Source organism: Pseudomonas sp. 65/3-MNA-CIBAN-0223, from assembly GCF_040310425.1.
Taxonomy (GTDB): Bacteria; Pseudomonadota; Gammaproteobacteria; order Pseudomonadales; family Pseudomonadaceae; genus Aquipseudomonas; species Aquipseudomonas gregormendelii.
Map to the genome: position 1 here is coordinate 223,963 of NZ_JBEOPV010000008.1, position 91,235 is coordinate 315,197.

Annotated in this window: 80 protein-coding genes (1 of these 80 running past the window's edge); 34 read left to right on the forward strand and 46 right to left on the reverse strand. The window is 58.8% G+C overall.

The genetic code is table 11. From position 1 onward, the window contains the following. The 5 genes from AAEZ09_RS12185 to AAEZ09_RS12205 all read left to right on the forward strand — a co-directional run. A protein-coding gene (locus tag AAEZ09_RS12185) for an alanine/glycine:cation symporter family protein (RefSeq protein ID WP_045057794.1) crosses the window boundary here: on the forward strand, window positions 1-639 show its 3' portion. 813 nt of this gene lie to the left of the window's left edge; 639 of the gene's 1,452 nt are visible here — the last part of the coding sequence; its start codon lies beyond the left edge, outside the window; the stop codon is at window positions 637-639. Window positions 640-804: 165 nt separating this feature from the next. Further along, window positions 805-1,809 carry an asparaginase gene (locus AAEZ09_RS12190; RefSeq protein WP_350599590.1) on the forward strand — a complete coding sequence of 335 codons (1,005 nt, stop codon included), beginning with the start codon at window positions 805-807 and terminating at the stop codon, window positions 1,807-1,809. Window positions 1,810-1,963: 154 nt separating this feature from the next. Next, window positions 1,964-2,956, forward strand: coding sequence for an AraC family transcriptional regulator (locus AAEZ09_RS12195; RefSeq protein WP_350599591.1), 993 nt, complete (start codon window positions 1,964-1,966; stop codon window positions 2,954-2,956). 134 nt (window positions 2,957-3,090) lie between these two features. Next, window positions 3,091-4,122, forward strand: coding sequence for a histone deacetylase family protein (locus AAEZ09_RS12200; RefSeq protein ID WP_045057791.1), 1,032 nt, complete (start codon window positions 3,091-3,093; stop codon window positions 4,120-4,122). A gap of 13 nt (window positions 4,123-4,135) precedes the next feature. Then, complete coding sequence (locus AAEZ09_RS12205) at window positions 4,136-5,236, forward strand: polyamine ABC transporter substrate-binding protein (RefSeq protein WP_045057790.1); 1,101 nt, start codon at window positions 4,136-4,138, stop codon at window positions 5,234-5,236. Between the two features lie 110 nt (window positions 5,237-5,346). On the opposite strand, the gene pdxR is transcribed toward AAEZ09_RS12205, so the two are convergent. Continuing rightward, window positions 5,347-6,897 carry a MocR-like pyridoxine biosynthesis transcription factor PdxR gene (gene pdxR / locus AAEZ09_RS12210; protein WP_350599593.1) on the reverse strand — a complete coding sequence of 517 codons (1,551 nt, stop codon included), beginning with the start codon at window positions 6,895-6,897 and terminating at the stop codon, window positions 5,347-5,349. Between the two features lie 90 nt (window positions 6,898-6,987). Between pdxR and AAEZ09_RS12215 the strand changes: the two genes are divergently transcribed. From AAEZ09_RS12215 to AAEZ09_RS12225, 3 genes are read left to right on the forward strand one after another with little or no spacing between them, the layout of a single operon-like run. Next, the gene (locus AAEZ09_RS12215; RefSeq protein ID WP_350599594.1) at window positions 6,988-7,611 is read left to right on the forward strand and encodes an FMN-binding negative transcriptional regulator; all 624 of its coding nucleotides are present in this window, start codon (window positions 6,988-6,990) and stop codon (window positions 7,609-7,611) included. Window positions 7,612-7,620: 9 nt separating this feature from the next. Continuing rightward, window positions 7,621-8,067 carry a GNAT family N-acetyltransferase gene (locus tag AAEZ09_RS12220; protein ID WP_045060831.1) on the forward strand — a complete coding sequence of 149 codons (447 nt, stop codon included), beginning with the start codon at window positions 7,621-7,623 and terminating at the stop codon, window positions 8,065-8,067. A 17-nt stretch (window positions 8,068-8,084) separates the two neighbouring features. Continuing rightward, window positions 8,085-8,756 carry a GNAT family N-acetyltransferase gene (locus AAEZ09_RS12225; protein WP_045060832.1) on the forward strand — a complete coding sequence of 224 codons (672 nt, stop codon included), beginning with the start codon at window positions 8,085-8,087 and terminating at the stop codon, window positions 8,754-8,756. 85 nt (window positions 8,757-8,841) lie between these two features. Here AAEZ09_RS12225 and AAEZ09_RS12230 read toward each other — a convergent pair whose 3' ends face one another. From AAEZ09_RS12230 to AAEZ09_RS12245, 4 genes are all read right to left on the reverse strand, one after another. Beyond that, on the reverse strand, window positions 8,842-9,123 hold the full coding sequence (locus tag AAEZ09_RS12230; protein WP_045060833.1) for a helix-turn-helix domain-containing protein: 282 nt from the start codon (window positions 9,121-9,123) through the stop codon (window positions 8,842-8,844). Next, the gene (locus tag AAEZ09_RS12235) at window positions 9,120-10,472 is read right to left on the reverse strand and encodes a type II toxin-antitoxin system HipA family toxin (protein ID WP_201147252.1); all 1,353 of its coding nucleotides are present in this window, start codon (window positions 10,470-10,472) and stop codon (window positions 9,120-9,122) included. Before AAEZ09_RS12235 ends, AAEZ09_RS12230 begins: the two co-directional genes overlap by 4 nt. Window positions 10,473-10,720: 248 nt before the next feature. Beyond that, entirely contained in the window at window positions 10,721-12,529 is a 1,809-nt protein-coding gene (gene oadA / locus AAEZ09_RS12240) for a sodium-extruding oxaloacetate decarboxylase subunit alpha (RefSeq protein ID WP_045060834.1), read from the reverse strand. 11 nt (window positions 12,530-12,540) lie between these two features. After that, window positions 12,541-13,956, reverse strand: a complete 1,416-nt coding sequence (locus AAEZ09_RS12245) for an acetyl-CoA carboxylase biotin carboxylase subunit (RefSeq protein ID WP_045060835.1) — start codon at window positions 13,954-13,956, stop codon at window positions 12,541-12,543. Window positions 13,957-14,144: 188 nt separating this feature from the next. On the opposite strand from AAEZ09_RS12245, the gene AAEZ09_RS12250 reads away from it, so the two are divergent. After that, window positions 14,145-15,107, forward strand: coding sequence for a LysR family transcriptional regulator (locus AAEZ09_RS12250; RefSeq protein ID WP_045060868.1), 963 nt, complete (start codon window positions 14,145-14,147; stop codon window positions 15,105-15,107). Here AAEZ09_RS12250 and AAEZ09_RS12255 read toward each other — a convergent pair. The 3 genes from AAEZ09_RS12255 to AAEZ09_RS12265 form a co-directional block, all read right to left on the reverse strand. Continuing rightward, window positions 15,049-15,261, reverse strand: coding sequence for a PA3496 family putative envelope integrity protein (locus AAEZ09_RS12255; protein ID WP_045060836.1), 213 nt, complete (start codon window positions 15,259-15,261; stop codon window positions 15,049-15,051). The two genes, AAEZ09_RS12250 and AAEZ09_RS12255, sit on opposite strands and share 59 nt — an antisense overlap. A gap of 173 nt (window positions 15,262-15,434) precedes the next feature. Continuing rightward, entirely contained in the window at window positions 15,435-16,301 is an 867-nt protein-coding gene (hexR, locus tag AAEZ09_RS12260) for a transcriptional regulator HexR (protein ID WP_045060837.1), read from the reverse strand. Window positions 16,302-16,454: 153 nt separating this feature from the next. Beyond that, window positions 16,455-19,322 carry an EAL domain-containing protein gene (locus AAEZ09_RS12265; protein WP_350599597.1) on the reverse strand — a complete coding sequence of 956 codons (2,868 nt, stop codon included), beginning with the start codon at window positions 19,320-19,322 and terminating at the stop codon, window positions 16,455-16,457. A 258-nt stretch (window positions 19,323-19,580) separates the two neighbouring features. Between AAEZ09_RS12265 and uvrD the strand changes: the two genes are divergently transcribed. The 3 genes from uvrD to AAEZ09_RS12280 all read left to right on the forward strand — a co-directional run bounded on the left by uvrD (window position 19,581) and on the right by AAEZ09_RS12280 (window position 23,480). Beyond that, window positions 19,581-21,764 (forward strand): DNA helicase II, encoded by a 2,184-nt coding sequence (uvrD, locus tag AAEZ09_RS12270; RefSeq protein ID WP_122840952.1) that lies wholly within the window; start codon window positions 19,581-19,583, stop codon window positions 21,762-21,764. Window positions 21,765-22,063: 299 nt separating this feature from the next. Beyond that, window positions 22,064-22,936: a Tim44 domain-containing protein gene (locus tag AAEZ09_RS12275; RefSeq protein ID WP_350599598.1), complete on the forward strand. Its 873-nt coding sequence runs from the start codon at window positions 22,064-22,066 to the stop codon at window positions 22,934-22,936. Between the two features lie 136 nt (window positions 22,937-23,072). Then, window positions 23,073-23,480 (forward strand): SMI1/KNR4 family protein, encoded by a 408-nt coding sequence (locus AAEZ09_RS12280; protein WP_034149364.1) that lies wholly within the window; start codon window positions 23,073-23,075, stop codon window positions 23,478-23,480. A 58-nt stretch (window positions 23,481-23,538) separates the two neighbouring features. Here AAEZ09_RS12280 and AAEZ09_RS12285 read toward each other — a convergent pair whose 3' ends face one another. Continuing rightward, complete coding sequence (locus tag AAEZ09_RS12285) at window positions 23,539-25,302, reverse strand: cation:proton antiporter (protein ID WP_350599600.1); 1,764 nt, start codon at window positions 25,300-25,302, stop codon at window positions 23,539-23,541. 202 nt (window positions 25,303-25,504) lie between these two features. Here AAEZ09_RS12285 and AAEZ09_RS12290 point away from each other — a divergent pair, with 202 nt between their 5' ends. Beyond that, the gene (locus AAEZ09_RS12290) at window positions 25,505-25,987 is read left to right on the forward strand and encodes an acyl-CoA thioesterase (protein ID WP_045060843.1); all 483 of its coding nucleotides are present in this window, start codon (window positions 25,505-25,507) and stop codon (window positions 25,985-25,987) included. A 133-nt stretch (window positions 25,988-26,120) separates the two neighbouring features. Here the strand turns inward: AAEZ09_RS12290 and pdxY are convergent, their stop codons facing one another. Beyond that, the gene (gene pdxY / locus AAEZ09_RS12295; protein WP_045060844.1) at window positions 26,121-26,993 is read right to left on the reverse strand and encodes a pyridoxal kinase PdxY; all 873 of its coding nucleotides are present in this window, start codon (window positions 26,991-26,993) and stop codon (window positions 26,121-26,123) included. 115 nt (window positions 26,994-27,108) lie between these two features. On the opposite strand from pdxY, the gene AAEZ09_RS12300 reads away from it, so the two are divergent. Further along, entirely contained in the window at window positions 27,109-27,522 is a 414-nt protein-coding gene (locus tag AAEZ09_RS12300) for a DUF3301 domain-containing protein (RefSeq protein ID WP_045060845.1), read from the forward strand. Here AAEZ09_RS12300 and AAEZ09_RS12305 read toward each other — a convergent pair. Further along, window positions 27,519-28,481 (reverse strand): CobW family GTP-binding protein, encoded by a 963-nt coding sequence (locus AAEZ09_RS12305; protein WP_205891759.1) that lies wholly within the window; start codon window positions 28,479-28,481, stop codon window positions 27,519-27,521. The genes AAEZ09_RS12300 and AAEZ09_RS12305 overlap by 4 nt on opposite strands. 27 nt (window positions 28,482-28,508) lie before the next feature. On the opposite strand from AAEZ09_RS12305, the gene AAEZ09_RS12310 reads away from it, so the two are divergent. Beyond that, complete coding sequence (locus AAEZ09_RS12310) at window positions 28,509-28,865, forward strand: NADH:ubiquinone oxidoreductase (protein ID WP_122840947.1); 357 nt, start codon at window positions 28,509-28,511, stop codon at window positions 28,863-28,865. A gap of 3 nt (window positions 28,866-28,868) precedes the next feature. Here the strand turns inward: AAEZ09_RS12310 and zigA are convergent, their stop codons facing one another. Continuing rightward, window positions 28,869-30,074 (reverse strand): zinc metallochaperone GTPase ZigA, encoded by a 1,206-nt coding sequence (gene zigA, locus AAEZ09_RS12315; protein ID WP_045060848.1) that lies wholly within the window; start codon window positions 30,072-30,074, stop codon window positions 28,869-28,871. Between the two features lie 105 nt (window positions 30,075-30,179). Between zigA and folE2 the strand changes: the two genes are divergently transcribed. Further along, a complete protein-coding gene (gene folE2, locus AAEZ09_RS12320; protein ID WP_350599602.1) occupies window positions 30,180-31,100 on the forward strand; it encodes a GTP cyclohydrolase FolE2 in 921 nt (306 codons plus the stop codon). Here the strand turns inward: folE2 and AAEZ09_RS12325 are convergent. Next, complete coding sequence (locus AAEZ09_RS12325) at window positions 31,067-31,588, reverse strand: DUF3617 domain-containing protein (RefSeq protein WP_045060850.1); 522 nt, start codon at window positions 31,586-31,588, stop codon at window positions 31,067-31,069. The two genes, folE2 and AAEZ09_RS12325, sit on opposite strands and share 34 nt — an antisense overlap. A 131-nt stretch (window positions 31,589-31,719) precedes the next feature. On the opposite strand from AAEZ09_RS12325, the gene cls reads away from it, so the two are divergent. Continuing rightward, complete coding sequence (gene cls / locus AAEZ09_RS12330; protein ID WP_045060851.1) at window positions 31,720-33,159, forward strand: cardiolipin synthase; 1,440 nt, start codon at window positions 31,720-31,722, stop codon at window positions 33,157-33,159. Here cls and cfaB read toward each other — a convergent pair. Further along, window positions 33,156-34,343, reverse strand: coding sequence for a C17 cyclopropane fatty acid synthase CfaB (gene cfaB, locus AAEZ09_RS12335; RefSeq protein ID WP_350599603.1), 1,188 nt, complete (start codon window positions 34,341-34,343; stop codon window positions 33,156-33,158). The two genes, cls and cfaB, sit on opposite strands and share 4 nt — an antisense overlap. A 264-nt stretch (window positions 34,344-34,607) precedes the next feature. On the opposite strand from cfaB, the gene lpdA reads away from it, so the two are divergent. Further along, on the forward strand, window positions 34,608-36,008 hold the full coding sequence (lpdA, locus tag AAEZ09_RS12340; protein WP_350599605.1) for a dihydrolipoyl dehydrogenase: 1,401 nt from the start codon (window positions 34,608-34,610) through the stop codon (window positions 36,006-36,008). A gap of 5 nt (window positions 36,009-36,013) precedes the next feature. Here the strand turns inward: lpdA and AAEZ09_RS12345 are convergent, their stop codons facing one another. Then, a complete protein-coding gene (locus AAEZ09_RS12345) occupies window positions 36,014-36,487 on the reverse strand; it encodes an Lrp/AsnC family transcriptional regulator (protein WP_045060854.1) in 474 nt (157 codons plus the stop codon). Between the two features lie 145 nt (window positions 36,488-36,632). Between AAEZ09_RS12345 and AAEZ09_RS12350 the strand changes: the two genes are divergently transcribed. After that, window positions 36,633-37,259: a LysE family translocator gene (locus AAEZ09_RS12350; RefSeq protein ID WP_350599606.1), complete on the forward strand. Its 627-nt coding sequence runs from the start codon at window positions 36,633-36,635 to the stop codon at window positions 37,257-37,259. Here the strand turns inward: AAEZ09_RS12350 and AAEZ09_RS12355 are convergent, their stop codons facing one another. Genes AAEZ09_RS12355 through AAEZ09_RS12385 form a run of 7 tightly spaced genes read right to left on the reverse strand, consistent with a single transcriptional unit; the run spans window position 37,260 to window position 46,428 of the window. Next, entirely contained in the window at window positions 37,260-39,434 is a 2,175-nt protein-coding gene (locus tag AAEZ09_RS12355) for a hypothetical protein (RefSeq protein ID WP_350599608.1), read from the reverse strand. Then, window positions 39,421-40,617 (reverse strand): DUF3142 domain-containing protein, encoded by a 1,197-nt coding sequence (locus AAEZ09_RS12360; protein WP_350599609.1) that lies wholly within the window; start codon window positions 40,615-40,617, stop codon window positions 39,421-39,423. Before AAEZ09_RS12360 ends, AAEZ09_RS12355 begins: the two co-directional genes overlap by 14 nt. A 53-nt stretch (window positions 40,618-40,670) precedes the next feature. After that, entirely contained in the window at window positions 40,671-41,507 is an 837-nt protein-coding gene (locus tag AAEZ09_RS12365) for a class I SAM-dependent methyltransferase (RefSeq protein WP_502947579.1), read from the reverse strand. Continuing rightward, the gene (locus AAEZ09_RS12370) at window positions 41,501-42,658 is read right to left on the reverse strand and encodes an acyltransferase family protein (RefSeq protein ID WP_350599610.1); all 1,158 of its coding nucleotides are present in this window, start codon (window positions 42,656-42,658) and stop codon (window positions 41,501-41,503) included. Before AAEZ09_RS12370 ends, AAEZ09_RS12365 begins: the two co-directional genes overlap by 7 nt. Continuing rightward, window positions 42,651-43,538 carry a class I SAM-dependent methyltransferase gene (locus AAEZ09_RS12375; protein ID WP_350599612.1) on the reverse strand — a complete coding sequence of 296 codons (888 nt, stop codon included), beginning with the start codon at window positions 43,536-43,538 and terminating at the stop codon, window positions 42,651-42,653. The genes AAEZ09_RS12370 and AAEZ09_RS12375 overlap by 8 nt, the downstream gene beginning before the upstream one ends. Continuing rightward, a complete protein-coding gene (locus AAEZ09_RS12380) occupies window positions 43,535-44,839 on the reverse strand; it encodes a glycosyltransferase (RefSeq protein WP_350599613.1) in 1,305 nt (434 codons plus the stop codon). Before AAEZ09_RS12380 ends, AAEZ09_RS12375 begins: the two co-directional genes overlap by 4 nt. After that, window positions 44,833-46,428, reverse strand: a complete 1,596-nt coding sequence (locus AAEZ09_RS12385) for a glycosyltransferase (protein ID WP_350599632.1) — start codon at window positions 46,426-46,428, stop codon at window positions 44,833-44,835. Before AAEZ09_RS12385 ends, AAEZ09_RS12380 begins: the two co-directional genes overlap by 7 nt. Window positions 46,429-46,858: 430 nt before the next feature. Between AAEZ09_RS12385 and AAEZ09_RS12390 the strand changes: the two genes are divergently transcribed. Genes AAEZ09_RS12390 through AAEZ09_RS12425 form a run of 8 tightly spaced genes read left to right on the forward strand, consistent with a single transcriptional unit; the run spans window position 46,859 to window position 55,870 of the window. Beyond that, window positions 46,859-47,773: a GDP-mannose 4,6-dehydratase gene (locus AAEZ09_RS12390; RefSeq protein WP_045060860.1), complete on the forward strand. Its 915-nt coding sequence runs from the start codon at window positions 46,859-46,861 to the stop codon at window positions 47,771-47,773. Next, window positions 47,770-48,741 carry a GDP-mannose 4,6-dehydratase gene (gene gmd, locus AAEZ09_RS12395; protein ID WP_045060861.1) on the forward strand — a complete coding sequence of 324 codons (972 nt, stop codon included), beginning with the start codon at window positions 47,770-47,772 and terminating at the stop codon, window positions 48,739-48,741. The genes AAEZ09_RS12390 and gmd overlap by 4 nt, the downstream gene beginning before the upstream one ends. 4 nt (window positions 48,742-48,745) lie before the next feature. Then, the gene (locus AAEZ09_RS12400; RefSeq protein WP_205891772.1) at window positions 48,746-50,188 is read left to right on the forward strand and encodes a mannose-1-phosphate guanylyltransferase/mannose-6-phosphate isomerase; all 1,443 of its coding nucleotides are present in this window, start codon (window positions 48,746-48,748) and stop codon (window positions 50,186-50,188) included. Next, the gene (locus AAEZ09_RS12405; protein ID WP_045060863.1) at window positions 50,189-50,986 is read left to right on the forward strand and encodes an ABC transporter permease; all 798 of its coding nucleotides are present in this window, start codon (window positions 50,189-50,191) and stop codon (window positions 50,984-50,986) included. It abuts the gene before it with no gap. Beyond that, on the forward strand, window positions 50,986-52,251 hold the full coding sequence (locus AAEZ09_RS12410) for an ABC transporter ATP-binding protein (RefSeq protein WP_045060864.1): 1,266 nt from the start codon (window positions 50,986-50,988) through the stop codon (window positions 52,249-52,251). The genes AAEZ09_RS12405 and AAEZ09_RS12410 overlap by 1 nt, the downstream gene beginning before the upstream one ends. Next, window positions 52,248-53,624 (forward strand): glycosyltransferase family 4 protein, encoded by a 1,377-nt coding sequence (locus AAEZ09_RS12415; RefSeq protein WP_045060865.1) that lies wholly within the window; start codon window positions 52,248-52,250, stop codon window positions 53,622-53,624. The genes AAEZ09_RS12410 and AAEZ09_RS12415 overlap by 4 nt, the downstream gene beginning before the upstream one ends. Next, window positions 53,608-54,738 (forward strand): glycosyltransferase family 4 protein, encoded by a 1,131-nt coding sequence (locus AAEZ09_RS12420; protein WP_350599615.1) that lies wholly within the window; start codon window positions 53,608-53,610, stop codon window positions 54,736-54,738. The genes AAEZ09_RS12415 and AAEZ09_RS12420 overlap by 17 nt, the downstream gene beginning before the upstream one ends. Before the next feature lies 1 nt (window position 54,739). Beyond that, window positions 54,740-55,870, forward strand: coding sequence for a glycosyltransferase family 4 protein (locus AAEZ09_RS12425; RefSeq protein ID WP_205891777.1), 1,131 nt, complete (start codon window positions 54,740-54,742; stop codon window positions 55,868-55,870). Window positions 55,871-56,093: 223 nt separating this feature from the next. Here AAEZ09_RS12425 and AAEZ09_RS12430 read toward each other — a convergent pair whose 3' ends face one another. The 19 genes from AAEZ09_RS12430 to mnmG form a co-directional block, all read right to left on the reverse strand. Continuing rightward, window positions 56,094-58,124, reverse strand: coding sequence for a 2Fe-2S iron-sulfur cluster-binding protein (locus AAEZ09_RS12430; protein WP_350599617.1), 2,031 nt, complete (start codon window positions 58,122-58,124; stop codon window positions 56,094-56,096). A gap of 18 nt (window positions 58,125-58,142) precedes the next feature. Further along, entirely contained in the window at window positions 58,143-58,769 is a 627-nt protein-coding gene (locus AAEZ09_RS12435) for a glutathione S-transferase family protein (protein ID WP_350599618.1), read from the reverse strand. Between the two features lie 123 nt (window positions 58,770-58,892). Next, a complete protein-coding gene (locus AAEZ09_RS12440) occupies window positions 58,893-59,795 on the reverse strand; it encodes a LysR family transcriptional regulator (protein ID WP_205891780.1) in 903 nt (300 codons plus the stop codon). A 101-nt stretch (window positions 59,796-59,896) separates the two neighbouring features. Further along, window positions 59,897-61,729, reverse strand: coding sequence for a glutamine--fructose-6-phosphate transaminase (isomerizing) (glmS, locus tag AAEZ09_RS12445; RefSeq protein ID WP_350599620.1), 1,833 nt, complete (start codon window positions 61,727-61,729; stop codon window positions 59,897-59,899). A 1-nt stretch (window position 61,730) separates the two neighbouring features. Then, window positions 61,731-62,507, reverse strand: a complete 777-nt coding sequence (locus AAEZ09_RS12450) for a DeoR/GlpR family DNA-binding transcription regulator (protein WP_122840923.1) — start codon at window positions 62,505-62,507, stop codon at window positions 61,731-61,733. Between the two features lie 194 nt (window positions 62,508-62,701). After that, window positions 62,702-64,069 carry a bifunctional UDP-N-acetylglucosamine diphosphorylase/glucosamine-1-phosphate N-acetyltransferase GlmU gene (gene glmU, locus AAEZ09_RS12455; protein ID WP_205891783.1) on the reverse strand — a complete coding sequence of 456 codons (1,368 nt, stop codon included), beginning with the start codon at window positions 64,067-64,069 and terminating at the stop codon, window positions 62,702-62,704. Between the two features lie 117 nt (window positions 64,070-64,186). Further along, window positions 64,187-64,612, reverse strand: a complete 426-nt coding sequence (locus tag AAEZ09_RS12460; RefSeq protein ID WP_007969909.1) for a F0F1 ATP synthase subunit epsilon — start codon at window positions 64,610-64,612, stop codon at window positions 64,187-64,189. Window positions 64,613-64,657: 45 nt separating this feature from the next. Continuing rightward, window positions 64,658-66,037 (reverse strand): F0F1 ATP synthase subunit beta, encoded by a 1,380-nt coding sequence (gene atpD / locus AAEZ09_RS12465; protein ID WP_045061246.1) that lies wholly within the window; start codon window positions 66,035-66,037, stop codon window positions 64,658-64,660. Between the two features lie 27 nt (window positions 66,038-66,064). Beyond that, window positions 66,065-66,925, reverse strand: coding sequence for a F0F1 ATP synthase subunit gamma (atpG, locus tag AAEZ09_RS12470; RefSeq protein ID WP_045061245.1), 861 nt, complete (start codon window positions 66,923-66,925; stop codon window positions 66,065-66,067). Between the two features lie 50 nt (window positions 66,926-66,975). Then, window positions 66,976-68,520, reverse strand: a complete 1,545-nt coding sequence (atpA, locus tag AAEZ09_RS12475) for a F0F1 ATP synthase subunit alpha (protein ID WP_028620322.1) — start codon at window positions 68,518-68,520, stop codon at window positions 66,976-66,978. Between the two features lie 21 nt (window positions 68,521-68,541). After that, a complete protein-coding gene (locus tag AAEZ09_RS12480) occupies window positions 68,542-69,078 on the reverse strand; it encodes a F0F1 ATP synthase subunit delta (RefSeq protein ID WP_008027533.1) in 537 nt (178 codons plus the stop codon). Window positions 69,079-69,090: 12 nt separating this feature from the next. Then, on the reverse strand, window positions 69,091-69,561 hold the full coding sequence (locus AAEZ09_RS12485; protein WP_008027535.1) for a F0F1 ATP synthase subunit B: 471 nt from the start codon (window positions 69,559-69,561) through the stop codon (window positions 69,091-69,093). Between the two features lie 54 nt (window positions 69,562-69,615). Continuing rightward, the gene (gene atpE, locus AAEZ09_RS12490; RefSeq protein WP_002555987.1) at window positions 69,616-69,873 is read right to left on the reverse strand and encodes a F0F1 ATP synthase subunit C; all 258 of its coding nucleotides are present in this window, start codon (window positions 69,871-69,873) and stop codon (window positions 69,616-69,618) included. A 133-nt stretch (window positions 69,874-70,006) separates the two neighbouring features. Then, entirely contained in the window at window positions 70,007-70,876 is an 870-nt protein-coding gene (atpB, locus tag AAEZ09_RS12495; RefSeq protein WP_045061244.1) for a F0F1 ATP synthase subunit A, read from the reverse strand. Between the two features lie 16 nt (window positions 70,877-70,892). Beyond that, window positions 70,893-71,300 (reverse strand): F0F1 ATP synthase subunit I, encoded by a 408-nt coding sequence (locus AAEZ09_RS12500; RefSeq protein WP_010465473.1) that lies wholly within the window; start codon window positions 71,298-71,300, stop codon window positions 70,893-70,895. Window positions 71,301-71,448: 148 nt separating this feature from the next. Continuing rightward, window positions 71,449-72,321: a ParB/RepB/Spo0J family partition protein gene (locus AAEZ09_RS12505; protein WP_045061243.1), complete on the reverse strand. Its 873-nt coding sequence runs from the start codon at window positions 72,319-72,321 to the stop codon at window positions 71,449-71,451. A 9-nt stretch (window positions 72,322-72,330) separates the two neighbouring features. Then, complete coding sequence (locus tag AAEZ09_RS12510; protein WP_007934331.1) at window positions 72,331-73,128, reverse strand: ParA family protein; 798 nt, start codon at window positions 73,126-73,128, stop codon at window positions 72,331-72,333. A gap of 18 nt (window positions 73,129-73,146) precedes the next feature. Then, window positions 73,147-73,791 carry a 16S rRNA (guanine(527)-N(7))-methyltransferase RsmG gene (gene rsmG / locus AAEZ09_RS12515; RefSeq protein WP_205891785.1) on the reverse strand — a complete coding sequence of 215 codons (645 nt, stop codon included), beginning with the start codon at window positions 73,789-73,791 and terminating at the stop codon, window positions 73,147-73,149. Then, window positions 73,788-75,686: a tRNA uridine-5-carboxymethylaminomethyl(34) synthesis enzyme MnmG gene (mnmG, locus tag AAEZ09_RS12520; RefSeq protein WP_045061241.1), complete on the reverse strand. Its 1,899-nt coding sequence runs from the start codon at window positions 75,684-75,686 to the stop codon at window positions 73,788-73,790. Before mnmG ends, rsmG begins: the two co-directional genes overlap by 4 nt. Window positions 75,687-76,279: 593 nt before the next feature. Here mnmG and AAEZ09_RS12525 point away from each other — a divergent pair. The 3 genes from AAEZ09_RS12525 (at window position 76,280) to AAEZ09_RS12535 (ending at window position 80,275) form a co-directional block, all read left to right on the forward strand. Further along, entirely contained in the window at window positions 76,280-76,786 is a 507-nt protein-coding gene (locus tag AAEZ09_RS12525; protein ID WP_350599633.1) for a sigma-70 family RNA polymerase sigma factor, read from the forward strand. Continuing rightward, complete coding sequence (locus AAEZ09_RS12530; RefSeq protein WP_350599623.1) at window positions 76,786-77,733, forward strand: FecR domain-containing protein; 948 nt, start codon at window positions 76,786-76,788, stop codon at window positions 77,731-77,733. Before AAEZ09_RS12525 ends, AAEZ09_RS12530 begins: the two co-directional genes overlap by 1 nt. Window positions 77,734-77,842: 109 nt before the next feature. Then, complete coding sequence (locus AAEZ09_RS12535; protein ID WP_350599625.1) at window positions 77,843-80,275, forward strand: TonB-dependent siderophore receptor; 2,433 nt, start codon at window positions 77,843-77,845, stop codon at window positions 80,273-80,275. A 49-nt stretch (window positions 80,276-80,324) separates the two neighbouring features. Here AAEZ09_RS12535 and mnmE read toward each other — a convergent pair whose 3' ends face one another. The 5 genes from mnmE to rpmH form a co-directional block, all read right to left on the reverse strand. Next, window positions 80,325-81,695, reverse strand: coding sequence for a tRNA uridine-5-carboxymethylaminomethyl(34) synthesis GTPase MnmE (gene mnmE, locus AAEZ09_RS12540; protein ID WP_350599626.1), 1,371 nt, complete (start codon window positions 81,693-81,695; stop codon window positions 80,325-80,327). Between the two features lie 79 nt (window positions 81,696-81,774). Then, window positions 81,775-83,460: a membrane protein insertase YidC gene (gene yidC / locus AAEZ09_RS12545; protein ID WP_350599627.1), complete on the reverse strand. Its 1,686-nt coding sequence runs from the start codon at window positions 83,458-83,460 to the stop codon at window positions 81,775-81,777. Window positions 83,461-83,462: 2 nt separating this feature from the next. Next, a complete protein-coding gene (gene yidD / locus AAEZ09_RS12550) occupies window positions 83,463-83,708 on the reverse strand; it encodes a membrane protein insertion efficiency factor YidD (RefSeq protein ID WP_052966011.1) in 246 nt (81 codons plus the stop codon). Further along, entirely contained in the window at window positions 83,701-84,102 is a 402-nt protein-coding gene (gene rnpA, locus AAEZ09_RS12555) for a ribonuclease P protein component (RefSeq protein ID WP_045061255.1), read from the reverse strand. Before rnpA ends, yidD begins: the two co-directional genes overlap by 8 nt. A 16-nt stretch (window positions 84,103-84,118) precedes the next feature. Further along, window positions 84,119-84,253, reverse strand: coding sequence for a 50S ribosomal protein L34 (rpmH, locus tag AAEZ09_RS12560; protein ID WP_003213577.1), 135 nt, complete (start codon window positions 84,251-84,253; stop codon window positions 84,119-84,121). Window positions 84,254-84,819: 566 nt separating this feature from the next. Between rpmH and dnaA the strand changes: the two genes are divergently transcribed. Genes dnaA through gyrB form a run of 4 tightly spaced genes read left to right on the forward strand, consistent with a single transcriptional unit; the run spans window position 84,820 to window position 91,032 of the window. Then, complete coding sequence (dnaA, locus tag AAEZ09_RS12565) at window positions 84,820-86,343, forward strand: chromosomal replication initiator protein DnaA (protein ID WP_045061236.1); 1,524 nt, start codon at window positions 84,820-84,822, stop codon at window positions 86,341-86,343. A gap of 38 nt (window positions 86,344-86,381) precedes the next feature. Beyond that, the gene (dnaN, locus tag AAEZ09_RS12570; protein ID WP_007948106.1) at window positions 86,382-87,485 is read left to right on the forward strand and encodes a DNA polymerase III subunit beta; all 1,104 of its coding nucleotides are present in this window, start codon (window positions 86,382-86,384) and stop codon (window positions 87,483-87,485) included. A gap of 20 nt (window positions 87,486-87,505) precedes the next feature. Then, window positions 87,506-88,609: a DNA replication/repair protein RecF gene (gene recF / locus AAEZ09_RS12575; protein ID WP_045061235.1), complete on the forward strand. Its 1,104-nt coding sequence runs from the start codon at window positions 87,506-87,508 to the stop codon at window positions 88,607-88,609. Between the two features lie 5 nt (window positions 88,610-88,614). Then, the gene (gyrB, locus tag AAEZ09_RS12580; RefSeq protein ID WP_045061234.1) at window positions 88,615-91,032 is read left to right on the forward strand and encodes a DNA topoisomerase (ATP-hydrolyzing) subunit B; all 2,418 of its coding nucleotides are present in this window, start codon (window positions 88,615-88,617) and stop codon (window positions 91,030-91,032) included. Window positions 91,033-91,235 lie beyond the last annotated feature (203 nt).

Consider the following 91,235-nt stretch of genomic DNA (forward strand, 5'->3'; position numbering starts at 1 on the left):
CCTAACGTGGCGGCGGTGGCTTCGGTCGAGCACCCGGTGGCACAAGGCGTGGTGCAGGCGTTCAGTGTGTTCCTGGATACTTTCGTGATCTGCACCTGTACCGCTCTGCTGATCCTGCTCTCGGGTTTCTATACCCCTGGTTTCGAAGGCGATGGCATTGCCCTGACCCAGAACTCGCTGGCAGCCGTAGTGGGCGAGTGGGGCCGGATGTTCATTTCCGTGGCGCTGGCCCTGTTTGTGTTCACTTCGATTCTCTACAACTACTACCTGGGCGAGAGCAACCTGCGCTTCCTGATCGGTGAAAATCGCAAGGCGCTGATGGGTTACCGCGCGTTGGTATTGGTGCTGATCTTCTGGGGCGCGATCGAAAACCTGGGCACGGTGTTCGCATTCGCCGACATCACCATGACCATGCTGGCCTTCGTCAACCTGATCGCGCTGTTCCTGCTGTTTAACGTCGGCATGCGCATCCTGCGTGACTACGACGACCAGCGCGCTGCCGGCATCAAGACGCCGGTGTTCGATTCGAGCAAGTTCCCGGACCTGGACCTCGACCTGAACGCCTGGCCAGCCAAGCCACCAGCCGCAGCCACCCAGGCTGAAGCTGAAGCGCAAGGCGTACCCGCAGCGCAACGCTGATCGGTGAATGACGGGCGCATCCCCTGCGCTCGTCAGTTAAAATGTAAAACCTGTGAGAGCAAGCCTGCTCGCGATAGCGCTACGACAGACACTGCAATGTCGGCTGCCAGTGCGCTATCGCGAGCAGGCTCACTCCCACACGTCATGTCTTGTGGAGATTTGCCCATGGTTCCCAGTTCCTACCCTGCCGCCCAGCACGTCATGGTGCTCTACACCGGCGGCACCATCGGCATGCAGGCCAGTGCCAACGGCCTGGCCCCGGCGTCCGGTTTCGAAGCACGAATGCGCGAATACCTGCACAGCCAGCCTGAGCTGGTGGTGCCCCAGTGGCGTTTTCGCGAGATGTCGCCGCTGATCGACAGCGCCAACATGAGCCCGACGTATTGGCAGCAACTGCGTGAAGCGGTGGTTGACGCCGTCGATGTCCAGGGCTGCGACAGCGTGTTGATCCTGCATGGCACCGACACGCTCGCCTACAGCGCGGCGGCCATGAGCTTTCAGTTGCTCGGCCTGCAGGCCCGGGTATGTTTCACCGGTTCGATGCTGCCGGCCGGCGTCGCTGACAGCGATGCCTGGGAAAATCTCGGCGGAGCATTGGTGGCGCTTGGGCATGGCGTGGCCCCAGGTGTGCATTTGTATTTCCATGGCGAACTGCTGGACCCGACTCGTTGCGCGAAAGTACGCAGTTTCGGTCGGCACCCGTTCAAGCGTCTGGAGCGTCAGGGTGGTGGTGCGAAAGCGTCTGCTGTGCCGATGCAGCTTGGCTACCAGCAACACAGGCAGCTGGCGAAAGTGGCAGTGATGCCGCTATTCCCGGGGATTGGCGCCGAGCAACTGGACGGCGTGCTCAACAGCGGCATTCAAGGCCTGGTGCTGGAGTGCTACGGCAGCGGCACCGGGCCGAGCGACAACCCCGAGTTTCTCGCCGCGCTGTCGCGGGCCCGGGATAAAGGTGTGGTGGTGGTCGCGGTAACCCAGTGCCATGAAGGTGGCGTAGAGTTGGACGTGTACGAAGCTGGCAGCCGATTGCGCGGCGTTGGCGTGCTTTCCGGCGGCGGCATGACCCGTGAAGCGGCGTTCGGCAAGTTGCATGCGTTACTGGGTGCCGGTCTGGACTCTGCTGAGGTACAGCGGCTGGTCGAGCTGGACCTGTGCGGCGAGCTCAGCTGACATACAAAACCTGTGGGAGCTTGCTCGCGATAGCGGACGTCAGTCACATCAATGTTGAATGTGCCGCCGCATCGCGGGCAAGCCCGCTCCCACAGGTTGATCATTGGGCACATAACTTGCTGCGTTCCAGCCATCCCCAGGCTGGAAGCCGCCCATGCTCCACTCCCACCTCACCACCCTCAACGCCGTTTCCCTCGTGCTTGACGCCTTCAAGGCCAAAGGCCTGTCCAGCGACGCCCTGCTCGCCGGCAGCGGTATCAGTGCGGCGGATCTGAACCGGGCGGACACGCGCATCACGACCAACCAGGAGATGCAGGTCTGCGCCAACGCGGTCGCGCTCAAGCGTGATATCGGCCTGGAACTGGGCCGGAGAATGCACGTTTCATCCTACGGCATGCTCGGTTATGCCCTGCTCACCAGTGCCACCTTCGGTGACGCTTTGCGCCTGGCGATGCGCTATCCGGCGCTGTTGGGAACACTTTTCGAGTTGAGCCTGGAAGAGGACGATGAGCGCATCTGGTTCGTCGCCGCCGATTACCGGGAGAACCCGGCACTGGCGGTGTTCAACGCCGAGTTCTGCCTGGTGTCTTTGAAAGTCATCTGCGACGACCTCCTCGGGCACCCCCTGCCGTTGCTGGCGGCGCGCCTGGAACACACGGCGCCTGATTATCAGGCGATCTACGCCGAGCACTTCGACTGCGCCCTGCACTTCGACGCGCGGGACAACGCGTTCGCCTTCGACAAGCGCTGGCTGGACCACCCCCTGCCACTGGCCGACACCATCACCCATCAGGCCATGGCCGAGCGCTGCCGCAAGCAGAATCTCGAATTCACTGGACGGCAGGCATGGCTGGGGCGGATCCGGCAGTTGCTGCGCGCACAGCTCAATGCCGCACCGGGCCTCGAAGGCCTGGCGCAGCAGATGAATTGCTCCGCGCGCACGTTACGTCGCCATCTCAAGGAGTTGGGGTGCAGCTATCAGGAACTGCTCGACGAGTTGCGCTTCGAACAGGCCAAACACATGTTGTGCGAAGACCAGATGCCGATCTACCGGATTGCTGAAGCGCTGGGCTTCAGCGAGACCGCCAGTTTTCGACATGCATTCGTGCGCTGGAGTGGCGTAGCGCCAAGCCAGTTCCGCCCCTGAAAAATCGTTTAGGGGCGAATTTCGGTCACATTTTTTGGCCATATTGATCCCCTTTTGGCCTTTCCTGCCGTTCTCCGCATTGCCCTGCGCGAGCAAGACTGTGTTCAACCGAATCAGCCTGCGGAGAACAAGAAATGCTGACCATCTACTCTGACGACCATCACCTGCACCACGGCCGCTGCGAATTGATAGACGGGCAACTCAAGCCCTGCTTTGAAATGCCCTCGCGTGCAGACCACGTGCTGCAACGCGTGCAGAACCAGAACCTCGGCCCCGTGCATGCACCGAAAGATTTCGGCCTCGACCCCATCGCCCGTATCCACAGCCGCGACTACCTGGACTTCTTCAAGGGCGCCTGGACACGCTGGACTGAATTTAATACTGACGGCGACTTGCTGCCGTACACCTGGCCGGCGCGGACCTTGCGTGCAATCAAACCCACCAGTCTGCACGGCCAACTCGGCTACTACAGCTTCGACGGCGGCGCCCCGATTACCGCCGGCACCTGGCAGGCGGCCTACAGCGCAGCGCAAGTTGCACTCACCGCACAGGCCCAGATCCAGGCCGGCGCCCACAGTGCCTTTGCCCTTTGCCGCCCACCGGGACACCACGCGGCCAGCGACTTGATGGGTGGGTACTGCTACCTCAACAACGCCGCCATTGCCGCTCAAGCCTTCCTCGACCAAGGCCATGGGAAAGTCGCAATCCTCGACGTCGACTACCACCACGGCAACGGCACCCAATCGATTTTCTACGAGCGCAACGACGTACTGTTCACCTCGATCCACGGCCATCCGGAAGCCGAGTTTCCGTTCTTTCTCGGCTACGATGATGAGCTGGGTGAAGGCGCAGGCGAAGGCTTCAACTTCAACTACCCATTGCCCGCTGGCAGCGGCTGGGATGCCTGGAGCGCGGCGCTGGAACAAGCCTGCAAAGAAATCGAAACATACGGTGCCGACATCGTTGTGGTGTCCTTGGGTGTCGATACATTCAAGGACGACCCGATCTCTCAATTCAAGCTCGACAGCCCGGATTACCTGGCGATGGGCGAGCGCATCGCCAAGCTGGGGGTGCCGACCCTGTTCGTGATGGAAGGCGGTTATGCCGTGGAGGAAATCGGCATCAATGCGGTGAACGTTCTTGAAGGTTTCGAACGCGCTCAATGAGGAAACAATAACAATGAACAGACTCAAGCGTCTTATCGCGCCAGTGTTGTGCGCCACGGTGCTCGGCGGCGCAGCTCAGGCTGAAGAGCGAACCTTGCGCGTCTACAACTGGTTCGACTACATCACCCCCAAGGCCCTGGAAGACTTCAAGGCACAAAACACCCAGACCAAACTGGTCTACGACATCTTCGACACCAATGAAGCGCTCGAAGCCAAGTTGCTGACCGGTAACTCCGGCTACGATGTGGTGGTGCCGTCCAACGTGTTCCTCGCCAAACAGATCGAGGCAGGCGTGTTCCAGCCGCTGGACCGCAGCAAACTGCCGAATTGGAGTCACCTTGATCCCAAGTTGATGAAGCTGATCGAAGCCAACGACCCGGGCAACAAATTTGCGGTGCCCTACATGTACGGCACAATCCTGATCGGTTTCAACCCGGACAAGGTCAAGGCCGCCCTGGGCGACAAGGCGCCTGTCGACAGTTGGGACCTGATCTTCAAGGAAGAAAACATCAGCAAGCTCAAGCAGTGCGGAGTCGCCCTGCTGGATTCGCCATCGGAGATCCTGCCACTGGCCCTGCAATACCTCGGCCTGGACCCAAACAGCAAGCAGCCTGCGGACTACGCCAAGGCTGAAGCTCTGCTGATGAAAATCCGGCCCTATGTCACCTACTTCCACTCCTCCAAGTACATGGCCGACATCGCCAACGGTGACATCTGCGTTGCCGTCGGTTACTCGGGCAGCTTCTCCCAGGCCGCCAACCGCGCCAAGGAAGCCAATAATGGTGTGAGCGTCGACATGCGCCTGCCCAGGGAAGGCGCACCGATCTGGTTCGATATGCTGGCTATTCCAAAGGGTGCGAAGAACACCGAAGACGCTTACACCTTCATCAATTACCTGCTGCAACCGCAGGTGATTGCGCCGGTCAGCGACTTCGTCGGTTACCCCAACCCGAACAAGGACGCTACCGAACTGGTTGACCCGGCGATTCGCAATAACCCCAACCTGTACCCGACCGACTCGGCGATGAGCACGCTCTATACCCTGCAACCTCTGCCGCGCGATGCCGAACGGGCACGCACCCGTGCCTGGACCAAAATCAAGTCAGGCACTTGAGTAATCATTGAGCTGAGCCTGTCGATGGACTGTTACGCACACTCAATGAGCCGGCACTGCGCACGCCCTATCTGGACCTGAAACCGCTGGCAAATATCGCCTCGTAGCGGCTACCGGCGCCAAACCTTTTCCAGGCGGCCCAGTGCAGCGCGGATGGCTTGCTCTGGAACCGCCGCGAAACCCAGGACCAGTCCGGCCCGCTGGCCCAGGGGGGTTGAAGAGTCCGGCAACCAATAGCTGCTCAGCGGATTGATCTCCACATCGACGCTGGCGGCCTGCTCGACCAGCTCCTGCTCTCGGCGCGGCGAGTCGACCGCCACCGTCAGATGCAGCCCGGCGGCCACGCCGGGCAGGCTGCCGATGCCGGCAATCGCCTGCGGCCAACCAGCCAGGAGGGTATTACGTCGGCTAAGAGCGGCGCGGCGCATGCGGCGGATGTGCCGCTGGAAATGCCCGGCGGCCATGAACTCGGCCATGACCGCCTGGGTGCTGACCTCGGAATGTCGCACGTCCACCGCCCGACGCTGGGAAAACGCCTGCACCAGTGCTGGCGGCAACACCAGGTATCCCAGGCGCAGCGCCGGAAAGGCGACTTTGCCAAAAGTGCCGACGTACAAGACCCGGCCGTGGCGATCGAGTGCCGCCAGCGGTGCCAGGGGGGCGCCGCTGTAACGGTATTCTCCGTCATAGTCATCCTCGACGATCCAGCCTCCGTTGCGTTCAGCCCAGGCCAGCAACTCCAGTCGCCGCGCCAGGCTCATCACCACCCCTGTGGGGTATTGATGAGAAGGCGTTACGTAGGCGAGGCGGCAATCGTCAAGGCTGGCCAGCTGGTTGCAATCAATACCCTCATTGTCCACCGCCACCCCATGCAACCGCGCACCGGCCACCGCGAACGCATGCCCCGCCGCCCGGTACCCCGGATTTTCCAGCGCCACCCCGTCCCCCGGCTCCACCAGCAGCTGTGCACAAAGGCTAATTCCCTGTTGCGCACCACTGGTGATCACTATTTGCTCAGCGGTGCACTGCATTCCCCGGGAACTACGCAAATACGCGGCAATCAACCCTCGCAATCGCGCATCGCCGGCCGGATCGCCGTAGCACAACTGCTGCAAGTCCGGTTTACGCCAGAAAGCCGCGTTCAGCTTGGCCCATATCTCAAAAGGGAACAGGTCGAACGCCGGCACACCCACCCGAAATGCCCGAGGCGGCCCGCTGGGTGGTGTCGCTAAATGGTTCTTTTCGACCCGTTCCAGAGCACCATTGTGGATAACTTTACTGGATGAAATTACAGGTAAGTCCAGCCAATTTGTGGATAAGGCTGTGGACAAGCCTGTTGAAAACCCTGTGGATACTTTTGTGGATAGTTTTTTGTCGAGCGAGTCCGCTTGGGGCAATTGCGCGACATAAGTCCCGTCTCCCACTCGCCCCTCGATAAACCCTTCGGCATACAGTTGATCGTACGCCCGCACCACGCTATTGCGGGAAATTGCCAGCGCTGACGCCAGATCGCGTGTTGCAGGCAATCGGGTGCCACTGGCCAGCCGTCCATCCAGCACGCGCAGTCGTAAAGCCTGGTAAAGCTGTCGACTCAGACCCTGGCGTCGATCGAGTTCGATACCAGCCGGATTGAACGACAGGGAAAGCAGCGACTGGCTCATGGTAATGGACCTATGAAATTGGTCGTTAATGGCTCTTACAACAGACCAATAGCCTGCCTAGGATGCAGGCATTCGCCAAGGAATTTTTCCATGTACAACCCAAGCAGCTTTGCCATCCACGATTTGGACGAACTGCAGCAGCAGATACTCGCCACCCGTCTCGCCCTGGTCGTCACCCATGGCGAACAAGGCTTGCAAGCCAGTCACCTGCCCCTGTTGCTGCGCGGCGACGAAGGTCCCAATGGCACGCTCTACGGTCATTTCGCCAGGGCCAATCCACAGTGGAAGGAACTGCACAATGGTGCTGAAGCGATGGTGATATTTGCCGGTGCCGATGCCTATGTCAGCCCCGGGTTTTACCCCAGCAAAGCCGAGCACGGCAAAGTCGTGCCCACCTGGAACTACATCGCCGTGCACGCGTACGGCACTGCCGAGGTGTTCAGCGATGCCGGGCGTCTGCTGGAGCTGGTCAGCGGCTTGACCGATCGTCATGAAGCGGCCCGCGCGCAGCCGTGGAAAGTGAGCGACGCTCCGGCCGACTACATTGACGGGATGCTCAAGGCCATCGTCGGCTTTGCCCTGCCAATCCAGCGCCTGGAAGGTAAACGCAAACTCGGCCAGAACCGTAGCCCCGCCGATTATGCCGGCGTGCGCGAGGGGCTCGGCGCCAGCCCCGATGCGCATGATAAGGCTCTCGCTCACTTGATGCGTTAAGGAACCAACATGAGTCAGCTCGACATCCGCCAGGTCACCGCCGGCGATCACGCCGCCTGGCTACCCTTGTGGCAAACCTATCTGGATTTTTACAACACCCAGCTGCCTGAAACGGTCACCCGAAGCACCTGGGAGCGCATCCTCGATCCAGGCGAGCCGACCCACGCCGCGCTGGCCTGGGCGGATGGTCGAGCGGTAGGCATGGTGCATTTCATCTACCATCGATCAAACTGGAGCATCGAGAATTCCTGCTACCTGCAGGACCTGCTGGTGGCACCACACACCCGCGGCACGGGCGTCGGCCGCCAGTTGATCGAATTCGTCTACGCCACCGCCAAAAACGATGGCTGCTGCAAGGTCCACTGGTTGACTCACGAGACCAACGCCACCGCGATCCAGCTCTACGAGCGTATCGCCGAGCGGCCCGGTTTCATCCAGTTTCGTAAAGCCCTTTAAGGTTCAAGGAGAACAGCATGTCGACTTCACTCGCGGACTGGAAGGGCGTCCCGGCCCCCTCGGTTCAAACCATCGAAGGTCGGTTTATCCGCCTTGAGAAACTCGATGCGGCCCGTCACGCCGATGGCTTGTTCAAAGCCCTGCAAGGTCCGGGCGCAGATCCCAAGCTGTGGGATTACCTGCCTTATGGACCGTTTCCAGAGCGCAGCGTGTTCGACGATTGGTTGAACAATCATGCGGCCCACAGCGACCCCTATTTTTTCAGCGTGATCGACCGCGCCAGCGATGAGGTGCAGGGCATCCTCAGCCTGATGTCGATCGTTGCGGCCCAGGGCCGCATCGAGATCGGCCACGTGACCTTTGGCGCACCGATGCAACGCTCGCCGAAAAGCACCGAGGCTGTGTATCTGCTGGCCAGGGAATCCTTTGCCTTGGGTTACCGCCGCCTGGAGTGGAAGTGCAACAACGGCAACGCTCGCTCCAAGTATGCGGCCGAGCGGCTGGGATTCAGCTTTGAAGGGGTGTTCCGCCAGCACATGGTGGTCAAGGGCCAGAACCGCGACACCGCCTGGTATTCGATCCTGGACTCGGAGTGGCCGGCCATCGGCGCGGGCTTCGAACAGTGGTTGTCGGATGAAAACCAGACGACGTCGGGTCAGTTGAAGACGCTGGCGGAGTGCCGGGCTTAGGGACTGATCGGCTTACCGGCGGTGGCGCGTGAGCCATCGCAATCGCCGGCAAGCCGGCTCCTACGGATTGGCGGCGCGGCGTAGTTCAACGCTCACTATCGCGCCGCAGCCGCACCACCCCCATTTTCATTCCAAAAGGTCTGAACACTGCATTCAGGGATTTCAACGTCTGATTCCCCTCCCCATGCTCGATATGTACCAGCGTGCGCACCGAAATCTTGCACATTTTCGCAAACTGCGTCTGGTGCAGGCCCGTGACCTCCACACGTAAACGGCGAACCGCCTCGCCGATTTCAAGAGTGCCTTGGGCAAGTGCCTCCCGGATGCTCTCAATGAGCTTTGTGCGCTCTGCAACCGTCATGCTCATTTCAAGTCCCACTCTATCAAACGGTGCTCCAGGCTTTTCAAGGCAATTCGCGGGTGATTCATCGTCGCGTCAGGCAAACCACTGGCACTTAGAATGTCGGGAAGTGCAGCCAGGCGTCGGGCATCCGCACGCAGGCGCTCGTAGATTTGCGATGCATCGCCGAGTGTGGCCAATGGGTCATTCGGATCGGCCAGTTCAGCCACGGCGCTACACACGCCACGCCAATCCACGTCACCTGCCCGTTCCAGTTCTTTTGGCCACTTGGTAGTACGTGTAACACCTTCATCGTCCATCACCATCGGTGCCAGATCGTAAATCGGTGCCAGTCGAAACGAATCAGTGCCACGGATAATCGCGGTGTTGCGACCATGGTTGTCTGAGTTACCGAGAATCTTATTGATCAAGTCGCGTCTCAGATAATCAGCGACCAAATCAGGGATTTCATCAACTTGTCCCGCGCCACGCCAAAGCTTCGCGAGCAGTCGAATCACTTCGATGTGATCCATGGCACTACCGGGTGTAGTGATATTTGCCAACGAATAGACCGATTCGACGGCAAGGCGCTCGATTCTCTGATCGGTCACTCGGCGATCAAAACGCTTCATCCACAGACTCGGCTTGGTGGCCTCTTCCAAAGCCAGGCTCTGCGCCTCAATTGTTTCTATCCCCAGATCCTGCAGCGCCTTGTAGTAGTGATACTCACTCCTGAGGATATCCTGGTCTGTTTTCGAGCCCTTATTGCGGGCGAACTTCACGAACCAGTGCTGGGTAACCTCGGCATCCTCAAGCACAGCGTCGGGGTATAGAAGACCACTTTTATTTTGAGCCAGCAAAAGCTTTGGAGCCTCGCCTCCCGCCCCCGTCGCTCCACCAATCGCGGCACCTTGCTCATAGGCATATTCAAGAAACCGGTTATCACGGGCGATCACGTCCTGACGCTCGAAACCCATTGCCTCGCGCGGGTCTACTGCTTCAGCAGATTCTTTTATCCGCATATTGCCGATCGGTGCCGGCGTGCTTCGAGCCAGTAGATAAAGGGCAGCGTCGATATTTGCAGGCTTGTCTCGGCCGATGCGAGCCATTAGAAATCTTTTCGCCGCTCCTGCAGGTGCAATGTCATACACGAACGCCGGGGCATTGGAGCGCCATCCATCCCAATCCAGTGGAAGCCTGGCACTCACAGCTTTCGCGAAAGGTGTTCCGATGGATTCATAGTTGTCGGCCAGATAACTCTGTTCGTAACCGAAACTGCAGCGGCTCTCAAAGCCTTTTTCAGGGCTGTCAAAGCTCAAGACCATGGCGTCGCGCCAGGTAGCGTCGATGTAGACCTGTAAGGTGAGGTTATACATGCCATCTTCACCTGCATTTAAATGCACATTTTGACGTCAATTGCGAAGCCAACACGCAATATAGTGCATTCAGACCTGGGAAGCACCCTTGCGAACTGCAGTAGAATGCAGATCAAGTTAAAACTTTTAATAAAAAACGCAAAATAATGCAGATGCCAGACGCTTGTCGGCAACCGCCCAAACGACAGCCAAAAAAAAGGGGAGCACATGCCCCCCCGAGGTTTAAAGCGGTGTACCGAGGCTGTTAATCAGCCTTCGATCTCGATCAGGATTTCGCCCGGGTTCACCCGGTCGCCCTTGGCCACGTGAATGGCGGTAACTTTGCCGGCGATGGCGGCCTGGACTTCGGTTTCCATTTTCATCGCTTCGGTGATCAGCACGGCCTGCCCGGCTTTCACCACGTCGCCTTCCTTGACCAGCACGTCGACAATGTTGCCCGGCATGGTGGTGCTGACATGGCCAGGCGCCGTGGCTTGCTTGCGCTTGCTGCTGCCGCCGCTGACGAATTCATTGAGCGGTTCGAACACCACTTCTTCCGGCATGCCGTCGATGGACAGGTAGAAGTGACGCTTGCCTTCAGCCTTGACGCCGACACCGGTGATGTCGACTCGGTAGGTTTCACCGTGAACGTCGATCACGAACTCGGTCGGCACGCCTTCGCCACCGGCCGAGGTCACGCCACCGGCTTCTGGAATCGGCAGCAACACTTCAGGCGTCAGGGTGCCGGCGGCACGCTCTTCGAGGAATTTGCGCCCGATGTCCGGGAACATGGCGTAGGTCAGCACGTCTTCTTCGGACTTGGCCACCGAGCCGATTTCAGCGCGCAGCTTGGTCATTTCCGGCTTGAGCAGATCAGCCGGGCGCACGTCGATCACTTCCTCGCTACCGATCGCCTGGCGACGCAGTTTTTCATTAACGGTGCCCGGCGCCTTGCCATAGCCACCTTGCAGGTAGAGCTTCACTTCATTGGTGATGGTCTTGTAGCGCTCGCCGGCCAGCACGTTGAAGAACGCCTGGGTGCCGACGATCTGCGAAGTCGGGGTCACCAGCGGCGGGAAACCGAGGTCCTCGCGAACACGCGGGATCTCGGCCAGCACTTCGGCCATGCGGTTGAGGGCGCCCTGCTCTTTCAACTGGTTGGCCAGGTTGGAAATCATCCCGCCCGGCACCTGGTTGACTTGCACGCGGGTGTCGACGGCGGTGAACTCGCTTTCGAACTGGTGGTACTTCTTGCGCACGGCGTAGAAGTACAGACCGATTTCCTGCAGCAGTTCCAGATTCAGGCCGGTGTCGTACTCGCTGCCTTTAAGGGCGGCGACCATCGACTCGGTGCCCGGGTGGCTGGTGCCGGAGGCGAAGCTGGAGATCGCGGTGTCGATGTGGTCGGCACCGTTCTCGATCGCCTTGAGCTGGCACATGGTGGCCAGGCCCGCGGTGTCGTGGGAGTGGATGAACACCGGCAGGGACTGCTCGGCTTTCAACGCACGGACCAGTTCGCCAGTGGCATAAGGGGTCAGCAGACCGGCCATGTCCTTGATCGCCACCGAGTCGCAACCCATGGCCTCCATCTGCTTGGCCTGGGCCACAAACGCATCGATGGTGTGCACAGGGCTGGTGGTGTAGGCGATGGTGCCCTGGGCATGCTTGCCGGCAGCCTTCACGGCTTCGATGGCCGTGCGCAGGTTACGTACGTCGTTCATCGCGTCGAAGATGCGGAAGACGTCGATGCCATTGACCGCAGCCTTGGCGACGAAGGCTTTGACCACATCGTCGCTGTAGTGGCGGTAGCCCAACAGGTTCTGGCCACGCAGGAGCATTTGCAGGCGAGTGTTAGGCAGCGCGGCGCGCAGTTGGCGCAGGCGCTCCCACGGGTCTTCTTTCAGGAAGCGTACGCAGGCGTCGAATGTCGCACCGCCCCAGCATTCCAGCGACCAGTAGCCGACCTTGTCGAGCTTGTCGCAGATCGGCAGCATGTCTTCGGTGCGCATGCGGGTCGCGAGCAGCGATTGGTGGGCGTCGCGCAGGATCGTGTCGGTGACGTGGATTTTCTTGCTCATTGTTATATTCCTCACAGGCCTGCGTGGGCGGCGATGGCGGCGGCGATGGCCAGGGCCAGCTCTTCGGGTTTGCGCTTGATCGAGTAGTTGGTCAGTTCAGGGTGGCTTTCAACGAAGCTGGTATTGAACTGGCCACTACGGAATTCCGGGTTACGCAGGATTTCCTGGTAGTACGCGGCGGTGGTCTTGACCCCTTGCAGACGCATGTCGTCGAGGGCACGCAAGCCACGGTCCATCGCTTCTTCCCAGGTCAACGCCCAGACCACCAGTTTGAGGCACATGGAGTCGTAGAACGGTGGAATGGTGTAGCCGGTATAGATTGCCGTGTCGGTACGCACGCCGGGACCGCCGGGTGCGTAGTAACGGGTGATCTTGCCAAAGCTCGGCAGAAAATTGTTTTTCGGGTCTTCGGCGTTGATCCGGAACTGCAGGGCAAAACCGCGGTGCTGGATGTCTTCCTGTTTCACCGAAAGCGGCAAGCCGGACGCAATGCGGATCTGCTCACGCACGATGTCGATGCCGGTGATTTCTTCGGTGATGGTGTGCTCCACCTGCACCCGGGTGTTCATTTCCATGAAGTACACCTCGCCCTCGGCGAGCAGGAACTCCACGGTACCGGCGTTTTCGTAACCCACGGCTTTGGCCGCACGTACGGACAGGTCACCGATGTAGGCGCGCTGTTCCGGGGTCAGTTGCGGGCTCGGGGCAATCTCGATGAGCTTCTGGTTGCGTCGCTGGATCGAGCAGTCGCGCTCGAACAGGTGCACGACATTGCCGAAACTGTCGCCGAGGATCTGCGCTTCGATGTGCTTCGGGTTGACGATGCATTTTTCCAGGAACACTTCTGCCGAACCAAAGGCCTTGGTGGCCTCGGAAATCACTCGCGGGAATGCCTGTTCAAGTTCGTCCCGACTGTCGCAGCGTCGGATACCACGGCCACCGCCACCGGAGGTCGCCTTGAGCATCACCGGATAACCGATGCGGTCGCCTTCGATAAGCGCTTCCGCGATATCCGCGACGTTGCCTTCCGTGCCGGGTGTGACCGGTACTCCGGCCTTGATCATGCTGCGGCGCGCTTCGGTCTTGTCGCCCATGCGCCGAATCACTTCAGCCGAGGGACCGATGAACTTGATCCCGCGCTCGGCGCAGATGTCTGCCAGTTCGGCGTTTTCCGAAAGGAAACCGTAGCCGGGGTGCAGTGCATCGCAGCCGGTTTCTACCGCCAGGTTCACCAGCTTGCGCGCATTCAGGTAGCCGGCCAGAGGTTCGGCACCAATGCTGTGGGCTTCGTCTGCACGCTTCACGTGCAACGCGTGCCGATCGGCGTCGGAGTAGATCGCGACCGAGCGAATGCCCATCTCGGCGCAGGCACGTACGATTCGTACGGCAATCTCACCACGGTTGGCGATCAGGATCTTTTTTATCACTTGGAATTTCCCTTGAGCCGGTGGTACCCACAACCTGCTAGACCAGGTCGACGTGACCAAATGTTTCCATCTGGTCGCGAACCCACACTAGCGCTCACGAGGGATTAACAAAAATGAATAATTATTGGGTCAGGCATAAGTAAAGACTTATAGTTGCGTTACCGGCCATGGTTAAAAGCGAAGAAAAAATGCGTAAGTCCTTGATGCGAATGACATTACGCCAACTTCAGATCTTCAATGAGGTGTGTGATCTACGGTCCTACAGCCGTGCAGCCGAGGAAATGTCGCTGACACAGCCAGCTGTCAGCCTGCAGATTCGGCAGATCGAAGAACTGATCGGGCAGCCATTGTTTGATTATGTTGGCAAAAAACTCTACATGACCGAGGCCGCCGAAGCACTCCAGCGAGCCAGCCGGGACATCTTCGGCCGCCTGGAAAACCTCGACATGCAGCTGTCGGACATGCAGGGATCGCTGCAGGGACAGCTCAAGCTGGCAGTGGAATCCAGCGCCAAGTATTTCGTGCCGCACTTGTTTGCCGCCTTCAAGCGCCAACACCCCGAGGTCAATCTGCAGCTGACGGTGGTCAATCGCGGGCAGGTGATTCGGCGCCTGTCGGATAACCGCGATGACCTGGTGATCATGTCCATGGTGCCACAGGACATGGGGCTCGAATTCCTGCCTTTCCTGAACAACCCGATAGTCGCGGTGGCGCCGCCGGACCATCCGCTGTGCCATTTGGGACCGCTGCGCTTGCAGGATCTGGAACCTTATACCTTGCTGCTGCGCGAACCCGGCTCCGGCACTCGCCTGGCCTGCGAGGAGTACTTCAAGGAAAAGCGCGTGCACTTCAACCAGACCCAGGAAGTCTCGTCGGCCGAAGCCCAGCGCGAGTGTGTACTGGCAGGTTTGGGCGTGGCGCTGTTGACGCGTCACGCCCTGAACCTGGAACTGGCGACCGGCGGATTGATCGAGCTGCCGGTGGAAGAGTTACCGCTGTACCGCAGCTGGTGCCTGGTGCAGGCCAAGGCGAAGCGCCTGTCACCGGTGGCTCACGCATTCCTTGCGTTTATCCGCAGCGAGCGGGTGCAGATCAGCGCCCTGGTTGAGCGTTTCGACGGGAAGCTGCGGGCGCTGCCTGCCAGTAGTTGAGTTCGAGCTCGTCAGGAAAGCCGCCGATTTCAGCCAGCAGCTGGCGGCGCTCGCAGCGGTCTTCGATGGCGCGGCGAAACTCCATGCGGCGCTGATCTTCCTGCTGACGACGGGTTCTGACGGCGCTGTTGCGTTCTTCGTAGGGCTGGGCCATTTCGAGTCTCCCAAGGCGATTACGGGAGTTTCAAGATAGGCGCGGGGGATGACGGTTTGGCGGCATGTGCGTTACAGGGGTGTGAACATTTACAGATCAAAAGATCGCAGCCTTCGGCAGCTCAGGGTACGTGAATTCCCGTAGCCGCTGCCGAAGGCTGCGATCCTTTGATCTTAATCGTCCAGCGCCTTCACCGACTTGGGCGACAACCGCAAGCTGCGCAAGCTGCGCTTCACGCTCTTGAGGTGGTTCACCAGGCTCGGGCCGCGCGCCATGGCCACGCCCATCGCCAACACATCGATCACCACCAGGTGGGCAATACGTGAAGTCAGCGGCGTGTAGATCTCGGTGTCTTCATGCACATCGATCGCCAGGTTGACGGTCGACAACTCGGCCAGCGGGGTCTGGCTCGGGCACAGGGTGATCAGCGAAGCACCGCTTTCACGCACCAGGTTGGCCGTGATCAGCAAATCCTTCGAGCGCCCGGATTGCGAAATGCAGATGGCTACATCGGTGGGTTTTAGGGTCACCGCCGACATGGCCTGCATGTGCGGGTCGGAATATGCCGCCGCCGTCAGCAACAAACGAAAGAATTTGTGCTGGGCATCTGCTGCCACTGCGCCCGACGCACCAAAGCCGTAGAACTCTACCCGCTGGGCCTGGGACATCAGTGTCACTGCGCGCTGCAACTCGATCGGGTCGAGCCGCTCGCGCACTTCCATCAGGGTATGCAGGGTGGTATCGAAGATTTTCAGACTGTAGTCGGCGACCGAATCGTCTTCGTGAATCGCGAACTGTCCAAAACTCGCGCCCGCCGCCAGGCTCTGCGCCAGCTTGAGTTTCAGGTCCTGGAATCCGGAACAGCCGATGGCCCGGCAGAACCGCACGATGGTCGGTTCGCTGATGCCCACGCTGTGGGCCAGGTCTGCCATGGAACTGTGCATCACCGCCGCCGGGTCAAGCAGCACGTGGTCGGCGACCTTGAGCTCCGACTTGCGTAAGAGGTGGCGTGACTGGGCGATGTGTTGCAACAGATTCAAAGGTCTGGACTCTTTGTTATTGGCAGGCGCCGTGATGTAGCGAGCTTGTAGTTATACTACATGAATTGGCTTTTTGCCTGCTCAATCCGTAACCGAATCCCTCGTTTTCAGCAGAGCATGGCTCCATGTAGCGCCAATCACGCCTTCACGGATTTACTTCGAGCCCTGCAACTGCAGAAGGCTCGCTAGCTGTTGCGCCTCAACGGGCTTGCTGATCAGGTAGCCCTGCACCTCATCACAATGTTCGCCTCGCAGGAACTCAAGTTGCTCGGGCCGCTCCACTCCCTCAGCCACCACTTTCAACGACAAGCCATGGGCCATGGCGATGATCGCGCGGGTGATCGCGGCATCCATCTGCCCCTCGCCCAGGCCGCGAATAAACGTCTGATCGATTTTCACGTAGTCCACCGGAATGCGCTTGAGGTAGCTCAAAGACGAATAGCCGGTGCCAAAGTCGTCGATCGCCAGTTTTACCCCCAGGTCCCGTAGCTGCTGGAACGTCGAAATGATGTGCTCGACGCTGTCCAGCAACTGACTTTCGGTCAGTTCAAGCTCAAGGTATTGCGGCGCCAGCCCGGTTTCTTCCAGCACCTGTCGAACCAGGCTGACCAACTTGCCCTGACGCAGCTGATGCACAGACAGATTGACCGACACACGAATCGGCTCGAGCCCCTGGCGCTGCCACTCGCACGCTTGCCAGCAGGCCTGACGCAGCACGAACTCGCCGATCGGACCGATCAACCCGGTTTCCTCGGCCAGGCCAATGAACTCTGCAGGCGACACCCTGCCCCTGTCGGGATGATCCCAGCGCACCAAGGCTTCGGCGGCATTCAGGCGTCCCGTGGCGAGGCAGAGCTTGGGTTGGTAGAACACTTTGAGCTGCTTCTCATCGATCGCTTTGCGCAGCTGGTTTTCCAGCTGCAATCGCTCCAGGGTGCTGGCTTGCAGGCTCTCGGTGTAGAACTGGAAATTATTGCCACCCAAGTGTTTGGCATGCTGCATGGCCATGTTCGACTGGCTGACCAGCGCTGAGATTTCCCGGGCGTTGTCCGGGAGCATACTGATGCCCATCGACGCACTGACTACCAGCTCATGTCCGTCGATGTTCAATGGCAAACGCAACTTGGCGGACACCCGTGTCGCCACCCGGGCCAGACTGGAGAGGTTGGCGTAGCTGTCAAACAGCACGGCAAATTCGTCGCCGGACAAGCGTGCAATAGTTTCGGCCTCGGGCAGCGCACTTACCAACCTGCGGGCGATTTTCTGCAATAGCTCGTCGGCAATGTCATGGCCCAGGCTCTCGTTGAGCAACTTGAACCGGTCCAGATTGATATGCAGCAACGCCAGGCTGCGCCCGCCCTGACGCATCCGTTGATGAGCCTCGCGCAGGCGCTCGCGGAACAGCGAGCGGTTGGCCAGGCCCGTCAACTCGTCGTAATGGGTGAGAAACCGCATCCGTTCTTCGGATTCGCGCCTGGCCGAAAGATCAGCGAAGAAGCCGACAAGATGACTTACATTTCCCCGATTATCACGCACCGCACTTAGCTGCAACCATTGCGGATACAACTCACCATTTTTCCGCGTCTCCACCAGTTCGCCCTGCCAGCTGCCATGCTGCTCCAGTGCCTGGCGGATGGCGCTGTAGTGCCGGCGAGCGTCACGACTGCACGGCAGATCGACCACACTCAGTCCGAGCAGGTCTTCGATCTCATAGCCGGTCACTCGGCAGAAGGCCTGATTAGCGGCGATCAGGGCGTAATTGGGATCGAAAATCACAATGCCTTCACTGGCCGCTTCAAAGACCGTCGCAGCCAGTTGCTGTTGCGTTTCGTGGTGCTTGCTGACGCTGATGTTGCGTCGAGTCCCGACCATGCGCACCACCCGGCCATTTTCGCCGCGCTCCACCGCCCGTCCACGGTCCTCGATCCATACCCAGTGACCGTCACCGTGACGCACGCGGTATTCGATCTGATAGTCCTCGCTGCGACCCTTCAGGTGCTCAACCAATGCGCGCTTGAGCGCCGGCAGGTCCTCGGGGTGCAGGCGTGGCTTGAGATGGCGCAGCATGGCCGTCACTAACTCTGGCTCCAGGCCGAACAATTCCTGAAGCTGCGTGTGGTGGACTTCGTCCGTCTGCAGGTTCCAGTCCCACAACCCGAGCTCACTGGCTTTCAGCGCCAATGCCAGACGCGCCTCGCTTTTACTGAGGGCCTGGTTGGCCAGGTCGAGTTCGAGGCTGCGCTGGGCAACACGGCCTTCCAGCCCGGCCTGAATGGCCCGTAGTTCAGCTTCAGCGCAATTACGCTGCTCAACCTCCCTGGCCAGCTTCTTATTCAGTTGATCGCTGCTGGTTTGAGCCTGCTGCAGGTGCTCGATCAGTGCCTGATTCTGGAAGCGACGCAACAAGCCGCGATCGATCAGCCGGTTGACCTGCCAGGCGACCACGCTCAACGCCCCCAGCAAAATCAGGCCGAACCAGCCCCAGCCCTGGCCTTGCTCATCGCCGCCCCAAAACAGATAGGCGATCGCCGGCAACAGACAGGGCAACGTAAAGGAAAGAAACGCCGGGAGGCTGACGGCGTACGCCACGCTCGCCGACAGCGCAGCGGCCCCGATCAGGCCAAATACCCAGGCTTGCTGGATGAAGGTGTCCGCCGGGACCAGCGCGATACCGGCACCCGCCAGGGTCAAGCCGGTCAGACCCGAGCCGAGCATGAACATGCGGCGCCAGACCGGATGCGCCTGACGGTTGGGGATCGCTGAATCGAAAGCCGCGACCTGGATAACCCGCAACGCCACCAGTGAGAGCAACCACACCAGCCAGATGCTGACCAGAAAGTAGCGTTGCGGGCTCCAGAGCAGGCCGGCGCAGACCAGGCCATTGATCAGCATGAACAAAGTAGGCAGCAGCGATCCCTGGTAAAGCAGACGCGTGCGCTCCACCGCCATTTCCATGGCGTATTGTCTGCGGATAACCCGGGGCTCCACGGAGGGGCCCGACAGGTCGATGCTGAGGGTCATAGGCAATATTCTTGTTCTTATAATGGTGAGCTTGTGCCCGAATCGTCGACGGAGCATACACAAGCACGTGGCTGGACCAAACCGCCGCCCACTATAAAAAACATGAAATCTGCGGTTGCACTTGCCCCCTGAAAAGCCGCAGAGCAAGCCCCGCCAGCGCTTGCAGGCAGTGACTGACCGGTCGTCATCCGTGCGTCTTTCATCGGCTAATGCAAAGCTCGGTTTGCCCGGTGTGACGGCGCACCCTAGAATGCCCCGATGCGCGATGATCTCTCCCTTCTGCTGAACTCCCTCAACGATGCCCAACGCCAGGCCGTAGCTGCCTCCGTGGGTCGTCAGTTGGTCCTGGCCGGTGCTGGTTCCGGTAAAACCCGAGTGCTGGTGCACCGTATCGCCTGGTTGATCCAGGTCGAGAACGCCTCACCCCACTCGATCCTGTCGGTGACCTTTACCAACAAGGCCGCTGCCGAGATGCGTCATCGCATCGAGCAGCTGATGGGTATCAACCCGGCCGGCATGTGGGTAGGCACCTTCCACGGCCTGGCGCACCGCTTGTTGCGGGCGCATTGGCAGGAAGCCGGCCTGAGCCAGACCTTCCAGATTCTCGACAGCGACGACCAGCAGCGGCTGGTCAAGCGGGTGATCCGCGAGCTGGGGCTGGACGAACAACGCTGGCCAGCGCGCCAGGCGCAATGGTTCATCAACGGGCAGAAAGACGAAGGCCTGCGGCCACAACACATCCAGGCCAGTGGCGACCTGTTCCTGGCGACCATGCGCAGCATCTACGAAGCCTATGAGGCCGCTTGCCTGCGCGCAGGTGTCATCGATTTCTCCGAACTGCTGCTGCGCGCACTCGACCTGTGGCGTGATCACCCGGGCCTGCTGGCGCATTATCAAAAACGCTTCCGGCACATTCTGGTGGACGAATTCCAGGATACCAACGCCGTGCAGTACGCCTGGCTGCGCCTGCTGGGCAAGGGCGGCGACAGCCTGATGGTTGTAGGCGATGACGACCAGTCGATTTACGGCTGGCGCGGCGCGAAAATCGAAAACATTCATCAGTACTCCTCCGACTTCCCGGATTCGCAAACCATCCGCCTGGAGCAGAACTACCGCTCCACGGCCGGCATCCTCAAAGCGGCCAATGCCCTGATCGCCAACAACACCGGGCGCCTGGGCAAAGAACTGTGGACGGACGGCGGCGATGGCGAGGCGATCAACCTGTACGCGGCTTTCAACGAGCACGATGAGGCGCGTTACGTTGTCGAAACCATCGAAAGCGCGCTGAAAACTGGCCTTGCACGCAGCGATATCGCAATTCTGTATCGCTCGAACGCCCAATCTCGCGTTCTGGAAGAAGCATTGCTGCGCGAACGCATTCCGTATCGCATCTATGGCGGCCAGCGCTTCTTCGAGCGTGCAGAAATCAAGAACGCCATGGCGTACCTGCGGTTACTGGAAGGTCGAGGCAACGACGCCGCCCTGGAACGGGTGATCAACGTGCCCGCCCGTGGCATCGGTGAGAAAACCGTCGAAGCGATCCGCGAGCATGCGCGCCATAGCGACGTCTCGATGTGGGAAGCCATGCGCCTGCTGGTGGCCAACAAGGGCCTTACCGGACGTGCTGCCGGCGCCTTGGGAGGCTTTATCGAGCTGATCGAGAACCTCGCCGCCAAATGCATGGAAATGCCGCTGCACCTGATGACCCAGACTGTTATCGAGCAGTCCGGGCTGATTGCCTACCACGAAGCGGAAAAAGGTGAAAAAGGCCAGGCACGGGTGGAAAACCTTGAGGAACTGGTCAGCGCTGCCCGCAACTTCGAAAACACCGAGGAAGACGAGGACCTCACGCCGCTGGCCGCATTCCTCGGCCACGCCTCGCTGGAGGCCGGGGATACCCAGGCCGACGAACACGAAGACAGCATTCAGCTGATGACGTTGCACAGCGCCAAGGGCCTGGAATTCCCTTATGTGTTCCTGGTGGGCATGGAAGAAGGCCTGTTCCCGCACAAGATGAGCCTGGAAGAACCCGGACGCCTTGAAGAAGAACGCCGCCTGGCCTACGTCGGCATCACACGGGCCATGCAGAACCTGGTAATGACCTACGCCGAAACCCGCCGCCTGTATGGCAGCGAGACCTACAACAAGGTGTCGCGCTTCGTACGTGAGATCCCGAAGGGTCTTATCCAGGAAGTACGCTTGTCGAACAGCGTCAGCCGGCCCTTCGGCGGCAACCAGTCGATGAGTGGCAGCAACCTGTTCAGTGGCAGTGAAATTCCGGAAACCGGCTTCAGCCTGGGTCAGACGGTGCGTCACTCAATCTTTGGCGACGGCGTGATCCTCAACTTCGAAGGCGCCGGCGCCCAGGCCCGGGTGCAGGTGAACTTCAGCGAAGGCAGCAAATGGCTGATGCTCGGCTACGCCAAGCTGGAAGCCGTCTAGGGACCTGCAAGCAGGTCTTGCAGGTGGGAGCGGCGGTGCGACTCGCTCGTGAATACCGTGTATCAGCTGGCATCCATGCCAGGTACTAAACGGCTTTCGCGGGCAATCCCGCTCCTACAGGGTTTCATTTCTCTGTGAACCTATCCCTTTTTCCTACAGACAAAAGTACATACCCTTATTGCCTCGACGAAGCTGAACCATACCTGTCAGGCAAAAGCCCGAAACACTCTGCCGCTAGCCAGTAACACTTCAGCTGTGCAACATGGCGCGCGTGCCTTCCACAAATGGGAATTCCCTTTATGAAACGTTTTCTTAGCATCGCCATGGCGTTGTGCATCGGCCTGACGATGAGCCTCGACGCCAACGCCAAGCGCTTTGGTGGCGGCAAGAGCTCCGGCGCTGCGCCGACTCACCAGACCAGCCAAATGGCTCCTTCTTCTGCTGCCGGTGGCGCTGCTGCCACTGCAGGCGCCGCCGGTGCCGCTGGCGCCGCTGCCAAAGCCGGCGGTGCGTCGCGCTGGCTCGGCCCTCTGGCCGGTATCGCTGCCGGTGGCCTGCTGGCCTCCATGTTCATGGGCGGCGGCTTCCAGGGCATGCAGATCTTCGACATCCTGATCATGGCGGTCATCGCCTTCCTGGTCTTCCGCTTCATCGCCGCTCGTCGCCGCAAGCAGCAGGAGCACCTGGCCCCGGCCGGCGCGCCAATGCAGCGTGAAGTGTTCGAGCAGAAGCCTGCTGGCATGGGTTCGATCTTCGGCGGTGCAGCAGCGCCGGTTGCCGCACGTCCGGTGATCAATGCGCCAGCCTGGTTCAATGAAAACAACTTCATTGAAGCAGCTCGCAACCACTTCCAGTCCCTGCAGCAGCACTGGGACGCTAACGAAATGGACAAGATCGCCGAGTTCGTGACCCCGCAACTGCTGGAGTTCCTGAAGCGCGAGCGCGCTGATCTGGGCGACGGCTTCCAGTCCACCTACATTGATAACCTCAATGTGCAACTGGACGGCGTGGATGACCGTGCGGACAAAACCATCGCCACCCTGACCTTCAGCGGTCTGTCGAAGACCTCGCGCTTCGACCAGGGCGAAGTGTTCAGCGAAAGCTGGAACATGGAACGTCCACAGGGCGAGAACCAGCCTTGGCTGGTAGCCGGTATCCGCCAGAACGGCTGATCACCCGCTGCTTTAAAAATGCTGTAATAAAAACCCCAGCCCCGGCTGGGGTTTTCTATTTCGCGGTTGCATCTATAGCAAGCTACTGTATAAACCGCCCCAACCAAACCGCGCCAACAGCAAGAGGATCCCGGACGTGGAAGAAATCATCGAACAACTGCGTGAAGCCAACGAACCGGTACCAGTCCCCTTGGAACTGCCTGACGAAGACATGCTGGTAGAGATCGAAGAGCAACTGTTCATCGACATTCCATTCGTCTTCAGAGAATTTTTGCTGACCGTCAGCGACGTGGTCTACGGCAGCCTGGAGCCGGTGACGGTGACCGACCCGCAGTCCCACACCTACCTGCCGGACGTGGCGGCCAATGCCTGGGATGCGGGCGTCGATCGCAGCCTGATCCCGATCTGCCAGGACGGCGACGACTACTACTGCGTCGAAGAAGACGGCACCGTGGTGCTTTGGCAAGCCGAAGAAGAGCTGATTGCCGAAGAAACCTGGGAATCGGTATGGCACTGGGCCCGAGACGTCTGGCTGGAAAGCTGAGCCACGCAGTATTCTGCAGCCATCAGCCCGCGCAGCGGCCCGAGGGCTGCAGGTTCAATCAATGGCCTGACGATTCCTTGTGATTGTCCAGGGTCTCCAGCAGGGCCACCTGCATCCGCGTGTGAACGCGAATGAACCAGCGCCACAACACGGCAGCCACAGCGGCCGCCACGACGCCGATCAACACCAGCAGCTTGTTGGTTGGCAAAATACTCGCCGACAAGGCCGCCAGCAGCAGGAAAATCACCAGCAGCGACAGGATCGGAATCACTTCAGCGATCACCCGTCGTACCCGCTGCGTGTGACGCCCCGCCATCTCCGGCTTGACGCCCATTTCCGCCAGCAGCATCGACAACGCCTTGAGCTTGCGATAGGCGGCGATCAGAAATGGCAGCGACAGGATCAACGCCCCACCCCAAATCAACGCCTTCTGCCAGCTCGGATCACTGATCCAGTCCTGCAGGTAGGCAGACATGCGCTCGGCGAAAAATGCCCCCGAGAAGAAAATCGCAATCACCAGCGCCAGGTTGACGCCGACCTGCAACAGAATCCGCCGGATCATCGACGCCAGCAGCGCACCCTCGCCTTGGGGCTGGATGCTGCGCAACCATTCGCCATACATGCCCAATACCCGGCCCAGTCGCTGAGGCATCACCGCTGCCAGCTTGATCGACAGGGGGTCCGCCGCGCGGATCAGATACGGCGTCAGCAGCGTGGTGATGACCGACACGGCAACGGCCACCGGATACAGGAAATTACTGGTCACCTGCAGCGTCATGCCCAGCGCCGCAATGATGAAGGAGAACTCGCCAATCTGTGAAAGCCCCATGCCAACCCGCAGTGAAGTACGTCCGTCATTGCCTGCGATAAACGCGCCCAAGCCGCAGGACAGCATCTTGCCCAGCACCACCGCAACAGTGATCACCGCGATGGGCCAGGCATATTGCAGCAGGATCATCGGATCGAGCATCAGCCCGATGGCGACAAAAAATATTGCGCTGAACAGATCACGCACTGGTTCAATCAGGCGCTCAATCTTCAGCAGTTGCCGCGATTCCGCCATGATTGCGCCAATCAGGAACGCTCCCAGCACCATGCTGTACTCGAGCTTGACCACCAGCAGGCAGAAGCCGAAGCAAAGCCCCAGCACGGTGATCAAGAGCATTTCGTTGCTTTCGAATCTGGCCACGTAAGCCAGCAGGCGCGGCACCAGCAGAATGCCGATCACCAACGCGACAATCATGAACAGCGACAGCTTGCCGACCGTAGAAAAGACTTCGCCGGAGCTCACGGTACCGCTCACCGCGATGCTCGACAGCAAGGCGATAATCCCGATGCCGAGGATGTCCTCGACGATCAACACGCCAAAGATCAACTGTGCAAAGCGCTCGTTCTTCATCTTCAAGTCGTTCAGCGCCTTGACGATGATAGTGGTCGAGGAAATCGCCAGGATCGCGCCAAGGAACAGCGAATCCATGGTGTTCCAGTCGAACCAGCGGCCGATTTCATAGCCGATCCAGATCATCAGTACGATTTCCAGGAACGCTGCGATAAACGCTGTGGCGCCGACCTTGAACAGCTTGCGCAGGCTGAACTCCAGGCCCAGGCAGAACATCAGGAAGACCACCCCGAGTTCGGCCAGGGTCTTGATGGTTTCTTCATCGTGGATAAGGCCGAACGGCGGGGTGTGCGGGCCAATGATGAAGCCGGCAACGATGTAGCCCAGGACCACAGGTTGTTTAAGCCTGTGGAACAACACCGTGACCACCCCGGCGACCAACATGATCACTGCCAGATCCTGGATAAAACTGATCGCATGCATGGTGTGGGGCTCCTTTGGGTCGACTTTTGGAGCGTAACACCGCGACTTCCGCCAGAAAGGCGGTGCAATATATGGAAACAGATCGGCCAGGGCGTGACGGCAGCCACCCGCCCGGCGTCCCGATAACTGTTGGTTTGAAAAAAGCTGACAAGGCACCCGCAGAGGTGCGCCCCAATAACCTGCCTTGAACCGTGAGCACTTTATGGAACCCGGAAACGCCCAACTGTCGATGACGGTATTGATGACCCCCGACATGGCCAACTTCTCTGGCAATGTTCACGGCGGCACTCTGCTCAAGTACCTCGACGAAGTCGCGTATGCCTGCGCCAGCCGTTATGCCGGCCGCTATGTGGTGACCTTGTCGGTGGACCAGGTGATCTTTCGCGAACCCATTCACGTCGGCGAGCTGGTGACCTTCCTGGCCTCGGTGAACTACACCGGCAACACGTCGATGGAAGTCGGGATCAAGGTCGTCACCGAGAACATTCGTGAACGCTCGGTGCGGCATACCAACAGCTGTTTTTTCACCATGGTGGCGGTAGATGACGACCGCAAGCCGGCCTCCGTTCCACCGCTGCAACCACAGAACAGCGAAGACAAACGCCGATATGTGCAGGCCCAGCAACGCCGGCAGATTCGTCAGGAGCTGGAAAAGCGTTATCAGGAGATCAAGGGCGACGCCTGAGGTCTGGTTTCGACCTTAGATAGCTTTCGCGGGCAAGCCCGCTCCCACAGGAAATCTGCCGGGTGCACAAATATTGTGTCCACTGACAATCTCTGTGGGAGCGGGCTTGCCCGCGAATGGGTTCAACGCAAAATCAGAGGCTGATCGCAGTCGCCTCAAACCGCACCCGCGGATGCGCAATGCGGTCCTGAGCCCGCACCAGTTCCAACTCGTAGCTGGCACACGCCTGGGTCTCCAGCAGCACTTCATGCACCGCCGACGCCGCGAATTCGAACGCCGCCACCAGGCTGTCCCCCAACAGCACTCGCGCCAGGAACAACCCTGAAGTCAGGTCGCCCACGCCCACCGGCTGCCGCGGGAACGCCAACAGCGGACGGCGCAAATGCCAGCTGTTCTCGGCTGTGACCAGCAGCATTTCGAACACATCCGCCGCTTTCCCGGGATAGTCCAGGTGCTTGACCAACACTGCCTTGGGGCCACGGGCCAGCAGTGCTCGCGCCATGGCCAGGCAGTCGAACAGCGATTGCGGGCGGCGCCCTGAAAAGCTGTCCAGCTCCAACTGGTTCGGGCACATGAAGTCGGCCACGGCCGCCGCTTCTTCCAGAAGGAAATCGCTGACCTCCTGCGGCACACTGCAGCCCTTCTCCGGGTGACCCATCACCGGGTCGCACAGGTATAACGCCTTGGGATTCATCGACTTGATCCGCGCGACACCGGTCAGGATCGCCCGTCCCTGGGCCGCACTGCCCAGGTACCCGGAGAGCACCGCATCACAATTGCCCAGCTCACCGATTGCCGCGATGCCTTCCACCAATGCCGGAATCTGTTGCGGCGACAAGACTTCCCCGGCCCATTGGCCGTATTGGGTATGGTTGGAGAACTGCACAGTGTTAAGCGGCCATACGTTTACCCCGACCCGTTGCATCGGGAAAACCGCGGCGCTATTGCCAGCATGGCCGAATACCACGTGGGACTGGATGGCGAGCAGATGGGGTGTACGTTTCATGCGCTGAGTTTCCGTCAAACGAAATTCGAGCCGCGCAGTATGCGACTAAACGCAGCCTGTACGACAGACCGGGGACACAGTTAAGCTGACACTATCTTGTTGGAGCACCCTGTTGATGCTGACCCTCGGAAATATCTTCGTGCTGATGCTGCTGGCCACCGCTGGCGCGTGGCTGTGGCATAACCATGGTTTGCGCGAACGTGCACTGGAGCGGGTCAAGCAGCACTGCGCCAAGCTGGGTATCGAGCTGCTGGACGGTAATGTCGCGCTGAAAAAAATTGGCTTCATGAAGGATGCCAACGACCGCCGGCGCCTGGCCCGTGTGTATAACTTTGAATTCACCGTAACCGGCGAAAGCCGTCATAACGGCACGATCACCCAGTTCGGCGCCCACAGCGCGCAGATCGAACTGGCGCCCTACCCGATGCCATTCGATGAATCACCGGCGGTGGTCGACATCGTCAAACCCCGCGCTGAAGTGATCGAGCTGAGCCAATGGCGCCAGGATCACAACAAGTGGAGGCCTTAGAGCAGGCAATCAGCCAACGTCTCTTGTAGCGTCACCACATCCCCTGGGGCATCGAAGATCAACTCGATGCGCGAATCCAGGCGCCACTCACTGGGCCGCCATTGCAACGGCGAGTTATCCAGCGCATTGGCGGACACCCAACCTGCATCGCTGTGAATAACCAGCTTTGCCCGCCGCCACACCATGCCCTCAAGCCATCGACTGACGTGGGCCAATTGGAACGTCTGGCTCGGGTGCCAGCGCCAGCCAACGCTCCAGCTGCCCTGCTGTTCCTGACAGAGACAAATCGGCGTTGCAGGGTCAGTCCATAGTGCCGGCAGCTGTCCCAGCCCCTTGGGCGCGATGAAGTTATCCACAGCGGCCACAGCGCACGCATCGAGCCCCGGTAGTGCGCTTAGCGGCAGTGCTGCGTGCCGGGTCCAGTGCAGTGGGCGCGCTGGCAGGCTGGCGGCGATGCGCTGGCGATCTGCTTCATTGAGCTGTTCCGACTTGTTCAGCAACAACAAGCCGGCGCTGCCCAGCGCTTCCTGTTGCGCCTGTGGCAAGGTTTTGCCAAGGGCTAGCGCCTGGGCATCCAGCACCAGTACACACGGCTGTACAGCCAGTACACCCAGCCACGGCCCCTCGTTCAGTTGCCTGAGCAATTGCGCCGGATGACCCAACCCGGACGGCTCGATAAACAGCCGATCGGGCCGTGCCTTGCGCAGCAGACGTCCCAGCCCTATCTGAAAAGGCGCACCGTTTACGCAGCACAAACATCCCCCGGCCACTTCACCCAGTGCGATACCATCGGCGTCGCTGGTTAATAGCGCTGCGTCCAGGCCGATCTGGCCGAACTCATTGATCAGCACTGCCCAACGTTCGTTCTGGGGCCGCTGCTCAAGCAACTGCCTGATCAGGCTGGTCTTGCCAGCACCCAAGGGGCCGGCAATGACGTGGGTCGGGATGTTCTGCAACATGATTGACGGATTCTAAGGGGGTAGAAGATGCGGTTGACGGGATTGTCGTTGCTCCTGGCGCTGACCTCGGGCGAGGTACTGGCGCAGGCCTGCGTGGTTCACAGTACCGCCGAGCGACTGGATGTGAAAGTGTGCCAGCAGAACCGCAACATACCGGAAAAACTCTTCGCCGATGGTTTTTGCCAGCCCAACCTGCCCGGGCAGAAAGTCGACGTGCAGTATGTGAACGAATGCCCTGCCGGGGCGTTTGGCGTCTGCAGCAACGCCCAGGTCGCCAATATGCCGTACCGGCAGGATATTCACTATTACGGTGTGGTGACCGATCAGGCGTACCTCAAGCCCTATTGCGAGGCACAAAGCCAGGGCAACTGGCTCAAGCCTTGAGCCTCAGGCGACTTCCTCGTACCACGGTCCGAACGGGTCCGTCAGCTGTTGCCAGCCCGACACACCCAATGCCATTTCTGCTTCAGTGAGCAAGCAGTCGTCCAGCTCGCCGGTGAGTTTTGCGAAGTCGATATTCTGGCCGATGAACACCAGCTCCTGGCGGCAATCGCCGGTGTCGACAGCCCAGTTTTTTCGGATTGCAGCGATGCTTTCGTCGTCCTGTGGCCACTGCTCCTGTGGCACAAAACGCCACCAGCGCCCAGCATATCCATGGCGCATCAAGCCGCCCGCCTGAGACCAGCTACCCGCGTCCATGTGCTTGCTGGCGAGCCAGAAAAACCCCTTGGAACGCAGCAATTTGCCATTTTCCCAGGAGCCGTTGATGAAATCGAAAAAACGCCGGGGATGAAAAGGTTTAAGCGCCCGATAGGCGGTGGAAGCGATGCCATACTCCTCGGTCTCCGGCAGGTGCTCACCGCGCAGCTCTCGCAGCCAGCCAGGGGCCTGGGCGGCCTTGTCGAAATCGAAACGACCCGTATCAAGGATTCTGCCCAAGGCAACTTCGCCCATGACCATTGGAATGATCTCTGCCTGGGCGTTAAGCCGCGCAAGAATCGCCATTAACTCCAAGCGTTCGCTGCTGCTGATCAGATCGACCTTGCTGATCAGAATGACGTCGGCAAACTCAATCTGCTCGATCAACAAGTCGGTAATGGATCGCTCGTCACCCTCACCCAGGGTTTCACCCCTTGATGCGAGGCTGTCTGCGGCCTGGTAGTCGAGGAGAAAGTTCACCCCATCAACTACCGTGACCATGGTATCGAGGCGCGCCAGATCGGCCAGGCTCTGTCCTTGTTCGTCGCGGAAGGTGAATGTTTCAGCAACCGGCAATGGTTCGGATATTCCCGTCGACTCGATCAGCAGGTAATCGAAACGACCGTCCCTGGCGAGCTTGCTCACCTCCTCCAGAAGATCTTCGCGCAGCGTGCAGCAAATGCAGCCGTTGCTCATTTCCACGAGCTTCTCTTCAGCGCGGTTCAGGCTGACGTCACGCTGAACCTCACTGCCATCAATGTTGATTTCGCTCATGTCATTGACGATCACGGCCACCCGCAGGTTTTCGCGATTTCGCAGCACATGGTTGAGCAGCGTGCTTTTGCCCGCGCCTAAAAAGCCAGACAGCACGGTGACGGGTAGACGGTGGGGCATGCGAAATTCCTCGTAGGCATTGCACGCTCTTGTGAGAAAAGGCGTGGTAGATTCAATATGTAATAACATAACATAGAACATCTACCTCTACGATGGAACTGCCTCATGAACGCGCTGACGTTGCCGGATATCGCCACCCAGGCCTCCCACCAAACACTGCCGCTGGATTGGGTCGGCATGCGCGGGATTGCCATTCCCGTGGTGCTCAACGGCCAGCAATGCTCGGCAAAAGCCGATGCGGGGGTCAGCCTGGACGATGGCGACGCACGCGGCATCCACATGTCACGCCTATACCTGGCATTAGAATCGCTCGAGCAACAGGAGCTGACGCCTGCGCGCTTGAGCCAGGTACTGCAGTGCTTTCTGCGGAGTCATGAGGGACTTTCAAACAGTGCCTACCTCAACATTCACTTTGAGCTGCTGTTAAAAAGACCGGCACTGATCACCCAATTATCCGGCTGGCGGTCATACCCAGTGAGTGTTCAAGCGCGCCTGGAAAATGGAATGTTCCACGTGGAACTAAATGTCGAAGTCATCTACTCGTCGACCTGCCCCTGCTCAGCCGCCCTTTCGCGGCAACTGATCCAGCAGCAATTCATGAATGATTTCGCCAACAGGACTTTGCGGCATACCGAGGTGCTTATGTGGTTGGGTGGCGCAAATGGAATTGTTGCGACACCTCACAGCCAGCGCAGTAGCGCACAACTGCAAGCCCGGATAATTCCGAATGGGTGGGAGTTACCACTGGTAAAAATAATAGATGTGGCAGAAGCAGCGTTAGGCACCGCAGTACAAACAGCGGTTAAACGCGCCGACGAACAAGCTTTCGCGTTGGCAAATGGACAGAACCTGATGTTCTGCGAAGACGCCGCGCGACGTCTGCACATTGCCCTCAAACACTGCGATGAAATCGACGGGTTTCAGCTACGCGTGGTGCATGCAGAGAGCCTGCATGCCCACGACGCTGTGGCACAGAGCGAATGGAATCGGGATCAGGCTCGAGGCTTGACCGTACCGCAATCCTGACCCAGCCACACGGCTCGAGTATCGAGGCTACCCTTCTGCTGAATACCGGTGGCATTGAATGTACCGTTGACCTTGGTAGTGAACTCACGATCGCTGAGGAAAGTGGCCACGCCGGTACCCTGTGCCTTCGGACAGCTGAACCGGAATTTCCACTGGTTGCCGGTACGCTCGGTGATTTCCTGCTTGCAGCCCGACTGAGGATCCGTCAGGGGGATATTGTCGGTCTTCACCTGTTCCGGAGTCAGGCAGGCGCGAATACCCTTGCCACCCATGGTGATGCCTTGCTTCTCCAGTTGAGCGCGTTGCTCAGGCGTCATCTGGCTCTGGATCTGCCCGAGAATCAGTTGCAGATCCGGGAGATCCTGGTTGTCGACCTTCATGTTGCTCGAGGTCAATTCCCACAAACCTGGCTGAAGCATCTGCGCCTGAGCGGCCACAGGAAGTGCCAAACCAAATGCCATGGCCAAACCCAGCAGACGAACGTTCATCGTGTAACTCCTGATCAGTAGTGGCCGTTAGACGTCAGCCACGGGCATCGGTTCATGGACCAATTAATTAGCGACATTCTGCACGGAACATGGTCTGTTAAGCATTGAATATTCAGGAGCAAGGTTGCCCCATGGATTACTTTGGACCGCACATTTTCGGCTACATGATTGCACTGCTCCATACGCTCGGCTCGATCGCGGCCATTCATGCAGTGCTCACCGTAAGGACGGCCCAAGGCTCGATCGCCTGGGCCCTGTCGTTGGTGTTTATCCCCTACTTCACGCTCATCCCCTACCTGGTGTTCGGCCGCAGTACGTTTGATGGATATATCAAGGCTCGCCGGCAGGCCAACGAGGAAATGCGCAAAGCGATCTCCGAGCTTAATTGGCGGCCCTGGGTAGAAGAGGCGCTGGCCGCGCGCGCATCCAGCGCCTACGCGTCCCTGCGAGCGATGCCTAAACTGGGACGAATGCCGTGCCTGGCGAACAATGAAGTGCGCCTGCTGATCAATGGGAAGGCCACCTTCGAAGCTATTTTCGCGGCTATAAGCTCCGCCAAAGAAGCGGTGCTGATCCAGTTTTTTATCATTCACGATGACCGCCTCGGCCAACGTCTGCAAAGCCTGCTGCTGCAAAAAGCCGCAGAAGGAGTGGCGGTTTATCTGTTGTATGACCGCATTGGCAGCCACTCCCTGCCCCACAGTTTTGTCCAGCCGTTGCGCGATGCTGGTGTTGAGGTCAAGGCGTTCGCCACTCGCAGCGGTTGGCTAAATCGCTTTCAGGTGAACTTCCGCAACCATCGAAAAATTGTGGTGGTCGATGGTGTGCTGGGCTTTGTCGGTGGCCACAATGTCGGCGACGAGTACATGGGCGAGAAACCACCGCTGGCACCCTGGCGTGATACCCACGTTGAAGTACGCGGCCCAGTCGTTGCCTGCATGCAGGAATCGTTTGCCGAAGATTGGTTCTGGGCGGCGCGCTCGCTGCCCCCGCTGATACTGCCTGACGTCTATCCGGATGACGGAGTGCTGTGCCAGTTGCTCGCCAGCGGCCCGGCAGATGCCTATGAAACCTGCTCACTGTTCTTCGTCGAGGCGATCCACGCAGCCACGCAGCGGGTCTGGATCACCAGCCCTTATTTCATTCCTGACGAAGCTGTTTTCGCCGCCCTGCGTCTGGCTGTGTTGCGCGGAGTGGACGTGCGCCTGCTGTTGCCATCGCGCCCGGACCACCGCATCGTCTATGCCGCGTCCAGCCTCTACGCTTTCGAAGCGGTCCGGGCCGGTGTTCGGGTGTTCCGCTACGAGCCTGGTTTTCTGCACCAGAAGGTGGTGCTGATAGATAGCGAGATCAGCGCGATCGGCAGCGCGAACCTCGACAACCGTTCGTTCCGGTTGAATTTCGAAGTGATGCTGCTGACAGTCGACAGTGCTTTCGCCGGCGAGGTGGAGCAGATGCTGAACGCCGATTTCGCCCTGGCCCATGAAATAGCCAAAGAGGAAAGCCGGGAGACCCATCGCCTGCAACAGATCGGCATGCGGATAGCCCGGCTGATTTCGCCAATTCTTTAAGGCGTATAGATGTCGTCGCGGGTCCATGGCAGTTCATGGCTGCCATCGGGATGGGCTTTGACGGCAAGTATCTGGTGCAGGTTGATCCAGCCCCTGGCAAATGCGTAGGCACAGCCGGCCAGATACAGCCGCCAGATCCGCAAAGCCTGCTCCGGCACCTGCTTCGCGGCAGCCTCCAGATTGTCTTCCAGGCGCTCGCTCCAGTGGTCCAGCGTGCGCGCATAGTGCAGGCGCAAGCTCTCGACGTCGACGATCTCAAGGCCCACTTCACTGATCTCGGCCGAGATCATGGACAAGTGCGGCAACTCGCCATTGGGAAACACGTACTTGCCGATGAAGTCACCCGCCCCGCGTCCAACCGGACGCCCATCGGTATGTTTAGCGGTAATGCCATGGTTCATCACCAGGCCGCCCTCTTTTACCGCGCCAAAAAGCGTCTTGCAGTACTCCGGGAGATTAGCGTGCCCGACGTGTTCGAACATGCCGACACTGACCACCTTATCGAAGCGACCATCCTGAGGCAGGTCGCGGTAGTCGAGCAGTTGCAGTTCTACCAGGTCGTCCAGCCCCTCGGCGGTGACTCGCTCCCTGGCCAGCGCCAGTTGTTCCTTGCTGAGCGTGATTCCGAAAACTTTCGCGCCGAATTCCCGCGCGGCATACCGCGCAAGCCCACCCCAGCCGCAACCCACGTCGAGTAAATACTCACCGGGTTGCAGTCGCAGCTTGCGGCACAGGTGACGAAATTTTGCTTGTTGTGCCTGCTCCAGGGATTCGCTGCCGGTCTCGAAATAGGCGCAGGAGTACGCCATGTCACTGTCGAGCCAGAGCTGGTAGAAGGCGTTGGAAAGATCGTAGTGATAGGAAATGGCCTTGGCGTCGGTTTCCTTGTCATGCACGGTGCGCACAAATTGACCGGCGTCGTCCTCATCCATCAAGGCCTGGCTCCATTGATCGCAGACGCGAATGACGTCGGTGATTGAACCTTCCAGCTCAAGTTTGCCTTCGACGTACGCTGCTCCCAACGCATCCAGACTCGGATGGGTGAACTGGGAAACCATCTGTGGGTCCTTGACCACAATAGTGACACTAGGCGCCGGCCCCAGATTGAATTCATGGCCATCCCAAAGTCTCAAGCGAAGCGGCAACTGCAGATTCTGTAAGGCCGGTGGAATACGCGCGAGCATGGAGAATCCCCCTTGTTTCAGACGTCTGATGAGAGGTTAGACCATCCTGGAAAAATAGCTGGCTATCGATTTAACGGGCTTTCCAGGGATCTTCCGGTCAAAAAAACACCAGAACCTGCACCCTCCTCCCAGATGACTCCCGGAAACTGCTGGAGTTCTGAAAATTATGATTGCCCTGCCGAGGGCGCATGAGACATATTACAGACATAATATTAACCCCGGACTACCTTTAATTTCCGATGATCTTCCATCCAGGAGAACAGCATGAGCACCTACGACATCGTGATACTGGGCGGCGGCCCTGGCGGCTACAACGCAGCAATCCGGGCCGGCCAATTGGGCCTGAAGGCCGCCTGCGTCGAAGGTCGCACCACGCTGGGAGGCACCTGCCTGAACGTTGGCTGCATGCCGTCCAAAGCGTTGTTGCATGCCTCGGAGCTCTACGAAGCGGCCATCGGGGCGGAATTTGCCAACCTGGGCATCGAGGTCAAACCGGTGCTGAACCTGGCGCAGATGATGAAGCAGAAAGACGAAAGCGTTAGCGGCCTGACCAAAGGCATCGAGTTCCTGTTTCGCAAGAACAAGGTCGACTGGATCAAGGGTTGGGGCCACATCGATGGCCCGGGCAAAGTCACGGTAACCGACAGTGAAGGCGGCAAGACCAAGCTCGGCGCCAAGGACATCATCATCGCCACCGGCAGCGAACCCACACCCCTTCCCGGAGTCAGCATCGACAATCAACGAATCCTCGACTCCACTGGCGCGCTGTCACTGGCTGAAGTGCCCAAGCATCTGGTGGTGATCGGCGCTGGGGTAGTAGGTCTGGAGTTGGGTTCGGTATGGCGGCGCTTGGGAGCGCAGGTCACCGTAGTGGAATTTCTCGACCGCATCTGTCCAGGCGTTGATGCAGAGGCAGGTAAAACACTGCAGCGTTCGTTGAGCAAACAGGGGATCAGCTTCAAGTTGGGCTCTAAAGTCACCAGCGCCACCTCGTCCGCAACCGGAGTGCAGCTAAGCGTTGAGCCCGCTGCGGGAGGTACCGCCGAGCTGCTGGAGGCCGACTACGTCTTGGTGTCCATCGGCCGCCGGCCTTACACCGAGGGCCTGGGGCTGGAGAACGTGGGCCTGACGACGGACAAGCGCGGGATGCTCGCCAACAAAAGGCATCGCACCGAAGCCGCTGGAGTCTGGGTGATTGGCGACGTGACTTCCGGGCCGATGCTGGCGCATAAAGCCGAAGACGAAGCCATGGCCTGCGTGGAACAAATCGCCGGTAAAGCGGGCGAGGTGAATTACGACCTGATCCCCAACGTGATCTACACCCGACCTGAACTGGCCAGCGTCGGCAAGACCGAAGAGCAGCTCAAGGCTGAAGGTCGGGGGTATAAGGTCGGGAAGTTTCCCTTTACCGCCAACAGTCGCGCGAAGATCAACCATGAAACCGAAGGTTTCGCGAAAGTGCTGGCTGATGAGCGCACCGACGAAATTCTGGGCGTGCACCTTGTGGGCCCCAGTGTCAGCGAGATGATCGGCGAATATTGCGTGGCCATGGAATTCAGCGCTTCAGCCGAAGATATTGCACTGACCTGCCATCCGCACCCTACCCGCTCCGAGGCACTGCGTCAGGCGGCGATGAATGTGGAGGGAATGGCAACGCAGATGTAGCCGTGCTAGAGCGGCAGGTGCTCCAGGGGCAACGCGCCTGGAGCCTTTACGGTGTTGATGGCAAAGTTGCTGCGAATGTCACTCACCCCGGGCAGTTTTAACAGCTGGCCCGTGAGGAAACGGTCGTAGCCGCGCAAGTCCGGGACTACCACCTGCAGCAGAAAATCTGACTCACCCGATACCAGGAACGCCGAAATCACCTCCGGCAATGCGGTCACGGCCAGGCGAAACGCCTCGGCCTGTTCGTCGTTATGGCGCTCCACCTTGACCCCCACAAACACCGTCAGCCCCAAGCCTACCTCGTCACGGTCCAGATTGGCCTGATAGCCCCTGATCACTCCGGCCTCCTCCAGCATCCGTACCCGACGCAAGCACGGCGAGGCGGATAAGCCAATCTCGTCAGCCAGTTGCACGTTGCTCAGGCGACCATCGCGTTGCAAGGCGGCAAGGATCTTGCGGTCGTAGGCGTCGAGTTTCATAAATTGGCAGATCTCGATGGTGGACAGGCAGTAAACCAATAGATTGTGCCATACGCAGAGCGAATGATAGTTCTATACGCAAGGACCTGCCCTGTCGTTGCGTCCTAAACTGGCGTCACCAAGTCCACGATGAATGGGGTGCAGTGTGAGCGAACTCTGGCTGTTTGGCATGGCGCTGGCGGTGGTGTATCTGTTGCCGGGGCCAGACATGATCCTGCTGCTGCAAACGGGTGCGCGTCAGGGTAAAAGCGTTGCGCTGGCTACCGCCATCGGCCTGGGAATCGCCCGGGCCTGCCACGTAATACTGGCCGCTCTGGGGCTCGCCGCATTATTCAAGGCTGCGCCCTGGACGTTCGATGCCGTACGCCTGGCTGGGGCTGCCTACTTACTGTGGATCGGTATCCAGTGTTTGCGCAGCACCCTGCTGGTGAATCTTGGCGATGGCACAGCGTTGCATGAACCTCGCTGGCGGGGAGCCATTCAGCGGGGGTTGCTGACTAACCTTCTGAATCCCAAGGCCCTGCTGTTCTGCTCGGTGTTGTTGCCGCAATTCATCGACCCTCAGGGAGGTCCGGTAATGGCGCAATTCACGATGTTGGGCGCGATGCTTGTCAGCGCTGGGCTGGTGTTCGACAGTTTCTACGCAGTGACCGGCGCCGCACTGGGCCGTTGGCTGCAACACAGCCCTTCGGCCCAGCGCTTGCAGCAATGGCTGTTCGGCAGCCTGCTGATCGGTTTTGCGATACGTCTAACGTTCGTCCAGCAGGCTTGATCAGGCTTGCTTGCGCCGCTTGTGCCGGTTGATCAGCAGCAGCGCAAAGGCGGTAAATACCACCACCGCGCCCAGTTGCAGCCACGCTTTATACGGCCGCAAGACGTTACGGACCGGGCTGATGGCCTGCGTCACGTAACGTCGGTCGGCCTTCTCAAAATCCGGGTACGGGCAGAGCTCACCGAAGTGAACAGCCCAATCGACATACGGCCCTTCGTTGACGTACCGCCGATAAAATACCTGTTTCTGCTCTGGATCCGCGTTCCAGCCAGTTGCCGCACACAAAACAGCGGCAAACGCCTGGCTGGTATGCGGCAAGTTATCGGCGGCCCGAGTGGCAAGGTCGTTGGCGAGATAGCGGTAGTGATAACGCAGGTCTGGCTGTGCAGCGCTGGCTTGCTGACGGCTGAACTCTTCCTGCGCCAACAGTGGCCCCACTTTCAATTCGGTGCTTTGAAGGCTGTAGTTGCCCTCGAAAGTCGCGTAGTCGGGGGACATCTCATAGCCCAGTAACTCCATGCCGAAGTGACGGCTCAAGTCGGCCGCATGGAAGTACGCAAATGCCCTTTTGGTCGGCCACCATTTTGATTCTGCATCGTGGCGTAGCTCGCCGTACCACTTCGCCAGGCCGAACAACCGGGGGTTATCGAAGTAAACCGGCGCTTCGTCGTAGCGTCCTTCGCGCAGCAACCGGCGGCCGAGCAGGTTGCGTAGTTTGGCCGCGACCGTTAGCGGGGCTGCAACCTGCTCGCCACCTTCTGCTTCTTTTTTGGCCGCATAGGCCTCAACATCCTGCTGGCTAAAGGGCGTTGGCACCTGCACGTTGGTATCGACGTAATGCTTGAGCTCATCGACAGTCAGCACGCGCTCGGCCACGGTCGCCGCGTCCAACCAGTAGATGTCCTGGCTGCGGTAGAGTTGATCAAACGCTTGCAGGTAATCCCCACGCTGCAGCGCCAGAATTGCACTCTCACCCTCGACCCGACATTTGGGCTGCAGCGACTCGTAGTCAAAATCCGGGGTCCTGCGCTCACCCCATGATTCGTTCTGCGGGAAGGCCTGAGCAGCTTTGGCATAGGCTGCGGTTGCCGCGACTTTGTCGCCATCGCGCAGCGCCAGCTTCGCCCGTAGCCACCAAGCCAGGCCGCCGTCCCCGGCGTGCTCAAGAAAGGCTTTCGCGCTGGCGTAATCACCTTGTTGATAATTGACCGCCGCCAGCCGATCGGCGTTTTCCAGGGTCCCGCGCGTGCTGTTTTGAAGCAGCTTGATCAGCTTTAGTTCGTTCGGCGGTTGTTCCCCGAATGACCAGCCCAGTCGGCTGATCAAGGAAGCCGTCACCAGTTGCTGCACTGGCTTTCCCTGGAGCAATTGCGCCAAAGACGCTTCGGGCATCGCGGCCAATTCAGCCACCAGTTGCTTCAAGGAGCTGTAGCCCACTGGCGATCCGTGCCGGTTCTGCGTGGCATACAGCTCAATGGCGCGGTTCCAGTCACCTGCGGTGCGAACCACACGGGCTTCTTCGCCGAGGCTGGCGACTCCCAACTCCAAGGGGTCACTGAAGCCGTCAATGCTCAGTTGACGGGTCTGCTCGAAAGCAAGCCGGGACTGGGCCAACAGGCTTGGCACTGCATCCACTTGCGAGTTCATCGCGAACAATGCCCGTCCCAGGGAATAGGCGGCCCAGGTGCTGCGTAGCGGGCGCTGATCTGCCGGCAGTGCCAATACTTTGTGAAAGTACTCGACAGCCAGCGCGTAGTCAGCTGCATTGAAGGCCGCCGCGCCCGCCAGGTAGAACATGAGTTCGGGCGGCAGTGCTTTGCCGTCGACTTGAACTTGACGCGCGTCGGCCACGCTGCGCAGTTGCTTCACCAGAGCCTGTTGTTCCACAGACAAACCGACCTGCTCTGCCAGATCCCGCGAGCTGGGTTGGCCTGCTTCTTCGCCGTAACTGTAATCTTGACTGCCAGTAGCGGGCGCGATGTTCTTCAGCCCGGCAATCGAGCCTCCAAGGCGACTGACCTCGAAGTTGAAGTTGCCCTCCGGCAGCTCCGACAGGGTCTGCCCCCGGTTGTCCAACAGCCGCATGGGGAAGTCCGGGCCACAGGCCAGCACTGACCCCAGTGGCAGGCTGAGGGTCAGGCATAGCAGATGATGTGGCCACTTACGGATCAACATGTGACGCTCCTTGATCAATTTTTGCGCAGCGTGCCCAACCAATGGCGCGCTGCCCCTGTGCCGCTACTCGGCCCTCTCGTAGACGGCTGAAGGTCAGGCTGTTTGAAGTCTGCTGCATTGAATAACCGGCCAGCGCATCCGCACCTTCACAAGCGCTAGCCGCCAGCGTCACCCGTTCGGGCCATGGGCTGTCGAGATTGCCTGAGTTGATGATGCTGATTTCGAACAAGCCTTGATGCTCTGAAAGTTGCAACGTCACCTGGCTTCGGAGCGCCTCACCGCGTGCTACAGCGCGCAGCATGATCAGGCTCCAGGCCCGGCGATCATTCGCCAGCGGTAATCTGAACCAGATTAGACCTGCGAGGTGCTCCGGGGGATTATCCCGCAGTTCCAGGCCAAGCTTGCGAAGTTGCTGGGGATCGGCCATTAACTCCTGGCGGTCACCGTCGCGCTCAAGGGGTACTTCGCTTTCTACGATCGGCCCGCCACTGCTCGCCGGCAACAACGCCACGCCATATGCAGGCAGTGCCAGGTAAAACGGTTTCGAGGTTTTGCGTGACCAAGCCGCGGTCCATTTTTTTGTTTGTTCCACGTGGAACAAACCTGTTCTTGGATCGCTGACTGCGTGCACTTGCAACACGCTGCTATCGACGGAGGATAAAAGTGCCGGCAACTCCGGGCTGTTCAGCCAAGCGGGTAATGCAGTGATACTCAGCGCCATGGAGGCCGGTAGAACCTGGCGCAATTCGCTCAGCAGATTTCGATAGGCCGGCAGTCGAGCAACACCGGCATCGTGGTCGATTTCCACCCCGGCCAATGTCAACCCCTGCCCTTGCCAATCAGTGATCAAGTGTTGGACCTGCGCAATGACTTCATGCGAATCCAAAGACTTCAACTGACCATCAAGCCGGATTACCGCGATCAGCGGGCGACCATCTTGTCGTAACAGATGGGCGTCAACTTGAGCCCGACTCCAGCCGGCTTGAGGAAATGACTGTAGAGCGAGTACACGCAGCGTAGAGAAATCAGCCCGGCTGTCACGCAAGGCGTGTTGATGAGCAGGCAGCCACTGGCGTTGCCAGATGTAGAGTTGCTGATCGAGCGCAGGCGCCTCGGGTTGCCCGCAGCCGGCGAGCATCAGCAGCGGGAAAAGCAGTGCCCACCGTCGGATTGAAGACCCCATGAACATCTATCCCATCCAACACAGGGTTGCAGGGTACACAGAATCCGGTGGGATCAGGGCTTACGCGCAATGATCACCTGACTCTTGGCCACTACCGCATCCAGGGCCTGTTTGATCTGTGCGCCCCGAGGCGAAGCGAGAATTGCCTGCCAGGTATCGGCCCAGTGATTGAGTAAAGGATGGTCCGCATTGCTGAAGTCCACTTTGGCTTCCCAGAACAGAAGCATCCACATCGACCAGTAAAAACCGTATTGGCTATGGCTGATCACTTCCAGCCCCGCGTCGCTGACCATTGCCTTGAATTGTTCTTCGCTGATGATGCGAATGTGATTGGGCTTCTGAAAGTACTCGGGCGCGGCAATGTCTTTTTGCAGGTCTTCGGAACTTGGATGCGGCACGCTGAGTAGATATAGCGCTCCCGGTTTGCCGACCCGTACCAGTTCGGCAAGAAACTGCGCAGGGTCATCGACGTGCTCGATTACTTCAGTGGAGACCACTCGAGTCGCGGTTTCGTCAGCAATGGGCAACGGGTCGCAATCGGTGACGTGGCACTCAATGCTCCGAGCCGGTGTATCTGCCAGGCGTTGCCGGGTCGCCTCGACCTTGGCCGCGTCGATATCGGCGATGATGATATTCGCCCCGCGCATTGCGCAGAAATGCACGTTACCGCCGTCACCGCAGCCAACGTCCAGCAAGGTGTCTTGCGGGGTGACCGGGAAGCCGGTGAACAGCTCGCCGGTTTGCTGGTTGAACCAGCCACTGAGCATCGCGTCATGCAGGCCGAGCATGTACGGATCGACCTTGTCGGGTGCTGCGGCCAGCGGTGTCGGCTCCGGCATCGGTTGCGCGGGAGGCGTGCCCGCCGCGAGTTTCTTCAACAGTCTCAGCATGAGGTTGCTCCAGAGGATGGGACGGCGTTTGGGGGCAAGCTCAGGCGCTGCACCAGCGATACGCCACGACGGCGCATGGGCATTTCGACAAAGCGATAGTTGAGTTCACTTAAAACCGCGATCAGCCCGAAGGCGATCAACAATGTAGGGATCGGGTGCCCGCCAGGGTTCGGCAAGTCGGCTGCCTGCAAACGAAAGATGCCTTCGCGCACCAGCAGATAAGCCGGGATGTGGATCAGGTAAATCCCGTAGGAACGGCTGCCCACCCAGGTCATCAGGCTTTTGAACAGACAGCCGGGCATCAGGTAGTCACGATTGTAGGAAGCGATCCAGACCAGCAACGCACACAGCAGTGCAATCACGCCAATACGGTAATGAGTGAACGTGAAGCGATCAGTGGCGATGAAACCCAGCACCAGCGACACCGCGAGCAATGCAGCCAGACCAGCCCAGGGACGGCGCAGGAATGTCGGTTCCCAGCGTCGGTAGGAAGGCTGCGCGCTCCAGATGGCCAGCAGCACGCCGAGGGCCAGCGCATCGGTTCTGATCACCATCAATATCGGCGTGCGCAAAGTGAACAGTTGCACCGCCACCAACAGGACTAGCGCCCAGACCAGGTATTTGCGACAGAGCAAAATCAGCAAGGGGAACAGCAGGTAGAACTGCTCCTCCAACGACAGACTCCAGTACACGAAACTGGTGCCATATTCGTAATTGTAAAAGCTGTCGGCGAAGCGAAAGTTGGCGTACTGGGCAATGCCGGCCAGGGTCGCCTGCAGATTCGCCTGCAGGGTGCCGAACGCGCCGGAGCGGTTGAGAAACACGCACGCCAGCAACATCAGCGCCAGCCATAACCAGGCTGACGGCAACAAACGAAAGGCCCGCCGCAGCCAGAAGTTGCGGGTTTCCTGCCAGTATTCCTGCCGCGTGCTGCAACCTTGCAGCGCCGGGATCAGGCTGCGCGCGATGACGAAGCCGGAGATGGCGAAGAACAAATCAACGCCCCACCACGGCTGCGTGTACAGGGTGATGCGTTGCAGCAGCGGAACACTCGCCGCGAACAGGCTGTCCTGCAGGTGGTGAAACAAAACGCCCAGTACCGCAATGCCGCGAAGCAACTCGATATCCATGATGCGCTTGCTGCTACTCATGGTGTCCTCCTGGACGTGCCCCGGTATCCATCGGTTTGCGGGCAATGATGACCTGGCTCTTGGGCATGAACCGGTCAAGCATCTGCTTGATCGCCAGGCCGTCGGGGTGCGACAGCAAGTCCTGCCAGGTTTTCGCCCAGCTCTCCATCAACGGCGGATACGGCGCCTGGATACGGTCGCGAACCGCGCCACCCACGTCACGTCCGGCAGCCCTCTCGCTCGCCCAGAAAAAGATCATGCCCATCACCCAGAAAAACCCGCTGGCCTGACGATGCTCGATGACCAGGCCCGCCTCCTCCACCATGGTGGCGAACCGTTCGGGGGTGAAAATCTGCACATGATTGGGTGTCTGGAAATAACTGGCGGGAGCGATGCCCTTTTGCAAATGCTCGCCCACCGGTGCTGGAACGCTCAGCAGATACAGCGCCCCGGGACGCCCCATGCGCACCAGTTCAGCCATGAAGGGTTCAGGTTGGTCGATGTGTTCGAGCACTTCCATGCATACGATTTTGCTCGCGCAACCGTCGGCCAGCGGCAGCGGCAAGCTGTTGCTCACCAGTCCCAGACTGGCCTGGTTCGATTGCGCGGCCACTTGGCGGGCCAGGTCACGCACCTTGTCGTGCTCGCTGTCGGTGAAGATCACCGAGGCGCCCTGTCGAACCGCGAACAAGGTCGCCACGCCTTCGCCGCATCCGACATCCAGCAGCGTGTCGTCGGCGTTAATGGCAAAACCCTTGAGCAACTCGCCGGTTTCGCCGAGGAACCAGCCATCGAGTACTGCATCGTACAAGCCGACGTCTCTGGGCGATACCGGGCTTAGGGGCACGGTCAAAGGCGCCGACGGTGCCGGCCACAGCTTTGCCAACAGACGGCGAATCATGCGCTGGACGCTTGCAAGGTCAGTGCTTTGCGCCGCTCCAGCAGCTGTTCGAAAAACGCCTGCAGGCGCTGTTCGGTGCTGGCCTGACTACAGAAACCCTGAAGTCGGCTGACAGCATGGGCCGACATCCTTTCATACCGCCCGACATCGTTTTTGGCGACGTCGTAGCTGGCCCGGTAGGCGGCGCACAGCGAGTCCCAATCAGTGGTGTAACGCAGGGTACGAAATGCCGCCCGGGGATCGTGCGGCCAGGCGGTCAGTTCTTCTGTCGAGTCGACGATGAACGCGTTGTCACTGTCCACGTAGTCGGCCATCGCTGTGTTCAGCGGCGCAATCGCCGGCTTGCCGCACGACATGAATTCCATCAACGGCAGGCACTGGCCTTCGCCGTAGGAGCAATTGACGACGTAACTGGTGGCCTCTACCAGGCGCTCGTAGTCAACGTCTGCGAGGTAGCCATGGATCAGCACGATGCGGCACTGATAGGTCTGATTCTTGTAGACGTGGTGTAGCATGTCGTTGAGTGCATCGGCGATGTCATGGTGAGTGAGCTTGAGCACCAGTGTCGCATCGGCCGACTCGCGGAAGGTGCTGCAGAACGCACTGATCATGTCCTTCCAGTTCTTGCGCCCGTCGTAGGGGTTGAAGACCGAGGTGTAGACCACGCCATCAAGCAGCAACTCGCAATCGCGCACCGGGCCATCGAACTCGATCGGAGTGCCTTCGCGCAAGCGCTCCGGTCCGTAGGGGCGCAGATCTGCGTTACGACTGTCGATCATCAGGCCGCGCAGATTCAGGCGAATCGCTTCAGCGACCGGGCGCTTGAGCAAGTGCTTGCCGCGCGCGGCAAAGCGATCCCAGACTGGCGCCGGGATCGCGCTGATCGGATACTCGGGCCCCATTACATCGCGAACGGCTTTTACGGTGAAACTGGAATGAGTGATCGCCATGCCGCTGGCCGCCAGTACCACCCGCCAGTCATGCCGCGGTTCCCCATGCCAGCTTTCAGTGGGGATGGTGCTGAACTCCCAGGCGAACACTGCAATGGTTGGGCAGGCATAGCTGATGGGTGTGCGGTGCGGCGGTGAGAAGGACAGGAACACACAGTCCTCTCCCCTGCTCTGGCAATCGAAATACAGGCGGTCGACCAACTCGTCAGGGTCGCTGACCTCGATCACCTGGCCCAGGCGTTCCAGCACCGGGCGAAACTCCTTGAGCACGAAGTAGTAGCTGTACTCGGGCCGGCCCAGATTCTGCTGGATGTTGCTCTTGTTGGTTTCCGAATGAATGATGATCAGCATGCTGCAGTCCCTGTCCTGGCGGCCGCTGGCGCAGCGGCGATGACCGGGGCCTGCCCAAAGAACTGCGCCAGGCGCTGCTGCACTGGCATAAAACTGCAGTAGTCGCGCATCCGCTCGCTGGCGGCTTCGGCCATGGCATGCCAGGCCTGCGGCTGGTCTTTGGCCATGGCGTAACTCTGTGCATAAGCGGTTTTCAACGAGCCCCAATCCGGACGATGGCGCAGGGTCCGGTAGAGGATACGCGTGTCTTCCGGCCAGATCGTCGGCTCGCGACTGGACTTCACGACAAAGGCCACGCGTTCGTCGATGTAATCGCGCATTGCGGTGTGGTCCGGGGCGATAACGGGCCGTGCACACGACATGAATTCCATCAGCGGCAAGCACAGGCCTTCGCAGCGTGATGCGTTGACGTAAAAACTCGCGGCGCCGTACAACTGCGCAAATTCTTCATCCTGCAGATAACCGTGCATGACCACCACCCGACAGGCGAACGGTGACAGTTGCGAGAGCAAGGTCATGAGTTCGACGTAATAGGTGGAGAGGTCGTTCTGAGTCATCTTCAGCACGAGCGTAGCGTCTGGTGCATCGCGCAATGCCCAGCAAAACGCGGTGATCAGATGGTGCCAGTTCTTGCGCCCGTCGTCGGGATTGAACACGCTGACATACACCACGCCACTGACATCGATGGAGACTGTCGTGGTGGTATCGGGCAAAGCGGATGGCGCCGGTTCGACTAGCTCGACCGGCTCGGCAACCTCGGGAGCAACTGGCAGTGGTTGCACTGGCAGTGCCGGCTTGCGAAGCCTGGTTAACAAGGGGCGAACGGCGTCCGGCACCAGATCGCGAGCGGCTTCGCGATACCACAGCAGCAGGTTGTGCTTGAGTGCCCGGTAGACTTCGCGCACGTAATGCCGGGTAATGAATGCACGGCGGCGGATGGTCAATGATGGCGGTGGCGGTGGCGGCTCCGGTACTACTTGCGGCTCAGGCTCGATCTGCGCCACTGACTCTTCAATCGGCGGTCCAAGCAGGCCATCGGCGGACAAGCCCATCAGATGGCTGTCGAGGATGCAGCCTTTGATCTGCAGCGTGGCGCCCGGATTTACCGGGGTGCCCGGATACTGCTGGCGCACCTCGGCAAAGCGTTCCCACAAAGGCGTCGGCAGTACGAGCACAGGGAAATCGGCACCCAGGGTTCGGCGGATGGCTTCGGCTGTATGGGTGGACAAGGTGATCACCCGGCCCAGGCGCGCCAGTGTCTGGCTCCAGTCCTGGCGTGGATCGTTGTCCCAATGCTCGGCAGGAATGGTGTCGAATTCCCAGGCAACCACACACACCATTGGGCATTGAATATCGGTCGGGGTCTTGTGCGGCGGTGCAAACGAAATGAACAGGCTATCCTGCCCCGCTTGCTGCAACTGCCGATAGAGCGGATCCACTTCGGCGCTAGAGGCTACGACATGAACCTGCCCAAGGCTTTCGAACAAGGGTCGATACGCCTTGAGCACAAAATAGTAACTGTACTCGGGACGGCCGAGACTCTGGCTGATGGAGCTGTCGTTGACGTCGGAGTAGAGAATGAAATTCATGGCATCCCATGGTGAAATCGCCATCCCGGCAACCTCACTCTGTGACGGAGAAGCCACGGATCGGGGCAGCATTTACTAGCCCTCGTCCATCGTCTTCGTGCCCGTCTTCGTTCTTGTTTTAATGGTCAGTTTCTCGCAGTTTCACAACGACGCTGCCGAACCTTGGGTAATCGTGACGAGGGCCATTCTAAACACATCCGTTGAGGATTCGTGAACCGCCCGACGAGAATAAATCGGGCTACGCGGACCAGAACTGATCAGTCACGGTTGGACCTGTTGAAATTACCGCGCAATTGGCACAGATTGGCAGCCAAACAATTACAACAAATCGTTTCGCCAGTCTTTCGACCCAGTAATCCACCGGGTCTGCCAGACATCTCCGACCAAACTGTGGGGAATGGACGAAAATGTATTACCAAGGGGCTGCTGTTTGAAAAAGCGTCTGTTCGTTACGGGTCTCAGCGGTTTCGTAGGACAACACATCCAATCCCGCCTGCTGGCTGATGCCGCGCAGTGGGAGCTACTGACCGTCCCTGGCCGCTATGATCTCGCAGACCCGCAGAGCCTTGAAGGCCTGTGGCCGGAACTGCCGGATGCGGTCATTCACCTGGCCGGCCAGACCTTCGTACCCGAAGCGTTCCGTGATCCGGCACGCACACTGAACATCAACCTGCTCGGTACGCTGAACCTGCTGCAAGCCCTCAAGGCTCGCGGCTTCACCGGCACGTTCCTGTACGTCAGCTCCGGCGACGTCTACGGCCAGGTCAGCGAAGACCATTTGCCCATCACCGAACTGCAACCGCCCTGCCCTCGCAATCCGTATGCCGTGAGCAAACTCTCCGCGGAGTTCCTGAGTGTGCAATGGGGTTTGAGCGAAGGCTGGCCGGTACTGGTCGCCCGCCCGTTCAACCACATCGGCACTGGCCAGAAAGAAAGTTTTGTCATCGCCAGCGCCGCCCGCCAGATCAATCGCATCAAACAAGGCCTGCAAGCGCCGCAACTGGAAGTCGGTGATATCGACGTCACACGCGACTTCCTCGACGTGAGCGACGTGATCTCGGCTTACCTGGCGTTGCTGGAAAAAGGCACACCCGGCCAGGTCTACAACGTGTGCTCGGGGCGCGAGCAAAGCATTCGCAGCCTGATCGAACAGCTGGGTGACCTCGCGCAAGTCGACCTGCAACTGGTTCAAGACCCTGCCCGACTGCGCCGCGCGGATCAGCGCCGGGTATGCGGCAGTCATGCCAGGCTCGCCCAGACCACCGGTTGGGCGCCGCAAATCACTACACAACAAACCCTGCGGGCGATCCTGTCCGACTGGGAGATACGGGTAAGACAAGAATGACAAAAAGTGCACTGATCACAGGGATCACCGGACAGGACGGCGCTTATCTGGCCAAACTGTTGCTCGACAAGGGCTATAGAGTCCACGGCCTGGTTGCGCGGCGCAGCAGCGACGCACGCTGGCGACTGCGCGAAATGGGGGTCGAGGCCGACATCGTTTACCTGGACGGCGACATGGCCGATGCCTGTTCCATCCAGCGCGCAGTGATCAAATCGGCGCCGGACGAGGTCTACAACCTGGCCGCACAGAGTTTTGTTGCAGCCTCCTGGTCGCAACCGGTAACCACCGGCATCGTCGACGGGTTGGGCGTCACGCACCTGCTTGAAGCGATCCACCAGTTCAGCCCGCATACCCGTTTCTACCAAGCATCCACCAGCGAAATGTTTGGCCTGATCCAGGCGGAGCAGCAGGACGAAAATACGCCGTTTTACCCGCGCAGCCCTTACGGCGTGGCCAAGCTCTATGGCCACTGGATCACCGTGAACTATCGCGAGAGCTACAACCTGCACGCCAGCAGCGGCATCCTGTTCAACCACGAATCACCGCTGCGCGGCATCGAATTCGTGACGCGCAAGGTCACCGACGCAGCCGCTCGCATCAAGCTGGGCAAACAGCAGGAACTGCGCCTGGGCAACATCGATGCCAAGCGCGACTGGGGTTTTGCCGGCGACTACGTCGAAGCCATGTGGCTGATGTTGCAACAGGACAAACCCGATGACTTCGTGGTCGCCACGGGGGTAACCACCACGGTGCGCGAAATGTGCCGGATCGCCTTCGAGCACGTCGACCTGAACTACCGTGACTTCGTGAAGATCGACCCGGCGTTCTTCCGCCCGGCCGAAGTTGAAGTGCTGCTCGGCAACCCGGCCAAGGCTCAGCGAGTGCTGGGCTGGAAACCAAAAACCGACCTGGATACCTTGATCCGCATGATGATGGATGCGGACATGAAACGCGTCGCCAAGGAGTAGGCCCATGCTGATTCCCGTGATTCTTTCCGGTGGTGCTGGTACGCGGTTGTGGCCGGTATCGCGAGAAGGCCAGCCGAAACCCTTCATGATGTTGCCGGACGGCCAGTCGTTACTGGGCAAGACCTATCGGCGTGCTGCCGCGTTGCTGGAAGGCTGGGGCGACATCGTGACGGTGACCAATCGCGACTACTACTTCCAGAGCAAGGATCACTATCAGGACGCACAACTGGGCAGGCATCGCGGGCACTTTCTGCTGGAGCCGACGGGGCGCAATACCGCTCCGGCAATCGCGGCGGCCGCCCTCTCGCTGCAGGCACTGCATGGTGACGAGGCGATCATGCTGGTCATGCCCGCCGATCACCTGATCGTCAACGAAGAGGCCCTGAAACAGGCTGTCGAACATGCGGTGACCCTGGCCCGGTCCGGCCAGCTGGTGACCTTCGGGGTGGTGCCGACCGCACCGGAAACCGGGTTTGGCTACATCGAGACCGGCGCAGCGCTGGACGAAAATGGCGCCGCCCGTGTGCAGCGTTTCGTTGAAAAACCCGACCTGCAGACCGCAACTCATTACCTTGAAAGTGGCAACTTCCTGTGGAATTCCGGGATGTTCTGCTTCTCGGTAGCCACTGTCCTGGCGGAACTGGAAACCCACGCCCCGACACTGCTGGAGCAGGCCAGGACCTGCATGGCAGCCAGTGCGGCAGTGGAAACCGCCGGCGGCCTGCAGCAGGAGCTATCGCCTGCGCTGTTTGGCGAGATCATGGACATTTCCATCGACTACGCGTTGATGGAGCGCTCCGACAAGGTGGTGGTGGTGCCCGCCCGTTTCGACTGGAGCGACATCGGCTCCTGGGGTGCAATCGCCGCCCTGGTGCCCGCGGATGCGCAGCACAACCGTGCGGCAGGCGAAGCCATCTTCATCGACAGTCACCATAACTTCGTGCAGAGCGAAGATCGCCTGGTGGCCACCGTTGGCGTGGAAAACCTGATCATCATCGACACCGCCGACGCGGTCCTGGTGGCTCATGCCGACCGTGCCCAGGATGTGCGCCAGGTGGCCAGGCAACTCAAGGACAAGAAGCACGAAGCCTATCGCCTGCACCGCACGGTCAGCCGGCCATGGGGCACGTACACGGTGCTCGAGGAAGGTCCACGCTTCAAGATCAAACGCATCGTGGTCAAGCCTGGTGCCAAGTTGTCCCTGCAGATGCACCACCACCGCAATGAACACTGGGTGGTGGTCGAAGGCATGGCCAAGGTCACCAATAATGGCACCGGCACTCACCTGGTAGCCAAGAACGAATCGACTTTCATTGCCGCCGGCCACAAGCATCGCCTGGAAAATCCCGGGGTGATCGACCTGGTGATTATCGAAGTGCAGAGCGGCGAATACCTGGGAGAGGACGATATCGTCCGCTTCGAAGATCAATACGGCCGGACGGTTTGAATGCTGCGTAATCTTTACCAATCGTTGTGGAGTTACCGGGGTTTTATCCTCGGCAGCGTCAAAAGAGAGTTTCAGGCGCGTTATCGAAATTCGCTGTTTGGTGCCTTGTGGACTGTGCTCAACCCGCTGTCGATGATCGTGGTCTACACGGTCATCTTCTCCACCATCATGCGCGCCCGCCTGCCGGGTGTGGATGATGGCCTGGCCTACAGCGTTTACCTGTGCGCCGGCCTGCTGACCTGGGGCCTGTTCGCCGAGATCACCACCCGCAGCCAGAGCATGTTTCTGGAAAACGCCAACCTGCTGAAGAAAATCAGCTTCCCGCGCATCTGCCTGCCGGTGATCGTGCTGCTCAATGCCGGGATCAATTTCGCGATCATCCTGGGGTTGTTCCTCGGCTTCCTGCTGATCAGCGGACGGCTTCCGGGCATGGCGTTGCTGGCCCTGATACCGCTGCTGATGCTGCAGGTGATGTTCGCCGCCGGACTGGGGATGATCCTCGGGGTGCTCAATGTGTTCTTCCGCGACGTCGGGCAATTTTTCGGCATCTGCCTGCAATTCTGGTTCTGGCTGACACCGATCGTGTACCCGCTGTCGATCCTGCCGCCGGGCATCCAGCGCGTTATCGAGCTGAACCCGATGACGGCGTTGATGAACAGTTACCAGAACCTGTTCCTCTATAACCAATGGCCGAACTGGAGCTCGCTGCTCCCGCTGCTGGTGATCGGGCTGTTGTTCTGCGTGATGGGGCTGCGGCTTTTCCGCCAGCGTGTTGGTGAAATGGTGGATGAGCTCTGATGGGACATATACGCGTCAGTGGCCTGGGCAAGGCCTACAAGCAATACCCGAATCGCTGGAGCCGGCTGTTCGAATGGCTGGTGCCGTTCTCCCCTACCCGCCATCACTTGCACTGGGTGCTGCAGGGTGTCGACTTCGAGATCCAGCCCGGCGAAGCCGTTGGCATTGTCGGGGTCAACGGCGCTGGCAAAAGTACCCTGTTGAAGATGATCACCGGCACCACCCAGGCCACCTGTGGCGAGATCAAGCTGCAAGGTCGAGTCGCCGCGCTGCTGGAGCTGGGCATGGGTTTCCACCCGGACTTCACCGGACGCCAGAACACCTTCATGGCGGGCCAGCTGCTCGGCATGCAGGTCGAGGAAATTGAGGCGCTGATGCCGGAAATCGAAAGTTTTGCCGAAATTGGCGAGGCCATCGACCAGCCGGTCCGCACCTATTCAAGCGGCATGCAGATGCGCCTGGCGTTCAGCGTTGCTACGGCGCGCCGTCCGGATATCCTGATCGTCGATGAAGCATTGTCCGTGGGTGACGCCTACTTCCAGCACAAGAGCTTCGACCGCATCCGTAACTTCCGCAAGGCCGGCACCACGCTGCTGATCGTGTCCCACGACCGATCGGCGATCCAGTCGATCTGCGATACCGCCATCCTCCTGGAAAACGGGCGCATGGCCATGCGCGGCAAGCCTGAAGAGGTGATGGACTACTACAACGCGATGCTCGCCCAGCGCGAAGGCCAGACGGTCCGCCAGGAGATGCTTGCCAACGGCCAGGTGCAGACTATTTCCGGCACGGGCGAGGCCGGCATTCTCAGCGTGCGCCTGCTCGATCCAAAGGGCCGCTCGGTGGAAGTGGCCGAGGTCGGGCAGGCGATGGTGCTGGAAGTGCAAGTCGAAGTTCGCCAGGACATCGAGCGGCTGATCCTTGGGTTCATGATCAAGGATCGCCTCGGCCAACCCATGTACGGCATCAATACCCACCGCATCGACAAGGCCCTCACCGACCTGAGCGCTGGCGAGCGGGTCACTTACCGATTCGCTTTCGACATGCGCCTGGGCAAGGGTAATTACTCGGTGGCCCTGAGCCTCTCGCGCCTGGACTCGCACCTGGACCGCAACTTCGAGTGGCGCGACTACGGGCTGGTCTTTCACGTGATCAACAACCGTCGGGAAGACTTCGTCGGCTGTTCGTGGCTCGAGGCCCAAACCAGCATTACCCGCTCCAGCGAGAGCACTATCGAAGCGGCCGCCCCAGAGGAATTGCGATGACCCGACTGCTGGTGGAGTGCACCTACGTTTTTGAACATCCTCACGCCAACTCAGGCATTCAGCGGGTGGTGCGCAACGTCATCCAGCAGCTACCGGCGGCAAATTCCACCCGTGAATGCATTCCCGTGGTGATGGTCAACGGCGCGTTGTTCGAGGTGAAGAGCCTGTCGCCGCTGGAGACGCCGAAACTCGACCTGATGAGCCTGCGGGTGAAGCTCGAACAGATGGCCAACCTGTTCTGGCTGCGCCACCGCACCCTGGAACGACGTCGCCCTTTCAGCGAGTCGAAGTTCGCCCGCCGCGTACTTTACGTGGGGTGCCGCCTTGCCGCGTTCGCCTGCCTGAGCCTGCCAATGCGCGTGCTCGACCGGGTACTCAAAGGTCAGAAGGTGCCTGAGCGTTGTGTGCCGTTGCAGCATCGGGCCGGAGACCAACTGGTGTTGCTGGACTCGTCCTGGCACGCCAATTTCTTTCCCCTGGCCGAGCAGCTAAAGCGTGACGGTGTCGGCATTGTGTCGGTGATCTATGACCTGATTCCACTGACTCATCCGCAGTTCTGCGACGCGGGCCTGGTGAAAGTGTTCAATGAGTGGTTCGACTGGATCGCCCGCACCGCCGATGGCTACGTGGCGATTTCTACGACTATTCGCGATCAGGTCCGCCAGGAGATGGTGCGCCGGGTTGGCACTGAACAGGTGGCACAACGCTGGTTCGACTATTTCCACCTGGGCTCGGAACTGGACTTGAGCGACGCCCGCTCATCCGTCGATCAAGGCCTGCTGGACATGTTCAAAAAGCCGCAGCCGGTGTTTCTGATGGTCAGCACCATCGAACCGCGCAAGAACCACGCCTACCTGCTGGATGCGTTCGAGCGCGCCTGGGCGGCTGGGTCGCTGGCCCGGTTGTGCATCGTCGGCAAGATTGGCTGGAAGTGCGATGCCCTGGTCGAGCGTATCCGCCGCCATCCCGAATTGAACAAACGGTTGTTCATGTTCAACGACCTGTCGGACAGAAGCCTGGAGCATGCTTACTCCCACGCCACTTCGCTGGTCTTCCCGTCTTACGTCGAAGGGTTTGGCTTGCCGCTGGTGGAAGCCATGCAGCGCGGGCTGCCGGCTATGGCCAGCGACATACCGGTGTTTCGCGAAATTGGCGGTGATTACATGGCCTATTTCGACCTTGCCAAGCCGCAGAGCCTGGCCGACCTGGTGATCGGCATGGAAACCACTGGCGTGTTCCCGGCAGCGCTGAACCTTGACGGCTGGCGCTGGCTGTCTTGGCGTGAAGCGAGCGCGCAACTGGTGGAGCGCATCGAGCGCAACCTGCACAACGTGGCAAAAGTGCCTGAGAGCCAACATGCGAATTGCCCTTAACGCACGCATTCTCCAGGCGCCGAGAACCGGTATCGGGCATTACGTCGCCGAACTGGTCAACGCCCTCGCCCAGGAGCCGGACGTCGATTTGGCATTGTTCCACGGCTGGGGCTGGAGTTCGGCACTTCCCGAAGCCGCGATGCCCGGTTACTCGCGACTGACGCCATTGTTGCGACAAATCCCCGGGGCCTATCAGGCAAGGCGCTGGCTGGAGCAGAAACGGTTCGACCAGCGGCATTCCAAGAGTATCGATCTGTATCACGAGCCGAGCTTGTGGCCGTTGTCGTTCGATGGCCCGACGGTTATCACCCTGCACGACCTGACACATCTGCACTATCCCGAAACCCAGCCGGCTGCACGCTTGCGGGAGATCGAGCGGCGCCTGGCCGATGGCGTACAGCAGGCACGCCTGATTCTGACGGACTCACAATGCATTGCCGACGAGGCACAGGACTATTTCGCACTGCCAGCCGAGCGTTTTGTCGTTGCGCCACTCGGTGTGGCCGCGCGATTCCATCCCAGGTCGGACGAGTCCATCGATAAAGTGCTCAAAACTCACGGGGTCGACGCCCGGGAGTATTTCCTGTGCGTCGGCACCCTCGAACCGCGCAAGAACCTGACCCTGGCACTGCGCGCCCATGCGCGACTGCCCGAAGCCATGCGCCAGCGTTTTCCGCTGCTGATCGCCGGCATGGCAGGCTGGCAGCGCGAACAGTTCAACGACGAGTTGCGCTCAGCCCTTGCCGCCGGTCATGTGTGTCTGCTGGGGTATCTGCCTGATGAGGACCTGGCCCAACTGCTGGCCGGCGCCCGGGCGCTGGTCTTCCCTTCCCTGTACGAAGGGTTTGGCCTGCCGGTACTGGAAGCCATGGCCAGTGGTACCCCGGTGATACTCACCAGTGCATCGGCCATGCCCGAAGTTGCCGCCGACGCCGGCAATTACATTCAGCCGGACGATCCCGACTCCTTGCGTGATGCGATGACCCGGCTGATCGAAGACCCGACGCATTGGCAGGCCTGCCGTGCGGCGGGGTTGCATCGAGCCAAGCTTTTTTCCTGGGAGCGTTGCGCGAAGGTCACAGCCCGCGCCTACCGCCAGGCTATGGGAGATTGATATGCGAGTTCTGCACTTTTATAAAACCTATTTGCCCGACTCCATGGGTGGCATCGAACAAGTCATCTTCCAGATGAGCGAAAGCGGCGCCCGTCACGGTGTCGAGAGCACGGTGCTGACGCTGAGCAACAATCCGGCGCCAGGCGTGTTGCAGATCCGCGAACATCAGGTTCATCAGGCCAGGATGGATTTTCAGCTGGCCTCTACGGGCTTTTCCTACAGCGTCTTCAAGCAGTTTCGCGAGCTGGCAGCCGAAGCGGACGTGGTCAATTATCACTTCCCCTGGCCCTTCATGGATCTGGTGCATTTCTGCACGGCCACCAAGAAACCCTGCGTGGTCAGCTATCACTCGGACATCATTCGCCAGCGCCATCTGCTCAGGCTGTATCGGCCCTTGATGCGTCGATTCCTGGACAGTGCCGACCGCATCGTTGCGGCTTCGCCTAACTATTTTCACACCAGCGATGTGCTGAAGGACTACCGCGAGAAGACCAGGGTCATTACCTACGGGCTCGACAAGTCAGGTTATCCACAACATGACGCAGCGCGTACCGAACGCTGGCGCCAGCAGCTGGGCGACAAGTTCTTCCTGTTTGTTGGAGTAATGCGTTATTACAAGGGCCTGCATATCCTGCTGGACGCCATGCAGGGGCTCAATTATCCGGTGGTGATCGTGGGCGCCGGCCCTCTGGAAAAAGAGCTGCATGCCCAGGCGCAGGCCTTGGGTCTGCGCAACCTGCACTTCCTCGGCTTCCTCGGCGACGAGGACAAGGTCACCCTGCTGGAGCTCAGTTACGCGGTGGTCTTCCCGTCTCACCTGCGCTCTGAAGCGTTCGGTATTTCGCTGCTTGAGGGCGCGATGTACGGCAAGCCGATGATCTCCAGCGAGATCGGCACAGGCACCAGCTACATCAATATTCACAATGAGACCGGGCTGGTCGTGCCGCCCAGTAATCCACAGGCGTTTCGTGAGGCGATGCGCACCCTTTGGGAAAACCCGGCGCTGGCGGCGCAAATGGGGGCAAACGCGCAGGCGCGGTATCGGCAGTTGTTTACCGCTGACGAGATGGGGCGCAAGTGGGCGGCTCTGTATGAAGAGCTGTTGGCCGAGAAATCGTTGGCTTACGCATGACCTGGCTGATTGTCGTGTTGTTCATGGCCCTGTGGCCGCTGTGGCCCTTGTGATCCTGCGATCCTCTGATCCTGTGATCCTGCGATCCCTGTGATCCCTGTGATCCCTGTGATCCCTGTGATCCCTGTGATCCCTGTAGGAGCTGTCGAGTGCAACGAGGCTGCGATCTTTTGACGTTGGTTGCAGGATCAAAAGATCGCAGCCTCGTTCCACGAGACAGCTCCTACAGGTCAAGCACCAAAGGCTGTGATCCCTGCGCCGGCACCGCGCAACAGATCAACACTTGCCCCTCACCGGGAATCTCCGCCGGGGGCTGTGGATAATTCACCTGGCCGCTCACCAGGCGCGTCTTGCAGGTGCCGCATGAACCGCCCCGGCAACTGAATTCAGGACGCAAGCCGCGACTCTCCGCCAACTCCAGCAAACTGCCCCCGTCGGGTTGCCAGCGGGCCTCCTTGGCCGATCGCTGGAACACCACCGGCACCGAGGTAGTCGCCGCCGGCAGTTGTTCGATCACCACGGCATCAGGGTCTAGCTGGCGCCGCAGAGTCGAGGGGCCAAAGGTTTCCGCGTGAATCTGCGCATCGCGAATGTCCAGTTCCCGCAGGCTGTCATACAGACCCTGAGTGAAACCTCCGGGGCCGCACAGGACAAAATCCGGCTGGTTGTAGTCTTCCACTCCAAGGATGTTGTTGAGCAACGCCGTGCTGATCCGTCCGCTCAGATCAAAGTCCTCTCCCTCCAGTAATCCTTCTTCCGGCTGGCTGAGCAAGCGCAGCACCCTTACCGCGTCTCCCGCCGTTTCCAGGAGTTGATCCAGCTCGACGCGAAATGGCTGGTCGTCGAGAGTGCGCGAACTCTGGAACAACCACGTAGGACGAATGCGCCGGGTGCGCAGGCCTTGATACACCACCTCGCGCAACATCGAGAGCAATGGCGTAATGCCAACGCCCGCCGCGAGCAACACCAACGGCCGTCGCTCGTGGGGCGCCACGGTGAAATGCCCCTGGGGTGCACGAGCTTCCAGGACATCACCGACCTTGAGCTGATCGTGCAGGAACGAAGACACCAGCCCCTCGCGCTTTACGCTGATACGGAAAAAATCGTCGGAGGGTGCGCTCGACAGGCTGTAGGTGCGGATGTGATTTTCACCGCCGATATCAAATCGCAACGGTAAATGCTGACCGGCCTGGAACACCGGTAACCCTGCATCATCCGCTGGTTCGAGATAAATCGAGCGAATGTTGCGGCTTTGCGCTTCGATGCGCACCACTCGCAATGGCCGCCAGCGATCGCCCAACGCCTGGGCCTGCAACCGCGCGGCCGCCTGCTCCCAGGTGCCGGTCATCAGGCTGTTGGGCGAGACTCCGTCGAAGCGCCAGCGCAGAGCCAGAGCTGCCGGGCGACGCACCACGCGCTCTACGTCGAAGGTCCACAACCGTTCGGCACCTTGAAAGGCTTCCACCTGTGGGCCATCGAGGATGATTTCAGTGCGACCCGCCAGTTGCAGCAGGTCGCCGGAAGTGAAATCGATGAACAACAGGCCCGCCCGAGGATTGACCAGCAGGTTGCCCAAGGTGTTGAAGTGCAGATTGCCGGCAAAATCCGGAATGGTCAGTCGATTGCCATGTACCTGGACGAATCCGGCCTGACCACCGCGATGCGATACGTCGACCGCGCGTTGGCCGTCGATGTCTACATAACTGGCGACGAAGAAGGTGTCGGCACGGGTAATCATGTCCCGGGCCGCGAAATCCAGCGCGCCCAGGCGTTCAGCAATGCGCGACGAAGGTTCTGCCAGCGGCACTGTATGAAACTGACGCAACTGAATGTACTGCGGGCAATTGCCGAAGGACTGGTCAACCGTAACGTCAAAGCCTTTGGCTGTCAGGTTGCCGACATGGCCATTGAGACGATTCCTGCGCCGGGTGTGCAGCTCGATGCCCAGGAGTCCGATCGCGGCGCCTTGGGTCAATTGCGCCGGGTCATCGGCACCCGGCAGGCTGTCTAATTGCAACACACCGGGCTGCAGGGAGTGGGCAAATCCAGGCGCGCCTTCAAGCACGCTGGCCCACGGATCACCGTTTGCATCCACCGCACCGTACAGCATGAATGGCAGTTGCTGATAAAACTGGCGGTGCTGATCCGGCACCTCGCGGCGAATCACCCTGCGTCCGAATGCCTCCATGCGCTCGGCTACTCCGACATGCTCTTGCAACTGTCTTTCGCCGACGTGCCACGGTGAACGTTCCATAACGGCATCTCCCCTGCATCAGGCAGTGGTTTGCAAACCGGCGACGGTACGCGGCATCGGCACAAACCCTGGCAAGGCTTCCACACGCGCCAGCCAGGCGCGCACATTGGCGTAAGCCTCGAGTGATACATTGCCTTCAGGCGCATGGGCGATGTAACTGTAGGCAGCGACATCGGCGATCGTAGGTTCGGTTCCGGCCAGCCATGGGGTATCCGCCAGTTCATGGTCCATAACCTTGAGCAGGTCGTGGGCGCGAGTGATGGCTTCTTCGGCATTGTAGGGCGCACCGAACACTGTGATCAGCCGAGCACGAGCCGGACCAAAAGCAATCTGCCCCGCAGCAACCGACAGCCAGTGTTGCACCCTGGCGGCTGCCACAGGATCCGTCGGCAACCAGCGACCGTTGCCATACTTGTGCGCCAGATAAACCAGAATCGCATTGGAATCGGCGAGGATGACTCCCTGATCATCCAGTACCGGCACTTGCCCGAACGGATTGAGGGCCAGGTACTCGGGCTGCTTGTGCGCGCCCTTGGCCAGGTCGACGAAGATCAGCTCAGTGGGTAGCTGCAGCAGGGACAGCATCAGCTCGGCGCGATGTGCATGGCCGGAGCGCGGGAAGTTATAGAGTTTGATCGGTTGCATGGTGAACTCCGCAGTTGGGGCGCAGATGAGGAGCTCAGCGCCGAGGAAAGCCATCCTCTACCAATCCACAGATCTATAGAATCACCAGCATTCGCAATCCATAATTTCACTAAGAGCAATAATTCAGCGACGCAGGGACGGATGTTCGCGCAGTTCATTGACTGCAAAATCCACGAAGCCGCGAATGCGCGCCGGTGCCTTACGGCCGCCCTGGTAGACGACATGAATGGGCAGCGGTGGCAGTTCGAACTCCGCGAGCACAACTTCCAGCTCACCTGCCTCGACGTGGTTCGCCACCTGGTAGGAAAGCACCCGAGTGAAACCCAGCCCCAGGCAAGCCGCACTGATTGCCGCCTGATTAGCCGTCACCGTCAGCCGCGGTTCCAGGCGCACCATCAGCGAATTGCCGGCGTCGAGGAATGGCCAGTTGCGTTGCAGCCCTGTCGCGGAAGTTGCAATGACCGGCACTTGGGCAAGATCCTGCGGGTGTTCTGGTCGGCCATTAGCCTGGAGAAAGGACGGCGACGCACAGATGACCCGGCGAACCTCACCCACCCGAATAGCATGCTGATTACTGTCGGCCAGCTCGCCAATGCGCACGGCGACATCAACGCCTTCCTCGACCATGCTGACGACTCGATCAACCAATAAAGCGTTGATGCTGACTTCAGGAAACCGGGTCAGGTAACTCACCATGATCGGTGTGACAAAAAGATCGCCAAACAGGACGGGGGCGGTCACCGTTAACTGCCCACGGGGCTGGGCATGACTGCCCGCCGCCGAATCCTCGGCTTCCTGCACCTCGCCAAGAATTCTCCGACAATCCTCCAGATAACGCTGCCCCGCTTCACTGAGGTGGACGCTGCGGGTGGTGCGCGTGAGCAGCTGCGTGCCGATGCGCTTCTCCAACGCGGCGACTGCGCGAGTGACGCTGGCTGCAGACATACCCAAATGCCGCGCTGCCGCCGAAAAGCCCTGGGCTTGGGCGACGGCGGCGAATACCTGCATTTCCTGGAAGCGGTCCATGGGCGTTCGCTCTTTGTTAAAAGCAAAAGATCGCAGCCTTCGGCAGCTCCTACAAGAGCTCGATGGATGCGATCTTAAGTTCTCACCAGGTTGTGGATAACTTATTCCACAGTGACCGATTTCGCCAGATTTCGCGGCTGATCGACGTCGGTGCCTTTCAGTACGGCAACGTAGTACGACAGCAGCTGCAGCGGAATGGTGTAGAGGATTGGCGAAAGGATGTCGTGGATGTGCGGCATGTGTACGACGTGGGTGCCTTCACCGTTGGTCATGCCGGCCTTCTCGTCGGCGAAGACGATCAGCTCACCACCGCGGGCGCGCACTTCCTGGAGATTGGATTTGAGCTTTTCCAGCAGCTCGTTGTTCGGCGCCACGGTAACCACTGGCATGTCGTTATCCACAAGCGCCAGAGGACCATGCTTGAGCTCACCGGCCGGATAGGCTTCGGCGTGGATGTAGGAGATTTCCTTGAGCTTGAGCGCACCTTCCATGGCGACAGGGAATTGTGCACCGCGGCCCAGGAACAAGGTGTGATTCTTCTCGGCGAACAGCTCGGCGACTTTCTCGACGGTGCTGTCCATCGCCAGGGCTTCGCCCAGGCGGGCTGGCAGACGACGCAACTCTTCGACCAGGGTGGCTTCGACGCCATCGGCCAACGTGCCCCGAACCTGGCCCAGGGACAGGGTCAGCAACAACAGGCCGACCAGTTGAGTGGTGAACGCTTTGGTGGAAGCCACGCCAATCTCACGGCCGGCCTGGGTCAGCAGGGTCAGGTCGGACTCACGCACCAGCGAGCTGATGCCCACGTTGCAGATCGCCAGGCTGGCCAGGAAGCCCAGCTCCTTGGCATTACGCAGCGCCGCCAGGGTGTCGGCGGTCTCGCCGGACTGGGAGATGGTCACAAACAGGGTGTCGGGCTGTACCACCACCTTGCGATAGCGGAACTCACTGGCCACTTCGACCTGGCAAGGGATGCCGGCCAGTTCTTCCAGCCAGTAACGGGCAACCATCCCCGCGTGGTAGCTGGTGCCGCAGGCGACGATCTGCACGTTGCGCACTTTGGCGAACAACTCGGCAGCCTGTGGACCGAAAGCCTGTACCAGCACCTGATTCTGGCTCAGTCGACCTTCGAGGGTGCGTTGCACGACCGCTGGCTGCTCGTGGATTTCCTTAAGCATGAAGTGGCGGAACTCGCCTTTGTCGGCGGCTTCGGCACCATCGCGGTATTGCACGGATTCGCGCTCGACGCTCTGGCCGTTGACGTCCCAGATCTGCACGCTGTCGCGACGAATCTCGGCGATATCGCCTTCTTCAAGGTACATGAAGCGGTCCGTGACCTGACGCAGGGCCAACTGGTCCGAAGCCAGGAAGTTCTCACCCATGCCGAGGCCGATCACAAGCGGGCTGCCACTGCGCGCGGCAACCAGGCGATCCGGTTGATCAGCGCTGATGACGGCCAGGCCGTAGGCACCGTGCAATTCCTTAACGGTAGCCTTGAGCGCCACGGTCAGGTCAGCCAGATCCTTGAGCTTGTGGTTCAGCAAGTGGGCAATGACTTCGGTATCGGTGTCCGAAGTGAACACGTAACCCAGGGCCTTGAGTTGATGACGAAGGGCTTCGTGGTTTTCGATGATGCCGTTGTGCACCACCGCCAGGTCGCCGGAGAAATGCGGGTGAGCATTGCGTTCGCACGGCGCGCCATGGGTCGCCCAGCGGGTGTGGGCGATGCCCAGACGCCCCAACAGTGGTTCTTCGGTCAGGGCCAGTTCCAGCTCGCTGACTTTGCCTGGACGGCGCATGCGCTCAAGCTTTTCGTCGTTGGTGTACACCGCTACACCGGCGCTGTCGTAGCCGCGGTATTCAAGACGCTTGAGGCCTTCGAGCAGGATCGGGGTGATGTTACGTTCTGCGACTGCGCCGACAATTCCACACATGCTATTTCTCCTGACTGACAGCTGCGCAGATCAGGGTGATCCCGCGCGCCTGAATCTGATCGCGTGCCTCAAGCGGCAGGCGATCATCGGTAATAAGGGTATGGACGCTGCTCCAGGGCAGCTCCAAATTGGGTATCTTGCGACCTATCTTGTCGGACTCGACCATCACCACCACCTCCCGGGCGACTTCGGCCATGACGCGGCTCAGGCCCAGCAGTTCGTTGAAGGTGGTGGTACCGCGAACCAGGTCGATGCCATCGGCACCAATGAACAGTTGGTCAAAGTCGTAAGAGCGCAGTACCTGCTCGGCGACCTGGCCCTGGAAGGATTCGGAATGCGGATCCCAGGTTCCACCGGTCATCAACAGCACCGGTTCGTGTTCCAGTTCGTTTAAAGCACTGGCGACATGCAACGAGTTGGTCATCACGACCAGACCCGGTTGTTGTCCGAGTTCCGGGATCATTGCCGCAGTGGTGCTGCCACTGTCGATGATGATTCGCGCATGCTCGCGAATCCGCGAGACGGCGGCGCGGGCGACGGCCTGCTTGTATTTGGAGACCGGCAGGCCAATGTCGGCCACCAGTTCCTGAGGCATGGTGATTGCTCCACCGTAACGGCGCAGCAGGAGACCATTGCTTTCAAGCGCGGCAAGATCCTTGCGAATCGTAACTTCCGAGGTTTCGAAACGCTTGGCCAATTCGTCCACACTCACTTCGCCCTGCACGTTGAGCAAGGCGAGTATGTTGTGACGGCGTTGGGGGGTATTGCGCTTCGACATGACTTGGTAAGTTTCGATTCGAAAGATAACGAAAGCAATCAAAACCTATTACTGAAACTTCGTCAAGCGGTGGCGAGAAAAAGTTCTGTGGATAACCGCGTAGGAGCTGCCGCAGGCTGCGATCTTTTGCAGTTGATTTTTCAAGATCAAAAGATCGCAGCTTTCGGCAGCTCCTACGAGGTATTGTGGATAACTTACGGTTTCTTTATTTTTTCCGGGCGCTTCCACCCGTCGATGTTCTTCTGGCGTGCACGACCTACGGCCAACTGCGCGTTATCCACATTCTGCGTAATGGTCGAACCGGCAGCCGTCGTTGCGCCGTTAGAGATATCCACAGGCGCCACCAACGAATTGTTGGAACCAATGAACACGTCCTCGCCCAATACGGTTTTCCACTTGTTGGCGCCGTCATAGTTACAAGTGATGGTGCCAGCGCCAATGTTGGTACGCGCACCGACCTCGGCATCGCCCAGGTAGGTCAGATGACCGGCCTTCGCGCCTTCACCCAGGTGGGCGTTCTTGAGTTCGACAAAGTTACCCACATGCGCCCGCGCTTCGAGCACGCTACCTGGACGCAGGCGAGCGAACGGGCCGGCATCGCTGCCCTCACCCATGATCGCGCCGTCGATATGACTATTGGCTTTGATCACCACCCCCTTACGCAGGGTGCTGTCCTTGATCACGCAGTTCGGACCAATCACCACGTCGTCTTCGATAACGACTTTGCCTTCCAGAATCACGTTGATGTCGATCAGTACGTCGCGGCCAACCGTGACATCGCCGCGTACATCAAAACGCGCCGGGTCGCGCAGTGTTACGCCTTGAGCCATCAGGCGCAGCCCCGCGCGCAACTGATAGTGGCGCTCCAGCTCGGAGAGCTGCTTGCGATCGTTGGCGCCCTGCACTTCCATGGCGTCGTGCGCCTGCTCGGTTGCCACCACCAGGCCATCGCCGACTGCCATGGCGATCACGTCGGTGAGGTAGTACTCGCCTTGTGCGTTGTTGTTGGAGAGCCGGCTCATCCAGCCACTCAGCTGGGCAAAAGGCATGGCCAGGATGCCGGTGTTACCTTCGGTGATGGCGCGCTGGGTTTCGTCGGCGTCTTTTTGCTCGACGATGGCGGTCACCTGCCCTTGGGCATCACGCACGATGCGGCCATAACCGGTCGGGTCGTCCAGCTCCACGGTCAGCAGACCCAACTGCTGCGCGGCTACTTTCTTGAGCAGGCGCTGCAGGGTTTCAACTTCGATCAACGGCACGTCGCCGTACAGGATCAGCACGGTGTCGGATTCGATGAACGGCACCGCCTGGGCAACGGCATGTCCAGTACCCAGCTGTTTGTCCTGCAGGACAAAATTCAGGTCATCCGCCGCCAGCCGCTCACGTACAGCGTCTGCGCCGTGACCAATGACCACGTGGATGCGCTGTGGATCAAGTTGGCGCGCGGTGTGGATAACATGGCCAAGCATCGAGTTGCCGGCGATCGGGTGCAGTACCTTGGGCAACGACGAACGCATGCGCGTGCCTTGGCCTGCAGCGAGGATAACGATTTCTAGAGACATGACTGGCTACCAATCCTGGGTGGTCAGCGGCTGCGACCAGGTGATGAATATCGGAAAAGAAAAAAGGGTAGCCGAGGCTACCCTTTTTAATCAATCGCACAACAAGTGGCAGGCCTGTTAGTGGCCAAACTTCTTGCGGATCTGCTGGACGGTGCGCAGCTGAGCTGCAGCCTCGGCCAGACGTGCAGCGGCAGAACCGTAATCGAATTCAGCGCCACGTTCATGCAGGGCCTTCTCGGCAGCCTTGACGGCTTCCTGAGCGGAGGCTTCGTCCAGGTCGGCAGCACGTTGCACAGTGTCGGCAAGAACCTTGACCATGTTCGGCTGAACCTCGAGGAAACCACCAGAGATGTAATACACCTCCTCTTCCCCGCCTTGCTTGACCAGGCGGATCGGGCCCGGCTTGAGATTAGTGATCAGCGGCGCGTGACCCAGGGCGATACCAAGATCACCGAGTGCACCGTGCGCAATTACCATCTCGACCAGGCCGGAAAAGATTTCCCCTTCCGCGCTGACGATATCGCAATGGACTGTCATAGCCATCTGATTGCCTCAACCTAAATTAGCGCCCGTTGCCGGGCGCCGGGATTACAGTTTCTTGGCTTTCTCGATCGCTTCTTCGATGCCGCCGACCATGTAGAACGCTTGTTCTGGCAGGTGGTCGTAGTCACCGTTGAGGATGCCTTTGAAGCCAGCAATGGTGTCTTTCAGGGAAACGTATTTACCCGAAGCACCGGTGAAGACTTCAGCCACGAAGAACGGCTGCGACAAGAAACGCTGGATCTTACGAGCGCGGTTTACCAACTGCTTGTCGGTTTCCGACAGCTCGTCCATACCCAGGATCGCAATGATGTCCTTCAGTTCTTTGTAACGCTGCAGAACGTACTGAACGCCGCGAGCGGTGTCGTAGTGGTCCTGGCCGATCACGTTCGGATCCAGCTGGCGCGAAGTCGAGTCGAGTGGATCGACCGCTGGGTAGATACCCAGGGAAGCGATGTCACGGGACAGAACGACGGTGGCGTCCAAGTGGGCGAAAGTGGTCGCTGGCGACGGGTCAGTCAAGTCATCCGCAGGTACGTATACCGCTTGGATGGAGGTGATCGAACCGTTTTTGGTCGAAGTGATACGCTCTTGCAGAGTACCCATCTCTTCGGCCAGGGTCGGCTGGTAACCTACTGCGGAAGGCATACGGCCCAGCAGTGCGGATACTTCAGTACCGGCCAGGGTGTAACGATAGATGTTGTCGACGAACAACAGAACGTCGTTACCTTCGTCACGGAACTTCTCGGCCATGGTCAGGCCGGTCAGTGCTACGCGCAGACGGTTACCCGGCGGCTCGTTCATCTGACCGTAAACCAGTGCCACTTTGTCCAGAACGTTGGAATCCTTCATCTCGTGGTAGAAGTCGTTACCCTCACGAGTACGCTCACCCACACCGGCGAACACGGAATAACCGCTGTGCTCGATGGCGATGTTACGGATCAATTCCATCATGTTTACGGTTTTGCCTACACCGGCACCACCGAACAGACCAACTTTACCACCCTTGGCGAACGGGCAAACTAGGTCGATAACCTTGATGCCGGTTTCCAGCAGGTCGTTGCCGCCAGCTTGTTCAGCGAAGGTTGGCGCAGGACGGTGAATGCCCCAGCGCTCTTCGGTGTCGATCGGGCCAGCTTCGTCGATCGGGTTGCCCAGAACGTCCATGATCCGGCCCAGGGTCGCTTTACCAACCGGTACGGAGATGGCAGCGCCAGAGTCGGTGACTTCCAGACCGCGCTTCAAGCCCTCGGTGGAACCCATCGCAATGGTACGTACCACGCCGTCGCCCAGCTGCTGCTGAACTTCCAGGGTGGTGCCGGCTTCGCTTTTTACACTCAAAGCGTTGTAGATGCTCGGTACGCTGTCGCGTGGAAATTCCACGTCGATAACGGCGCCGATGATTTGAACGATACGTCCGCTACTCATAGCTGGATCCTCTGAATATTTGAACCGTTAAACCGCGGCAGCGCCGCCGACGATTTCCGAGATCTCTTGGGTGATCGCAGCCTGACGCGCCTTGTTGTAGACCAGCTGCAAATCGCTGATCAAATCACCGGCGTTGTCGGTAGCGTTCTTCATCGCGATCATCCGCGCAGCTTGTTCAGCCGCGTTGTTCTCGACCACCGCCTGGTAGACCTGCGACTCCACGTAACGGACCATCAAGCCATCAAGCAGCTCTTTGGCGTCCGGTTCGTACAGATAATCCCAGTGGTGCTTGAGTTCCTGTTCCGGCGTTGCCACCAGAGGAATCAATTGCTCCACGGTAGGCTGTTGCGTCATGGTGTTGATGAACTTGTTGGACACCACGGACAAGCGGTCAATACGGCCGTCCAGGTAGGCATCCAGCATCACCTTGACGCTGCCGATCAGGTCATTGATCGACGGCTCTTCACCCAGGTGGCTGATAGCTGCTACGACGTTACCGCCGAAGTTGCGGAAGAAAGCCGCACCCTTGCTACCAACAACACACAGATCGATCTCGACGCCGTTTTCGCGGTTTACCGCCATGTCCTTGACCAGAGCCTTGAACAGGTTGGTGTTCAAGCCACCACACAGACCACGGTCGCTGCTCACCACAACATAACCAACGCGCTTTACTTCACGGTCGATCATGAACGGGTGGCGATATTCCGGGTTGGCGTTGGCCAGATGGCCAATAACCTGGCGGATGCGCTCCGCGTAAGGACGGCTAGCAGCCATGCGCATTTGTGCCTTGCGCATTTTACTGACCGCCACTTTTTCCATGGCGCTGGTAATCTTTTGCGTGCTTTTGATGCTCGCAATCTTACTGCGAATCTCTTTTGCGCCTGCCATGTAACACCTATCAGGTTAGCAAGCGGGAGCCTCGCGGCTCCCGCTGCGGCTTACCAGGTTTGGGTGGCCTTGAACTTCTCGATACCGGCTTTCATGCCAGCGTCGATTTCGTCATTGAAGTCACCCTTCACGTTGATCTTCGCCATCAAATCGGCGTGATCGCGGTTGAAGAAAGCAATCAGCGCTTGTTCGAAGCTGCCGATCTTGGCGATTTCAACGTCAGTCAGGAACCCACGCTCAGCGGCATACAGCGACAGCGCCATGTCAGCGATCGACATTGGTGCGTATTGCTTCTGCTTCATCAGCTCGGTAACGCGCTGACCATGCTCAAGTTGCTTACGGGTCGCTTCGTCCAGGTCAGAAGCGAACTGGGCGAATGCCGCCAGTTCACGGTACTGAGCCAGAGCGGTACGGATACCACCGGAGAGCTTCTTGATGATCTTGGTCTGAGCGGCACCACCCACACGGGATACCGAAACACCGGCGTTCACAGCAGGACGGATCCCGGAGTTGAACATGGCCGATTCCAGGAAGATCTGACCGTCGGTGATGGAAATCACGTTGGTCGGAACGAACGCGGAAACGTCGCCAGCCTGGGTTTCGATGATCGGCAGTGCGGTCAGGGAACCGGTTTTGCCGGTCACTGCGCCGTTGGTGAACTTCTCTACGTATTCTTCCGAAACGCGGGATGCGCGCTCCAGCAGACGGGAGTGGAGATAGAACACGTCGCCTGGGTAAGCTTCACGGCCTGGTGGACGGCGCAGCAGCAGGGAAATCTGGCGGTAAGCCACTGCTTGCTTGGACAGATCGTCATAAACGATCAGCGCGTCTTCACCGCGGTCGCGGAAGAATTCACCCATGGTGCAACCGGAATACGGAGCCAGGAACTGCAGTGCTGCAGATTCCGAAGCGCTCGCGGCAACGACGATGGTGTTAGCCAGTGCGCCGTTTTCTTCCAGCTTGCGAACCACGTTGGCGATGGTCGACTGCTTCTGACCGATCGCTACGTAGACGCAGAAAATACCGCTGTTTTTCTGGTTGATGATCGCGTCGATCGCCAGAGCGGTTTTACCGATCTGACGGTCACCGATGATCAGCTCACGCTGGCCACGGCCGACAGGGATCATGGCATCGACAGCCTTGTAGCCAGTCTGTACAGGCTGGTCTACCGACTTACGCCAGATCACGCCTGGAGCAACTTTCTCGACCGCGTCGGTCTCGGTGTTGCCCAGTGGACCTTTGCCGTCAACAGGGTTACCCAGTGCGTCGACTACGCGACCCAGCAGTTCCTTACCAACCGGAACTTCGAGGATGCGGCCAGTGCACTTGGCGCTCATGCCTTCAGCCAGAGACTGGTAGGAGCCCAAAACTACGGCACCTACGGAGTCCTGCTCCAGGTTGAGAGCCATACCGAAGACGCCGCCCGGAAACTCGATCATCTCGCCGTACATTACGTCGGCCAGACCGTGAATCCGCACGATACCGTCAGATACGCTGACGACAGTGCCTTCGTTACGGGCTTGGGAGGTCACATCGAGCTTGTCGATGCGGCCCTTGATAATTTCACTTATTTCGGAAGGATTGAGTTGCTGCATTGCTCTGCTGCCCCTTCAAACTCAAGATTTCAATGCTTCGGCTAGGCTCGCGAGTTTGCCGCGAACCGAGCCATCGATAACCAGGTCGCCGGCGCGGATGACAATGCCCCCAATAAGGGATTTGTCTTCCTCGACTTGCAGGCGCACTTCCCGGTTGAGTCGTGCACTGAGAACCTTGGCGAGTTTGTCTTGCTGTTCTTGGTTCAATGCAAAAGCACTGGTCACTTCAACGTCTACCGACTTCTCTTGTTCAGCCTTGTACAGGTCGAACAGAGCGGATATCTCCGGCAAAAGCGGGAGACGGTCGTTTTCGGCAACGACGTTGATGAAGTTCTGTGCCTTGGCATCAAACTTGTCGCCGCACACGTCAATAAACGTGGCGGCCTTGTCTGCGCTCGTCAGTCGCGGGGCCTTGAGCACGCGCTGCATGGTGTCGTCTTGCGACACTGCTGCAGCCAGGCCGAGCATGGCTGACCAAGAGGCCAGTTGCTGGTGGGCCTGGGCGTGCTCGAAGGCTGCCTTAGCGTAAGGTCGGGCCAACGTGGTCAATTCTGCCATGATCGCCCTCGCTTAAATTTCAGCAGCCAGTTTGTTTACCAGCTCCGCGTGCGCGTTTTGATCGATTGTGGCACCCAGGATCTTCTCGGCGCCGCCGACAGCCAGAGCACCCAGTTGGGCACGCAGAGCGTCTTTGACACTGTTCAGTTCCTGTTCGATCTCGGCCTGAGCCTGAACCTTCACACGGTCAGCGTCGATACGGGCTTTTTCAACAGCCTCTTCAACAATCTGGTTACCGCGTTTCTTGGCTTGCTCAATGATTTCGGCTGCCTGAGCTTTCGCTTCGCGCAGTTGCTGACCCGCTTTATCTTGGGCCAGCTCCAGGTCGCGAGCTGCTCGGGCGGCAGCGTCCAGTCCATCCGCGATCTTCTTCTGACGTTCGTGCAAAGCCGCGATGACCGGAGGCCACACGAACTTCATGCAAAACAGTACAAAAATGAAGAACGCAACGGACTGGCCAATCAGGGTTGCATTAATGTTCACGCCAACACCTCGCTCGTTCGTTGCACATCACACCAATTACTCGAAGGCGAGTAATTAGCCAGCGAGTTGACCAACGAATGGGTTCGCGAAAGTGAAGAACAGAGCGATACCAACACCGATCATGGTTACGGCGTCGAGCAGACCGGCAACGATGAACATTTTAACTTGCAGCATTGGAACCATCTCTGGCTGACGCGCTGCGCCTTCCAGGAACTTGCCACCCAACAGGCCGAAACCAATTGCGGTACCCAGTGCGCCCAGGCCGATCAACAGTGCAACAGCGATAGCGGTTAGACCAACTACAGTTTCCATCTTTCCTCCCGACTTTTACGTCGTATGGTTTAGGTTTTTTAGATTTTAAAGCGGTAAAACAAATCGTTTCATAGCCCTGTTAGGGCACCCACCCGTTTGACCGGGTGGGACATCAGACCAGTCGAGACTGATCTTAATGGTTCTCTTCGTGCGCCATCGACAGGTAGACGATGGTCAGCATCATGAAGATAAACGCCTGCAGGGTGATGATCAGGATGTGGAACACAGCCCACGCCCACTGCAGAACTATGCCCAGGCCGCTAAGCCAGAGCAGACCGCTGCCGAACATCACAGCAATCAGAATGAAGACCAGCTCGCCGGCGTACATGTTGCCGAACAGACGCAGTGCCAGGGATATAGGCTTGGCGATCAGCGTCACGAACTCCAGCAGGAAGTTCACCGGAATCAGCAGGGCTTGAAGAAAAATGTTCTTGCTGCCGAAAGGGTGCAGGGTCAGTTCGCCGATGAAGCCGCCGATGCCCTTGACCTTGATGCTGTAGAAAATGATCAACGCGAACACCGACAGGGCCATGCCCAGGGTAGCGTTCGGGTCAGTGGTGGATACGGCACGGAACGGAATGTGCGCATCGCCAGTGATCAGGATGGCCAGCTGAGGAATCCAGTCAACCGGGATCAGGTCGACGGCGTTCATCAGGAAGACCCAGACGAAGATAGTCAGTGCCAGCGGTGCAATCACCGGGCTACGGCCATGGAAGCTGTCTTTCACGCTGCCATCGACGAATTCGACCAATACTTCAACGAAGTTCTGCAAAGCACCAGGCTGACCGGATGTCGCTTTCTTTGCCGCCATGCGGAAAAGAAGAACGAAAATCAGACCCAAAGCGACCGACCAGCCGAGAGTATCGACGTGGAAAGCCCAGAAGCCCATTTCTTTGGCCTCTGCTGCGGTGTGGGCAAAACCCCACCCGCCTGTTGGGTGCTGACCGAAGGTCAGGTTCTGCAAGTGGTGCTGGATATAGCCCGAAGCGGTTGTCTCTGCCATGGTTGCCTCAAACGCCCTAAGGTCTCGAAAGTCTTGTTCTCATCAGCAGGGGCGCGAACCAGCTGACCAGTTGGGTCAACACGAAGACGCCGAATACAGCTAGCGGCGCCAATGGCTTCACACCTGCAAACGTCAATGCAAAGAGCACTGCCGTCAAAATCAGTTTGCCCGCCTCACCGGCATAAAAAGACCGGACGATGGCTTGGGCTGCTCGGGCGCCGGAAAACCGAAATGCCCTGTGAGCGAAATAAACATTGGGCAGCAAGGCTATCAGGCCTCCGCAAAGTCCCGAGTACCCGGCAACGACTCCGTGCCATTGCCAAAGCGCCAAAGCGGCGATCAGCAAAACGACAAATTGAGCCATTAACACCGGAAAAACTGCCAGGCGATGGAACGGCAAGCGGTTTGGCGTGCGGCTTTCCATCACTTTTGCTCTCCAATGGTCGGCTGCCAGAATTCAATAACTTGGCATAATTTGTGCCGACAAAATGCGCGCAGAGTATAGGGGCGGTTCAGCCCCTATTCAACTGTCAGGTAGTGATTTCCGACTGCTCGCTACATGAGGAAATGTTTCAGCGAATGTGTGCAAGGACACCCTGGAGCTCATCCAGAGAGTTGTAGCCAATCACCAATTGGCCCTTGCCCTTCTTTCCGTGCCTGATCTGCACCGCAGAGCCCAGGCGCTCGGCCAGGCGCTGCTCCAGCCTGGCGATATCCGGGTCTGGTTTAGCCGGTTCAACAGGCTCCGGTTTGCCATTCAGCCACTGCCGAACCAGTGCCTCGGTTTGGCGCACAGTCAGCCCTCGTGCGACAACATGTCGCGCCCCTTCAACCTGCTGATTTTCCGGTAAACCGAGCAACGCACGAGCGTGGCCCATTTCCAGGTCCCCATGGGACAGCATGGTCTTGATTACTTCGGGCAACGCGATCAAGCGTAGCAGGTTGGCTACGGTCACGCGGGATTTACCCACCGCTTCTGCCACCTGCTGCTGGGTCAGCTGGAATTCCTGCTGCAAACGCTGCAGGGCCACCGCCTCCTCGACAGGATTCAGGTCTTCGCGCTGGATGTTCTCGATCAGCGCCATGGCAATCGCAGTCTCGTCCGGCACGTCACGCACCATTGCGGGGATCGTTTCCTGGCCCGCCTGCTGGCTCGCACGCCAACGGCGCTCGCCGGCAATGATTTCAAAACGCCCGCCACCGATTGGACGAACCACAATCGGTTGCATCACGCCCTGGGCCTTGATGGACTGCGCCAGCTCCTCCAGCGCCTGGGGATCCATGTCCCGGCGCGGCTGATACTTGCCCCGCTGGATCAGGTCCAGCGGCAGGTGCTGCAGCTCGCGCTGATCAGCCTGGACCGCCTGCTCTTCCAGCGAACTGACGGTAGGACCGCTCAGCAGTGCATCCAGTCCACGTCCGAGACCTCGTTTCTTGACGGCCATGGGGATTCCTTAAGTTGCCTGAGCAGCGGCTGTACGTGAATTTTTGCGTTGGCGACGAACCATCTCGCCCGCCAAAGCCAGGTAGGCAATGGCGCCCCGCGATGATTTGTCGTACGCCAGCGCCGGCATGCCGTAACTCGGCGCTTCCGCCAAGCGGATGTTGCGCGGAATAACGGTGTCGTAGAGCTGATCGCCAAAATGTTCCTTGAGCTGCGCCGACACATCGTTCATCAGGCTCAGTCGCGGGTCGTACATGGTCCGCAGCAGGCCTTCGACCTTCAGGTTCGGATTGAGCAGCTCGGCGATGCGCTTGATGTTATCCACAAGGTCGCTCAGGCCTTCCAGTGCGAAATATTCGCACTGCATGGGGATAATTACCCCGTCAGCGGCAACCAGGGCGTTGAGCGTGAGCATCGACAGCGAAGGTGGGCAGTCGATCAAAATGTAATCGTAGTTCTCGCGGATTGGCGCCAGCGCGCTGCGCAGACGACTCTCCTTCATCTGCATTTCCAGCAGAACCACTTCGGCAGCAGTCAGGTCACGGTTGGCCGGCAGCAGTTGGTAACCACCGTGCTCGGAGTAGTGCATGGCCTGAGCCAGGTCACACTCACCGATCAACAGGTCGTAGACCGAGTTTTCCAGGCCGTGCTTGTCCACACCGCTACCCATGGTGGCGTTGCCCTGTGGATCGAGATCGATCAACAGCACCCGACGCTTGGTGGCGACCAGGGATGCTGCGAGGTTGATGCAGGTGGTGGTTTTACCCACACCACCTTTCTGGTTCGCAATCGCGAATACCTTAGCCATTCTTGCTTTTGTTCCCAATCATGCCGTGCGGCGCAGTATCAGCAGATGGCGTTGGCCTTGGCAACCAGGTACGGCCAGGGCGTGTTCGCTATCGAGGTGGAAGTCTGCCGGCAATGCTACCAGCTCATCGGCCGGATGAACGCCCTTCATTGCCAGCCAACGTGTGTTGCTGTCGCCCAGGTGGCGAGTCCAGTTGCTGAAGTTTTCCATGCTGCTGAAAGCCCGGGAGATGATCCCGTTGAATGGCTCGGCAGGCTGGAAAGCTTCGACGCGACTGTGGATAACTTGCAGGTTGTCCAGTTTCAGCTCGAGTTTGACCTGGGTCAGGAACCGGGTTTTCTTGCCGTTGCTGTCGAGGCAGGTCACTTGCGACTGCGGAAACAGGATGGCCAACGGGATGCCGGGCATCCCGCCGCCGCTGCCGACGTCGAGCCAGCGACCGTCTTGGACGAATGACATCACGCTCAAACTGTCGAGCAGGTGGCGGGAAACCATTTCATCCGGATCACGGACGGCGGTCAGGTTGTAGGCCTTGTTCCATTTGATCAACAGGGCCAGGTAACCCAGCAGCTGTGCGTGCTGGGTTTCGGTCAGTGTGACACCGAGCTGGCGCGCACCTGTGGATAACTCTTCGGCGTGTTGCGAGGTGACCAACGAACTCAAGCGCTTTGCTCCAACTGACGGCCCGCGCCGCGTTTTTTCAAATGAATCATCAACAGCGAAATGGCTGCCGGGGTAACGCCGGGAATACGTGACGCCTGACCCAGTGTCTCAGGACGGGTCGCACCGAGTTTGCCCTGGATCTCCTTGGAGAGACCGGAGATATTCGTGTAATCGATATCCACAGGCAATTTGGTGTCTTCGCTGGCCCGCAGACGAGCAATTTCGTCCTGTTGCCGGTCGATGTAGCCGGCGTACTTGGTCTTGATCTCGACCTGCTCGGCAACCTGTGGATCTTCTGCACCCCCACCGGTCACGGCGATCAGGCCAGCGTAGTCGATTTCCGGACGGCTCAGCAGGTTGAGCAAGTTGTATTCGTGAGTCAGCGGGGTGCCGAATTTCTCGGAAATGGCATCGCCCTGCTCGGTACCCGGGCGCACCCAGGTACTTTTCAAACGTTGTTCTTCCAGCGCAATGCTTTCGCGTTTGGTGCAGAACGCCGCCCAGCGGGCGTCATCCACCAGGCCAAGCTCGCGACCTTTTTCGGTCAGGCGCAGGTCGGCGTTGTCTTCGCGCAGGATCAGGCGGTACTCCGCACGGGAGGTAAACATCCGGTACGGTTCCTGAGTACCCAGGGTAATCAGGTCGTCGACCAATACTCCGATGTACGCCTCGTCGCGGCGCGGGCACCAGGCATCTTTGCCTTGTGCACGCAGTGCAGCATTGGCTCCGGCCAGCAAACCCTGGGCGCCGGCTTCTTCGTAACCGGTGGTGCCGTTGATTTGCCCGGCAAAAAACAGGCCGGCGATTACTTTGGTTTCCAGGCTGTACTTCAGGTCGCGGGGATCGAAATAGTCGTATTCGATCGCATAACCCGGGCGAACAATGTGCGCATTTTCCATGCCTCGGATCGACTGCACGATCTGTAATTGCACGTCGAACGGCAACGAAGTGGAAATCCCGTTGGGATACAGCTCGTTGGTGGTCAAACCTTCAGGTTCGATGAATACCTGATGGCTTTCCTTGTCGGCAAAGCGATGGATCTTGTCTTCGATCGATGGGCAATAACGCGGCCCGATGCCCTCGATCATCCCGGCAGCCGAGTACATCGGCGATCGATCAAGGTTGGCGGCAATGATTTCGTGGGTGCGGGCGTTGGTATGGGTAATCCAGCAGCTCACCTGCCGCGGGTGCTGCTCCTTGGAGCCCATGAACGACATCACCGGAATCGGGGTATCGCCGGCTTGCTCGGTCATCATCGAAAAATCGACTGAGCGGCTGTCGATGCGCGGCGGCGTTCCGGTTTTCAGGCGTCCCACCCGCAGCGGCAGCTCGCGCAGACGTTGAGCCAGGGCGATTGAGGGCGGATCACCGGCACGACCACCGGAAAAATTCTGCATCCCGATGTGGATAAGTCCACCCAGGAAGGTGCCGGTGGTCAGTACCACCGAATCTGCCAGAAAGCGCAGGCCCATTTGGGTAACGACACCACGCACCTGATCCTGCTCGACGATGACGTCATCGGCCGCTTGTTGAAATATCCACAGGTTCGGCTGGTTTTCCAGGATTTCGCGGACAGCTGCCTTGTACAGAACCCGATCGGCTTGAGCGCGAGTTGCACGCACGGCCGGGCCTTTGCGGCTGTTCAACACGCGAAACTGAATTCCGCCTTTGTCAGTAGCCATGGCCATCGCGCCGCCCAGGGCGTCGATTTCCTTGACCAGGTGACTTTTGCCAATCCCGCCAATAGCGGGATTGCAGCTCATGGCACCGAGGGTTTCCACGTTATGCGTCAGCAACAGGGTTTTTGCCCCCATACGTGCTGAGGCCAGTGCTGCCTCGGTACCGGCATGACCGCCGCCGATGACGATCACTTCAAAACGGGAAGGGAAATCCACCACGCACCTCGTGCCTGCTTTCAGTTGGGTAATCAGGAATGGTTTGAGCTCAGGTTTCTGGACCTGGTCGACAAGTATAGGGACTTCGCCGTTCCTAAAGAACCCTTTGCACAAAATTTAACCAGCTGTGGAGAAGTCAGGGTTATAGAAATTAAAAAGAGAGAAATTTATTAAATCTTTGTTTTTATGTTTATTTCTACTGAGGCACCTTTCTGTGGATAGATCTCTACAGACCTTTATATTCAATATGTACAGAGATTAAAAACCCTGTGTTCATGTGCCAATGAGTCCTTGGGATAACCGCTTTAAGCCTGTGGATGAAAGTGGTTGTTATCCACAGGGGCGGTTATGTTCAGTTTTCGAGCCCTGTTATCAACTGCCCTTAGTGGCAGTTATTCACAGGGCTTAATCCGCAGTTTTTTGAAGTTTCCTGGAAATGACGGCAAAAAAACTCCCCCCAGACACCTTCCCGTCGGGCGCGAGCGATTGAAAAAAGTAAATTTGAAGGAGGAGCTTTGCGTGGTGAGCGCTATTGTGGGACGGCGCAGTGGAAGTTAATAATAGGCATTATCATTAACCAGCCTGATGCCCTTATGTCCCTACCCACCCATACGGCAGCCGTTCAGCACATCTACGAGCAGCACCATTCCTGGTTGTATGGATGGCTCAAGGGCAAGCTGCATGATGCGTGCGATGCTGCGGATGTCGCACATGACACCTTTGTGCGCATCCTGGGCTCACGTAATGCCATGCACATTCGCGAACCCCGTGACTATCTGGCAACGGTAGCCAGAGGGCTGGTGATTGACCGTTATCGTCGACGCGCTATCGAGGTGGCCTACCTGGAAACATTGGCAGCCAGGTCCGAAATTACGGTCATCAGTGAGGAGGACAAGGCGCTCATTATCGAAACCCTGATAGCTGTGGATAAAGCCCTGGCCAGCCTGGGTACGCGCACGCAGCGAATCTTTATGCTGTCGCAGATCGAGGGGCTGACTTATCAACAGATTGCAGCAGAGCTCAAGGTGTCGCTGACAACAGTGAAGAAACACATGGTCCGTGCTCTTACCGAATGTTCCTTGATCATGGCAGGGATGTGATGGCTATGGCGCCGGATCGTCAAGTGTTCGAAGCGGCTGCTGGCTGGTACGTGCAGTTCCAGGCCGAACCGCCTACGCCAGCACAGCAACAAGCCTGGCAGCGTTGGGTGGACAGCAATCCAGCGCACCTCGCCGCGTGGAACCAGATGGAGCAAATGCAAAGGCACTTGGGGGCAATGCCCAGGGATCTGGCTAGACGCGCCCTGACTCCTGGCCAAAATCGTCGGCAGATGCTCAAACTCTTGCTGATAGTCGCCGGCACCGGCTATGTCGGTTGGAACGCCCAGAAATACACGACGCTGGGTAACGTCTGGGCGGATTATTCAACCAAGGTGGGTCAACGCCGGAAAATCGAGCTGGCCGATGGTACTCAGTTGCACCTGAACACCCAGACCGCGGTGGATGTGCTGTTCGATGATCAGCAACGGTTGATTCGATTGCGCTCCGGGGAAATTCTTGTAAGCACTGGCAAGCTCGGCGACCAACGGCCCTTCATCGTCGAAACCCCCGATGGTCGGATACAGGCGTTGGGTACACGTTTTTCGGTGCAGCAATTTTCAGGCTCGACACGTGTTGGTGTACTGGAGGACCGGGTGAACGTGCAACCAACCAGTGCTTCCACTGGTTCGCGAATACTCCAAGCAGGAGAAGGCATTGATTTGCGCAGTGACCGCCTAGGCGCCATTCACCCTTATCGGTCATCGCAAGCAGCCTGGATCAACGGCCAGCTCATCGTATTGGATACCCCGCTGGGTGAGGTGCTGGGGGAACTGGCTCGATATCGGTCGGGAGTTATCCACTGTGATGAGGGGGCTGCGAAGTTGCGGGTATCCGGGACTTTTCGACTGGACGCTACCGACGCTGTGCTGGCCAATCTGCAAGCCTCCTTGCCTATTAGTGTGCGCTATTTCACTCGTTACTGGGTGTCGGTCGGTCACGCTGGCTGAGCCTGGAGAAAAATAGGTAGCGACAGGGTTATCTTTTTTTATCCTGACACGGCCCTACAGGTAATCGCGACTCACGCGGCTCTTCGCCACCTTCAGGGCTCATCCACTCATGCGTCTTCCTAAGTTCCGCAAGCGTTTTTCCCACCACTGCCTCGCCTACGGTTTATTGATAGCCACTGCTGCAGGTTGCCTGCTGACACACAACGCAATGGCAGCCAGTTCTTCGCAACGCTTTACCATTGACGCGGGACCACTGGATGGAGCGCTGAGTCAGTTCGCGGCGGCGGCCGATGTGATCCTGTCGTTCTCGCCGCAGCAGACCGTTCGGTTGCGAACCGGGGGGGTGGCAGGTAACTACTCGATCGATGAGGGTTTTCAGTTATTACTCGAAGGCTCTGGGTTGCAGGCGGTGCCGAGTGCTCCCGGCAGCTACATACTCCAGCCAGTACCAGAGAATGGACCCCTGGTCCTGGGCGCCACCAATATCAATGCCTCGCAACCTGGTCAAATGAGCCTCGACTACTCGGCAGACGTTGGCTACAACGCAAAAAATAGTCGAGTCGGGACCAAGACCAGCACACCGCTGTCTGAAACCCCGCGCTCGGTGTCGGTGGTCACCAGTCAGCGGATCAGGGATCAAAAATCCCAGACCCTTACCGATGTACTGGGTTACGTACCCGGCATTTTTGCGCCGCCCTTTGCGGCGGGCGATAGCCTCGCCGGCGACCTGTTTTTCATCCGTGGTTTTAACGCTACCGACTATGGATATGGTCTGTTGCGAGATGGCTTGCGGGTGCAAGGCAATCGGTACGACACCAGCACCGAACCGTACGGGCTGGAGCGAGTAGAGATTTTTCGCGGTCCTTCCTCATTGCTCTATGGCGAAAACGCCCCTGGTGGCCTGGTCAACATCGTGAGCAAACGCCCAACTGCCGCCCCCCAGGGCGAGGTGCAACTGAGCTACGGTTCCAACCATCGTCGCCAATTGGGTGTCGACGTGGCCGGTGCGCTCAATGACAGCGGCAACATTCTCGGCCGGATGGTGATGCTGGGACGCAATGCCGACACCCAAACTGATCACGTGCCGGATGATCGGATCTACATCGCCCCCTCCTTGACCCTCAACTTCGATGACTACAACACCTTGACCCTGCTGGCCAACTACCAGAAGGATCACACCAACATGGAGCTCGGTCTGCCTGCCGCAGGTACCTTACTCAACAATCCCAATGGCAAGTTATCCAAGCACACCATGCTCGGCGACCCGGACTGGAACACCTTCGAAAGGGAAACGTGGAGCACCGGATATGAATTTACCCACAGCTTCAATGACGACTGGCAGTTCCGGCAGAACTCGCGCTACATGCAGTCCAGGATCACCCGTCACGAAACCTGGCCCGGCAATCTGAATAATGCAGGCTTTGGTACCCGCCTGAACGTGACTGCCTATGACCGCTTCAACAAGTCGATGGTGTATTCGCTGGATAATCAGCTGGAAGGCAAGTTCGAGGTGGGCGGCCTGGAAAACACCGTGCTGTTTGGCGGCAGCTTTGATCGCACTTCCTTCAATCAGGACTGGAATGCAGGCTTCGTCGGGCCAATCGACATATATAACCCGGTTTACCTGCGCGATCCGTTGACCCCCATCGCGGTGCAGAACACCTTGCTGGAACAGCAAATGCAAGGTGCCTATGCGCAGATCCAGAGCAAGTACGATCACTGGCTTTTCGTGTTGGGAGGTCGTCAGGACTGGGTGGACAGCGATTTCCGCGACAAAGTAGCTTCGGCCAGCAATATCAGTTCTGAGGACAGGAAGTTCACCTACCAGGGCGGCGTGATGTACCAGTTCGACAACGGCCTGACGCCGTACGTCAGCTATTCCACTGCGTTTGTGCCCGTGCAGCAGATTTCCAACTCGGGTGCGCCGTTGGCCCCGATCACCAGCAGCCAGTATGAAGTGGGTCTGAAATACGAACCCATCGGCTGGGACACGGCATTCACCGCCTCGGTGTATGACTTGCGCAAGAAAGATGATACGTACTTTGACGCAACTACTTCCACCTATCGCCAAGTGGGTGAAAGCCGTGCCAAAGGCGTGGAGCTGGAACTCAACAGCAACCTGACGCCAAATCTGAACGTGACGGCCGCCTACACCTACACCGATGCACGCATCACCAAGGACTCCGCCACCTCGCTGGTCAAGGATCACCAGATGACGGGGGTTCCGCGGAATCAGGCGTCGGTTTGGGCCAAGTATCGCTTCCTCGAAGGCAGCCTCAAGGGACTGTATGCAGGTGGCGGTGTGCGGTACTTCGACAGCGCGTTCGCCTACACGGCGCCGTCCCTGTACGGAAAGCTGGATGCGGGTGATGTCACCCTGGTGGATGCGGCCGTGGGCTATCAGATCGACCCCAACTGGACGGTCGACGTGAATGCAAAGAACGTCTTCGACAAGGAGTATGTGGCTGGGTGTAATGATGCGGGGCGGTGCTATTGGGGCGAAAGCCGAACCTTACTGGGCTCGGTTTCCTATAACTGGTAAGTAACAGTCAGAAAAAGGGCTGTGGATAACGTATCCCCAGCCCTTTTTTTCACTTGCCGATACAAAAACTCGAAAATATCCGCCCCAGTAAATCATCGGAGCTGAACGCACCGGTGATTTCTCCCAGGGAATGCTGCGCCTGTCGCAGATCCTCGGCCAGCAACTCCCCGGCACCTGCCAGTGTCAGTTGCGCTCGGCCGTGCTCGAGGGATGCGCTGGCATGGCGCAACGCCTCAAGGTGGCGTCGACGGGCACTGAAGCTACTTTCAGAGGTTTGCTCGTAGCCCATGCACGCCTTGAGATGATCTCGCAGCAGTTCCAGGCCGGTGCCGGCGGACTTGGCACTCAGGTTGATAGTGACATGGCCATCCTCGCTGACTTCCAGTGCAATGGCTTCGCCTGTCAGGTCAGCCTTGTTGCGGATCAATGTGACCTTGGCCGGGTCCGGGCGCACTTCGAGGAATTCGGGCCATAAGGCAAACGGATCAAGCGCTTCCGGTGCGGTGGCATCGACTACCAGCAGTACCCGATCCGCCTCGCCGATAGCTTTCAACGCCCTTTCCACCCCAATCTTTTCCACATGATCATCGGTATCCCGCAGACCGGCCGTATCGACTACATGCAGCGGCATGCCATCGATGTGGATATGTTCGCGAAGAATGTCCCGGGTAGTACCGGCAATCTCGGTGACGATCGCAGCCTCGCGACCCGCCAGGGCATTTAGCAGGCTGGATTTACCAGCATTCGGTCGACCGGCGATGACTACGGTCATACCGTCGCGCAGCAAGGCACCCTGCCCGGCTTCACGTAGTACTGTGGATAACTCGTCTCGCACTTTGTCGAGCATGCTCAGGACATGGCCATCGGCGAGGAAGTCGATTTCCTCCTCCGGGAAGTCGATGGCCGCTTCAACGTAGATCCGCAGGCCAATCAACTGCTCGGTAAGGTTATGCACCCGCTGGGAAAAAGCTCCCTGCAGGGAACGCAGCGCATTTCGCGCGGCCTGTGCGGAACTGGCTTCGATCAGGTCAGCAATAGCTTCGGCCTGGGCCAGATCGAGTTTGTCGTTGAGGAATGCCCGTTCGCTGAACTCGCCCGGGCGAGCCAGACGACACCCCAGTTCCAGGCAGCGCTTGAGCAACATGTCCAGGACGACCGGGCCGCCGTGGCCCTGAAGTTCCAGTACATCCTCGCCGGTGAACGAATTCGGGCCCGGGAAATACAGGGCCAGCCCCTGGTCCAGCACCTCTTCGTTGCCGTCGAGGAAAGGTCCGTAGTGGGCATATCGGGGTTTCAGTTCGCGGCCGCTGAAGGCTTTGGCAGCAACACTGGCCAGTGGCCCCGAAATGCGCACGATGCCCACGCCACCGCGACCTTGTGCAGTTGCGACAGCGGCGATGGTTTCACGAGGAACGCTCATAAACCGATATCCAGACAAAAATGACAGATAGCAAAACGCCCCACTAGGGGGCGTTCTGAGTGGTTATCCACAGTGTAAATCAGGCAGCTGCTTTAGTAGCCGCTTCGACTTTACGCGTGATGTACCACTGTTGGGCGATGGACAGGCAGTTGTTGACTACCCAATACAGCACCAGACCAGCCGGGAACCACAGGAAGAAGAAGGTGAAGATGATTGGCATCAGCTTCATCACCTTGGCCTGCATCGGATCCGGTGGAGTCGGGTTCAACTGCTGCTGGATGAACATGGTTGCGCCCATGATGATCGGCAGAATGAAGAACGGATCCTTGATGGACAGGTCAGTAATCCACAGCATGAACGGCGCCTGGCGCATTTCCACGCTTTCCAGCAGAACCCAGTACAGGGAAAGGAAAACCGGCATCTGCACGAGGATTGGCAAGCAACCACCCAGCGGATTGATCTTCTCTTTCTTGTACAGCTCCATCATGGCTTGCGACATTTTCTGCCGGTCGTCGCCATGTTGCTCTTTCAGCGCGGCCAGTTTCGGTGCCACTGCACGCATACGTGCCATGGATTTGTAGCTGGCAGCCGACAGTGGGAAGAAGATCCCCTTGATCAGCATGGTCAGGAAGATAATCGACCAACCCCAGTTACCGACCAACGCGTGGATGTGTTGCAACAGCCAGAAAATCGGCTGGGCAATGAACCACAGAATGCCGTAGTCGACGGTCAGTTCCAGGCCTGGGGACAACTCTTTCAGCACAGCCTGGCTTTTCGGACCCGCGTAGAGAACCGCACTGGTTTCAGCTTTGGCACCTGGCGCAACAGTAATTGCCGGACCGGTGAAGCCGATGATGTAGTTGCCTTTGCTGTCTTTACGGGTCTGGACGACGTTGTTTTCGCCCTTCGCCGGAATCCATGCTGTTACGAAGTAATGCTGCAACCAGGCAACCCAACCACCGCTGACGGTTTCCTTCAGCTGGGCCTTGTCCATGTCTTTCATGGACACTTTCTTGTACGGCTCGTTACTTGTCCACAGGGCAGCGCCCAGATAAGTGGCAGTACCGGTGGCCGTAGTCGAGGATGGGTCGCCGCTGGCGTCACGCTTGAGTTGGGCGAACATCGCGCCAGACCAAGGTTGAGCGCTCTCGTTGTCGATCAGGTACGAAACGGTTACGTCATACAGGCCACGTTTCACGGTGAAACGCTTGATGTAATTGACGCCGTCCTTGCTGAACTTCAGGTCCACGACCATTTGGTCCTGGCCATCAGCCAGCTGGTAAACCTTCTTCTCCGAGGAGTAAATCGGGCGACCGGCCGGGCTCGCGTCCGGACCATTGGTGCCGATCAAACCGCTTTGAGCCAGATAAGTGCGCTCATTGCCGTTGTCGAACAACTGGAACGGAATTTCCGGATGGTCCTGGCGACGTGGATACAGCGGCAGTGTCAGTTGGGCAACGTCACCACCCTGTGGATCGACTGCCAGGTCGAGCACATCCGTTTTGATGCGGATGAGGTCTTTGCTTGCCACTACCGGAGTTTCAGCAGGAGCAGTTGCACTGGTATCGCTTGGGGCGCGCGGAATGTCGTCACTGACAGAAGCATTATTGCCAGTCGCCGTATCCGGTAGGCCCGGTGCGGTGGTACTGGAAGCAACATTCTGAGTCGGCAGGGCAGTTTGACCGTAGTCCTGGTTCCATTTAAGGACCATAACGTAGGCCACGATTGCCAGGGCGACGATCAGGATCGTGCGTTTGATATCCATGATTACTCGGCCATCGAAGAAGAACGGGAGGTAGGGATAGATGGAACCGGGTCATAACCACCGGGATTCCACGGATGACAGCGACCTAAACGACGAAAGGTCAGCCAGCCACCGCGCAGAAGGCCATGATTTTCTATGGCTTCATACGCGTAGCAGGAACAACTGGGGTAGAAGCGACAGTGACTGGCCATCAGAGGACTAATGGCATAGCGATAAAACTGGATCGGAACGAGTGCCAGTTTACGCATCGGGACTGTCTACCCCTACAGTTTCGGTTTTGACTGCTGGTACCGGCGTGCTGCGTGCCAGACGCTTCCAGAGTTTGCCGAAATGCTGAATCAATTCGGGGTTTTCTACGTCACCCAAACCTTTGCGCGCGACGATAACAATGTCCCAACCGACCAGTGATTCCTGGTGCAGACGGAACGATTCGCGCATCAGACGTTTGAGGCGATTGCGCTCGACGGAGAGCTTTACGCTCTTTTTCCCGATAACCAGCCCGAGACGGGGGTGATCAAGATCGTTATTGCGCGCAAGGAGCAGGAGATTTTTCCCCGGAACCTTGCCGGTAGGGGAGTCAAAGACTGCCTTGAAATGCCGGGGGGTAAGCAAACGCTTCTCCCGACTGAAGTCCTGACTCACCTCCAGTGCCGGATTATCAAACTGCCAGACGCGCACGACCTTTGGCGCGACGACGCGACAGGACGGCGCGACCGTTTTTGGTAGCCATGCGAGCACGGAAACCGTGGGTACGAGCGCGTTTGATAGTGCTTGGTTGGAAAGTACGTTTCATTGTCGTGTTACCTGGTTCGTCCACAACGGGCCGGAATGGCCCCCGTTTTAAGAGACCGGGGATTCTAGAGAAAGCAAGCCTCTAGGTCAATTTCCAACCAGCGTTTCCTTATAAATAGATCTGCAGGCGATTCCTGGTGCCTGACCAACCTGTAGATATAGAAATAAAGAAGGAAAGTATTTAAAGCTTTTTTGTAAAGCTTATAAAAGCTAGGCAGGCACTTTGCTGTGGATAACTACCTTGGGGCCAGGTAATACGCGGTGTACAGAGAATGACAACTACCGTGGTAAACGGTGGTCAGCCTGTGCTGCGCTGTCGGATAAGCTGTGGGTGAAAGGCATGTTTATCCACAGGCAGGTTATCCACCGAGTTTCCCCCCTACTTGTGCAATGACCTTAACCCTGGTTATCCACAGAGCTTATGCACAGACCATTGGTCGCCTTTTTTCCCTATAAAGCGTTGATTCTTCTTGGTGGATGAACAACCTTCGTGTGGATAAGTCGGCGCCTGATCGTTACAATGGCCGCTTGTTTTTGCCTCACCGGCTTTCAACTTAGGGGATATCCGTGTCAGTGGAACTTTGGCAGCAGTGCGTGGAGCTTTTGCGCGATGAGCTGCCTGCCCAACAATTCAACACTTGGATCCGTCCACTACAGGTCGAAGCCGAAGGCGACGAGCTGCGTGTCTACGCGCCGAATCGTTTTGTTCTCGACTGGGTCAACGAAAAGTATCTGAGTCGTGTTCTTGAGCTGCTGGATGAGCATGGCAATGGCTCGATGCCGGCGCTGTCCTTATTAATAGGCAGCAAACGCAGTTCGGCGCCGCGGGCGGCACCCAATGCTCCGCTGGCCGCCGCCGCGTCCCAGGCTCAGGCCGCACAGGCTCCGGTCAGTTCACCAGCGCCTGCGCCCGCTGCCCCGCAGCAGAGCAAACGCTCGACGCAAAAAATTGCCGATGTCAGCGAAGAACCGTCCCGGGACAGTTTCGACCCGATGGCCGGTGCCAGTTCGCAACAGGCCCCGATTCGCGCTGAACAGCGCACGGTGCAGGTCGAAGGTGCGCTCAAGCACACCAGCTACCTGAACCGCACTTTTACCTTCGAGAACTTCGTCGAGGGCAAGTCCAACCAACTCGCCCGCGCTGCGGCCTGGCAGGTTGCGGACAACCCCAAGCATGGCTACAACCCGCTCTTCCTTTATGGCGGCGTCGGCTTGGGTAAGACCCACTTGATGCACGCTGTGGGTAACCACCTGTTAAAGAAGAATCCGAATGCGAAGGTTGTATACCTGCATTCCGAGCGTTTCGTGGCCGACATGGTCAAGGCGTTGCAGCTGAATGCAATCAACGAATTCAAGCGCTTCTACCGTTCAGTGGATGCGCTGTTGATCGATGACATTCAATTCTTCGCCCGCAAGGAACGTTCTCAGGAAGAGTTTTTCCACACCTTCAACGCTTTGCTCGAAGGTGGCCAGCAGGTCATTCTCACCAGTGACCGCTATCCGAAAGAAATCGAAGGCCTTGAAGAACGCCTGAAATCCCGTTTCGGCTGGGGCCTGACGGTTGCAGTCGAACCGCCGGAACTGGAAACCCGTGTCGCGATCCTGATGAAGAAGGCCGACCAGGCCAAGGTTGATCTGCCGCACGACGCCGCGTTCTTCATTGCCCAGCGCATTCGCTCCAACGTGCGAGAACTGGAAGGCGCGCTTAAACGCGTGATCGCCCACTCGCACTTCATGGGTCGCGATATCACCATCGAGTTGATCCGCGAATCCCTGAAGGATCTGTTGGCGCTACAAGACAAACTGGTCTCTGTGGATAACATTCAGCGCACGGTCGCCGAGTACTACAAGATCAAGATCTCCGACCTGCTGTCCAAGCGTCGTTCTCGCTCGGTGGCACGTCCGCGTCAGGTGGCCATGGCGTTGTCCAAGGAGCTGACCAACCACAGCCTGCCGGAAATCGGCGATGTGTTTGGCGGCCGTGACCATACGACGGTTTTGCACGCCTGCCGCAAGATCAACGAACTTAAGGAATCCGACGCGGACATCCGCGAGGACTACAAGAACCTGCTGCGTACACTGACCACTTGATGACACCAGCGCAGCTTATTAAGGCAAGGGACTAGACCATGCATTTCACCATTCAACGCGAAGCCCTGTTGAAACCCCTGCAACTGGTCGCAGGCGTCGTCGAACGCCGACAGACCTTGCCGGTGCTTTCCAACGTGCTGCTGGTTGTCGAAGGCCAGCAACTGTCGCTGACCGGTACCGACCTGGAAGTCGAGCTGGTCGGTCGTGTACAGCTCGAAGAGCCGGCAGACCCGGGTTCCATCACTGTGCCTGCGCGCAAGTTGATGGACATCTGCAAGAGCCTGCCGAATGACGCGCTGATTGATATCAAGGTCGACGAGCAAAAGCTCGTGGTGAAAGCCGGTCGTAGCCGCTTTACCCTCTCGACGCTGCCAGCCAATGATTTCCCGACTGTTGAGGAAGGACCAGGTTCGCTGACGTGCAGCCTGGAGCAAAGCAAGTTGCGTCGTCTGATCGAGCGCACCAGCTTCGCCATGGCCCAGCAAGATGTGCGCTATTACCTCAATGGCATGCTTCTGGAAGTGTCGGCCGGAATCATCCGCGCCGTGGCCACCGACGGCCACCGCCTGGCGATGTGCTCAATGCAGGCGGATATCGGTCAACCGGATCGTCACCAGGTGATCGTGCCACGCAAGGGCATCCTTGAACTGGCGCGTCTGCTCACCGAGCCGGATGGCATCGTCAGCATCGTGTTGGGCCAGCACCATATTCGTGCTACCACAGGTGAGTTCACCTTCACCTCCAAACTGGTAGACGGCAAATTCCCCGACTACGAGCGTGTCCTGCCTAAAGGTGGTGACAAGCTGGTTCTCGGCGATCGTCAGGCACTCCGTGAAGCCTTCAGCCGCACCGCGATTCTGTCCAACGAAAAGTATCGTGGCATCCGCCTGCAACTGGCCAATGGTCAGCTGAAGATCCAGGCTAACAACCCTGAGCAGGAAGAGGCAGAGGAAGAAGTGGGCGTTGAGTACAACGGCGGCTCCCTGGAAATCGGCTTCAACGTCAGCTATTTGCTCGACGTGCTGGGCGTGATGACCACTGAGCAGGTTCGCCTCATTCTGTCCGACTCCAACAGCAGCGCGCTGGTGCAGGAGTCCGACAACGACGACTCGGCCTACGTTGTCATGCCGATGCGTCTGTAATCATGCTCAGCAGAAGCTAGATGTCATTAAGTCGCGTCTCGGTCACCGCGGTGCGCAATCTGCACCCGGTGACCCTCTCCCCCTCTCCTCGAATCAATATTCTTTACGGCGCCAACGGCAGCGGTAAGACCAGCGTATTGGAAGCCATCCATCTGCTGGGCCTGGCCCGTTCGTTTCGCAGCACCCGGCTGCTCCCCGTTATTCAGTACGAGCAGCTGGCGTGCACCGTGTTCGGTCAAGTCGAGCTAGCCGACGGCGGCCATAGCGCCCTGGGGGTCTCGCGCGACCGCCAGGGTGAGTTCCAGATCCGCATAGATGGGCAAAACGCTCGTAGCGCAGCCCAGCTGGCCGAGATCCTGCCTTTGCAGCTAATCAACCCAGATAGCTTCCGGCTGCTCGAAGGCGCGCCGAAAATTCGTCGGCAGTTTCTCGACTGGGGTGTGTTCCACGTGGAACCACGATTCATGTCCACCTGGCAACGGTTGCAGAAGGCCCTGCGCCAGAGAAACTCTTGGCTTCGGCATGGTACACTTGACGCCGTTTCGCAAGCGGTTTGGGACAGGGAACTGTGCCAGGCCAGCGCGGAAATCGATGAATACCGCCGCGCCTATATCAAAGCCTTGAAACCAGTCTTTGAACAAACCCTGAGCGAGTTGGTTGAACTTGAAGGTTTGACGCTCAGCTATTACAGAGGCTGGGACAAAGACCGCGAACTGAGTGCAGTGCTCGCCGGTTCCGTGCAACGGGATCAGCAAATGGGCCATACCCAGGCCGGACCACAACGCGCTGATTTGCGTCTCAGATTGGGCGCACATAACGCTGCGGACATCTTGTCCCGCGGTCAGCAGAAGCTGGTGGTTTGTGCATTACGCATCGCCCAGGGGCACTTGGTAAGCCAAGCCCGTCGCGGCCAGTGTATTTATCTGGTGGATGACCTGCCGTCCGAATTGGATGAGCATCACCGCCGCGCGCTTTGCCGCTTGTTGGAAGACTTACGCTGCCAGGTATTTATCACCTGTGTAGATCATGAATTATTGAGGGAAGGCTGGCAGACGGAAACGCCAGTCGCTTTGTTCCACGTGGAACAGGGCCGTATCACCCAGACCCACGACCATCGGGAGTGAAGGCATTGAGCGAAGAAAATACGTACGACTCAACGAGCATTAAAGTGCTGAAAGGCCTGGATGCCGTACGCAAACGTCCCGGTATGTACATTGGTGACACCGACGATGGCAGCGGTCTGCACCACATGGTGTTCGAGGTGGTCGATAACTCGATCGACGAAGCTCTCGCCGGCCACTGCGACGACATCAGCATTATTATCCACCCGGATGAATCCATCACCGTTCGCGATAACGGCCGTGGCATCCCGGTTGACGTGCACAAGGAAGAAGGGGTTTCTGCAGCCGAGGTCATCATGACCGTGCTGCACGCCGGCGGTAAGTTCGACGATAACTCCTACAAGGTATCCGGCGGTCTGCACGGTGTCGGTGTATCGGTTGTGAACGCCCTGTCCGAAGAGCTTATCCTCACAGTACGACGCAGTGGCAAGATCTGGGAACAGACCTATATCCACGGCGTTCCGAAAGAGCCGATGAAAATCGTCGGCGAGAGTGAAACTACTGGCACCCAGATCCACTTCAAGCCTTCCGACCTGACCTTCAAGAATATCCACTTCAGCTGGGATATCCTGGCCAAGCGGATTCGTGAACTGTCGTTCCTGAACTCCGGTGTTGGCATCGTCCTCAAGGATGAGCGTAGCGGCAAGGAAGAGCTGTTCAAATATGAAGGCGGCCTGCGCGCGTTCGTTGAATACCTGAACACCAACAAGACTCCGGTCAACCAGGTGTTCCACTTCAACATCCAGCGTGAAGATGGCATTGGCGTAGAAATCGCCCTGCAGTGGAATGACAGCTTCAACGAGAACCTGTTGTGCTTCACCAACAACATTCCACAGCGCGACGGCGGTACTCACCTGGTGGGTTTCCGTTCGGCGTTGACGCGTAACCTGAACACTTACATCGAAGCCGAGGGCTTGGCGAAGAAGCACAAAGTTGCCACTACAGGTGACGATGCGCGCGAAGGCCTGACCGCGATCATTTCGGTGAAAGTCCCGGATCCGAAGTTCAGCTCCCAGACCAAGGACAAGCTGGTTTCTTCCGAAGTGAAGACCGCTGTCGAACAGGAAATGGGCAAGTACTTCTCCGACTTCCTGCTGGAAAACCCGAACGAAGCCAAGCTGGTCGTCGGCAAGATGATCGACGCCGCTCGTGCCCGTGAAGCAGCACGTAAAGCCCGTGAGATGACCCGTCGCAAGGGCGCGCTGGATATCGCTGGCCTGCCCGGCAAACTGGCTGACTGCCAGGAAAAAGACCCTGCCCTCTCCGAACTGTATCTCGTGGAAGGTGACTCTGCTGGCGGCTCCGCCAAGCAGGGACGTAATCGTCGTACCCAGGCCATCCTGCCGTTGAAGGGCAAGATTCTCAACGTTGAGAAAGCCCGCTTCGACAAGATGATCTCTTCGCAGGAAGTAGGCACCTTGATCACGGCGCTCGGCTGCGGCATCGGTCGTGACGAGTACAACATTGAGAAACTGCGTTATCACAACATCATCATCATGACCGATGCTGACGTCGACGGTTCGCACATCCGTACCCTGCTGCTGACCTTCTTCTTCCGTCAGTTGCCCGAGCTGATCGAGCGTGGCTACATCTACATCGCCCAGCCGCCGCTGTACAAGGTCAAGAAAGGCAAGCAAGAGCAGTACATCAAAGACGATGACGCCATGGAAGAATACATGACGCAATCGGCCCTGGAAGATGCCAGCCTGCACTTGAATGAAGAGGCACCGGGTATCTCTGGTGAAGCCCTTGAGCGCCTGGTGAATGATTTCCGCCTGGTGATGAAGACCCTCAAGCGTCTGTCGCGCCTGTACCCTCAGGAGCTGACCGAGCACTTCATCTACCTGCCTGCAGTCAGCATGGAGCAACTGTCCGATCATGCAGCCATGCAGGAATGGTTGGCCAAGTTCGAAGTTCGCCTGCGTACCGTCGAGAAGTCGGGTCTGGTCTATAAGGCCAGCTTGCGTGAAGACCGTGAACGTAACGTTTGGCTGCCTGAGGTCGAGCTGATCTCCCACGGCTTGTCGAACTACGTGACGTTCAACCGCGACTTCTTCGGCAGCAACGATTACAAGACCGTTGTCTCCCTGGGCGCCCAGTTGAGCACCCTGCTGGACGAAGGCGCGTATATCCAGCGTGGCGAACGCAAGAAGGCCGTCACCGAGTTCAAGGAAGCGCTTGAATGGTTGATGGCCGAAAGCACCAAGCGGCACACCATTCAGCGATACAAAGGTCTGGGCGAGATGAACCCGGATCAGCTGTGGGAGACCACCATGGACCCTGCGCAGCGCCGTATGCTGAAGGTGACCATCGAAGACGCCATTGGCGCGGACCAGATCTTCAACACCCTGATGGGTGATGCGGTCGAGCCTCGCCGTGACTTCATCGAGAGCAACGCCTTGGCGGTTTCGAATCTGGACTTCTGATCCAGTCTAGGTAACCCAGCCAAACAAAAAGGCCAACGCTTGCGTTGGCCTTTTTGTTTCGCAAGAGGCTCTGAAGCGACGAATTTCGCTCATAAAAAAACCGGCTATATCAGCCGGTTTTTTTACATGTGCGCCAGGCATGGCGCGTTGCGCGCAAGCGCAACCAGCTTGGCTGTGGTGGCCTCGCTGGTGACTTGGAGGTG

Coding starts and splice junctions, on each gene's coding strand:
- glmU (WP_205891783.1), bottom strand. CDS start 64,069: ATGTCTCTAGAAATCGTTATCCTCGCTGCAGGCCAAGGCACGCGCATG.
- cfaB (WP_350599603.1), bottom strand. CDS start 34,343: ATGCTCGCGCGTATTCCACCGGCCTTACAGAATCTGCAGTTGCCGCTT.
- recF (WP_045061235.1), top strand. CDS start 87,506: ATGTCATTAAGTCGCGTCTCGGTCACCGCGGTGCGCAATCTGCACCCG.
- AAEZ09_RS12385 (WP_350599632.1), bottom strand. CDS start 46,428: ATGAATTTCATTCTCTACTCCGACGTCAACGACAGCTCCATCAGCCAG.
- AAEZ09_RS12190 (WP_350599590.1), top strand. CDS start 805: ATGGTTCCCAGTTCCTACCCTGCCGCCCAGCACGTCATGGTGCTCTAC.
- AAEZ09_RS12415 (WP_045060865.1), top strand. CDS start 52,248: ATGACCCGACTGCTGGTGGAGTGCACCTACGTTTTTGAACATCCTCAC.
- AAEZ09_RS12425 (WP_205891777.1), top strand. CDS start 54,740: ATGCGAGTTCTGCACTTTTATAAAACCTATTTGCCCGACTCCATGGGT.
- AAEZ09_RS12410 (WP_045060864.1), top strand. CDS start 50,986: ATGGGACATATACGCGTCAGTGGCCTGGGCAAGGCCTACAAGCAATAC.
- atpG (WP_045061245.1), bottom strand. CDS start 66,925: ATGGCAGGCGCAAAAGAGATTCGCAGTAAGATTGCGAGCATCAAAAGC.
- AAEZ09_RS12430 (WP_350599617.1), bottom strand. CDS start 58,124: ATGGAACGTTCACCGTGGCACGTCGGCGAAAGACAGTTGCAAGAGCAT.
- pdxR (WP_350599593.1), bottom strand. CDS start 6,897: ATGAGCCAGTCGCTGCTTTCCCTGTCGTTCAATCCGGCTGGTATCGAA.
- atpD (WP_045061246.1), bottom strand. CDS start 66,037: ATGAGTAGCGGACGTATCGTTCAAATCATCGGCGCCGTTATCGACGTG.
- AAEZ09_RS12215 (WP_350599594.1), top strand. CDS start 6,988: ATGTACAACCCAAGCAGCTTTGCCATCCACGATTTGGACGAACTGCAG.
- AAEZ09_RS12400 (WP_205891772.1), top strand. CDS start 48,746: ATGCTGATTCCCGTGATTCTTTCCGGTGGTGCTGGTACGCGGTTGTGG.
- yidD (WP_052966011.1), bottom strand. CDS start 83,708: ATGCGTAAACTGGCACTCGTTCCGATCCAGTTTTATCGCTATGCCATT.
- AAEZ09_RS12405 (WP_045060863.1), top strand. CDS start 50,189: ATGCTGCGTAATCTTTACCAATCGTTGTGGAGTTACCGGGGTTTTATC.
- AAEZ09_RS12460 (WP_007969909.1), bottom strand. CDS start 64,612: ATGGCTATGACAGTCCATTGCGATATCGTCAGCGCGGAAGGGGAAATC.
- AAEZ09_RS12510 (WP_007934331.1), bottom strand. CDS start 73,128: ATGGCTAAGGTATTCGCGATTGCGAACCAGAAAGGTGGTGTGGGTAAA.
- AAEZ09_RS12420 (WP_350599615.1), top strand. CDS start 53,608: ATGCGAATTGCCCTTAACGCACGCATTCTCCAGGCGCCGAGAACCGGT.
- glmS (WP_350599620.1), bottom strand. CDS start 61,729: ATGTGTGGAATTGTCGGCGCAGTCGCAGAACGTAACATCACCCCGATC.
- AAEZ09_RS12345 (WP_045060854.1), bottom strand. CDS start 36,487: ATGAAACTCGACGCCTACGACCGCAAGATCCTTGCCGCCTTGCAACGC.
- AAEZ09_RS12440 (WP_205891780.1), bottom strand. CDS start 59,795: ATGGACCGCTTCCAGGAAATGCAGGTATTCGCCGCCGTCGCCCAAGCC.
- AAEZ09_RS12230 (WP_045060833.1), bottom strand. CDS start 9,123: ATGAGCATGACGGTTGCAGAGCGCACAAAGCTCATTGAGAGCATCCGG.
- AAEZ09_RS12530 (WP_350599623.1), top strand. CDS start 76,786: ATGGCTATGGCGCCGGATCGTCAAGTGTTCGAAGCGGCTGCTGGCTGG.
- AAEZ09_RS12525 (WP_350599633.1), top strand. CDS start 76,280: ATGTCCCTACCCACCCATACGGCAGCCGTTCAGCACATCTACGAGCAG.
- AAEZ09_RS12360 (WP_350599609.1), bottom strand. CDS start 40,617: ATGGGGTCTTCAATCCGACGGTGGGCACTGCTTTTCCCGCTGCTGATG.
- AAEZ09_RS12480 (WP_008027533.1), bottom strand. CDS start 69,078: ATGGCAGAATTGACCACGTTGGCCCGACCTTACGCTAAGGCAGCCTTC.
- AAEZ09_RS12310 (WP_122840947.1), top strand. CDS start 28,509: ATGCGGTTGACGGGATTGTCGTTGCTCCTGGCGCTGACCTCGGGCGAG.
- folE2 (WP_350599602.1), top strand. CDS start 30,180: ATGAACGCGCTGACGTTGCCGGATATCGCCACCCAGGCCTCCCACCAA.
- lpdA (WP_350599605.1), top strand. CDS start 34,608: ATGAGCACCTACGACATCGTGATACTGGGCGGCGGCCCTGGCGGCTAC.
- AAEZ09_RS12535 (WP_350599625.1), top strand. CDS start 77,843: ATGCGTCTTCCTAAGTTCCGCAAGCGTTTTTCCCACCACTGCCTCGCC.
- AAEZ09_RS12285 (WP_350599600.1), bottom strand. CDS start 25,302: ATGCATGCGATCAGTTTTATCCAGGATCTGGCAGTGATCATGTTGGTC.
- mnmE (WP_350599626.1), bottom strand. CDS start 81,695: ATGAGCGTTCCTCGTGAAACCATCGCCGCTGTCGCAACTGCACAAGGT.
- dnaN (WP_007948106.1), top strand. CDS start 86,382: ATGCATTTCACCATTCAACGCGAAGCCCTGTTGAAACCCCTGCAACTG.
- AAEZ09_RS12450 (WP_122840923.1), bottom strand. CDS start 62,507: ATGTCGAAGCGCAATACCCCCCAACGCCGTCACAACATACTCGCCTTG.
- yidC (WP_350599627.1), bottom strand. CDS start 83,460: ATGGATATCAAACGCACGATCCTGATCGTCGCCCTGGCAATCGTGGCC.
- AAEZ09_RS12380 (WP_350599613.1), bottom strand. CDS start 44,839: ATGCTGATCATCATTCATTCGGAAACCAACAAGAGCAACATCCAGCAG.
- AAEZ09_RS12365 (WP_502947579.1), bottom strand. CDS start 41,507: ATGCTGAGACTGTTGAAGAAACTCGCGGCGGGCACGCCTCCCGCGCAA.
- AAEZ09_RS12500 (WP_010465473.1), bottom strand. CDS start 71,300: ATGGAAAGCCGCACGCCAAACCGCTTGCCGTTCCATCGCCTGGCAGTT.
- AAEZ09_RS12225 (WP_045060832.1), top strand. CDS start 8,085: ATGTCGACTTCACTCGCGGACTGGAAGGGCGTCCCGGCCCCCTCGGTT.
- AAEZ09_RS12250 (WP_045060868.1), top strand. CDS start 14,145: ATGCGTAAGTCCTTGATGCGAATGACATTACGCCAACTTCAGATCTTC.
- AAEZ09_RS12220 (WP_045060831.1), top strand. CDS start 7,621: ATGAGTCAGCTCGACATCCGCCAGGTCACCGCCGGCGATCACGCCGCC.
- AAEZ09_RS12255 (WP_045060836.1), bottom strand. CDS start 15,261: ATGGCCCAGCCCTACGAAGAACGCAACAGCGCCGTCAGAACCCGTCGT.
- AAEZ09_RS12235 (WP_201147252.1), bottom strand. CDS start 10,472: ATGTATAACCTCACCTTACAGGTCTACATCGACGCTACCTGGCGCGAC.
- zigA (WP_045060848.1), bottom strand. CDS start 30,074: ATGCCCCACCGTCTACCCGTCACCGTGCTGTCTGGCTTTTTAGGCGCG.
- rpmH (WP_003213577.1), bottom strand. CDS start 84,253: ATGAAACGTACTTTCCAACCAAGCACTATCAAACGCGCTCGTACCCAC.
- atpB (WP_045061244.1), bottom strand. CDS start 70,876: ATGGCAGAGACAACCGCTTCGGGCTATATCCAGCACCACTTGCAGAAC.
- AAEZ09_RS12265 (WP_350599597.1), bottom strand. CDS start 19,322: ATGACCCTCAGCATCGACCTGTCGGGCCCCTCCGTGGAGCCCCGGGTT.
- atpA (WP_028620322.1), bottom strand. CDS start 68,520: ATGCAGCAACTCAATCCTTCCGAAATAAGTGAAATTATCAAGGGCCGC.
- AAEZ09_RS12200 (WP_045057791.1), top strand. CDS start 3,091: ATGCTGACCATCTACTCTGACGACCATCACCTGCACCACGGCCGCTGC.
- AAEZ09_RS12375 (WP_350599612.1), bottom strand. CDS start 43,538: ATGATTCGCCGTCTGTTGGCAAAGCTGTGGCCGGCACCGTCGGCGCCT.
- atpE (WP_002555987.1), bottom strand. CDS start 69,873: ATGGAAACTGTAGTTGGTCTAACCGCTATCGCTGTTGCACTGTTGATC.
- pdxY (WP_045060844.1), bottom strand. CDS start 26,993: ATGAAACGTACACCCCATCTGCTCGCCATCCAGTCCCACGTGGTATTC.
- oadA (WP_045060834.1), bottom strand. CDS start 12,529: ATGAGCAAGAAAATCCACGTCACCGACACGATCCTGCGCGACGCCCAC.
- AAEZ09_RS12205 (WP_045057790.1), top strand. CDS start 4,136: ATGAACAGACTCAAGCGTCTTATCGCGCCAGTGTTGTGCGCCACGGTG.
- AAEZ09_RS12435 (WP_350599618.1), bottom strand. CDS start 58,769: ATGCAACCGATCAAACTCTATAACTTCCCGCGCTCCGGCCATGCACAT.
- AAEZ09_RS12355 (WP_350599608.1), bottom strand. CDS start 39,434: ATGTTGATCCGTAAGTGGCCACATCATCTGCTATGCCTGACCCTCAGC.
- uvrD (WP_122840952.1), top strand. CDS start 19,581: ATGCGCGATGATCTCTCCCTTCTGCTGAACTCCCTCAACGATGCCCAA.
- AAEZ09_RS12300 (WP_045060845.1), top strand. CDS start 27,109: ATGCTGACCCTCGGAAATATCTTCGTGCTGATGCTGCTGGCCACCGCT.
- AAEZ09_RS12505 (WP_045061243.1), bottom strand. CDS start 72,321: ATGGCCGTCAAGAAACGAGGTCTCGGACGTGGACTGGATGCACTGCTG.
- AAEZ09_RS12325 (WP_045060850.1), bottom strand. CDS start 31,588: ATGAACGTTCGTCTGCTGGGTTTGGCCATGGCATTTGGTTTGGCACTT.
- AAEZ09_RS12290 (WP_045060843.1), top strand. CDS start 25,505: ATGGAACCCGGAAACGCCCAACTGTCGATGACGGTATTGATGACCCCC.
- gmd (WP_045060861.1), top strand. CDS start 47,770: ATGACAAAAAGTGCACTGATCACAGGGATCACCGGACAGGACGGCGCT.
- AAEZ09_RS12370 (WP_350599610.1), bottom strand. CDS start 42,658: ATGAGTAGCAGCAAGCGCATCATGGATATCGAGTTGCTTCGCGGCATT.
- AAEZ09_RS12275 (WP_350599598.1), top strand. CDS start 22,064: ATGAAACGTTTTCTTAGCATCGCCATGGCGTTGTGCATCGGCCTGACG.
- AAEZ09_RS12195 (WP_350599591.1), top strand. CDS start 1,964: ATGCTCCACTCCCACCTCACCACCCTCAACGCCGTTTCCCTCGTGCTT.
- cls (WP_045060851.1), top strand. CDS start 31,720: ATGGATTACTTTGGACCGCACATTTTCGGCTACATGATTGCACTGCTC.
- AAEZ09_RS12305 (WP_205891759.1), bottom strand. CDS start 28,481: ATGTTGCAGAACATCCCGACCCACGTCATTGCCGGCCCCTTGGGTGCT.